The organism is Caproiciproducens galactitolivorans, assembly GCF_029266045.1.
Lineage (GTDB): Bacteria > Bacillota > Clostridia > Oscillospirales > Acutalibacteraceae > Caproiciproducens > Caproiciproducens galactitolivorans.
The window spans coordinates 1-115,343 of sequence record NZ_JAJUFJ010000007.1; the positions used below are offsets into that span (position 1 = coordinate 1).

At 51.9% G+C, this 115,343-nt stretch carries 109 protein-coding genes and 3 tRNA genes (1 of these 112 running past the window's edge); 46 read left to right on the forward strand and 66 right to left on the reverse strand.

Features of this window, described 5'->3' with window-relative positions; genetic code table 11:
* The first annotated feature begins 19 nt into the window (after window positions 1–19).
* From P9B68_RS06390 to P9B68_RS06400, 3 genes are read left to right on the forward strand one after another with little or no spacing between them, the layout of a single operon-like run.
* Window positions 20–649 carry a DUF4867 family protein gene (locus P9B68_RS06390; RefSeq protein ID WP_135658492.1) on the forward strand — a complete coding sequence of 210 codons (630 nt, stop codon included), beginning with the start codon at window positions 20–22 and terminating at the stop codon, window positions 647–649.
* A 20-nt stretch (window positions 650–669) separates the two neighbouring features.
* Window positions 670–2,187: a xylulokinase gene (gene xylB / locus P9B68_RS06395; protein ID WP_277668692.1), complete on the forward strand. Its 1,518-nt coding sequence runs from the start codon at window positions 670–672 to the stop codon at window positions 2,185–2,187.
* A 27-nt stretch (window positions 2,188–2,214) separates the two neighbouring features.
* The gene (locus P9B68_RS06400; protein WP_277668733.1) at window positions 2,215–3,699 is read left to right on the forward strand and encodes an L-fucose/L-arabinose isomerase family protein; all 1,485 of its coding nucleotides are present in this window, start codon (window positions 2,215–2,217) and stop codon (window positions 3,697–3,699) included.
* A gap of 90 nt (window positions 3,700–3,789) precedes the next feature.
* Here P9B68_RS06400 and P9B68_RS06405 read toward each other — a convergent pair whose 3' ends face one another.
* The 9 genes from P9B68_RS06405 to P9B68_RS06445 all read right to left on the reverse strand — a co-directional run bounded on the left by P9B68_RS06405 (window position 3,790) and on the right by P9B68_RS06445 (window position 13,383).
* Window positions 3,790–4,620 carry a tRNA lysidine(34) synthetase gene (locus P9B68_RS06405; RefSeq protein WP_135658486.1) on the reverse strand — a complete coding sequence of 277 codons (831 nt, stop codon included), beginning with the start codon at window positions 4,618–4,620 and terminating at the stop codon, window positions 3,790–3,792.
* A gap of 756 nt (window positions 4,621–5,376) precedes the next feature.
* The gene (locus P9B68_RS06410) at window positions 5,377–6,333 is read right to left on the reverse strand and encodes an ABC transporter permease (RefSeq protein ID WP_135658484.1); all 957 of its coding nucleotides are present in this window, start codon (window positions 6,331–6,333) and stop codon (window positions 5,377–5,379) included.
* Window positions 6,334–6,350: 17 nt separating this feature from the next.
* Window positions 6,351–7,853, reverse strand: a complete 1,503-nt coding sequence (locus P9B68_RS06415) for a sugar ABC transporter ATP-binding protein (RefSeq protein ID WP_277668693.1) — start codon at window positions 7,851–7,853, stop codon at window positions 6,351–6,353.
* A gap of 164 nt (window positions 7,854–8,017) precedes the next feature.
* Window positions 8,018–9,001, reverse strand: a complete 984-nt coding sequence (locus P9B68_RS06420; protein WP_277668694.1) for a substrate-binding domain-containing protein — start codon at window positions 8,999–9,001, stop codon at window positions 8,018–8,020.
* Window positions 9,002–9,055: 54 nt separating this feature from the next.
* Complete coding sequence (locus P9B68_RS06425) at window positions 9,056–9,907, reverse strand: class II fructose-bisphosphate aldolase (RefSeq protein WP_277668695.1); 852 nt, start codon at window positions 9,905–9,907, stop codon at window positions 9,056–9,058.
* Between the two features lie 31 nt (window positions 9,908–9,938).
* Complete coding sequence (pfkB, locus tag P9B68_RS06430; protein ID WP_277668696.1) at window positions 9,939–10,871, reverse strand: 1-phosphofructokinase; 933 nt, start codon at window positions 10,869–10,871, stop codon at window positions 9,939–9,941.
* A 26-nt stretch (window positions 10,872–10,897) separates the two neighbouring features.
* On the reverse strand, window positions 10,898–11,548 hold the full coding sequence (gene dhaL, locus P9B68_RS06435; RefSeq protein ID WP_277668697.1) for a dihydroxyacetone kinase subunit DhaL: 651 nt from the start codon (window positions 11,546–11,548) through the stop codon (window positions 10,898–10,900).
* A 33-nt stretch (window positions 11,549–11,581) separates the two neighbouring features.
* Complete coding sequence (locus P9B68_RS06440; RefSeq protein WP_167875162.1) at window positions 11,582–12,586, reverse strand: dihydroxyacetone kinase subunit DhaK; 1,005 nt, start codon at window positions 12,584–12,586, stop codon at window positions 11,582–11,584.
* Between the two features lie 14 nt (window positions 12,587–12,600).
* A complete protein-coding gene (locus P9B68_RS06445; RefSeq protein ID WP_135658474.1) occupies window positions 12,601–13,383 on the reverse strand; it encodes a DeoR/GlpR family DNA-binding transcription regulator in 783 nt (260 codons plus the stop codon).
* Window positions 13,384–14,153: 770 nt separating this feature from the next.
* Here P9B68_RS06445 and P9B68_RS06450 point away from each other — a divergent pair.
* Window positions 14,154–16,268, forward strand: a complete 2,115-nt coding sequence (locus P9B68_RS06450) for a methyl-accepting chemotaxis protein (protein ID WP_135658472.1) — start codon at window positions 14,154–14,156, stop codon at window positions 16,266–16,268.
* Between the two features lie 180 nt (window positions 16,269–16,448).
* Here P9B68_RS06450 and P9B68_RS06455 read toward each other — a convergent pair whose 3' ends face one another.
* The 14 genes from P9B68_RS06455 to P9B68_RS06520 all read right to left on the reverse strand — a co-directional run bounded on the left by P9B68_RS06455 (window position 16,449) and on the right by P9B68_RS06520 (window position 28,524).
* Entirely contained in the window at window positions 16,449–17,090 is a 642-nt protein-coding gene (locus P9B68_RS06455; RefSeq protein WP_135658471.1) for a GntR family transcriptional regulator, read from the reverse strand.
* 119 nt (window positions 17,091–17,209) lie between these two features.
* The gene (locus P9B68_RS06460; protein ID WP_135658469.1) at window positions 17,210–17,986 is read right to left on the reverse strand and encodes an acetyl-CoA carboxylase carboxyltransferase subunit alpha; all 777 of its coding nucleotides are present in this window, start codon (window positions 17,984–17,986) and stop codon (window positions 17,210–17,212) included.
* Entirely contained in the window at window positions 17,983–18,852 is an 870-nt protein-coding gene (accD, locus tag P9B68_RS06465; RefSeq protein WP_135658467.1) for an acetyl-CoA carboxylase, carboxyltransferase subunit beta, read from the reverse strand. Before accD ends, P9B68_RS06460 begins: the two co-directional genes overlap by 4 nt.
* Window positions 18,849–20,189 carry an acetyl-CoA carboxylase biotin carboxylase subunit gene (gene accC, locus P9B68_RS06470; RefSeq protein ID WP_135658465.1) on the reverse strand — a complete coding sequence of 447 codons (1,341 nt, stop codon included), beginning with the start codon at window positions 20,187–20,189 and terminating at the stop codon, window positions 18,849–18,851. The genes accD and accC overlap by 4 nt, the downstream gene beginning before the upstream one ends.
* 20 nt (window positions 20,190–20,209) lie before the next feature.
* Window positions 20,210–20,626, reverse strand: a complete 417-nt coding sequence (gene fabZ / locus P9B68_RS06475; RefSeq protein WP_277668698.1) for a 3-hydroxyacyl-ACP dehydratase FabZ — start codon at window positions 20,624–20,626, stop codon at window positions 20,210–20,212.
* A 9-nt stretch (window positions 20,627–20,635) separates the two neighbouring features.
* Window positions 20,636–21,070: an acetyl-CoA carboxylase biotin carboxyl carrier protein gene (gene accB, locus P9B68_RS06480; protein WP_135658461.1), complete on the reverse strand. Its 435-nt coding sequence runs from the start codon at window positions 21,068–21,070 to the stop codon at window positions 20,636–20,638.
* Window positions 21,071–21,085: 15 nt separating this feature from the next.
* Window positions 21,086–22,321 (reverse strand): beta-ketoacyl-ACP synthase II, encoded by a 1,236-nt coding sequence (gene fabF, locus P9B68_RS06485; protein ID WP_135658459.1) that lies wholly within the window; start codon window positions 22,319–22,321, stop codon window positions 21,086–21,088.
* Window positions 22,318–23,415 (reverse strand): NAD(P)H-dependent flavin oxidoreductase, encoded by a 1,098-nt coding sequence (locus P9B68_RS06490; protein WP_135658457.1) that lies wholly within the window; start codon window positions 23,413–23,415, stop codon window positions 22,318–22,320. Before P9B68_RS06490 ends, fabF begins: the two co-directional genes overlap by 4 nt.
* Before the next feature lie 23 nt (window positions 23,416–23,438).
* Window positions 23,439–24,179, reverse strand: a complete 741-nt coding sequence (gene fabG, locus P9B68_RS06495) for a 3-oxoacyl-[acyl-carrier-protein] reductase (protein ID WP_135658455.1) — start codon at window positions 24,177–24,179, stop codon at window positions 23,439–23,441.
* Complete coding sequence (gene fabD / locus P9B68_RS06500) at window positions 24,173–25,096, reverse strand: ACP S-malonyltransferase (protein WP_135658453.1); 924 nt, start codon at window positions 25,094–25,096, stop codon at window positions 24,173–24,175. Before fabD ends, fabG begins: the two co-directional genes overlap by 7 nt.
* A complete protein-coding gene (gene fabK, locus P9B68_RS06505) occupies window positions 25,084–26,031 on the reverse strand; it encodes an enoyl-[acyl-carrier-protein] reductase FabK (protein ID WP_135658451.1) in 948 nt (315 codons plus the stop codon). Before fabK ends, fabD begins: the two co-directional genes overlap by 13 nt.
* A gap of 29 nt (window positions 26,032–26,060) precedes the next feature.
* On the reverse strand, window positions 26,061–27,029 hold the full coding sequence (locus P9B68_RS06510) for a beta-ketoacyl-ACP synthase III (RefSeq protein ID WP_135658450.1): 969 nt from the start codon (window positions 27,027–27,029) through the stop codon (window positions 26,061–26,063).
* 184 nt (window positions 27,030–27,213) lie between these two features.
* On the reverse strand, window positions 27,214–28,056 hold the full coding sequence (locus P9B68_RS06515; RefSeq protein ID WP_135658448.1) for a DegV family protein: 843 nt from the start codon (window positions 28,054–28,056) through the stop codon (window positions 27,214–27,216).
* 21 nt (window positions 28,057–28,077) lie between these two features.
* On the reverse strand, window positions 28,078–28,524 hold the full coding sequence (locus tag P9B68_RS06520; RefSeq protein ID WP_135658446.1) for a MarR family winged helix-turn-helix transcriptional regulator: 447 nt from the start codon (window positions 28,522–28,524) through the stop codon (window positions 28,078–28,080).
* A gap of 279 nt (window positions 28,525–28,803) precedes the next feature.
* Here P9B68_RS06520 and sdaAB point away from each other — a divergent pair, with 279 nt between their 5' ends.
* Window positions 28,804–29,463: an L-serine ammonia-lyase, iron-sulfur-dependent subunit beta gene (gene sdaAB, locus P9B68_RS06525; protein ID WP_135658444.1), complete on the forward strand. Its 660-nt coding sequence runs from the start codon at window positions 28,804–28,806 to the stop codon at window positions 29,461–29,463.
* Between the two features lie 38 nt (window positions 29,464–29,501).
* Window positions 29,502–30,380 (forward strand): L-serine ammonia-lyase, iron-sulfur-dependent, subunit alpha, encoded by an 879-nt coding sequence (gene sdaAA / locus P9B68_RS06530; protein WP_135658442.1) that lies wholly within the window; start codon window positions 29,502–29,504, stop codon window positions 30,378–30,380.
* Between the two features lie 29 nt (window positions 30,381–30,409).
* On the opposite strand, the gene P9B68_RS06535 is transcribed toward sdaAA, so the two are convergent.
* Entirely contained in the window at window positions 30,410–31,249 is an 840-nt protein-coding gene (locus P9B68_RS06535) for a DegV family protein (RefSeq protein ID WP_135658440.1), read from the reverse strand.
* Between the two features lie 216 nt (window positions 31,250–31,465).
* Here P9B68_RS06535 and P9B68_RS06540 point away from each other — a divergent pair, with 216 nt between their 5' ends.
* From P9B68_RS06540 to P9B68_RS06565, 6 genes are all read left to right on the forward strand, one after another.
* A complete protein-coding gene (locus tag P9B68_RS06540) occupies window positions 31,466–32,017 on the forward strand; it encodes a TIGR01440 family protein (protein WP_135658438.1) in 552 nt (183 codons plus the stop codon).
* A 61-nt stretch (window positions 32,018–32,078) separates the two neighbouring features.
* A complete protein-coding gene (locus P9B68_RS06545) occupies window positions 32,079–32,255 on the forward strand; it encodes a hypothetical protein (protein WP_167875161.1) in 177 nt (58 codons plus the stop codon).
* Between the two features lie 42 nt (window positions 32,256–32,297).
* On the forward strand, window positions 32,298–32,471 hold the full coding sequence (locus P9B68_RS06550; RefSeq protein ID WP_167875160.1) for a hypothetical protein: 174 nt from the start codon (window positions 32,298–32,300) through the stop codon (window positions 32,469–32,471).
* A 455-nt stretch (window positions 32,472–32,926) separates the two neighbouring features.
* Entirely contained in the window at window positions 32,927–33,790 is an 864-nt protein-coding gene (gene metF, locus P9B68_RS06555) for a methylenetetrahydrofolate reductase [NAD(P)H] (protein WP_135658436.1), read from the forward strand.
* A gap of 4 nt (window positions 33,791–33,794) precedes the next feature.
* Window positions 33,795–34,430, forward strand: a complete 636-nt coding sequence (locus P9B68_RS06560; RefSeq protein WP_135658434.1) for a vitamin B12 dependent-methionine synthase activation domain-containing protein — start codon at window positions 33,795–33,797, stop codon at window positions 34,428–34,430.
* Complete coding sequence (locus P9B68_RS06565; protein ID WP_277668699.1) at window positions 34,394–36,808, forward strand: homocysteine S-methyltransferase family protein; 2,415 nt, start codon at window positions 34,394–34,396, stop codon at window positions 36,806–36,808. Before P9B68_RS06560 ends, P9B68_RS06565 begins: the two co-directional genes overlap by 37 nt.
* A 638-nt stretch (window positions 36,809–37,446) precedes the next feature.
* On the opposite strand, the gene hypE is transcribed toward P9B68_RS06565, so the two are convergent.
* From hypE to P9B68_RS06645, 16 genes are all read right to left on the reverse strand, one after another.
* Window positions 37,447–38,433, reverse strand: coding sequence for a hydrogenase expression/formation protein HypE (gene hypE, locus P9B68_RS06570; protein WP_277668700.1), 987 nt, complete (start codon window positions 38,431–38,433; stop codon window positions 37,447–37,449).
* Window positions 38,430–39,470: a hydrogenase formation protein HypD gene (gene hypD / locus P9B68_RS06575; RefSeq protein ID WP_277668701.1), complete on the reverse strand. Its 1,041-nt coding sequence runs from the start codon at window positions 39,468–39,470 to the stop codon at window positions 38,430–38,432. Before hypD ends, hypE begins: the two co-directional genes overlap by 4 nt.
* The gene (locus P9B68_RS06580; protein ID WP_135658426.1) at window positions 39,467–39,679 is read right to left on the reverse strand and encodes a HypC/HybG/HupF family hydrogenase formation chaperone; all 213 of its coding nucleotides are present in this window, start codon (window positions 39,677–39,679) and stop codon (window positions 39,467–39,469) included. The genes hypD and P9B68_RS06580 overlap by 4 nt, the downstream gene beginning before the upstream one ends.
* Before the next feature lie 69 nt (window positions 39,680–39,748).
* Window positions 39,749–42,010 carry a carbamoyltransferase HypF gene (gene hypF / locus P9B68_RS06585; protein WP_167875159.1) on the reverse strand — a complete coding sequence of 754 codons (2,262 nt, stop codon included), beginning with the start codon at window positions 42,008–42,010 and terminating at the stop codon, window positions 39,749–39,751.
* Entirely contained in the window at window positions 42,007–42,366 is a 360-nt protein-coding gene (locus tag P9B68_RS06590; protein WP_135658421.1) for a 4Fe-4S dicluster domain-containing protein, read from the reverse strand. Before P9B68_RS06590 ends, hypF begins: the two co-directional genes overlap by 4 nt.
* Before the next feature lie 5 nt (window positions 42,367–42,371).
* On the reverse strand, window positions 42,372–43,451 hold the full coding sequence (locus tag P9B68_RS06595; protein WP_135658419.1) for a hydrogenase large subunit: 1,080 nt from the start codon (window positions 43,449–43,451) through the stop codon (window positions 42,372–42,374).
* Window positions 43,452–43,469: 18 nt separating this feature from the next.
* On the reverse strand, window positions 43,470–43,805 hold the full coding sequence (locus tag P9B68_RS06600) for an NADH-quinone oxidoreductase subunit C (protein ID WP_135658417.1): 336 nt from the start codon (window positions 43,803–43,805) through the stop codon (window positions 43,470–43,472).
* A gap of 2 nt (window positions 43,806–43,807) precedes the next feature.
* Complete coding sequence (locus P9B68_RS06605) at window positions 43,808–44,263, reverse strand: NADH-quinone oxidoreductase subunit B family protein (protein ID WP_277668702.1); 456 nt, start codon at window positions 44,261–44,263, stop codon at window positions 43,808–43,810.
* 16 nt (window positions 44,264–44,279) lie between these two features.
* Window positions 44,280–45,140, reverse strand: a complete 861-nt coding sequence (locus tag P9B68_RS06610) for a respiratory chain complex I subunit 1 family protein (protein ID WP_135658413.1) — start codon at window positions 45,138–45,140, stop codon at window positions 44,280–44,282.
* 1 nt (window position 45,141) lies between these two features.
* Complete coding sequence (locus P9B68_RS06615; protein WP_135658411.1) at window positions 45,142–47,052, reverse strand: NADH-quinone oxidoreductase subunit 5 family protein; 1,911 nt, start codon at window positions 47,050–47,052, stop codon at window positions 45,142–45,144.
* Between the two features lie 372 nt (window positions 47,053–47,424).
* Window positions 47,425–49,977: a transglutaminase domain-containing protein gene (locus P9B68_RS06620; RefSeq protein ID WP_277668703.1), complete on the reverse strand. Its 2,553-nt coding sequence runs from the start codon at window positions 49,975–49,977 to the stop codon at window positions 47,425–47,427.
* Between the two features lie 30 nt (window positions 49,978–50,007).
* A complete protein-coding gene (locus P9B68_RS06625; protein WP_277668704.1) occupies window positions 50,008–50,988 on the reverse strand; it encodes an ABC transporter ATP-binding protein in 981 nt (326 codons plus the stop codon).
* Window positions 50,981–51,988 carry an ABC transporter ATP-binding protein gene (locus P9B68_RS06630; RefSeq protein WP_135658405.1) on the reverse strand — a complete coding sequence of 336 codons (1,008 nt, stop codon included), beginning with the start codon at window positions 51,986–51,988 and terminating at the stop codon, window positions 50,981–50,983. Before P9B68_RS06630 ends, P9B68_RS06625 begins: the two co-directional genes overlap by 8 nt.
* A gap of 11 nt (window positions 51,989–51,999) precedes the next feature.
* On the reverse strand, window positions 52,000–52,923 hold the full coding sequence (locus tag P9B68_RS06635; protein WP_135658403.1) for an ABC transporter permease: 924 nt from the start codon (window positions 52,921–52,923) through the stop codon (window positions 52,000–52,002).
* 3 nt (window positions 52,924–52,926) lie between these two features.
* Entirely contained in the window at window positions 52,927–53,868 is a 942-nt protein-coding gene (locus P9B68_RS06640) for an ABC transporter permease (protein WP_135658401.1), read from the reverse strand.
* A gap of 84 nt (window positions 53,869–53,952) precedes the next feature.
* Window positions 53,953–55,599, reverse strand: coding sequence for a peptide ABC transporter substrate-binding protein (locus P9B68_RS06645; RefSeq protein WP_135658399.1), 1,647 nt, complete (start codon window positions 55,597–55,599; stop codon window positions 53,953–53,955).
* 288 nt (window positions 55,600–55,887) lie between these two features.
* Here P9B68_RS06645 and P9B68_RS06650 point away from each other — a divergent pair, with 288 nt between their 5' ends.
* The 13 genes from P9B68_RS06650 (at window position 55,888) to P9B68_RS06710 (ending at window position 68,099) form a co-directional block, all read left to right on the forward strand.
* Window positions 55,888–57,108: an ROK family transcriptional regulator gene (locus tag P9B68_RS06650; RefSeq protein WP_135658398.1), complete on the forward strand. Its 1,221-nt coding sequence runs from the start codon at window positions 55,888–55,890 to the stop codon at window positions 57,106–57,108.
* A 181-nt stretch (window positions 57,109–57,289) separates the two neighbouring features.
* Entirely contained in the window at window positions 57,290–58,399 is a 1,110-nt protein-coding gene (locus tag P9B68_RS06655) for a DUF362 domain-containing protein (protein WP_135658396.1), read from the forward strand.
* Window positions 58,400–58,499: 100 nt separating this feature from the next.
* Window positions 58,500–59,360, forward strand: a complete 861-nt coding sequence (locus tag P9B68_RS06660) for a response regulator (RefSeq protein ID WP_135658393.1) — start codon at window positions 58,500–58,502, stop codon at window positions 59,358–59,360.
* Window positions 59,357–59,818: a chemotaxis protein CheX gene (locus P9B68_RS06665; protein ID WP_135658391.1), complete on the forward strand. Its 462-nt coding sequence runs from the start codon at window positions 59,357–59,359 to the stop codon at window positions 59,816–59,818. Before P9B68_RS06660 ends, P9B68_RS06665 begins: the two co-directional genes overlap by 4 nt.
* 399 nt (window positions 59,819–60,217) lie before the next feature.
* Window positions 60,218–61,474 (forward strand): esterase/lipase family protein, encoded by a 1,257-nt coding sequence (locus tag P9B68_RS06670; protein ID WP_277668705.1) that lies wholly within the window; start codon window positions 60,218–60,220, stop codon window positions 61,472–61,474.
* Window positions 61,475–61,620: 146 nt separating this feature from the next.
* Window positions 61,621–62,835: a BTAD domain-containing putative transcriptional regulator gene (locus P9B68_RS06675; RefSeq protein WP_277668706.1), complete on the forward strand. Its 1,215-nt coding sequence runs from the start codon at window positions 61,621–61,623 to the stop codon at window positions 62,833–62,835.
* Window positions 62,836–62,864: 29 nt separating this feature from the next.
* Complete coding sequence (locus P9B68_RS06680; protein ID WP_135658387.1) at window positions 62,865–63,956, forward strand: transglutaminase-like domain-containing protein; 1,092 nt, start codon at window positions 62,865–62,867, stop codon at window positions 63,954–63,956.
* A 75-nt stretch (window positions 63,957–64,031) separates the two neighbouring features.
* A complete protein-coding gene (locus tag P9B68_RS06685; protein ID WP_135658384.1) occupies window positions 64,032–65,099 on the forward strand; it encodes a type II secretion system F family protein in 1,068 nt (355 codons plus the stop codon).
* A 20-nt stretch (window positions 65,100–65,119) separates the two neighbouring features.
* Entirely contained in the window at window positions 65,120–65,437 is a 318-nt protein-coding gene (locus P9B68_RS06690) for a hypothetical protein (RefSeq protein WP_277668707.1), read from the forward strand.
* An 18-nt stretch (window positions 65,438–65,455) separates the two neighbouring features.
* Window positions 65,456–65,920, forward strand: coding sequence for a DUF4860 domain-containing protein (locus P9B68_RS06695; RefSeq protein WP_135658380.1), 465 nt, complete (start codon window positions 65,456–65,458; stop codon window positions 65,918–65,920).
* A gap of 13 nt (window positions 65,921–65,933) precedes the next feature.
* Entirely contained in the window at window positions 65,934–66,386 is a 453-nt protein-coding gene (locus tag P9B68_RS06700) for a type IV pilus modification PilV family protein (RefSeq protein WP_135658378.1), read from the forward strand.
* Window positions 66,383–67,015 (forward strand): hypothetical protein, encoded by a 633-nt coding sequence (locus P9B68_RS06705; protein ID WP_135658374.1) that lies wholly within the window; start codon window positions 66,383–66,385, stop codon window positions 67,013–67,015. Before P9B68_RS06700 ends, P9B68_RS06705 begins: the two co-directional genes overlap by 4 nt.
* Window positions 67,016–67,019: 4 nt before the next feature.
* A complete protein-coding gene (locus P9B68_RS06710; protein ID WP_407932269.1) occupies window positions 67,020–68,099 on the forward strand; it encodes a type IV pilus twitching motility protein PilT in 1,080 nt (359 codons plus the stop codon).
* Between the two features lie 1,417 nt (window positions 68,100–69,516).
* On the opposite strand, the gene P9B68_RS06715 is transcribed toward P9B68_RS06710, so the two are convergent.
* The 18 genes from P9B68_RS06715 to dnaA all read right to left on the reverse strand — a co-directional run bounded on the left by P9B68_RS06715 (window position 69,517) and on the right by dnaA (window position 89,129).
* Window positions 69,517–70,776 (reverse strand): chloride channel protein, encoded by a 1,260-nt coding sequence (locus tag P9B68_RS06715; protein ID WP_135658372.1) that lies wholly within the window; start codon window positions 70,774–70,776, stop codon window positions 69,517–69,519.
* Between the two features lie 201 nt (window positions 70,777–70,977).
* A complete protein-coding gene (locus P9B68_RS06720; protein ID WP_277668708.1) occupies window positions 70,978–72,435 on the reverse strand; it encodes a DUF4340 domain-containing protein in 1,458 nt (485 codons plus the stop codon).
* A 1-nt stretch (window position 72,436) separates the two neighbouring features.
* Window positions 72,437–74,062 (reverse strand): Gldg family protein, encoded by a 1,626-nt coding sequence (locus tag P9B68_RS06725; RefSeq protein WP_277668709.1) that lies wholly within the window; start codon window positions 74,060–74,062, stop codon window positions 72,437–72,439.
* 13 nt (window positions 74,063–74,075) lie between these two features.
* On the reverse strand, window positions 74,076–74,780 hold the full coding sequence (locus P9B68_RS06730) for an ABC transporter permease subunit (protein WP_135658366.1): 705 nt from the start codon (window positions 74,778–74,780) through the stop codon (window positions 74,076–74,078).
* Entirely contained in the window at window positions 74,777–75,760 is a 984-nt protein-coding gene (locus P9B68_RS06735; protein ID WP_277668710.1) for an ABC transporter ATP-binding protein, read from the reverse strand. Before P9B68_RS06735 ends, P9B68_RS06730 begins: the two co-directional genes overlap by 4 nt.
* An 861-nt stretch (window positions 75,761–76,621) precedes the next feature.
* Window positions 76,622–77,167, reverse strand: a complete 546-nt coding sequence (locus tag P9B68_RS06740) for an NUDIX domain-containing protein (protein WP_135658362.1) — start codon at window positions 77,165–77,167, stop codon at window positions 76,622–76,624.
* Between the two features lie 136 nt (window positions 77,168–77,303).
* Window positions 77,304–77,942 carry a lysozyme inhibitor LprI family protein gene (locus P9B68_RS06745; protein WP_135658360.1) on the reverse strand — a complete coding sequence of 213 codons (639 nt, stop codon included), beginning with the start codon at window positions 77,940–77,942 and terminating at the stop codon, window positions 77,304–77,306.
* Window positions 77,943–77,957: 15 nt separating this feature from the next.
* On the reverse strand, window positions 77,958–80,471 hold the full coding sequence (gene gyrA, locus P9B68_RS06750; protein WP_277668711.1) for a DNA gyrase subunit A: 2,514 nt from the start codon (window positions 80,469–80,471) through the stop codon (window positions 77,958–77,960).
* Window positions 80,471–81,022: a YcxB family protein gene (locus tag P9B68_RS06755; RefSeq protein ID WP_135658356.1), complete on the reverse strand. Its 552-nt coding sequence runs from the start codon at window positions 81,020–81,022 to the stop codon at window positions 80,471–80,473. The genes gyrA and P9B68_RS06755 overlap by 1 nt, the downstream gene beginning before the upstream one ends.
* 12 nt (window positions 81,023–81,034) lie before the next feature.
* Window positions 81,035–81,601, reverse strand: a complete 567-nt coding sequence (locus tag P9B68_RS06760) for a hypothetical protein (RefSeq protein WP_277668712.1) — start codon at window positions 81,599–81,601, stop codon at window positions 81,035–81,037.
* A gap of 20 nt (window positions 81,602–81,621) precedes the next feature.
* Window positions 81,622–82,278, reverse strand: a complete 657-nt coding sequence (locus P9B68_RS06765; RefSeq protein ID WP_135658352.1) for a hypothetical protein — start codon at window positions 82,276–82,278, stop codon at window positions 81,622–81,624.
* Between the two features lie 92 nt (window positions 82,279–82,370).
* Window positions 82,371–84,311 carry a DNA topoisomerase (ATP-hydrolyzing) subunit B gene (gyrB, locus tag P9B68_RS06770; RefSeq protein WP_135658350.1) on the reverse strand — a complete coding sequence of 647 codons (1,941 nt, stop codon included), beginning with the start codon at window positions 84,309–84,311 and terminating at the stop codon, window positions 82,371–82,373.
* Window positions 84,312–84,380: 69 nt separating this feature from the next.
* Window positions 84,381–84,815 carry an SIR2 family protein gene (locus tag P9B68_RS06775; RefSeq protein ID WP_277668713.1) on the reverse strand — a complete coding sequence of 145 codons (435 nt, stop codon included), beginning with the start codon at window positions 84,813–84,815 and terminating at the stop codon, window positions 84,381–84,383.
* A 19-nt stretch (window positions 84,816–84,834) separates the two neighbouring features.
* The gene (gene remB, locus P9B68_RS06780) at window positions 84,835–85,107 is read right to left on the reverse strand and encodes an extracellular matrix regulator RemB (protein WP_277668714.1); all 273 of its coding nucleotides are present in this window, start codon (window positions 85,105–85,107) and stop codon (window positions 84,835–84,837) included.
* A 12-nt stretch (window positions 85,108–85,119) separates the two neighbouring features.
* Window positions 85,120–86,187, reverse strand: a complete 1,068-nt coding sequence (gene recF / locus P9B68_RS06785) for a DNA replication/repair protein RecF (RefSeq protein ID WP_277668715.1) — start codon at window positions 86,185–86,187, stop codon at window positions 85,120–85,122.
* Complete coding sequence (locus P9B68_RS06790; RefSeq protein ID WP_135658340.1) at window positions 86,184–86,402, reverse strand: RNA-binding S4 domain-containing protein; 219 nt, start codon at window positions 86,400–86,402, stop codon at window positions 86,184–86,186. Before P9B68_RS06790 ends, recF begins: the two co-directional genes overlap by 4 nt.
* A gap of 1 nt (window position 86,403) precedes the next feature.
* Window positions 86,404–87,510 (reverse strand): DNA polymerase III subunit beta, encoded by a 1,107-nt coding sequence (dnaN, locus tag P9B68_RS06795; protein ID WP_277668716.1) that lies wholly within the window; start codon window positions 87,508–87,510, stop codon window positions 86,404–86,406.
* Window positions 87,511–87,815: 305 nt separating this feature from the next.
* Window positions 87,816–89,129 carry a chromosomal replication initiator protein DnaA gene (gene dnaA / locus P9B68_RS06800; RefSeq protein WP_277668717.1) on the reverse strand — a complete coding sequence of 438 codons (1,314 nt, stop codon included), beginning with the start codon at window positions 89,127–89,129 and terminating at the stop codon, window positions 87,816–87,818.
* Window positions 89,130–89,463: 334 nt separating this feature from the next.
* Between dnaA and rpmH the strand changes: the two genes are divergently transcribed.
* From rpmH to P9B68_RS06890, 18 genes are all read left to right on the forward strand, one after another.
* Complete coding sequence (rpmH, locus tag P9B68_RS06805) at window positions 89,464–89,598, forward strand: 50S ribosomal protein L34 (RefSeq protein WP_135658334.1); 135 nt, start codon at window positions 89,464–89,466, stop codon at window positions 89,596–89,598.
* A gap of 76 nt (window positions 89,599–89,674) precedes the next feature.
* On the forward strand, window positions 89,675–90,007 hold the full coding sequence (gene rnpA / locus P9B68_RS06810) for a ribonuclease P protein component (protein WP_135658332.1): 333 nt from the start codon (window positions 89,675–89,677) through the stop codon (window positions 90,005–90,007).
* Window positions 90,004–90,243, forward strand: coding sequence for a membrane protein insertion efficiency factor YidD (gene yidD, locus P9B68_RS06815; protein ID WP_135658330.1), 240 nt, complete (start codon window positions 90,004–90,006; stop codon window positions 90,241–90,243). Before rnpA ends, yidD begins: the two co-directional genes overlap by 4 nt.
* Before the next feature lie 20 nt (window positions 90,244–90,263).
* Complete coding sequence (locus P9B68_RS06820; protein WP_135658329.1) at window positions 90,264–91,265, forward strand: YidC/Oxa1 family membrane protein insertase; 1,002 nt, start codon at window positions 90,264–90,266, stop codon at window positions 91,263–91,265.
* 63 nt (window positions 91,266–91,328) lie between these two features.
* Window positions 91,329–92,153 carry an RNA-binding cell elongation regulator Jag/EloR gene (jag, locus tag P9B68_RS06825; RefSeq protein ID WP_135658327.1) on the forward strand — a complete coding sequence of 275 codons (825 nt, stop codon included), beginning with the start codon at window positions 91,329–91,331 and terminating at the stop codon, window positions 92,151–92,153.
* 113 nt (window positions 92,154–92,266) lie between these two features.
* The gene (mnmE, locus tag P9B68_RS06830; RefSeq protein WP_277668718.1) at window positions 92,267–93,658 is read left to right on the forward strand and encodes a tRNA uridine-5-carboxymethylaminomethyl(34) synthesis GTPase MnmE; all 1,392 of its coding nucleotides are present in this window, start codon (window positions 92,267–92,269) and stop codon (window positions 93,656–93,658) included.
* A 66-nt stretch (window positions 93,659–93,724) separates the two neighbouring features.
* Complete coding sequence (locus tag P9B68_RS06835; protein ID WP_277668719.1) at window positions 93,725–93,931, forward strand: hypothetical protein; 207 nt, start codon at window positions 93,725–93,727, stop codon at window positions 93,929–93,931.
* An 11-nt stretch (window positions 93,932–93,942) separates the two neighbouring features.
* The gene (mnmG, locus tag P9B68_RS06840) at window positions 93,943–95,817 is read left to right on the forward strand and encodes a tRNA uridine-5-carboxymethylaminomethyl(34) synthesis enzyme MnmG (RefSeq protein ID WP_135658323.1); all 1,875 of its coding nucleotides are present in this window, start codon (window positions 93,943–93,945) and stop codon (window positions 95,815–95,817) included.
* Window position 95,818: 1 nt separating this feature from the next.
* Window positions 95,819–96,532, forward strand: coding sequence for a 16S rRNA (guanine(527)-N(7))-methyltransferase RsmG (gene rsmG, locus P9B68_RS06845; RefSeq protein ID WP_277668720.1), 714 nt, complete (start codon window positions 95,819–95,821; stop codon window positions 96,530–96,532).
* Between the two features lie 164 nt (window positions 96,533–96,696).
* On the forward strand, window positions 96,697–97,515 hold the full coding sequence (locus tag P9B68_RS06850) for a ParB/RepB/Spo0J family partition protein (RefSeq protein WP_277668721.1): 819 nt from the start codon (window positions 96,697–96,699) through the stop codon (window positions 97,513–97,515).
* Window positions 97,516–97,811: 296 nt separating this feature from the next.
* A complete protein-coding gene (locus P9B68_RS06855) occupies window positions 97,812–98,579 on the forward strand; it encodes a ParA family protein (protein WP_135658317.1) in 768 nt (255 codons plus the stop codon).
* A gap of 15 nt (window positions 98,580–98,594) precedes the next feature.
* Window positions 98,595–99,452: a ParB/RepB/Spo0J family partition protein gene (locus P9B68_RS06860; protein WP_135658315.1), complete on the forward strand. Its 858-nt coding sequence runs from the start codon at window positions 98,595–98,597 to the stop codon at window positions 99,450–99,452.
* A 45-nt stretch (window positions 99,453–99,497) separates the two neighbouring features.
* On the forward strand, window positions 99,498–100,775 hold the full coding sequence (gene serS / locus P9B68_RS06865) for a serine--tRNA ligase (RefSeq protein WP_277668722.1): 1,278 nt from the start codon (window positions 99,498–99,500) through the stop codon (window positions 100,773–100,775).
* A 70-nt stretch (window positions 100,776–100,845) separates the two neighbouring features.
* Window positions 100,846–101,601, forward strand: a complete 756-nt coding sequence (locus P9B68_RS06870; RefSeq protein ID WP_277668723.1) for an acyl-[acyl-carrier-protein] thioesterase — start codon at window positions 100,846–100,848, stop codon at window positions 101,599–101,601.
* Between the two features lie 126 nt (window positions 101,602–101,727).
* The gene (gene guaB, locus P9B68_RS06875; protein ID WP_277668724.1) at window positions 101,728–103,203 is read left to right on the forward strand and encodes an IMP dehydrogenase; all 1,476 of its coding nucleotides are present in this window, start codon (window positions 101,728–101,730) and stop codon (window positions 103,201–103,203) included.
* Between the two features lie 224 nt (window positions 103,204–103,427).
* Window positions 103,428–103,504: transfer RNA gene (locus P9B68_RS06880), tRNA-Met, on the forward strand.
* 5 nt (window positions 103,505–103,509) lie between these two features.
* A tRNA-Glu gene (locus tag P9B68_RS06885) sits at window positions 103,510–103,584 on the forward strand.
* Window positions 103,585–103,628: 44 nt separating this feature from the next.
* Window positions 103,629–103,705: transfer RNA gene (locus tag P9B68_RS06890), tRNA-Val, on the forward strand.
* A gap of 294 nt (window positions 103,706–103,999) precedes the next feature.
* Here the strand turns inward: P9B68_RS06890 and P9B68_RS06895 are convergent.
* From P9B68_RS06895 to P9B68_RS06930, 8 genes are all read right to left on the reverse strand, one after another.
* Window positions 104,000–104,965 (reverse strand): D-isomer specific 2-hydroxyacid dehydrogenase family protein, encoded by a 966-nt coding sequence (locus P9B68_RS06895; protein WP_135658305.1) that lies wholly within the window; start codon window positions 104,963–104,965, stop codon window positions 104,000–104,002.
* 41 nt (window positions 104,966–105,006) lie between these two features.
* A complete protein-coding gene (gene ilvA / locus P9B68_RS06900) occupies window positions 105,007–106,203 on the reverse strand; it encodes a threonine ammonia-lyase (protein ID WP_277668725.1) in 1,197 nt (398 codons plus the stop codon).
* A gap of 63 nt (window positions 106,204–106,266) precedes the next feature.
* On the reverse strand, window positions 106,267–107,349 hold the full coding sequence (locus P9B68_RS06905) for a DUF871 domain-containing protein (RefSeq protein ID WP_135658301.1): 1,083 nt from the start codon (window positions 107,347–107,349) through the stop codon (window positions 106,267–106,269).
* A 167-nt stretch (window positions 107,350–107,516) separates the two neighbouring features.
* On the reverse strand, window positions 107,517–108,836 hold the full coding sequence (celB, locus tag P9B68_RS06910; RefSeq protein ID WP_135658299.1) for a PTS cellobiose transporter subunit IIC: 1,320 nt from the start codon (window positions 108,834–108,836) through the stop codon (window positions 107,517–107,519).
* Entirely contained in the window at window positions 108,833–109,162 is a 330-nt protein-coding gene (locus tag P9B68_RS06915; RefSeq protein ID WP_135658298.1) for a PTS sugar transporter subunit IIB, read from the reverse strand. Before P9B68_RS06915 ends, celB begins: the two co-directional genes overlap by 4 nt.
* A gap of 75 nt (window positions 109,163–109,237) precedes the next feature.
* Window positions 109,238–109,768 (reverse strand): glycine/betaine/sarcosine/D-proline family reductase selenoprotein B, encoded by a 531-nt coding sequence (locus tag P9B68_RS06920; RefSeq protein WP_135658296.1) that lies wholly within the window; start codon window positions 109,766–109,768, stop codon window positions 109,238–109,240.
* Window positions 109,769–109,830: 62 nt separating this feature from the next.
* Window positions 109,831–110,130 (reverse strand): PTS sugar transporter subunit IIB, encoded by a 300-nt coding sequence (locus tag P9B68_RS06925; protein WP_135658293.1) that lies wholly within the window; start codon window positions 110,128–110,130, stop codon window positions 109,831–109,833.
* Complete coding sequence (locus tag P9B68_RS06930) at window positions 110,127–110,453, reverse strand: PTS lactose/cellobiose transporter subunit IIA (protein WP_135658291.1); 327 nt, start codon at window positions 110,451–110,453, stop codon at window positions 110,127–110,129. The genes P9B68_RS06925 and P9B68_RS06930 overlap by 4 nt, the downstream gene beginning before the upstream one ends.
* 259 nt (window positions 110,454–110,712) lie before the next feature.
* On the opposite strand from P9B68_RS06930, the gene P9B68_RS06935 reads away from it, so the two are divergent.
* From P9B68_RS06935 to ptsP, 3 genes are all read left to right on the forward strand, one after another.
* Entirely contained in the window at window positions 110,713–113,397 is a 2,685-nt protein-coding gene (locus tag P9B68_RS06935; RefSeq protein WP_135658289.1) for a sigma 54-interacting transcriptional regulator, read from the forward strand.
* A 206-nt stretch (window positions 113,398–113,603) separates the two neighbouring features.
* Window positions 113,604–113,870: an HPr family phosphocarrier protein gene (locus P9B68_RS06940; RefSeq protein WP_135658287.1), complete on the forward strand. Its 267-nt coding sequence runs from the start codon at window positions 113,604–113,606 to the stop codon at window positions 113,868–113,870.
* A 26-nt stretch (window positions 113,871–113,896) separates the two neighbouring features.
* On the forward strand, window positions 113,897–115,343 hold the 5' portion of the coding sequence (gene ptsP, locus P9B68_RS06945) for a phosphoenolpyruvate--protein phosphotransferase (protein ID WP_135658285.1). Its footprint extends 182 nt past the window's final position; 1,447 of the gene's 1,629 nt are visible here — the first part of the coding sequence; the start codon lies at window positions 113,897–113,899; its stop codon lies off the right edge, out of view.

The window sequence follows — 115,343 nt, forward strand, 5'->3', positions numbered from 1 at the left end:
ATTGGAAAGGAATTTCATTATGACGATTTATCCTGTTCAGAGTGAACGTTTTTTTCAGTACGGCCAGATTTTAAAGGGCTATGACTGCAGCGAGCTTCTGCAAAAGATGGCGGACACCCCGCTGCCGGAAAACCATACGATTTACGTTCCCTCCGACCCGGAGCTGGAAAAGCTGAAAATCTTCCGGGATTTTGAAAACCGCGGCTTCGGCGGGCTTCCGCTCCAGATGGGCTACTGCAACGGCAGCAACGTGAAGCTGAACGCGGTGGAATACCACCGCACCTCGGAAATCAATATCGCCGTTTCGGACCTGATTCTGCTGGCCGGTTCCCGCAACGACCTCGATTCCAAAACATACACGTACGATACCTCGCTGATCGAAGCGTTTCGGGTTCCTGCCGGCTGCGTATTTGAAATTTACGCGGGCACCCTGCATTACGCACCGTGCAACGCCGAGGAAGGCGGGTTCCGCAATGTGGTTGTTCTTCCAAAGGGGACCAATCTGCCGCTTGAAACCCGCACCGCAAGAGAATTTGAAGACCAGCTCCTCTTTGCAAAAAACAAATGGCTGGTGGCGCACCCGGAATCCGGTCTGGAAAAAGAAGGCGCATATGTGGGCCTGAAAGGATGGAATATTACAGTAAGTTGATTCGAAACGGAGGCTTTGTTATGGGAAATCAATGCGTACTTGGTCTGGACGTCGGCACCTCCGGGTGCAAAATTCTCGCGCTGAGCGACACGGGAGAAATCCTGCAATCCGTTGTGGAGGAATACCCCTGCTACACACTGCGGGAAGGATGGTCCGAACAGGACCCGGAGGACTGGTGGAAAGGGGTCCGGAACGGACTGAAGCGAATCCTCCCCCTGCTTGGCGGCAAGGAAATCTGCGCGGTCGGCTTTTCCGGGCAAATGCACGGCATGGTCGCGCTGGACGAGAACTTGCAGGTCGTCCGCCGGGCTATTTTATGGAATGACCAGCGTACCGGAAAGCAGTGCGACGAAATCACCGAAGCGGCGGGCGGGCTTGAACGCCTGCTGGATATCACCAACAACCGGATGCTTACGGGCTATACGGGCGGAAAAATCCTTTGGATGAAGGAAAACGAGCCGGAAAACTACAACAAAACGCGGTTTATTCTGAACCCGAAGGATTACATACGCTTCAAGCTTTCCGGCGAAATCGCAACGGATGTTTCCGACGCTTCCGGCACCGGTCTGTTTAACGTGAAAGAACGCAGATGGGCGACGGATCTTATCCGCAAAATCGGATTGGATCCGGATATTTTCCCGAAGGTTGTGGAATCCACGGACGCGGTAGGGCATGTTTCTAGGGAAGCCGCGGGGCTGACCGGAATCCCGGAGGGGACGGTTGTCGCGGGGGGCGGCGGGGACGCCGTTATTTCCACAACCGGGTTGGGGCTGATCAAGCCCGGCCGCATCGGCATTACGCTGGGCACCTCGGGCGTGGCGGCCATGGGGCTTCCGGCTTTCCTTCCGAATCCGGACGGCATGCTTCAGGTTTTCTGCGGCAACGCGCCGGGTTCCTATAACGCGATGGGTGTTACCCTTTCTGCCGCGGGCGCTTACCAATGGTTCCGCGGCGCGCTCGGGGAGTATGAACTGGAGAAAGCAAAGCAGACGGGCAAAAGCGCGTTCCGCCTGCTGGACGAAAAGGCGGCGGCGGTTCCCCCCGGTGCGGACGGCCTGATTTTTCTGCCGTATCTGACCGGCGAACGCGCGCCGATCAACGACCCGAACGCCAAGGGCGCGTTCCTCGGTTTAACTTCAAGGCACAGCAAGGGGCATTTTGCCCGCGCTGTTCTGGAGGGCGTAGCCTTCTCTCTGAAACAGGTTTACGACCTCATTATGGGTGGAAATATGGATATTGTATCGGATGAAATCGTGCTGGCGGGGGGCGGAGCAAACAGTCCCCTCTGGCGCCAGATTTTTGCCGACGTGTTCAATCTTCCGGTGCGCACCGTTTACGGCAGCGCGGAGGGCGGCTCCTTCGGCGCGGCGCTTGCGGCCGGGGTTACGGCGGGAATCTGGAAAAATCTTGAGGAAACCGTTCCGTTGATCAAGCCGGAAAGCAAAACGCTTCCCGTTCCCGAAAATGTACCGCTTTATCAGGAACAATATCAAAAATACACTAAATTTTACGGGGCTTTGAAATGGAGCTTTAAATGATTCGGTTTTAAGGAGGCCTTTTTTATGATACAGAATATACCGGAGGTCCGGCTGGGCATGATTGCCGTAAGCCGCGACTGCTTTATCATCTCTTTGTCGGAAAAGCGCAGAAAGGCAATTGCGGAAAGCTACGCCGCAAGGGGCGGCAAAATTTACGAAGCAAAAACTACTGTGGAAAACGAGCAGGATATGCTCAGGGCGGTGGAAGAAGCCAAGAACGCCGGCTGCAATGCGCTGGTGGTATTCCTTGGGAACTTCGGGCCGGAAACGCCGGAAACTCAAATTGCCCAGCGCTTTCGCGGTCCTGTCATGTATGTCGCCGCCGCGGAGGAAACCGGAAAAGACCTGATTAACGGGAGGGGCGACGCATACTGCGGTATGCTGAATTGCTCCTACAACCTCAACCTTCGCCATATGCCGGCGGTTATCCCCGAATACCCGGTCGGCACCGCGGACGACATCGCCGCAATGATTGAGGATTTTGTCCCGGTCGCCCGCGCCGTCATCGGGCTGAAATCGTTGAAAGTCATTACCTTTGGCCCGCGCCCGCAGGACTTTTTCGCCTGTAACGCGCCGATTCAGCCGCTTTACGACCTCGGCATTGAAGTCCAGGAAAATTCCGAGCTTGACCTGCTCGTTTCCTACCGGGCGCACGCGGGCAATAAAAGGATACCGGGAATTGTGGACGACATGGCGAAGGAGCTTGGGACAAAGGGCAACCAGTATCCCGACCTTCTTCCCCGCATGGCGCAGTTCGAACTGACCCTTCTCGACTGGGCGGAACAAAACAGGGGTTCCCGCGACTACGTCGTTTTCGCGGACAAATGCTGGCCCGCGTTCCCGAAGGAATTCGGCTTCGAGCCCTGCTATGTGAACAGTCGCCTGGCTTCCAGAGGAATTCCGGTTGCCTGCGAAGTGGATATTTACGGTGCGGTCAGCGAATACATCGGCGCCTGCATCACCGGGGACGCGGTCACGCTGCTGGATATCAACAACAGTGTCCCGAAGGACCTGTATGAGGAGGACATTAAGGGCAAGTACCGCTATGCGCCGGAAGAAACCTTTATGGGCTTCCACTGCGGCAACACGCCGTTTTGCAAGCTTTCCAACGGCGCGGTAAAATACCAGCTCATCCAGAACCGGCTTTTGGAAAACGGGCAAAAACCGGACTTCACGCGCGGCACGCTGGAGGGCGACATCGCGCCCGGGAAAATTACATTCTTCCGTCTGCAAAGCACCTCCGACGCAAGGCTGACGTCCTATATCGCCCAGGGCGAAATCCTCCCTGTGGCAACCCGTTCCTTCGGCGGTATCGGTATCTTCGCGATTCCGGAAATGGGAAGGTTCTACCGCCATGTGCTGATTGAAAAGCATTTCCCGCATCACGGCGCGGTGGCGTTCGGCCATGTGGGCAAATCCCTTTTCACCCTTTTCCGTTATCTTGGCTTGGAGGACATCTCCTTCAACCAGCCGAAAAATATGCTGTATAAAACGGAAAACCCGTTTGCCTAATTCATTTCATTCCTTCCTTTAAATAAGCCCCGTCCTCTCCCGTTTCTTGGGAAAGGGCGGGGCTGGTTTCTTTATCCTTTTCGGACGGCGCTATTCGTCCGCATTGTCGTAATCATCCAGAAAATGGTGCTTCTCCTTGCCTTTATAATACCCGATCACCGTTTCCAGATTGATCCTTTCCACGCTGTGGAAGATGTTTTTATCCACATTCGGGTTCACTTTGCGCAGCTGCGCAATCAAATCCTTGATTTCCTGCCGCTTGGACGCGCTGTGTTCCCGCGCGGCGTCCTCCGTAAAACGGCAGGCGCATTGGATAAACTCCAGCCCGTTGTACCGCCGCCACGCGATGATATCGGCCTCCTTCACCTGATAAAGCGGGCGGATCAGCTCCATGCCGGGGAAATTCGTGCTGTGCAGCTTCGGCATCATGGTGCGCACCTGCGCGCCGTACAGCATGCTCATTAAAATCGTTTCGATTACGTCGTCAAAATGATGCCCCAGCGCGATTTTATTGCAGCCCAGCTCCTGCGCGTACTTATAAAGATACCCCCGGCGCATGCGGGCGCAAAGGTAGCAGGGGGAGCGGTCCATTTTGCTGACGATATTGAAAATCCGTGTTTCGAAAATCCGGATGGGTATTTCCAGCGCCCTTGCGTTTTCTTCGATTTTGCGGCGGTTTTCCGGGTTGTAGCCGGGGTCCATCACCAGGTATTCGGCTTCGAAAGGGAAATCGCTGTATTTTTGCAGGTGCTGAATGCATTTCGCCAGCAGCATGGAATCCTTCCCGCCGGAAATGCAGACCGCAATCCGGTCACCCTCCTGTATCAGCCGGTAGTCCTTTACCGCCGCGATAAAAGGATTCCAAATATCCCTGCGGTATTTTTTAATAATGCTTCTTTCCGCCTGCTGTGCGAATTCCATGGCATTTCTCCTGTCCTGTGTTCCCGATGCGTTCCGCCCGCCGAGGGGCTGAAAAAGCAAAACCGGGCGCGGTTTTTGTAAAATATTTCTATATTTTTAATTTCATGTAAATTACCTGTTGCATTATTGGAATAAAAGAGGTATAATTTGCCTATAAGGCATAAAAATATAAAAGTGCAATGCAGGAACAGGCGTTGGCGCGCCTGCTCCCTGCATACGGAGACTAACCCTCTCCATACGCAACTGATAAAATCAGCACATTGCGTATTCTATTATACCTCCTGTTTACGGATTTGTACAGGGGTATTTTCGAATTTCGCATTGTGCAGGTAGCGTTGTATATGGACATTGGGGGCCATATACAGCGTTTTTTTATGCCTTACACTCGGGCGGCGGGCTCCGCCATCCCATCGAATCCTTATGCCTCAAGGACAATTTTCCTCCGCCTCCCGACTTTAATAAGCGTTTTCACACTCCTTGCAATTCCTTGGTGTGTGCGAAACCATATAGTGTTGCTTCCGGCTTCCCCGGCGTTTCTGACCCGCCGGGGAAAAAACAGCACAAACCCAGCGTACGACTTATCTCCATCCCGCGGAGATTCGGTTCTTCATAGCACAGGGTGCCCCGGCGCTCTGCCTGCCCTGCCGGGGCGTCCGCCGTTAAAGGCGCACAGCGAAAGCAAAGCGCGAAAGAGCCGTTCCGGCGATTCCGGAACGGCTCTTTCCATAAGGAAATTAGAAGAGTAACGTAATTTTATCAATCTTTCTTGTTTTGGTCAAAGATAACGGCAACCAGAATAATCGCGCCCATAGCAATTGTCTGCCAGTAGGAGGAAACGCCCAGCAGACTGAGCGCGTTATTGATGATGCCGATGACACACAAACCGACGACGGTCTGAAGAATACCGCCGCGGCCGCCGGACATGCTGGTGCCGCCCATGGCGACTGCCGCAATCGCGTTCAGCTCATAGCCGTTCGCGGCCGCCGGCTGACCGGCCTGCAGGCGGGAAGAAAGCACAGCGCCCGCCAGCGCGGAGAGAATCCCGCAGAGGATATAGACCCAAGCTTTGATCTTCTTCACGTTGATTCCACTTAACTGGGAAACATCCTCGCTGCTTCCGACGGCGAAAACATAGCGGCCGAAGCAGGTGCGGTTCAAAATCAGATAGGCAAGGCCCAGAATAATAATCATGATAATAACCATTACCGGAATGATGCCGATGTAGCCAAGGCCGATCCAGCTGTACGCTTCGGGCATGCCGAAAACCGGTTTCGCGTTGGTAAACACATACGCAAGGCCCCTGGCAATACTCATCATAGCGAGCGTCGCCACAAACGGCGGAACCTTCAGCTGGGAAACGTTGAACGCGTTGAACGCACCGCAGATGCCACCGATGACAACGGAGGTGCCGAAAATAACAAGAATGCTCATCGGAATGCCGCTGTCCGGCATAGTATTGATAATGGTGGAGGAAATAATGCCCGTTAAGGCGGCTACGGAGCCGACCGAAAGGTCGATGCCGCCGGTCAGGATAACGAACGTCATTCCGGTTGCGATCAGCGCATTAATGGTAATCTGCATTAATACGTTGATCAGGTTCCCGACTTCGGCAAAACGCGGCACGAAAATCATGGAAATGATAAAAAGACAGAGCAGGAAGATCGGCATGGTATAATCATGCGCAATCCGCTTTACATTTAATTGATTTTTCATTCTATAATCCCCCCGGCTTAACCAGCGTGAATGCTGGCCAGTTTCATAATATCTTTTTCCCCGATATCTCGATTGTCCAGGAATCCGGAAACGCGGCCTTCGCTCATAACCATAATCCGGTTCGAAACGCCGAGCACCTCTGGCATTTCGGACGATACCATGATGATGCTTCCGCCGTTTTCAACAAATTCCTTCATCAGCAGGTAGATTTCGGCTTTCGCGTTTACGTCGATTCCTCTTGTCGGCTCGTCCATGATCAGGATTTTCGACTTTGCGACCAGCCATTTCGCAATAACGACCTTTTGCTGATTTCCGCCGGACAGATTCTGCACAAGCGCCATTTCGCTCGGCGTTTTTGTGTGAAGGAGTTTTATGTATTCCTTCGCTACATCGGTTTCCCATTTTTCATTGATAATGCCGTGATTGGAGTTTTCATAAATACTTGCAAGGGAGGTGTTCATCTTAACCGACTTCGCAAGCAGCAACCCCTGCCCGCGGCGGTCTTCCGGAATCAGCCCCAGCCCGGCGTGAATCGCCTCGCGCGGGGAGCGGAAATGCACTTCTTTGCCGAAAACGGTCACCCTGCCGCTGTTGTATTCGTCGGCGCCGAACACGGCGCGCATCACCTCGGTGCGGCCCGCGCCGATCAACCCGGCGACGCCCAGAATTTCACCCTTGTGCAACTCGAAGGAAACATTTTCAAACACACCCTCGCGGGTAAGGTTTTCGACTTTCAGCACAACTTCGTCCTTTACGCTTTCGCTGTCGGCCCGGTAGTAGAACTGGGTCATCTGCCGGCCGACCATCAACGTGATCATGTCGTCCTCGCTTACTTCGGAAAGCGGCGCGGTTTTAATCAGCGTGCCGTCGCGAAGGACGGTGATACGGTCGCATATGGTTGTGATTTCCTTGAGCCTGTGCGATATATAAATAATGCAAACATTATTTTTTTTCAATTTATCAATGACGGTAAAAAGCGCGTCAACTTCGTGCTGTGAAAGGGAAGAAGTCGGCTCGTCCATAATAACAACGGAGCTGTCCTGCGACACAGCGCGCGCGATTTCCACCATCTGCTTATCTGCGTTATTCAGATCACGTATTACGGATTTCGCTTTAATATTTACGCCGATGGAATCAAGGATCCCCTGCGCTTCGGTATTCATTTTTTTACGATCAAGCAGACCGGAGTTTAGCCTTGGCTCGCGGCCCAGAAAAATATTTTCGGCAACGGTCAAATCGGGAATGACGCTTAATTCCTGGTGGATAACGCTGATCCCGCTTGCAATGCCTTCTCTTGGATTTTTAAAATTAACTTTCTTTCCATGGACTTCCAGGCTTCCGGTGTCAGCCTGATATACGCCGGCAATAATTTTTATCAAAGTGGATTTTCCCGCTCCGTTTTCACCTAAAAGCGCATGGACTTCACCCGGATAAAATTCAACTGATATATCGGACAATGCTTTCACACCGGGAAAGGATTTATTGATACCGGACAACTTAATAATCGGTTCCTGCCCCATTTGTATACTTCCTTTCCATATACTGATTCAACATTTCGGTTCTTACGGATACCCGCCCCGGCGCCTCCCGCGGAAATGGACGGCACGGCGGGAAGGGGTTGAACCGATGTTCCGGCAAAAGGATGGGGACAGGTGGTTCCCCATCCCCACTACCGCAGCCGGAATTATTTTGCGTTTGTCTTATCGATCATGAACGGAGAAATTGCAATCTTCTTTTCTACAGTCTTGCCGTTTATAGTGTCAACAGCAGCCTGAAGAGCGGTTTCGCCGATTGCAGCAGGATCCTGCGCAACGTCTGCAATCCAGAGGCTGTCGGGCTTTTTGATTTCGGCAATGCCTTCCGCGTTGCCGTCAAAGCCGATGATCTTCACTTTTTTGTTCGCGGATTTAATGGAAGAGAGAGCACCCATAGCCGCCGGGTCGCCTACGCAGAAAACAGCGTCAAGATCGGCATGCTTCTGGAGCATGTTCTGCATAACGTCAGCAGCTTTTGCCTGGTCGCCGGAGTAGTTCTGTACATCGACAACCTTAATGTCGGGAGCATTTTTGCCAATCCACTCTGTAAAGCCCTTTTCACGGTTTACGCAACCTTCGATTTCGGAATATGTGATAACTGCGGCCTTGCCCTTCTTATCCTTGAGGACATTGTTTACAAGGTACTCTGCAGCCAGCTCGCCGCCCTTATAGTTGTCGGTGGAAACGTGGCAGACTGTGTCACCGTCGGAAGGAACGTCCATGGTAAGTACCGGAATATTTGCCTTGGATGCAAGTTCAACCATGGACTTGCTGCCTGCGGAGTTTGTCGGGCAGAGGATGATTGCGTCAACTTTTTGTGTAATGAAGTCCTGAACCTGGCTGAGCTGTTTGCTGGCGTCTTGGTTGGCGTCCTGAACAATGAGCTTTACGCCGAGTTCTTTGGCTTTTTCGTTCAATGCGTTCTCAATGTTGTTGTAGAACACGTGCTGTCTGGTCAAAAGGCTGACGCCGACGGTGATGTCCTTCTTGGCCGCTTCCTTGCTTTCCGCCGGTGCGCTTGCCGCCGCGCTTGCCGCGCTGTTGCTGCTGGTTCCGGGGCCGGAACAAGCTGCAAGTGTCGCAACCATTGCTACTGCTAATACCATGCTGATAATTTTCCTAAACCTTTTCATGATAAATCCTCCTAATTAATTTATGAAAATGGAGTTTTCTCCAAATTCGACGGATTACGCTTTATTGCCGCAGCCGCAAACTGCAATTTTATGCTTTACGGTTTCGGCAACATATTTTTTGCCCGCGTTCATGAACACCTTGGGGTCATAAACGCCTTCGTCTTTAAGCGCCTCGCGAACGCCCTTTGTCAAAGCGGCGCGCAGCTCGGTTGCAAAGTTGACCTTGCAGATGCCAAGCTCGATGCTGCGGCGGACGGCTTCGTCCGGGACGCCGGAAGCGCCGTGAAGCACGACCGGAACGTCGACCAGCTCGACAATCTTCTTCAGGCGGTCAAAATCCAACTTCGGCTCGCCCTTGTAAAAACCGTGCGCGGTGCCAATTGCCACCGCAAGGGAACGCACCCCGGTTCTTTCGGCGAAGTCCTTCGCCTGTTCGGGGTCAGTATAAATCTGTTCATTCGCTTTCACCTCGTGGGTGTCTTCCTTGCCGGAAACCGTCCCGAGCTCGCCTTCCACGTCGATGCCGAAATTTTTCGCTTCTTCTACGACGGATTTGGTAAGGGCAACGTTTTCCTCATAGGGAAGCTTGCTGCCGTCGATCATGACGGACGTGTACTTTTCCCGAAGGGCTTCCATGCAGCGGTCGTAGCTGTCGCCATGGTCAAGGTGTATGGCGACGGGAATATCCGCCTTCGCGGCCTCCACCGCAACCATCGCGCGAAGCATATCCATCCCGGCATATTTTACTGTGCCGGGGGTTGTCTGGATAATGACGGGGCTTTTTAGCTCCGCCGCGGTGCAGATAACAATCTGCGCCATTTCCATGTTTTCAATGTTGAATGCGGTCACGGCGTAACCGCCGCGCTTTGCGTTGAGCAGCATTTCCCTTGTGGTTACTAATGGCATTCTAAAGACTCCATTCTAAAACTTATCTATTTCATTCAATTTCTTCCGCGCGAATCAGCGGCAGCATTTTTTCAAAGCTCTCTTTTGTGCACATCTGCGTGCCCTCCATGATCAACGAGCCGTGCGCCACAGCGACGCCGTAGCGGAGCATGTCCGCGCAGGACATCCCGCGCGCAATCGCGTAGCAGATGCCCGCCACGAGGGAATCGCCCGCGCCCTGTACGCCCCGGACCGGTATGTCCGCACCGGCGGAGAAATACGCCTTCTTTTCTGTTACCAGCATCGCGCCGTTCTTCCCAAGGGAAACACACACCAGCGTAACGCCCTGTGCAATAATTTTCCGGGAAATCCGGATCACGTCGTCTCTGGATTCGATTTTTTCACCAAACGCCTCTTCCAGCTCGTCCTTGTTCGGCTTGATCAGGTAGGGGCGGGCCTTAATGCCTTCCAAAAGCAGCTCGCCGTACGCGTCGATTACGGTTTTTACGCCGAAGCTGTGGGCCTTGTCCGTCAGGGTTTTGTAGATGTCCTTCGGAACGCCCGGCGGCACGCTGCCGTCCAGCACGAGCAGCGTGGTTTTGGGGAGATATTCCTCCACCAGCCGCACCAGCTCCGAAACGCAATCCTGCGTAACGGAATGGCCGCTTTCGTTCAGCTCACTCATAACACTTGTCTTTTTATCAAAAATTTTTATATTGGTACGGAGCAAACCCTCCACATTTAAAAATTCGTTTGAAATGTTCTTCTGGTTCAAGAAATCTGTCAGTACGGAGCCGCCGCCCACATAATTGAAGCCGAGGCACCGCGTTTCTTCCCCTATATTATTTAATGCGATGCTTACGTTGATGCCTTTTCCGGAAACATCGCACCGAAAATTCTCCACATGATTGGTTCCCCCATAGGCAAATCCGTCAACCGTTACGGTTCTGTCGATACACGGGTTCAGCGTAAGTGTGGTTATCATCTTTTGTACCCACCTTGTCTATGTATTTATTCGGATCCTTTCCTTTCTGAGGCCCAATCCGACATTGCCTGGAAAATAATCCAGACAGAGGTTGCCCCCGCGTCCTGCAGCCCGAGAGCTTTGGTTCCGTAGGATTTGGCGCGGCCGAATTTTGCCACGCAGTCCCGTGTGTGTTCCATCCCTTTTTTTGCGCATTCGGCCCCCATTGCCAGTCCTGCCGGAAGATCCGCGTTTTCCGCGGCCGCCTCCTCCAGCCCGACAACCGCCGGCTCGAAAGCATCCACCATTGTTTTGTCGCCGACCTGCGCCTTTCCTCTCCTTTTCAAAGCCTCCAGCGAACGGCGGTAAATACCGGCCAGAAGCGCAAGGTCGGCCTCCTTGTGCGGTTCAAGCCCGACAATCCCGCTGATAAACATCGTCCCAAAGAGCACGCCCGAGGCACCGCCCATTGTATCCAGAAGCGTCATGCCGACTTCCTGAAACAAATTTTCCACTGTTTCGAATTCCTTGTCCTTCAAAGCCTCCTGCACCGCTTTGAAGCCAAGCGCCATGCCGAAGCCGTGGTCGCCGTCGCCGAGTTTCAAATCAATTTCCGTTAAAAAATCTTCGCTCTCCACTACTCTTCGCGCCACAAAAAGAAACATATCTTTAAGCTGGCGCGTATCCAATGTATTCATACACAAGCACTCCTCACCAGGCCCAGCCGCCGCTCATCCGCGCGGGCGGTTGTTTTTTTTAAAGAATGGCGAATACGCCGGCATATCATAATAACGTTTCAGTTCCTCGTCCACTTTCAGAATGGAAATGGAGAAACCGCCCGTTCCCTGCGGACAGAACAGCGAATCAATAAAGAGGTCGTGCACCTTGATGCCCTTGCCCTTCAGGATCTCCGCCACTCTGCGGTTTACAATGCAGAGCTCCAGCAGGCTGGTAAACCCAAAGCCGTTCACCATAACGGCAACTTCGTCCCCGGCACAAGCCCCGCAGTCCTTCAGAAGATAATCCATCATGGTATCGGCGATTTCATCCGCCGGTTTCAGTCCCGTGCGGAGCACGCCCGGCTCGCCGTTAAAGCCCATGCCGTATTCGATGAAGCCCTCCGGCAGCTCGCACATGGCCTTGCCGCTCGGCAGGTATCCGGGCGAGGTGGTAACGCTGAACGTAAACGTATTCCGGTTGGCCTTCTGAATTACGCGCACGGCTTCATCCAGCGGAAGCCCCGCGTCGCAAGCACCGCCCGCAACCTTCATCACCAGCGCAACGCCCGCCACGCCGCGGCGTTCTTCCTGCTTTTCCCTCGGCGCGCTTGTGATATCGTCCGCAACAAACACACAGCGCGTGTCGATGCCGTCCAGTTGGGCAAGCTCGCCGACCAATTCGAAGTTCAGCACGTCGCCCGCATGGTTTGTACAGATATAAATAACGCCCTTTTCGTGGTTGACCGCTTTGGTCACATTCAGAATAGCCCGCGCCGGCGGCGCGATATACACATTTCCCAAAGCCGCACCATCTGCCAGCCCTTCGCCCACATAACCGAGGATCCAGGGTTCGTTTCCGGAGCCGCCGCCCGTTACAATGGATACCTTGTCCTTTTTCCGCTTCATCAGGATACCCTTATAATCCGGAAGCGGTTCGAACAGATCGGGGCAGGTAGCAATATAGCCTTCGATCATTTCCTTTATCATCTGTTCCGGTTGATTGATTATCTTATTCAAAGCCGATGTCTCCCTTAACTGTCTTCCCCGGGGTCCACCACGACCAAATCCACCCCGGTGCTTTCAATCTGGTTCCGAAGCTGCTGGGGAATCCGATTGTCTGTAATCAGCCTGGTGATATTCTTAATCGGACTAATCCGTGCCATGGATGTGTGCCCAAATTTGGAAGAATCCGATATTAATATGGTTTCCCGCGCAGCTCTCAATACGCACTGCTTCACCTGCGCTTCGTAAAGGTTCGGGGTTGTGATCCCCGTTTCCACCGTAATGCTGTTGCATCCGATAAACGCCTTATCCATGCACAGGCTGTTAATCGTGTTTTCCGCAAAGCCGCCGACGCAGGACATGATTTTGTGGCGTACGCTTCCGCCGATAAAGACCAATTCAATGTCGTCAGCGTCCAAAAGTTCAAATGCAATATTCAGCGCGTTGGTAATCACAACAATATCGCGTTTGTTGCCGTTCTTAATTTCGCGCACCAATTCCAGCGTTGTGGAGCCGGCATCGATAAAAACGGTGTCGGAGTTATTGATGTACTCGTAGGCTTTTTTGGCGATCGCGCGTTTTTCCTTCGTGTTCTTTTTCTCTTTTTCCTTTTCCTCAAACTCGCGAATTGTGGTAATATTGACCGCTCCGCCGCGGGTACGCCGTAAAAGCCCCTCGTCGTCCATCTCGTTGAGAATCTTCCGAACCGTTACCTCGGAGGTTCCCAGCACCTCGCTCAGCTCCGGCACGGTTACAACGGGCTTTTTCTCCAGCATTGAAAGAATCAGATTCTTTTTTTCAACAGTCAGCATTTGCTTCCTACCTTTCGTTGCGTTTTTATTTTATATCGAAATCTTTCAAAAGTCAACTATTTTTTGTAAAAAATATAATCTTTCGAAAGCAATTTCCTTTTGGACGTAATTCCGGCGCTTTTTCTCGAATTTCTGCACTTTTATAAGATTTATTATAAATCATAACAACTTTTTTGTCAAAATCGAATCTTATTTGAACAAAAGATGAACTCGGTGACCCTGTTTTCGCGTCTTGTTTGCTTTCCTACAGCTTTATTTCCTTTCGAAGTCTTACGTTTTCAAGCAAACATCGCTTCCCTGCTGAAAAGCGGAACCCGCGCAAATTGAAAGTTTAATCAAACTTTTTTTTGCGAGGGCCGGGGAGGGAATCCCGGCGTTTGCTCCGCGTTCGTCTATCTCCATCCCCCGGTGATTCGGCTTTCTTTATGAAACGACGCGCTCGCAATTACTGTCGGGGCGCACTTTATTTTATTTTTTCACGTGCGAGATTGCGACCGACCCTCAGCGGGCCGAACGGGTTCTGACCTCCATCCGAAGGGCGGCACAACCCGTGCTGCCGCATGAGCCACATGCCGAAGCGCCGCTGGAAAGAAATGACCGAATTTTCCCATGATAAAAAAGCCGCCTCTATTTTCCGCACAAAAAAATTAAGTTATTAAATATAGTCGCAAAATCCCCAATTTTTTGACACAATTTAACCATCACCCCTAAATTATTTATTTTTCTATCCGATAATTCTATTAGCAATAGAACGAATTGGAGGTATTGTGTTGAAAAGGATAAGTAATATCAACCTTGTAAAAAATGCGAATAAAAAGATGAAAAAGGAAAGCATAAAGAATGATTTGCTTCGCCTTGTATCCATCAGCATCAGCGGTGTTATTCTTCTACTTACCTGTGTGTCGATCTTTTTCACGTATAATTCCACAAGGGATTCTCTGGAAAAAAGCATCAAGCAGTCGTCAAAGCTCGTTTCCGGAAAAGTGACCCAGCAAATTCAGACTTTCTCCTTGATTGCCCAGACCGTCGGCATGTACAAAAACATGTACGTCAGTAAGGATCAGATGAAAACGTTTCTGAACAACACCTGTCAGCAGTACAGCCTGACGGAAATTGATATATTAAGCCCGTCCGGGTATTCCCAGATTTCCGGTAAAAGCTACACGGACGACCCCGCGTACAACCATGTGAAATACAGCAGCTCCGATTTTTTAAGCGATCCGATTATTGAAGGCGACACCGCCTATTTTGAATATATTCAGCCTTATGAAACCAGCATCATTCTTTTGAAAATTCCGTATTCCGTAATCGGCTCCATTGTTTCCGGTGTGAAAATGGGCGACAACGGAAGTACTTACATAATAAATGATAAAGGCGTACAGATTGCGAACAACGATTTTTCATTGGTTCTGAACAAACACAACAATCTGGAAGCCGCCAAAAAAGAGCCTGCAAAATACCGTGAAGTCGCCGCTTTAGAAAACGATATGATTCACGGAAAAGCGGGTTTTGCCTTTTACAACTTTAATAATACTGCCAAATTCGGTTCCTACGCGCCAATCGAAAAAACAAACGGCTGGTCCGTCAATGTTACCGCATTGCAGTCCGAATTTCTTTCCAGCGTAACACGCTCCGCCATCGGCATGGTAATCCTTGGTATGCTGGCCCTGATTCTTTCCCTCGTCTTTACCACGAAACTTGCCGGAAGACTCACCAAGCCGATTACAGACGTCGTTACTGCGATCGACCAGATGTCCCAGGGCGACCTGAACATAAACCTGCAGATCCGCAAACGCGACGAAATGGGAATAGTTTCTGAAAAAATCAACCAAATGGTTCAGAATTTCCGATTGATTATCAGCGATATTTCCTCCGTCCTCGGCGAAATTGCACAGGGCAATTTGGACGTGCGGAGCAGCGTTCCCTACGCCGGGGAATTCCAAGAAATCAAATCCTCAATGGAAAACATCGTTTCAAAATTGAATGAAACCATGACAAAAATCAGCCAGGCTTCGGAACGGGTCAGTTCCAGCGCCGAGCAGGTCTCCGGCGGTTCGCAGGCGCTTTCGCAGGGCGCGACGGAACAGGCCAGTTCTATTGAAGAGCTTTCCGCCTCCATCAATGAAATTTCAACACAGGTGAAGAACAGCGCCGCCAATTCGCAGGAAACTAAGGATACGGTGAAAGACGTTGCCGAAATCCTGCGCCAGACAAACCAGGAAATGCAGCTCATGATTGAGGCGATGAATAAAATCAGCAGTACATCCAATGAAATCAGCAAGATCAACAAGGCGATTGAGGATATCGCGTTCCAGACCAACATCCTCGCTTTGAACGCCGCGGTTGAAGCGGCAAGGGCAGGCGCCGCAGGAAAAGGCTTCGCCGTTGTAGCGGATGAAGTCCGGAATCTTGCAGGAAAGAGCGCCGAGGCCGCGAAAAACACCACATCTTTGATCCAAAGCGCAATCGACGCGGTGGACAACGGCATGAAAATCGCCGACAGAACGGCGGAAACCCTTACCGCGGTGGTGTCGGGAACCCAGGAAATCATTTCGCTAGTGGACAATATTACCGAAGCGGCAAACGATCAGTCCAATTCCATTACCCAGATTACACAGGGCGTGGATCAGGTTTCCGCAGTAGTTCAGACCAATTCCGCTACGGCGGAGGAAAGCGCGGCGGCGAGCGAAGAACTATACAGCCAGGCAAAAATGCTGCGCGAGCTGGTTGATAATTTCAAGCTTAAGGGGTTCCGCAGCGCTCAAGCGCCACAATCCACGGCTTTACCGGTTCAAGAAGATCCTTGCAACACTCCCGAGCCGGATATGTCTGACTTTCCCGAAGCGAATACGGAACCGTATTCCTTGCCGACCGATAAATATTAACTAAACACCTGCCCCCCGGCCAATGGCCGGGGGTTTTGCCCGGGACAAGCGTTCTCGCTCCGTAACAAACGAAATACAGCCTAAAGGCGCGAGCGCCGCTTTTCCGACAAAGCGCAAAAATCCCCTTCCGAATCTGGATGGTCCAGACCCGGAAGGGGGTACTTAATTTTACAAACAGAACTACGCCAGCTCTAAAATTTTCCCTCTAAGGCTGAAAATATGCCTTTCAATCAAGCTGACCGCGCCAGCCTTATCAAATTTGCCGAGCCGTTCGCACAGCTCCAGATGCTCATTCGAAGAGGATTTGATCAGCCGCGGCTGGGGGCACAAAGCGATTTTCATCGCCACTAAAAGGCGGCCTTGTATGGATTTAAAAATGTCGCACAAGCATTCGTTTTCCGTCATAGAGACCATTGCTTTATGAAAATGAAGGTCCTCCTTACAGAACATCAAATAGTCGCCCTGCTGATAATAATCAGCGGCGAGAAGGGCGCTCTCTTTCAGAATCTGAACCGCTTCTCTGTCCTTTCTGTCGCAGATTTCCATTACGGCAAAACGCTCAACCAGCATTCTGGCAGTACAGATGTCGCGAATCTGTTTATCATTGTACTGGGGAACCGAAATGCTTCCATTGCATTTCACATCCAGGATCCGCTCGTTCGCAAGCAGCTTTGTCGCCTGTATAACAGGTGTGCGGCTTACACCGTATTTTTCCGCAAGCTCGTCAAGTGAAATTTTTACACCCGGTAGATACTCCCCGTTGATCAAGCTGTCCTTTATCTTTTCATAAACAATGATGTCCAAATTCTTTTTTATCGTCATGGTGACATCATCCTTAAATATTCTTCCATATAATAATATATTTAATTTGGTGAAATTACAATAGAATAAAAATAATATTTCGGACAACCAGAAAGAATCCGGCGGTTCTGCCGGCTCTTTTAGGCTGAGCCAAATTTACGGAAACGAAGGTATCGGTTTGAAACCAGTTCCTCGGCGCTAAGGCGAAGGTTCTCCGCAAGCTTCTGCGAAAGCAAGCGTTTCAGTTCGGCACAGGTCAGGTGAAAACCGCGCCCGTGCTCCCCGATAATCCGCTCGATAACCTTCATGCGGTACAGGTCATCTGCCGTCAGCTTCAGGCATTCGCTGGCCTCTTTCACTTTCCTGGAATCCTTCCACAGAATGCTCGCGCAGCCTTCGGGGGAAATGACGGAATAAACGGCGTTTTCCAGCATCCACACCTCGTCCGCAACCGCAAGCGCAAGCGCGCCGCCGCTGCCGCCCTCACCGATCAGGATGGAAATAATCGGAACCTTCAGCGTCATCATTTCCATCAAGTTTTCGGCAATCGCCTGCCCCTGCCCGCGTTCTTCCGCGGCAATGCCGCAGTACGCCCCGGCGGTGTCGACGAAGCAGACCACCGGCCGGCCGAATTTTTCCGCAAGCTTCATCTGCCGCAGGGCTTTGCGGTAGCCCTCCGGGTGGGCGGAGCCGAAATTTCGGTACACTTTTTCCTTTATGTCACGCCCTTTTTCCAACGCGATTACGGTTACCGGCTGGTTGCCCAGCCGGGCAATGCCCGTAATAACCGCCTTATCGTCGCCAAAGCGTCGGTCGCCGTGCATCTCGATAAAATCCTGAAAAATATTCGCAATATAATCGCTTCCCGTCGGCCGGTTCTTGGCGCGGGCGGCGTTCACTTTCTCATACGCGTTCATCCGGAAACCTCCTTATGCAGGGAAAGCAGGGTTGTAATCTGCTTTTTCTGTTCCTTCCGTTCAGAAATCATGTCGACAAACCCTTTTTCCAGAAGAAATTCCGCCCGCTGAAAGCCCGCAGGCAGCTTCTGCCGCATGGTCTGTTCAATGACACGCGGTCCGGCAAAGCCGATGAGAGCGTTCGGTTCCGCAAGGATGATATCCGCCTCCATGCCGAAGCTGGCGGTTACGCCGCCGGTTGTCGGGTCGGTCAGAACGGCAATGTACAGGTTGCCGGCGTCGCTGTGGCGTTTCACCGCGCCGCTGGTTTTCGCCATTTGCATAAGGGAAAGGATTCCCTCCTGCATTCTGGCGCCGCCGGACACAATATAACCCACCACCGGAAGTGAATGCTCCGTGGCGTATTCAAAGATGCGCGTGATCTTTTCCCCGACCACAGTTCCCATGCTGCCCATCATGAAGCGGGCCTCCATCACGAACAGCGCGCAGGGGAAACCGCCGATTTCGGCGGTGCCGGTTACGACGGCCTCTTTTTCCGCGCTTTCCAACCGGGCGTGCTTAATTTTTTCCGGATAGTTTGGAAAATTGAGCGGGTTTTTCGAAAGAAGATTACTGTTTAGTTCGATAAAGGTGTTTTCATCCGCAATAAAATGAATCCGCTGGCGTGCGTTCATGCGGAAATAATAGCCGCATTCCGGGCAGACATTTGCATTTGCATTCAGCTCGCCGGTTAACAGCGGCTTTTTACAGGAAGGGCAAAGAACGCACATTTCGCCCGGAACATCCGGCGACGGCACCTTGTAAATCCTGCTTGAACGCTCAAGCTCGTTTTTCGGGCGCCGGAAAAACTCTTTTCTCAAAATCATGCGTATCCCCGTTTCTCAATAAAATCAGTACAGTAATTTCCGGCCTTGAACTCCGGATCGTTCAGAATTTCCATTTGCAGCTCCGCGTTGTGCTCTACGCCATCGATTACCAGCTCGCCTAGCGCCGCCTGCATCTTGCGCACGGCCTCCTCGCGGGTCTGCGCGTGCACAATCAGCTTGCCGATCATGGAATCGTAAAACGGCGGGACAACATAGTCCTGGTACAGGGCGGTGTCGAAGCGCACCCACGGTCCGCCCGGGACATGTAGGAAGGAAACCTTACCACCGCCGGGGGTAAATCCCTTCTTCGGGTTTTCCGCGTTAATGCGGCACTCGATGGCATGCCCCTCGGTGCGCACATCCTGCTGATGGAAGGAGAGCGGAACGCCCGCGGCAATGCGGATCTGCCATTTCACAAGGTCGATCCCCGTTACCATTTCGGTAACCGGATGTTCAACCTGCAAACGCGTATTCATTTCCATGAAATAAAAATTGCCGGACGAATCCATCAGGAACTCAATGGTTCCGGCGTTTACATAGTTGACGGCGCGCGCGGCCCGTACTGCCGCGTCCATCATTTTCCGGCGCGTTTCCTCGCGCACGGCGGGGGAGGGGCTTTCCTCCAAAAGCTTCTGCCGTTTGCGCTGGATCGAACATTCCCGCTCGCCAAGGCAGACGGTGTTGCCGAAGCGGTCGCACAGGATCTGCATTTCAATATGTTTTACGGGGGAAAGAAATTTTTCCATGTAAACCGTACCGTCGCCGAATGCGCTCTGCGCTTCGGAGGAAGCGGTCGCATATGCGTTCTGCAGATCTTCCGGGCCGTTTACGGTACGGATTCCGCGCCCTCCGCCGCCCGCGCTGGCTTTAATCAGAAGCGGATACCCGATTTTATCGGCTTCCTCCCGCAGGCGGGAAGGGTCGTCGATGCGGTCGCAGCCCGGTACCACCGGAACACCCGCCTCGCGCATGGTCCGGCGCGCGGCGTCCTTGTCGCCCGTCTTACGAATCAGGTCGGCGTCCGGCCCGATAAAAGCAATGCCGCATTTTTCGCAGAGCTCCGCGAATTCCGCGTTTTCCGAAAGAAGTCCGTATCCGGGATGAATCGCCTGCGCGCCGGTTGCCACGGCGGCGGACAGGATGGCGGGAATATTCAAATAGCTGTCCTTTGCGAGGGCCGGCCCGATGCATACGCTTTCGTCCGCAAGGCTTGCGTGAAGCGATTCGCGGTCGGCCTCTGAAAAAACGGCTACGCTGGAAATGCCCATTTCCCTGCACGCGCGGATAATGCGCACAGCGATTTCCCCGCGGTTCGCAATCAGAATTTTTGAAAACAAGCTTCCAACCCCTTTCTCCGTCAATCCTCAATCAACGCAAACGACAGCTCACCGCTTACCGCGAGTTTTCCCCCCACAAGCCCCTTTGCGCTTGCAAAATAAAAAGGGCCCCTTTGGTTTGTTAAAATGCATTCGATTTCAAGCGTATCGCCCGGAAGGACCTTGCGCTTGAATCTTACTTTATTTAAACCTGTGAAATACGGCGTTTTGCCCTCTGTGCTTTCGCCGATCAGGATACAGCAAGCCTGCGCCATCATTTCGCAGAGCACCACGCCCGGAACGACGGGATTGCCGGGGAAATGGCCCTGTAAAAACCATTCGTCGCCCTTTACCGTATACCGGCCAAGGGCTTTGTCGTCGTCCGCTTTTTCCACATGATCTATCAGCAGCATCGGTTCCCGGTGCGGAAGGATTTTCTTAATTTCTTCTCTATCCATTCTCTTCTCCTATTTCATACGGAATAAGGTCTGGCCATATTCCACAACCTGTCCCGCAGCCGCGCAAATTTCCGTAATTTCCCCGTCGCGGTCGGCGGTGATTTCATTTAAAAGCTTCATGGCTTCAATAATGCAGAGCGTGTCTCCCTTTTTTACCTTGCTGCCCACCTGCACGTACGGCTCAGAATCCGGGGAGGGGGCGGAATAAAACACACCTACCATGGGAGATTTAATTTCTGTTCCCTCCGCTTGCTGTGGGGGGGCAGGTTCCTGCGCGCCCGGCTGTACGGCCGCGGGGGGCTGCAGGGTTGCGCTGGCTAGCTCCGCCGCCTGTGCGGCTTTCCGCTCCATCCGAAGGGTGGTTTCGCCCTCCTTAAGCTCCAGCAGCGTCAGGTCGTTATCCCGCATAACCGACGCGATTTCTTTCAGCTTTTTCAGTTCCATCCGTCATCCGTCCTTTCATTCGCCCGTATATTTCCGGAAAGCAATGCAGGCGTTGTGCCCGCCGAAGCCAAGGGAAACAGACAGGGCAAGGGTGGTTTCCTTTTTCCGGGCGGTGTTCGGGGTATAATCCAGATCGCAGTCCGGGTCCTTTTCCTGCAAGCCGATGGTCGGTGGAATGACTCCGTGCTTTAGTGCCAGCACGCTGGAAATCGCCTCAACCGCGCCCGCCGCACCGAGCATATGCCCAGTCATGGACTTGGTGGAGCTGATGCTGGTCCGGTAGGCTTTGTCGCCCAGCGCTTTTTTTATTGCGATGGTTTCCGATTTATCGTTAAGCGGCGTTCCGGTGCCGTGCGCGTTGATGTAAATTTCATCCTTGTCCTGATACCCGGCCTCTTCCAGCGCGAAGGAAATCGCCCTTGCGCCGCCAACGGCTTCCGGGTGCGGCGCGGTAATGTGGTGCGCGTCGCAGGTATTGCCGTAGCCGCAGATTTCCGCGTAAATTTTCGCGCCGCGCGCTTTGGCGTGCTCGTATTCCTCCAGAATCAGAATTCCCGCGCCCTCGCCCATAACGAAGCCGTCGCGGCGTTTATCGAACGGGAGGGAGGATTCTTCGGGGAGGTTTTTTGTGGAAAGCGCCATGCAGTTCGTAAACCCTGCGATGGAAAGCGGATTAATCGCCGCTTCCGCGCCGCCGGCAATCACCGCATCCGCGTGCCCGCCCTTGACCGTTCGGAACGCTTCGCCCAGCGCGTGGGTAGAGGTGGCACAGGCGGTTACGACCGGAAGGCACGGACCCTGCGCATTATACTTAATCGCAATATTTCCCGAAGCCATATTCGCAATCATCATCGGCACAAACAAAGGGGACACCTTGCGGGGGCCGCCTTTTAAATACTTATCGCACTCCTTAATGAAGGTATCCATCCCGCCGATGCCGGAACCGACGTAAACACCGAGGCGTTCCGGGGAAAGGGTTCCGGCGATTCCGCTGTCTGCCATCGCCTGGGAAGCCGCCGCCATAGCGTACTGTGTGAAAAGATCGGATTTCCGTATCTCGGCTTTTTCCATATACTCTTGCGGATCAAAGCCCTTGACCTCCGCCGCGATTTTCACCTTAAAATCAGCGGTGTCAAACCTTGTGATAAAGCCAATCCCGCACTTTCCGTCGATCAGATTGTTCCAGAATGCTTCCACCGCATTTCCGACCGGGGACACCACGCCCAATCCGGTTACAACAACTCTTCTCATGTTTCTTCCTCCTCGGCGTTTCCGCCGCTCTGCCGGTATTCCTGCTCCAGCGTTTCAAACAATTTTTTTACCGGCACGATTTCTTTTACCTTATATCCGTTTGCTCCAATAAATGCGAAGCCGTTGTCTAGCTTGCCCTTGCAGGCGTTGATCAATGCCATGGAAATGCAATAGGGGCTGGTTTCGCGCGTACAGGTGGATATGCAGTGGAACGGGCAGGCTTTCGGCCTGCGGGTACCCTGCTTCGCCTCATGGAGGAAACGGTTTACAATCGCGCGCCCGGGCATTCCCACCGGGCTTTCAATAATCCCGATATCCTCTTTTTTACAGTCCACATACGCCTGTTTAAAGGCGATATCCGCGTCGCACTCGTCGGTCGCGACGAAACGGGTAGCCATCTGTACGGCGGAAGCGCCCAGATGCAAGAACCGGCGGATATCCGCCCCGGTAAAGATGCCGCCCGCCGCGATAACGGGGATTTTCCGCCCGACCTGTTCCTCCAGAGGGCGGATTGCCTCAATTACCTGCGGCACCAGGTTTTCCAACCGGTAGGCGGGATCGTCGATCTGTTCCTTGCGGAATCCCAGGTGGCCGCCCGCCATGGGGCCTTCCACTACGACGGCGTCGGGGATATAATCGTATTTTTCGCGCCACCATTTCGAGATGGTTTTCACCGCGCGCGCGGAGGAAACAATCGGCGCAAGCTTGGTTTTACAGCCCTTTTTCACAAAGGCGGGCAGGTTCAGCGGAAGCCCCGCACCGGCAAAGATAATATCGATGCCCTCTTCAACGGAGGTTTTCACCATATCGCCGAAATCACTAAGCGCAACCATAATGTTCACGCCCAGTGCACCGGCGGTTTTTTCCCGCGCGCGCCGGATTTCCCCCCGAAGGGCTTCGATATTGCCGCCCGGCGTATTTTTTCGGTTTACCATACCGACGGAGGCGGCGGAAAGCACGCCGAGGCCGCCCTCGTTTGCAACGGCCGCGGCCAGCCCGGAAAGGGAGACCCCGATCCCCATGCCGCCCTGCACAACCGGCGTTGGAACAATCAAATCGCCGATTACGAGCGGCCCATGATCAAAATATGCCATATGCCTTCCTTTCTACGTGCGGCTTACATGCACAGGCCGCCGTCAACCTTAATAACCTCTCCGGTAAGATAGCCCGCGCCGTCTCCGGCAAGGAACGCCGCCAGTTCCGCGACATCCTCCGGCCTGCCCATCCGTTTTAGGGGGATGGCGCTGACCGCGGCTTCCTTTGCTTTGTCCGCAAGGCCGGCGGTCATGTCCGTTTCAATAAAACCCGGTGCAATCGCGTTGCAGGTTACGTTCCGCCCCGCCAGTTCCTTGGCGGTCGCTTTGGTAAGGCCGATCAGCCCCGCCTTGGCGGCGGAATAGTTTGCCTGACCGGGATTTCCCACGATACCGGAAACAGAAGCGATATTGATAATCCTGCCGCCGCGTTTTTTCATAAAATTCCGGTACGTATGCTTAATCATATGGAAAGCGCCCTTTAGATTCGTATCCAAAACGGCGTCGAAGTCCTCTTCCTTCATAGCAAGCAGCAGGCCGTCGCGCACGATTCCGGCGTTGTTGACCAGAATATCGATACCGCCGAAATCCGCGAGCACCGCGTCCACCAGCGCTTTGGTCTGCGCGTCGTCGGAAACATCGCACCGGTAGGCCTTTGTCTTCACACCGTACGATTCGATCGTTTCACAGGTTTCCTTTGCCGCGGCCTCGTTCCCGGCGTACACAACTGCAACGTCGGCGCCCTCCTGCGCTAGTTTCAGCGCGATCGCCTTTCCGATTCCTCTGGAGCCGCCCGTTACAACGGCTGTTTTTCCTTTCAGCATGGCTGCCTCCTTATTTCTTCTGCGGCGCTCTGTGCGTCCGAAAAGTTTTCCACGTTCAGTACCCTTACCTGTGGAGAAATCTTCCGAATCAGTCCGGTCAGCGTTTTTCCCGGACCGACTTCCACAAAGGTATCCACCCCGTCCGCAATCATATTCTCTACGGATTTCTGCCAGTAAACCGGGCTGTTCACCTGGCGGGCAATCGTATTCCTGCGGCCTTCGCCGTAGGGCTTCGCATCCACGTTGGAGTAAACCGGCAGTTCCGGTTCCTTCACGTCCATCTCTTGCAGTTCCAGAAGCAGTTTGTCCGACGCTTCGTCCATGAACGGGGAATGGAAACCGCCGCTTACTTTCAACGGGACGGCGCGCCCGCCCGCATTCTGTACTTCCTTACAGAACGCGTCCATCTCGCTTTTCGGCAATGCAACAACCGTCTGCCCCTTACAGTTAAAATTCACCGGATAGGAATTTTGGAACCCTTCGCAAAGTGAACGCACCTGTTCGACGGAAAGCTTTAAAACCGCGGCCATGGCGCTTTGGCTCTTTTCCGCCGCGTCCTGCATGAATTCCGCCCGTTTGCAGACAAACCGAATGCCTTCGTCGGTTGAAAACGCACCGGCAAAGGTCAGCGCCGCAACTTCGCCGAGCGAAAAGCCGGCTGCCGCTTCGGGCTGGATCCCCAGTTCCCGCAGGCATCTTGCCGCCGCCAGATCCACACAGAGCACACAGGGCTGGGTGTTGATCGTCTGGGAAAGCTCCTCGAGCGTACCCGAAAAGCACTGGTTTGAAGTGCCGGGGCGGATGGAATCGGCCCGGTCAAACACTTCCCTTGCCGCCGGGCTGTTCTCGTACAAATCTTTCCCCATACCGCTGTACTGCGTGCCTTGGCCGGCAAACACGAATGCTACTTTACCCATTTCCCGGCTCCTTTCAAAAGGGTTTCCGCTTCCCCGAACATCTCGCGGATAATCTCCGCGGCGGGCTGTTCCTTTTTCACCAGCGCCGCGATCTGCCCGGCCATGAAGCAGCCCTTTTTCTCGTCGCCCTCAACCGCTGCAAGGCGAAGCGCACCCACGCCGAACGCTTCCAGTTCCTTGTCGGAAACCTCGCTGTTGTATTCCATTTTCGCAAATTCCCTGGTAAAGCTGTTTTTAAGAGCCCGTACTGGGTGCCCTATCCGTTTTCCGGTTGTAATCGTATCAATATCCTTCGCATTGAGGATTTTCTTTTTATAATTCGGATGTACGCCGCATTCTTCTGCGACCAAAAAGCGCGTGCCGACCTGCACGCCGACCGCGCCAAGCATGAAGGCGGCGGCGATTCCGCGCCCGTCCGCAATGCCGCCCGCCGCAAGGACGGGGATATTCACGGCGTCGCAGACCTGCGGCACCAGCGTCATGGTGGTCAGCTCGCCGATATGCCCGCCGGACTCACAGCCCTCCGCAATAACGGCGAGGGCGCCGCTGCGCTCCACGCGCTTTGCCATGGCGGTGGACGGTACGACGGGAATCACCTTAACTCCCGCCTTGTTCCACTCCTCCATATACGGCGACGGATTGCCCGCCCCGGTGGTAACGACCGGCACCCGCTCGTCGATCACCAGCCGGGCGACTTCGTCGGCGTAGGGGCTCATCAGCATTATGTTCACCCCAAACGGTTTATCCGTCAGCGCCTTTGCCTTATGAATCTGATCCTTCAGCCAGTCAGCGCTGGCGTTCATCGCGGAAATCAGCCCCAGACCGCCGCCGTTGGAAACAGCCGCCGCAAGCTCCGCATCGGCAATCCATGCCATTCCTCCCTGTAAAATCGGGTATTCAATCCCAATCAATTCGCAAAGTGGCGTTTGTACCATTGAATTTCCTGCCTTTCCTTATTCAGCATTCAGCGATCTTCTTTTGTCCACCGGAGGACGCATGCTCCCGAGGTAAGCCCGCCGCCAAACGCGGCCAAAGCCAGGAGGTTTCCTTTTTTCAGTTCCCCGGCCCGGTTCAGTTCGTCCAACAGGATTGGAACGCTTGCCGCCGACGTGTTTCCGAACCGGTCGATATTGTAACGGTATTTTTCCGGGGCAATGGAAAGCCCCTTTTTCGCTGTTTCAATAATCCGCAGGTTTGCCTGATGGGGTACCACAAAATCGATATCGTCCTGCGTAATCCCCGCTTCCCGGATCACTTCCTGCAAATCGTTGCACATGGCGGACACCGCGAATTTGTAAATGTCCTTACCGTTCATCCGCAGATACTGAGCGGCCGCTTTCCGCTCGGAAAATGGGCAGTTGCCCTCTGTATTTTCAATATGGAGAGGTTCCTCGTTTCCGCTGGCGTGCACTTTGATGGACAGCAGGCCGTCGCCCTCCGAAAGTACCGCCGCGCCCGCACCGTCCCCGAACAGCACGCAGGTGGAGCGGTCCGTCCAGTCCAGAAGCTTGGACATCGCCTCCGCCGCGACGATCAGGATTTTTTTGACCCGCTTTGCCTGAAAATAGCAAAGCGAAACATCCAGCGCGTAAAGAAAGCCCGTACAGGCGGCGTTTATGTCGAACGCCGGGCAGTACGCGCCGATCCGCTTTTGCACCAGACAGGCAAGCGACGGCGTAATGTATTCCCCGCGGGCCGTTGCGCAGATAATCAAATCCAGCTCGCCGGAGCTGATTCCGGCATCCTCCAGCGCGCGCCGCGCCGCCTCCGCCGCGAAGTCCGTAATGGTTTCCCAAACCGAAACATGCCGGCTCTTAATTCCGGTGCGGGTGGAAATCCATTCGTCGGAGGTGTCGACAATCCGGGACAGCTCCTCGTTGGATTTGGAACATTCGGGCCATGCGCTTCCTGTGCCGATAATATTTAAACTCATATTTCCTCCGTCATGCAGGCTTATCCTTATCAGATGAAAAACAGGCTGTGGTAAATCATCCGGACAAGTGCGTTTTTATTTCATATATCACGAACCCGGGGGGATAAACGGCTCCTTTACAGCCGCTTTCGCGCGGGAGCGCCGCGCACGGTGCGGGAAAACAGCGAAAGGGCGCTGTGCGCCCTCAGCCTGCCGCAATATATGCCAGCCCGGCGCAGCCCGGTCCGGCATAGGTGCCGACAACCGGCCCTATGTTAATCGTTTCGCTGCCGGAAATATCCGCCGACGTGGCCACCGTCTCTTTTAAAAGGCTTAGAACCTGCGGCGCGGCGGTCTCGCCGAAAACAATCGGGTGCTCCGTGTCCGGCTTGTCCCGCTGTATCAGCGTCCCGATCTTCTCGATGGCCGCACGCATTCCCTTTTTCCTGTCCGGAGCGATCATCTCGCCGTCCTTCATGGAAATAATGGGTTTAATATGCAGCATCGTACCGACAAAAGCGGAGGAAGCCGAAAGCCTTCCGCCCATTTTTAAATATTTCAGCGAATCAAAGGCCGCGTAAAAGCGGAGACGGGGCTTCAGCGCTTCCAACGCCTCACAGATCTGCTTTGCGGAATACCCCGCGTCGCGCATCCGAACCGCCTCAAACACCATAAGCGCCAGCCCAAAGGTCACCGTTTCGGAATCCACCAGATGAATATTCTGGGCGCCGAGAAGGTTTTTCCCGATGCCCGCCGACTGGTACGTTCCGCTCAACCTGCTGGAAATGAAAATTCCAACAACCTCCTGCCCGCTTTTGGCATAGGGCGAAAACGCCTGTGCAAACCTCTCCGGATTCACCTGCGCGGTGGTCGGAAGCCGATTGCTTTTGGAGAGCATTTCAAAAAACTGCGGCGCGGAAAGGTCTACGCCGTCTTTATATTCTTTATCGCCAAAACGGACGGTAAGAGGCATGCATTCCACCCCCAGCTCCGCACAGCGCTTCTGCGGAATATCCGCCGTGCTGTCCGTAATGATTTTCACATCCATTATGACTCCTCCGTTCAAACTTTATTTCGACTCTAGAAAGTTCTTCACCGCCGCCAGCCCTTTCACAAATACCGTCAGTTCTTCCTCGTTCATCGCCGACATAATAGCCGACACCATCTTGTGATGGAAGGATGCGTGAACCTGGTTGGCGGTTTTCCCTTTTTCCGTCGGGTAAATCCGAACAACCCGCTTATCGCGCTGATCCTGCCGCCGTTCCACGTATCCTTTTTTTTCCAGCGTATTGATCGTTGTGGTGAGTGTGCCTGCTGTGATCCTTTGCGAGGACGCAATTTCCGACGCGGTATTTTTTGCGGCCTGAACCGCGTCGCACACCGCCTCGATCACATGCATTTCCCGGAGGGACAGGTTGTGGAATTCCTTCGTTTTTAAGCTTGCTTCCTCTGTGCGGAGCACTTCGTTGAATACTTTGACAAGGAAATGGTTGATTTGCGAATATTCCTCCAACATGCGGCACACCTCCTCAAAATTAATTTGATGTTCAAAACAATTTCGTTATTTTGCATTATAACAAATCCTTATCTACGTGTCAAGAAGCGGTTTGTCGGGGGTATTGCTCTGTTTTTATCGAATTTAGAAAAATCCAAAACGGATTTTATTGGGAAAAACAGGTAAATCAGCGAAAAATCCGGCTGAATTTGCAGGGGTGAAAAGCGAAAACCGCTGTGCATGACTGCGGAAAATTATGTTATAATGTTGATATAAGCAAATGCAGACGGAGGCTCTACTATGAACGTTTTCGATATTGTCGGGCCGGTGATGATCGGTCCTTCCAGCTCGCATACGGCTGGCGCGGTGCGCATCGGGCGGATTGCCGGCGCGCTTCTGGAGGGCGAGCCGGTCCGCGCGCATATTCTTCTGCACGGCTCCTTTGCGAAAACCTACCGGGGGCACGGGACGGACAAGGCACTTGTGGCGGGAATCATGGGCATGGCACCGAGCGACATACGCATCCGGCAGAGCCTTGAAATCGCAAAAGAACGCGGGCTGGACGTAGTTTTCGGAAAAACCGAGCTGGAGGGTGCCCACCCAAACACAGTAGTGATCACGCTGAAGGACGCAAAGGGGCGTACGGTAAAGGTGCAGGGAGCCTCCGTGGGCGGGGGCAACATCCTGATCAGCGAAATTAACGGGATGAAGGTGGAGGTAACCGGGCAGCAGGACACGCTTCTGGTGCTGCACCGAGATGTTCCGGGAGTAATCGCACATGTTACAAACTATATTGCGGCGCAGGGCGTGAATATCGGCAATTTCAAGCTGACCAGAAGCCGGCGCGGGGAAACCGCGATGATGACGATTGAGATGGACGGCGAATTCAGCCGCGAAAGCAACGAAGGTATTGAAAAGCTGCCGAATGTCATCCGTTCTATTATTCTGCGACCGGAATAGCCCTTTTATGTCGTATTGAAAACGGAAGGAAAAGAAAAATGAGTATTTATTATTCCGTACAGGATCTAATCGAGACCGCCGAGCGGGAAAACAAAAAAATATCGCAGATTGTGCTGAAGGATCAGGCCGCCGAGCTGCAAAAGCCGGAATCCGTGCTTTACAAAAACATGCGGGAAAGCTTTCTGGTGATGCACCAGTCCGTATCGGACGGCATCAGCCCGGACATGCGCTCCGTTAGCGGGCTTTCCGGCGGAAGCGCCTATAAAATGAATCTTGCGGTGGAAAACGGGAAAACGCTTTGCGGCAAAGTCTTCGGCCGTGCGCTCGTGCGCGCGCTTGCGGTTTCGGAAAGCAATGCATGCATGGGGAAAATCGTGGCTGCGCCAACGGCCGGCTCCTGCGGGATTCTTCCCGCCGCGCTGCTCACCGTAATGGAGGACCGCGGGCTGAACGAGCGCGACGTGGTGATGTCGCTGTTTACCGCTTCTGCGTTCGGGATGGTGATTGCGAACAACGCGAGCATTTCCGGCGCGCAGGGCGGTTGCCAGGCGGAATGCGGGAGCGCTTCTGCAATGGCAGCGGCGGCGCTGACCGAGCTGGCGGGCGGCACGCCCAGGATGGCGGCGCACGCGTGCGCGATCGCGCTGAAAAACATTCTGGGGCTGGTCTGCGACCCGGTCGCCGGGCTGGTGGAAATCCCGTGCATCAAGCGCAACGCCATGGGCGTTGCAAACGCCTTTGTGGGCGCGGAACTTGCCCTTGCCGGAATTGAAAGCGCCATTCCCGCCGACGAGGTCATTGTGGCCATGAAGCGCATCGGCGACATGATGCCCGGCAGCTTAAAGGAAACCGCCGAGGGCGGGCTTGCCGGAACGCCGACCGCCAAGAGGCTGAAAAAACAGATTTTCGGGGAATAAAAAAGAGACTGTGTTTGCAGTCTCTCTTTTTAAAATGCGATCATCAGACCGCCGTTGTCGTTGTAAAAGCTGGTGAGCCCGCGCGTTTGCAGGATCGTGATTTTCGTTGTCATACAGACATGAATAATCTTTTCCTTCAGGCGCTGCGCCCCCACCGGATTGTTGCAGTGGGAAATGACCACCGGCTGGCCGGCAAGGTTTTTCCATTCGCTCATAGTCCTTACGATTGCTTCCAGCGCGCGTTCTTCGCCGCGCGGCTTCTGCAAAACGCGGATGGTGCCCTCCGGCGTATTGGCGGCGACGGCGCGGATCCCCAGCGAAGACGCAAGGATGCCCGCAATGCGCGACATACGCCCGTTTTTCACAAGGTTATCGTAGGAGCCGCAGGAAAAAAGCAAAAAGATGCTCCGGGCGTAAGCTTCCGCCTGCTTTACCACCGCTTCGAAATCCAGCCCTTGAGTAATCAGCTCCTCCAGCTTGCGCAGGATCAGAACCAGCCCGCCGCCCGTTGTGTGGGAATCAATCACATGGATGCTTTTTTCCGGGCTTTCCTCCAGCACCATCTTTTTCCCGATCAGCGCGCTGTTATAGGTCCCGCTGAGCGCGCTCGTCATGGTAACGGCGACAGTCTTGTCGCTTTTACGGAATTCTTTCGCCCATTCTTCCGGCGCGGGGCATGCTGACGAGGACGGCCCTTTATAGCTTTTCATGTCCGTCATCATTGTGTTGACGTTCAGCTCGTCATTGTCAATATATTCGTTGTTCCCTACGGTGATTTTCAGGGGCACAACCCCAAAATGCAGTCCGGAACCCGCAAATGCGTTTGAAGGCAGGTCGCAGGAGCTGTCGGAAATAATTCCCCAAGTCATAAAAGCACTTCCAATTTTACAAATTTAATAATATGGTTTTAAATACCATATATTTTGATTTATAATACCACATTACCCAATTTATAATTATTCTTGTATGGAATTTATTCGGAAGAATTGAAAAATAAATTCAATCGGGTTATACTATTTGACAAACGAATCGCCTTATACGCACGGTTTGCATCGAATTTAAAGAAATGATTGGAGCTGAGCAGAATGTTTGAAGAAATTGCCGCGCAGGCAAAAACGGCTGTGAGCGAGCTGTTGGACGCCGCAAAACTGAATGCCGGGGATATGCTGGTGGTCGGCTGTTCTTCTAGTGAAATCGGCGGGCACGATATCGGTTCGTCTTCCAATGTAGAAATTGCAAACGCGGTTTTCGGCGCGATTTACCCGATTTTAAAGGAAAAAGGGATTTATTTAGCGGCGCAGTGCTGCGAGCACCTGAACCGCGCGCTGATTATTGAAAAAGAAGCCGCGCTGAAAAACGGGCTGGAAATCGTAAACGTCGTCCCGCAGCCGAAAGCGGGCGGATCCTTCGCTTCGGCGGCGTACGCGAACTTCGAGCATCCCGTCGCGGTGGAGCATGTCTCAGCGCAGGCAGGGATGGATATCGGCGACACGCTGATAGGCATGCACCTACAAAGGGTGGCGGTACCGGTGCGCCTTTCCGTTCGGAAAATCGGCGAAGCAAACCTGACCTGTGCCCGCACAAGGCCGAAGTTTATCGGCGGCGAGCGCGCACATTACGATGAAACGCTGAAATAAAACAGAATTTCCCAATGATAAAGCCCCGCGCCCTAGCAAAAGCTAACCGCGGGGTGATTTTTTGGGAAAATCCGTTTATGAAACCGACCCGAATTTCAAAAATTACTTTACGTCCCTTCCCAAAGACGTTCAAAACCGCATCAAGCGTTCCGGGGTGCAGATCAGCACGCTCGGCGAGCTGATGATGGTGGGGGAGCGTTTTAAAGAAACCGGGGTAACGGACGGAAAAAGCGGATAATTTCCTGTGTTTTGGAAAAAATATCCGCGGAGGTGAAATTCCATGGGACGAAAATACAGCGGCCTTTACGAACTGATTGAAAACGACGGTGAAGCAGGGGATTACTTTGATACCCTGCCGGAGTATGTAAAGGAAAGCATTCAGGAGCGCGAGCAGAATATCAATTCCTTCGAAAGCCTGCGCGATTATGCCGCCAATCTGATGCGCAACGAATGAGGATCGGGCGGGGATGCACCGCCCGATACATATTGACAGCACCCCGCTTTTGTGCTACACTTACGAAAATATTTATAGCATATTTGAAACACTGTGACGAAGAGAGTAGTCCCTTTGAACGCACACACAGAGAAGCTTCCACGGGGAACCGGGCTGAAAGGAAGCGTGCGGGAGGCCGGATGAAGATGGCTTCTGAGTGGCGCACCGAGATGGATTCCCATTTAGGCTGCGACGGGATTTCCCGTTATCGAAAGCGGGTATAGGCAGGAAAACTGTAATACCCTTAGAGGTTCGTTCCCGCGAGGGACGGGCAAATTGAAGTGGTACCACGGGAGAACACCCGTCTTCAGAAAGCATACGCTTTCCGAAGACGGTTTTTTTATTGTTCCTTTTCCGAAAGCGTGAGGAACACATTTCATCTCATTTGAAAAAGAGGCTCGAAAGGAAGCATTGTTATGAAAATCAGCGAATGTTTAAAGAGCGGCAGGGTGACGGTTTCCTGCGAGCTGTTCCCCCCGAAAAAAGACGGCGAGCTGGAGCATGTGCGCGAGGTTGTGCGCGACATGGCCGCCTTGAAGCCCAATTTCATGAGCGTAACCTACGGTGCGGGGGGCGGAACCTCTGAAAACACCGTCCGCATTGCGCAGGAAATTGAAAGCAGGGGGATAACGGCGCTTGCGCACCTTACCTGCGTTTCCTCCACCAAGGACCAGGTCGCACGGATATTGGCGGAGCTGAAGGAAAAGCGGATTGAAAACATCCTTGCCCTACGCGGGGATATTCCGAAGGATTCCGACTTCCCCTCGCCCGGGCACTACCGCTACGCCTGCGAACTGGTTGCCGAAATCAAGGCGCACGGCGGTTTCTGCATCGGCGCGGCCTGCTACCCGGAAGGGCATATCGAGTGCGCCCACAAGGAGGACGACATCGAGTATTTGAAGCGGAAGGTGGAAAGCGGCTGCGACTTTCTGACCACCCAGATGTTTTTTGACAACAATATCCTTTATAATTTCCTGTACCGCATCCTTGCGAAAGGAATCAACGTCCCCGTGGTGGCGGGGATCATGCCCGTTACGAATAGCAGGCAGATCAAGCGCATCTGCGCCCTGTCCGGAACGGTGCTGCCGCCCCGCTTCAAGGCGATTGTCGATAAATTTTCCGACCGCCCCGCGGCGATGGAGCAGGCGGGCATTGCCTATGCCACCGAGCAGATTGTCGACCTGATCTCCAACAACGTGAAAAATATTCACATTTATACCATGAACAAGCCCGACGTTGCCGCGAGGATCATGGGAAACCTGTCGGAAATCATCGGGTGATACCATGACGGATCGAAACGAAATCCTGCGGTACCTCGGCTTTCGGGGAAAACCGGCGGACGAACGCACCCTGCAAACCATGGAATCGTGCCTTGCCGAGCTGGAGCAGGCGGTCACGCCGCGGAGCATACACCGGGGATTCCCCGTGGCCTTTTCCGGCGGCGCGGTTACCGTCGGCGGCCTTCGCATTGAAAGCGTCGACCTTGCAAGGCATATTTCCGGATGCGGGGAAGCCGTCCTTTTTGCCGCCACGCTCGGCGCGCGGGCAGATTTCCTTCTGGAACGCGCCGCCAAAGCCGACATGAGCCGCGCCGTTGTGATGCAAGCGTGCGCCGCCGCGCTGACGGAAAGCGTGTGCGACGAATTCCAGCGAAAAATTGCGCGGGAAGCGGCAAAGCGCGGGCTGTACCTGCGCCCGCGCTACAGCCCCGGCTACGGAGACTTTTCCATCCGCTACCAGCGGGATCTTCTGAACATACTGGATTGCCGGAAAATCGGCCTTTCTATGACGGAGGACTTCATGCTCGTGCCGACCAAATCCGTCACCGCCGTCATCGGGCTTACGAAAGAGAAAACAAGCTGCCATATTGCAAAGTGCATGGAATGCCGGTCGTTGGACTGTCCGTTCCGAAAGGAGTGATCGTATTGGGAATTCTGGAAGATTTAGGGAAACGCCTGCTGTTTTTCGACGGCGGCATGGGCACACTACTGCAGGAAAACGGGCTTCCCCCCGGGGAACTGCCGGAGCTTTGGAACCTTACCCGCCCGAAGGTCATTTTCGATATTCACAGCCAGTACCGCAAGGCCGGCGCGGATATTCTGAAAACCAATACCTTCGGTGCCAACGCGATCAAGCTGCGCGGAAGCGGGCACAGCCCGGAGGAAATCATCTCCGCCGCGGTGGGAATCGCAAAGAAGACCGCAGGCGGCGCGCTGGTCGCCATGGATATCGGCCCAACGGGGAAGCTCTTAAAGCCGCTTGGCGACTTGGCCTTTGAGGACGCCGTCGCCGTCTTTTCCGAAGCGGCGCAGGCAGGAAAGAAGGCCGGGGCGGATCTCATTCTGATTGAAACCATGAGCGATACCTACGAATGCAAAGCCGCCGTTCTTGCGGCGAAGCAGACCGGGCTTCCCGTTTTCGCCACCGTGGTTGCGGACGAGGAGGGAAAGCTTCTGACCGGCGGCGACCTTCCCGCCGCCGTCGCGCTGCTGGAGGGCTTGCAGGTGGACGCGCTGGGGCTGAACTGCGGCTTCGGGCCGGAGCAGATGAAGCGGCTCGTCCCGCGGCTTCTGGAGTGCTGTTCCTTTCCGGTGATCCTTAACCCGAACGCGGGGCTGCCCCGCAGCGAGGAGGGCAAAACCGTCTTTGACGTAGGACCGGAGAAATTTTCCGCCGCCATGGAGGAACTCGCGCGGGACGGCGTGTGGATTCTGGGCGGCTGCTGCGGCACAACCCCGGACTATATCGCCGCGCTGGTGAAGCGGTGCGCGAAAATCCCACCCAAGCCCATCGGAAGGAAGAACCGCACGGTGGTTTCCTCCTTTGCAAAGGCTGTGGTATTCGGGGAAAAACCGGTACTGATCGGCGAACGCATCAACCCGACGGGCAAGCCGAAGCTGAAACAGGCGCTGCGCGACAACGATATGGATTACCTTCTGCGCGAGGGAATTGCCCAACAGCAGAAGGGCGCGCATATTCTTGACGTGAATGTCGGGCTGCCGGAAATTGACGAGCGGACGCTGCTGCCGCACGCGGTTTCGGAAATTCAGAGCGTCGTCGACCTTCCTCTCCAGATCGACACCTCCGACCCGACCGCCATGGAAGCCTCCATGCGGATTTATAACGGTAAGCCGCTGATCAATTCGGTGAACGGCAAGAAGGAATCCATGGAAGCTGTGTTCCCGCTTGTGAAAAAATACGGCGGCGTGGTCATCGCGCTGACGCTGGACGAAAATGGCATCCCTGAAACGGCGGAAGGGCGGTACAAAATAGCCGAAAGGATTGTAAAAACCGCCGCGCAGTACGGGATTCCACGTACGGATATCATTGTCGACACGCTCGTCATGACCATCAGCGCGGGGCAGGAGAACGCGGTCGTCACGCTGGAAGCGCTCCGCATGGTGCGCGAAAGGCTGGGCGTTCTCACTTCGCTCGGCGTGTCCAATATTTCCTTCGGGCTGCCGCACCGCGAGCATATCAACGCAGCGTTCTTCCTGATGGCCTTGCAGAACGGGCTGGACGCGGCCATCGTGAACCCCGGCTCCGAAGAAATGATGGACACCTATTTCGCCTACTGCGCGTTAAGCGGCAAGGACGAAAAATGCATGGCGTATATCGACCGGTATTCCGCGCAAAAAGCCGCCCCCGCGCCCGCTCCCGGAGAGCTTTCCCTTTCCGGCGCAGTAACAGGCGGGCTGAAGGAAAGCGCGCGCGCCGCGGCGCAGTCCCTGCTGAAAACGCAGGAGCCGCTCGACATCATCAACTCCGAGCTGATTCCCGCGCTTGACCGCGTGGGCAGAGATTTCGAAAAGGGCGTGCTGTTCCTTCCCCAGCTTTTAATGAGCGCGGAGGCCGCCAAGGCGGCGTTTGAGGAAATACGCGCCAGCATGGGGCGGGAAGCGAACCGCTCCAAAAAGGAGAAGATCATCCTCGCCACCGTAAAGGGAGACATCCACGATATCGGCAAGAATATTGTTAAAGTGCTCCTTGAAAACTACGGGTACGACGTAATCGACCTTGGCAAGGATGTCCCGCCCGAAACGGTGGTGGACGCGGCGGAAAAAGACGGCGTGAAGCTGGTTGGGTTAAGCGCGTTGATGACCACCACCGTGGCGAATATGGCGGATACCATCCGGCTTCTGCGCGAAAAAATCCCCGCGTGCCGGGTGATGGTCGGCGGCGCGGTCTTAACGCCCGAGTACGCAAAGCAGATTGGCGCGGATTTCTACGCCAAGGACGCCATGGCGTCGGTGCATTACGCGCAGGAGCTTTTTGCAAACGCGGGCGGGCAGGCTTAGGGCTTCGAAAGACGTCCCCATTTGTCCGAAGCCTTCTCAAAGCGCAGGGAAAGGGAAGGGGCGTCAGAAGCTTTAAAAGCCGTCAAAAAAGGAACCGCGCCGAAAACCGGGCGCGGTTCCTGAGAAATATTGCTATATTTTCAAATAAATTGAAATTCCCTGTTGCAATATTCGAATAAAGGGGTATAATTGCCTGTAACGCATAAAAATAGAAAATGCAATGCAGGAACAGGTGCTACCAACACCTGCCCCCTGCATACGGAGAAAAGGACTCTCCATACGCAACTGATAGAATCAGCACATTGCGTATTCTATTATAACCTCTTTTCGCATTTTTGTACAAAGGTTTTTTTCGAATTTCGCATTGTGCAGGTAGCGTTGTATATGGACAAGGTCCGTGTACAGCGTTTTTTTATGCCTTGCACTCGGGCGGCGAAGTGCTTCATTTTGCGGTCCCCAACCAAACAATCTGATTTTTTCCTTCGCCGTCCGACTTTAAAAAACATCTTCACACTCCACTAATTCTCGGTGTGTGCGAAACCATATATCGCCATATGCGGGGTTTGGGGCTGCACCTTGCCCGGTGTTTTGAAAAGCCGAACCAATCCTTCTCCCCTTAAAGGGAATGGGCACAGCGCCTAGCAGATACGCGGAAGCCCTTCGCCGTACAGAACCGTGACAATCCGAGTGCCGCCGATGGGTGTGCGGAGCAGCACTTCGCCGTACCCCTCTGAAACAACAGAACCAATAATCGCCGCGTTTTCGCCGTACCGGCTGTTTTTCATGCAGGCAAGCGCTTTCTCCGCGTCCTCGGGTGCGACGACGACCGTCATCTTTCCCTCATTGCCCATATAAAGAGGGTCAAGCCCAAGAATATCGCAGAAACCGCGCACCTGTGCCGAAACCGGCAGCTTTTCTTCAATCAGCTCGATCCGGCAGTTCGAAGCGGAGGCGAACTCATTCAGGACGGTTCCCAGCCCGCCCCGGGTTACGTCGCGCATGGAGCGGATCTGCACGCCCGCTTCCAGCAAGGCGTTTACCATCTCTCCAAGCGGCGCGCAGTCGCTCTTTATCGTGTTCGTAATCTTCATCCGCTCGCTCAGTATCGCGGCGTGGTGGTCGCCCAGATTCCCCGAAACCAGCACAACGTCGCCCTTTTTGCAGTAGGAAGAACGAATGTCGACACCCGCCGGAACAAAGCCCACGCCCGCGGTATTAATATAAATCCCGCCGTAGCCTTCCACAACCTTTGTGTCGCCCGCCACGATGCTTACCCCGGCCTCCTTTGCGGTTTCCGCCATGGAGGCCGTTATTTTTTCCAAGTCCTCCGTTTCCGCGCCTTCCTCAAGGATAAAGCCGCAGGTAAGGTACTGCGGTTTTGCCCCGGACATCAGAAGGTCGTTGACCGTACCGCAGACGCACAGCCGCCCGATGTCCCCGCCGGGGAAGAATAGGGGCGTTACCACAAAGCTGTCCGTAGTAACGGCAATGCGCTCCGCGCCCGGAACAACGGCGGAATCCTCCATTCTGGCAAGAACGGGATTATGAAAATGTTTTTCAAAAATACCGGCAATCAGCTCGGAAGTTGCCTTTCCGCCGCTGCCGTGCGCCATGGTAATTTTCATTTTGTTTTCCTCGCGTTTATATAATAATTATAACAGCTTCCCTCCATGGAAACCATGCAGGCCCCCTGGGGGGCCTCCGGGCTGCAGCAGGTGCCAAACAACGGGCATTCCACCGGGGACAGCGCGCCGGTGAGCACCTTGGCGCACTGGCAGCGCGCGTTCGCGCCGCAGTCTTCGGTTAAGCCTTCGCTGCCCGCGTCATAACGGGCGTATTCGTCCCGCAGCCGGATTCCGGAATCCGGGATAACGCCCATCCCGCGCCACGCAGCGTCGCAGGGGACGAAGTATTTTTCCACCATGCGCTGGGCGGAAAGGTTCCCTTCCTCCGTAACCGCCGAAGGATACAGGTTCAGAACCCCGGCTTTTCCGCGCCTTTTCACCAGCGCGTAAATCGCCGCCAGAATCTCGGGCCCTTGGAAGCCCGCGACCGCAAACGGGATTTTGTATTTTTCGGAAAGCGGCGCGAAAATGCGGCTTCCGGTAATCACGCTGACATGTCCGGGCGCTATAAATCCGTCCACACCGCCCTGGTTAGCGCAAATCCAATCGATGACCGGGGGCATGGTTTTCAGCGAGGTCAGAAGCTTTACGTTGGTAATCCCGGCCTGCTCCGCTTCCTCCAGAAGCATGGTATAAACCGGGGCGGTGGTTTCAAACCCGACCGCCGCGAAAATATAGGTATGCTTCGGGTCGTCCGCCGCCATTTTCAGGGTATCCTGCGGGGAATACACCATGCGGACATGGCCGCCTTCGGCTTTCGCGTCGTTCAGACTTTTCCGGCTGCCCTTTACGCGGAGCATATCGCCGAAGGAAACGACCACGTTTTCCGGCTCTATGCAAAGCGCGGTCAGGCGGTCGATATACGCCGTTACCGTTACACAGACGGGGCACCCCGGCCCGGAAATCATATGGATGGAAGGGGGGAGCAGGCTGACGATCCCGCAGCGGGAAATCTGCGCGGTATGGGTGCCGCAGACCTCCATCAGCCGGAGCGGCGGGCCGTCGTAATGCTTTAAATAAGACTGAATATCCGTCATAGCTCTTCCATTTCCTTTAACAGCTCTTCGATTGAATTGCTTTCTTCTTCGGAAAGCACCTGTAAAATACAGCCGGCGTGAACCAGAACCCGGTCGCCCGGCTTAATTTTCACAAGACCGGCCTCCGCCTCCACCGTATTGCCGTTAAAATCGACCGTGGCCGTTCTTCCGTTTATTTTCAGCACCTTGCCCGGCAACGCAACACACATAACAATCACCATATCCAGCGGATTGGATAAAGCGCCCGCCCTTCATCCGCAAAAAGGGCGGAGCTGTTTCTATTTGGAATTTTCCTCCTGCACCATCGCGGCAAGCCACGCCTGCCCAAGGCAGATGCCGCCGTCGTTGCAGGGAACGGCGCTGTTCAGGTACACGTCGAACCCGTCCTCCGTCAGCTTCGCATAGCATTGCTCCAGCAACAGGAGATTGCCAAACACGCCGCCGCTCAGCGCGACGCGCTTTTCGCCGTCTTCCGCGCGTATTTTCCGGCAAACGGCAAGCACAACGTCGGACAGCGCCACATGGAACCCGAACGCAATCCGTTCCCTGTCGCCGCCTGCGCGCGCCTTTTGAAGGATCTGGCTGACCAGATCCACCTGGTCAAGCTCGATTTCCCCGCCTTCCTTTTCCAGAAGCGGGATTCCCAGCGCGGAAGGCCCTTTTCCGGCAGCCTTCGCCGCGGCAGCCGCATTTTCCAACGCGATGGCGCATTCGCCCTCGTAACCGTTGTTCTCCCGGATACCCAGCAGCGCGCTGACCGCGTCGAACAGCCGGCCCACGCTGGAACTGTCCTGCGTATTAATCCGGTGCTTCAGCGCGGCCCGTACCATTTCGTAGCGGGGGCTGCCCCAGCTTTCGCCCGCGGCGCTGCGGTAGCAGTCTGCGGCAAGCACGGCGTTTTTTGCCACCGCGTCCCCGCCGCAGAGCGGCACGCTCCTAAGGTGCGCCCGGCGCACAAAGTCCTTGCCCTTGCAGAGCAGGAATTCGCCGCCCCAGACCGTTTCGTCCGTACCGTAACCGGTGCCGTCGAACACAACGCCGATACAACCGTCCAGATGGTGCTCCGCCATGACGGACGCCGCGTGCGCGTGGTGATGCTGGAACTTGAGCGCGCCCGCCGAGGTAATTTTTGCGGCAAGCTCTTCCCCCAGGGCGGTTGTGTGGTACCCGGGGTGCAAATCGCAGGCGACCGCGAGCGGCTCAATCCGCAAGAGGCGTTCCATATGCTTCAGGCCGTTGCGGTAATTCCGGCTGATCTGAAAATTTTCCATATCGCCAAAATATTGGCTTACATACGCGCGATCCCCCTTGTACAGGCAGAAGCTGCTTTTCAGGTCGCCACCCATGGCGAGCACCGGCTTTTTCGGGCGCGGCGCAAGCATGATCGGGAGGGGGACGTACCCCCTGCTGCGGCGGATAATCTGGGTTTTTCCCGCGAAAACCCGCGCAACGGAATCATCCAGCGGCGACAGGATCCGGCGCGTATGGTAAAGCACCCCCGAAAGGAACGGGGAATTTACTTTCAGCATATCCTCGTCTTTATAAATCATCGGCTCCGTTGTAAAATTACCGCTGGTAACCACCAACGGGCCGAGCGTATCCGTCAGCATCTGATGAAGCCCGGTGCAGGGCAAAAACGCGCCGAGAAACCGGCTTTCGCCGCTAACCTGCGGGCAGAACGCCTGCTTGGTTATCCGCAGCAGGACGATCGGCCTTGCGGTCGACTTTAAAAGCTCTTCCTCCTCTTTGCTTACACTACAGTACGCACGGATGCTTTCCATCGAGGGGAACATAACGGCGAAGGGCTTTTTCTCCCTGGCCTTCAAAAGCCGCAGGCGCTCAACCGCCGTTTCCTGCTCAGGGGAACACACAAACTGGTAGCCGCCCACGCCCTTCAGGGCAAGAACCCCGCCGTTGCGCAGAAGGGCAACCGCCTTTGAAAAGGCTTCCTCTTTCTCCCACGTCATGCCCTGATCCCGCAAAATAAGCTGCGGTCCGCAGTCATGGCAGGAAATCGTCTGCGCATGGCATCTGCGGCCTGCTTGGTATTCCTTTTCACAGGCGGAGCACATGACGAAATCCCGCATTGTTGTTGTACCGCGGTCGTAAGGAAGCGTATTCATAATGCTGTACCGCGGCCCGCAGGAAGCACAGCTAATGAAAGGATAGTGATAGCGTCTGTCCTTTGGGTCATACAATTCTTTCTTGCAGCTTTCGCACATGGGAATGTCCGGGGGAAGCACCGGCGCTTCCGTATGGTCTGTATATTTTCCGCTTAAATCAATGCGGAAGCTGTCAAACCGTTCCTCCGGCAGCGGCTTTACCTCAACGCGAAGAACCTGTGCGCCCTCCGGCCGCTGTTCGTGCAGGCGGCGAACAAAAGCTTCCACTTCCGCCTGACCGCCCGAAGCGGTGATTTCCACAATTCCGCCGCTGTTGCGCACCCACCCTTTCACGCCGAGTTCTTTCGCCTGCGCGGCAACAAACGGGCGGTAACCTACGCCCTGCACGATACCGAAAACGGTTATGAAAACAGTCATGCGCTCTGATCGTCCTTCGGCTCCTGCGTAAAGGTCTCCGTTCCTTTTTCGCTGGCTGGCTGGGTATAGGCGGGGCGCATGCAAAGGCATTTTTTCGGGCAACTCGCCACACAGTAGCCGCACTGGATACAGCTGAAGCGTTTAATGGACCAGCTTTTTGCCGCGCGGTCTACGGTAATGGCGCCCGTGGGGCATTTTTTGGAGCAGAGTCCGCAGAAAACGCAGACGTCTATATCATTTTCCACATGCCCCCTGGTGCGCTCGGGGTAAACCCTCGGCTCCTGGGGATACAGCCGGGTCGCCGGCTTAGAAAACAGGTTATGCAGCTCTGTTTTCGCAAATGTCAGTAATTTCATATTTATCACCTCTCGGTACAGCTAATGCACGGATCAATCGTGAGAATCAGAATCGGAACATCAGCAAGCTGAGCACCCTTCAAGGTTTCAAGCATTCCGGGCAGGTTCGCAAATGTAGGGGTCCGAACGCGGACGCGGTCGAGGAATTTGGTTCCGTTGCCCTTTACATAGTAAACCGCTTCGCCGCGCGGCTGTTCCACGCGCATGAAATACTCGCCGTCCGGGAAGCCTTTAACGGGCACAGCAATTTCGCTGTCCGGAATCTTTTCTACCGCCTGACGAATAATGTCGATGGACTGGAACAGTTCCTTTATACGCACGTCGGTGCGGGCGTAGCAGTCGCCCACATCGCTGGTAATCGTTTCGAACTCAAGGTCGGAATACGCGGCGTAACCCATCCTGCGGGTGTCGCGTACAATGCCGCTAGCACGCATGAATGGGCCGACCGCGCCAAGGTCGTGCGCCTGCTGTTTTGTTAACAGGCCGACGCCCTGCAAACGGGAATTGACCGCCTTATTTTCCAGAAAGGTTCTGGAAAGCTCGCGCAGGTCCTTTTCCATCCCGTTCAGGATCTTTACGAATTCCTTGAGCATATCGGCGTCCATGTCCTTCATTACGCCGCCGATTTTATTCACCGAAAAAATCACGCGGCCGCCGGTGGATGTTTCAAACATATCCAGGATTTTTTCGCGCATCCGCCAGGATTGCATAAACAGGCTTTCAAAGCCGAACGCGTCCGCCAGAAGGCCGAGCCACAGTAGGTGGCTGTGCAGGCGCGACATTTCGCACCAGATGGTGCGAAGGTATTTCGCACGGGGCGGAACCTCCACGCCCATCACATGCTCTACCGACTCGCAGTAGCCCATGCCATGCATAAAGCTGCAGATGCCGCAGATGCGCTCCGCAACGTAAACATATTCGTTAAAATCTTTCTTTTCAACCAGTTTTTCAAGGCCCCTGTGGATAAAACCGATGGAAGGCACCGCCTCCACCACTTTTTCGTCCTCCAGCACCAGGTCCAGATGGATCGGTTCCGGCAGTACCGGATGGTGCGGCCCGAACGGTACGATGCTGCGTTTAGACATCTGGTATCCCTCCTTACGTTATTTAAAAGGCGTTTTCTTATCGGTACGGTAAAGGGTACCTTGATAATCAACGGAAATCATTTTGATCTGTACGCCGAAAAGGTCGTGTATTTCGTTTTCATACAGAAAGGCCGTCGGGTAAATATTGGTGATGCTCGGAATCTGGGCATCCTCGCCGATGGTAAAGCGCAGGTTATATAAATCGTAGTCTTTTCCGAAGGAATAGGATAATTCATAGCCATCCTGCGTCCGTGTGGAGCAGATCTGCACCAAACGGCACTCACTGTTTTTCATTTTCAGGACTTCCTCTAAAAGGGAGTCGGGGGAAATGGGTATAATAATATTTTCCGCCATGACTAATCCTCCTTCTGTGCAACCGGGGCCTTGCCCGCTTTCATTGCGGCGCGCTTTTTGTCGAGAAGGGCAACCGCCTTCACCACGCCGTCGATAATGGATTCCGGTTTTGCGGCGCAGCCCGGCACATAAATATCAACGGGAATGACCGTATCGACTCCCCCGAGTATATTATAACACTCTTTAAAAATTCCGCCATCACAGGCACAAATTCCCACAGCGACAACCACCTTCGGGTCCGGCATCTGGGAATAAAGCTGTTTTACCACTTCTCGGTTCTGGCTGTTAATGCCGCCGGTGATCAGAAAAATATCGGCGTGCTTCGGGTTTCCGGTGTTCACAATGCCGAACCGCTCCACGTCGTAAACCGGGGTTGTACAGGCGAGGACTTCTATGTCGCAGCCGTTGCAGCTGGAACCGTCATAATGCAAAAGCCATGGTGACTTTGAGATATTCATGATTCAAGCACCTCCCTTAATGTACAAGCGTAAGAATCAAAAGATTGACTCCGCCCGCAACCAGCGTTACCAACCAGGTTGATTTCAGCATACTGTCCCACTTTACACGGGGGAACAGGTTGTCCACAAACGTTTCCAAAATATAAGCTAAGAGGCAGACAGCCGCGGCAATCAAGAAGCTCCACCACTTCATATTTACAATGAACAGGCCGACCATACCGAGGAGCAAAACATCCTCGTACCAAACGGCAAGTTCTACAAGCGCCAGAATATTGCCGGAAAGCTCCGTTGTAATCCCCTTTACCATTTCCTGATGCGCATGGTGGGAGGTGCTGATGTCAAACGGGGATTTTCGAAACTTAATGGTTAAGATGTACAGGAAGCCAAAAAACATACCGGGCAGATATGCGATGGGGGAAACGCTGCTTTGGGCAATATCTCCGACCATAAAGCTTCCCGTTGCAATATAGAATCCAATTGCGGTAAGCAGGAGCATCGGCTCATAGGCCATCATCTGCAAAAGCTCCCTCTGCGAGCCCATGGCGCTGTACGGGGAATTTGCGGAGCAGGCCGCCATCATCAGGAAAACCTCCGCCAGTGTCAGCGCAAAGCACACGAGCAGCAAATCGCCGCCGATGAAGAACAGGCAGCCTGTGAACAGGATAAAGATGAAGTAGCCGCCCACAAAGAAATCCTGCACACCGTTTACCACGAGGGACTGCTTTTCAAACAGCTTGAAAAGGTCGTAAAAAGGCTGGAGAAGCGGCGGGCCCTGGCGCCCTTGGAACCGCGCGCCGATTTTTCGGTCAATTCCGGCGAGAAACCCGCCGATAAATGGGGCCAGAATCAGATAGAGTGCAATTTTCAGGATTCCCATGTCAGATGGCGCCTCCAATCGCAAGAATCATAAGAATAACCATTATCGCCGAAGCCAACACGAGCGACGGCTTTAAAAGCTTCTTTTCGCCGAAATATTCGTCCATATACCAGTTTGCAAGATACATGGATTTTTCCTGTCCAAAGGAGTCGACGAACGTGCGGTCATCGCCGCGGTTAACACCCGCCATATAGGAAATAACCATTTTATTCTCCTTGCCGAACGTGAGCAGGTTCACCATAACCGGAAGAATTACGATCATGCACAGCATCAGAAGCATGGCATTGATATCGCTTCCGCTGATAAGCGCCACGACGGTAGTATTAAACATCTGTGAAAGGAACGGCTCGACGAAAACGCCGGAAAATACCGGAAAAAGGATGCACAGCGCGATGACGAGGAAGGTAAGCGTGTAAAGCGAGCACTTCTCGCTCTTGCGCACCGTGTCCTTGAGCTGCTCGGAGCGATGGATAACGGCAACCAGTTTGCCGAGCCATTTTCCCCAGTAGAACAGCGTGCTCGCACTACCGAAAACCAAAAACACGACAAGCCATACGCTCTTGGAATCAACGAACGCCTTTAACGCGGCCCATTTGGAAATCAGCATTCCGAACGGGGCAAGGAACATGCCGCAGATACCGACGATCATAACGAACGCCAGCTTCGGAAGGCGGACGATCAGGCCATGCATATCTTCAATGTTCCGGCTGCCGGTGCTGTTTTCCACCGCGCCGACAGAAAGGAACAGAAGGGATTTGGACACCGCGTGGAATACCAGAAGAAGGGTCGCGGCCCAGACCGCCTCTTGCAGCCCGACGCCTGCGCATGCGGTAATTAATCCCAGATTCGAAATCGTGGAATAGGCAAGCACCTTTTTGCCGTCGCTCTGTGAAATCGCGAGCAGCGAAGCCGCAAAAAAGGTAAAGCCGCCGATGCAGGTCACCATAACTCCTACAAGGTTGCCGTGAAGGGAAGGCGCCAGCCGGATGAGCAGGTAAACGCCGGCTTTTACCATGGTTGCCGAGTGCAACAGCGCCGAAGTCGGCGTAGGCGCAACCATTGCGCCGAGAAGCCAGCGGGAAAACGGCATCTGCGCGCTCTTTGTCAGCGCCGCAAAGGCCAGGAGCGTTACAGGGACGATAACCGCCCCGTTGCCTGCCGACGCGGCGACCAAATCCTGCAGGTTCGCGATGTGCAGCGCGATGGAGCTGTACAGGATCGCGAAGGAAAAGCCCATGCCGCCCAGAAGGTTCATCCAGAGTGCGCGAAAGGAATTGTTGACCGCTTCCTCCGTCTGGGTGTAGCCGATCAGCAGGAACGAGCACAGCGTTGTAATTTCCCAGAAGAAATAAATCCAGGTAAGATTGCTCGAAAAAATCAGCCCGAACATCGCCCCCATAAAGACAAACAGCATGGAGAGAAAGAACGAGGACCGGTCTTTATACTCCGTGTGATGCTTATGGTAATCCTTTATGTACCCGACCGCGTAAACGCAGATCAGGGCACCGACAATGCCGACAACCAGGCACATGATTAGGGTGAGGTGATCCACCAAAATGTGCTCCCCGCCCTCTGCGCTCAGACCGGCAGCTTCCATCCACACGACGGGAAGCGTCCCCGCTGCGGACAGCAAAAGCACAATCCATCTTTTATACCGAATGCCATAGTAAAACACAAGGCCCATCAGACCGAGTTCCACCACCATAAAAAACTCGTCGAGCATCTGTGTTTCCAATAGATAGGACTGCGTCCCTCCGCCTTGCAGCGAACTCACGCAAAGCAGCAAAACCGTTGCAACAATCACAAAGCTGCTGCAGTAAATGAGTCCGTCCCGCAGCTTGCCCGGTTTTGCAAGGGCAATCAGCAAAGCCGCAAGAAAAGGAAAGACCATTAGCGTTGCTATCATTTCCATAATTACCACCATTTCTCCCATGTGTACGTATTCTCCGCATTTTCCATGCGAATTGCCAGGAGCTAAACACAAAAAATAAAAGTTTTTTTCAAAAAATTCACTTTATTTTCTGTATTGCACTCCAAAAAAATATATTAATGTCGCTTTTAACAACGGACACAGATATAATAATAGTCACATTTGTGCAAAAGCGCAAGATGAATATTGACCCTTTTTTGCCTGATTTGTTAGCATATTTTATGTAAAAGGTTCAAAAAAGGCAAAACCATTTGTCTATTATGACAGGTTAGAATATAAATTTGACAAAATCCCAGCGAAAAAACGCATAACCTGTGCGGTTATGCGTTTTTTGTGACCGGATCAAAAGAAAAATCATCCGGCTTGTTGATTTGCGGCATCAATAATCTTCAGGAGCAAATCGGCAATACCCACATTATATCCGCTGGAGGCGTACACACCGCGCCCGCCGCGGCAAACGACGGCAAGCGGAAGTTTGTCCGGGTCTACAAACATCCTGCGGGCCATCGGCACCGCGGTTTCCGCAAAGTCGGCACAATGCACCATGGCGGCGGGAAGGGTCTCCTTCGCTTTTGCAAAGGTCGCGTTCTTCCACGCGGCGGAACTCTGGATAAGGAACAGAAGCTTGCAGTCCGCGGCATTCAGCGCGTCTTTCGCCTCAATAAACTCATTTAAAATATGCTCGGTGGGCTCGCGGCCTTCCTCCAGCCAGACAACCAGCGCGGTCCCCGCGCCGAGAACGGAATCCGCCGGAACCGGCTCGCTGCGGTCATTGTAAATCTGGAACGGCAGGAGCGGAATGTCCTGAATCAGGTCGCTTACCTCTGTTTTGCACAGTTCGATTGAAAGCTCTTTTGCTTCGCCCGCGTTTAGCCGGAAGCAGTATTTTTTCGCGAACTGGTTACCGTTCGGCGTGCGGCTGGAGGTCAGCAGGCGGTACGCGCCCGGATTAAGGGACAGCATGAGCGTTCCGTTTTCCCATGCGGCGTTGGAAAGCTCCAGCGTCCTGTACTCGCCGTCTTTCAGCACAGCCAGCGTCCAGTTGTGCAGGTAAGCCCATTTTTCCCCGTTCCCCAGCAGGGTGAGCTTCGCATCCTCCGCGCGTTCCTCTTCCTCCTGCACATTGTGGAACGCGCCGCCGCGGTAATACTGGGGCGCCATGTCCACCGGATTCAAGCGCGCCGGAATCCCGAGCGTGCGGCAGATTGCGGTAAACAGCACCCTGCGGTCTAGCTCCCCGCCCTGACCGGTGCGTACAACGCATACGGGCGTTGCAATCAAGCGTTCGCTCTGCCTGTCCGCGCTGACCTGGTACTTGCTGACATACGCCCAGACGTCTTTTGGGTTTTTACGGAAGGAATCCGCCGTCGGCTTGTCAAACAGCCCGGACAGGAATCGGCGGTATTCGGAAAGCTGCTCCAGATACACGCGCGGGCACAGGATATAGGGGACAAAGACATTTTCCGGGAAATCCCCGCGGTAAGGAAGTGCTTCGCGGAAATGCTCCTCGAGAAGCGCGGCGCGAACATCGCGCAGATCCTTTTTCATTAAAGAGCAAAGCATTTTTATTCGAAGCTCGCGGTTCTCGTCTCCGAAGTCCATAGACAGGAAGTCGTAAACCTCCGGGAAATTGCCCTGTGCCGCTTTCAGAAGCTCCCGCACCTTCTGCGGGTCTGCAAAGCGGGCGGCTAGCGCGTCCGCCTTTTCGTTATCAAAGAAACCAGCGGCGTATTCCTTGCGCTTTTGGTCGGCCTGATGGATGACCGCCCGCCTTTTTTCCTTCTGCTCCTCTGTCAGCGCAATAAAGTTGCGGGAGCTGTCCTTCGGCGCGCGGAAAACGAAGTCCTCCTGTGCGTCCGGTTCTTCGGCAACCGCGCGGGTAAAGTCGATTTCGATCGAATCCATTTCTTCCGTGTCGACAAAAACCTCAGCAAAACGCCCGTCCTTCACCGCGTGAATATGGATGCTACCGAAACCGAGCGTTACGGCCGCGCAGCCGGCCTCATCCGTTTTAACGGAAGCAATCGGCGAAAATTCGGAACCGTTCAGCAGTTCAAAGTGGACGGTCACGCCCGCAAGCGGTTCGGGATTTTTGACGGTAACCGTAAAGCGGCGGTTCTCCGCATAGCGTTTGAGTTCATTTAAATAGAGGGTGCAGCCGTCGCGGGTGATCTCTTCCTCATCCTGCGAGGGCAAAAACGCCTTGCAGGTCATCAGCATGGAGCGCGCGGCGGCTTCGGTAAACCATCCCCGGTTTAAAACAGGCTCCGGCTCGCACGCGCCAAGGAAATACCAATCCCCATCGCACCAGACTTCCACCCATGCATGGTTGTCGTCGCAGTGCGCCCAGCGGGGCGCGTAAATCTGGCGCGCCGGGATACCGACGCTGCGCAGGGCGGTCACCGCAAAGGTGGATTCCTCTCCGCAGCGCCCGTAGGAGGATTTCATTACAGTAAGGGGCGAAACGGTGCGGTCGTCCGTCGCCTGATAGGTTACATGCTCGGCGCACCAGACGTTGACCTCCAGTGCGGCCTCCTTCATGCTTTTTCCGCGGACCCGGTCTGCCAGTTTCTTTCGGAAAAGCGGGCGGCAGTCCTCAATCGCTTCATTATTTATACGGTACGAAACCACATAATTCAAGAAAATATCTTCCGGAATCCGGCTTTTCCAAAAGGGATTCTCCCAAACAGACAGCCCGAATTGCGCAAATTTCTGATAAAGGGAAAAGTCATAATCCCCGATATCGCTTGCGGGCATAGTGCTGTAAAAAAACTCTAGAATCATGCGCTCGTCTTCGCTACAGCCACGCATTCGTTCCAAAATCACTTCGCCGTCATGCCCCAGGGTTGCTTTGGATTCCATAAACTGCTGGTGAATCCTGTCCCGCAGCGCCTGTGAAAAATACATATCCATATCTCCTTCACACCTTATATTCTGCTATTCCTGCCCGGGCTTTATCAAGTGGCAGGCAACAAAATGCCCCGGCCGCACCTCGGCCATCTTCGGCGTCACTTTCCGGCACTGCTCCGTCGCTTTCGGGCAGCGCGAGCAGAAATGGCAGCATTCCGGCAAGTTGATCGGGCTGGAAATGTTTCCCTGCAGCGGCACACGCTTGCGGGACTGCTCCAAATCCGGGTCCGGAAGCGGGATGGCGGAAAGCAAAGCCTGCGTATAGGGATGCAGCGGATTGTCAAACAGTTCCTTGCTTTCCGCAAGCTCGGTCATGCTGCCAAGGTACATGACCCCCACGCGGTCGCTGATGTACTTTACCATGGAAAGATCGTGCGCAATAAACAGGTACGTCAGCTTCCTTTCCTCCTGCAATTTCTTCAAAAGGTTGATCACCTGCGCCTGAATGGACACATCCAGCGCAGAAATCGGTTCGTCTGCGATGATAAAGTCCGGGTTCACCGCAAGCGCGCGCGCAATGCCGATGCGCTGGCGCTGCCCGCCGGAAAATTCGTGCGGGAAGCGGTTGGCGTGCTCTTCCTGCAAGCCGACAACCTCTAGCAGATCAACCACCATCTGGGCGCGCTCCTGCGCCGATTCGGCCAGATGGTGCGCGTCGATGCCCTCCGCGATAATGTCCATGACCTTCATGCGGGGATTCAGGGAAGCGTACGGGTCCTGAAAGATCATCTGCATGCGCCGGGAAAGCTCGTGGCTCTGCGCGGCGCTCATTTTTCCGGACACGTCCGCGCCGTCAAACAGGACGGTTCCGCCTGTGGCGCTGTAAAGCCGAATGATCGTGCGGCCCAGCGTGGATTTTCCGCAACCGGACTCCCCGACCAGACCGAAGGTTTCGCCCCTGTAAATGGAAAAGCTGACGTCGTCCACCGCTTTCAGCATCTGGTTTTTCCCAACGTTAAAGTACCGTTTCAGGTTCTTGACCTGTAAAATGACTCTCTCCTCAGGCATTGTCCGCACCGTCCTTTCCCTGCTTTTTCGCGCGTTCGTCCAAAAGCCAGCACGCGGCTTTGTGGGTGCCGGAAAGGCTGGTGTATTCCGGCATATATTCCTGACACACCTTCATTGTATGCGGGCAGCGGGCGGCAAACGGACAGCCCTTCGGCGGGTCCATCAGGTCGGGCGGCGTACCCAGAATGGAAAAGAGCTGCTGGTTGTGCTCGTGTAGCTTCGGGATGGAAGCCAGCAGGCCCTTCGTATAGGGATGGGCGGTTTCGTAAAACAGGTCGCGCAAGCCGCCGGTTTCCACCAGCCTGCCGCCGTACATAACGGCCACGCGGTCCGCAATATTCGCAACCACGCCCAGATTATGGGTAATCAGGATAATAGACGTATCGATTTTCCCCTGCAGCTCTTTCATTAAATCCAGAATCTGCGCCTGAATGGTAACATCCAGCGCGGTGGTGGGTTCGTCCGCAATCAGGATTTTCGGGTTGCACGCAAGCGCGATTGCAATAATCACGCGCTGGCGCATGCCGCCGGAAAGCTGATGGGGGTACTGCCCGAAGCGGGTTTCCGGGTTGGAAAGTCCGACTAAGCGGATCTGCTCGATCGCCCGCTCCTTCAGCGTTTCCTTGGAAAGCTCGGGATGATGCTCGTGGATGACTTCCATTATCTGCTTGCCGACGGTCATCGTCGGGTTCAACGAGGTCATCGGATCCTGGAAAATCATCGAAATTTCTTCGCCGCGGATTTTTTGCATTTCGCGTTCCGGAAGCGTGGTAAGCTCCCGGCCTTCCATGCGGACCACGCCTTCGGCCACCCTGCCGTTGTTCGGCAGAAGCCCCATGATCCCTTTTACGGTGATGGATTTTCCCGAACCGGACTCGCCCACAATGGCGAGGGTTTCCCCTTTTTCCAGCGAGAAGCTGACGCCGCGCACCGCCTGGACAACGCCAAGTTGCGTCTTAATATGCACATGCAGGTTTTCTACTTCCAATAAACTGCTCATTGCGGCCCTCCTCACTGTCTCATTCTGGGGTCAAGCGCGTCGCGCAGCCCGTCGCCCAGAATACTGAAACAAACCATGATTAAAATAATGACCAGAGCGGGGAAGATCAGCAGGTACGGGAAATTCTGCAAAACCTGATACCCATTGTTGATCAGAACCCCCAGCGAGGCGTTCGGCTCCGCCAGGCCGATTCCGATAAAGCTTAAAAACGCTTCGGTGAAAATCGCCGATGGGATGTCGAACATGGCGTTGATAACAATAACGCCGACAGTATTCGGAATAAGGTGCTTCAAGATGATATCCCGGTTGCTGGTACCCAGCACGCGGGCGGCCAGGACGAATTCCTGGTTTTTCAGCTTCAGAATCTGGGCGCGCACCAAACGCGCCATGTTCACCCATCCGGTAATGGAAAGCGCCAGAACGATCGTCCAGATTCCGGCAGGCATGACCATCATCAGCAAAATGACGATAATCAGCTGCGGAACGCCGACAAGGACTTCAATGATACGCTGCATAATTGCGTCCACCCTGCCGCCGAATAAAGCCGAAACCGCGCCGAACGTTACGCCGATAAACAGGTCGATGAATGCGGCGGCAAAGGCGATTAAAAGCGAAATCCGCGTGCCCTGCCAGATACGCGCCCATTGGTCGCGACCGAACTGGTCGGTGCCGAAGGGGTAGGCAGCGCTCGGGGATTGATAAATCCGCGAATAATCCGTATCGAAGTAGGTATGCTTTGCGAAAACCGGGCCGAAAATCGCAAGGAGGATGACGATGACCAGCACAAACAGGCTGACAACCGCCGCCTTGTTCTTTTTCAGGCGCAGCCAGCCGTCCTGGAACGCCGTCAGGTTCGGGCGGGCGATGTGTTCCCTTTCGTCCTTGTCCACCACGACTTTGGTAAACAGCTCCTGAGGGATTTCTGTTTTCGTCATTTGTTAATCCCCCTTTCCGTTGGACGCCAGGCGAATCCTCGGGTCAATGACCGAATAGAGGATATCGACGACCAGCATCACAAAAATGTAGAATGCGCTGTAAAAAACGGTGATTCCCATAATTGTGGAATAGTCGTTCGTTTTGATGGAATCCACAAACAGGCTGCCGATTCCGGGGATGCTGTAAATATTTTCAACCGCAAGGGAACCGGTCAGCAGGTTGACTACGATCGGCCCAAGGATGGTTACAACCGGAATGATCGAGTTGCGCACCGCATGCCGCATTAAAACCTTAAACTGGTTCAGGCCCTTCGCCTTGGCGGTTACAATATAGTCCTGTCCCAGCACATCCAGCATTTCCGTGCGCATAAAGCGCGCGATCATTGCGGTAACGCTGAACGAAAGCGCAATGGAGGGCAGCACGGAGTTTTTCCAGCTTTCCCAGAAAGCCACGGGGAGAAGCCCCCATTTCAGCCCGACATAGTATTGCAGCAGCGCCGCGGCAACAAAGTTCGGAACCGACACGCCCAGAACAGCGATAACCATGGTAAAATAATCGATTCCGCTGTTGTGCCGCCACGCGGCGATGATGCCCAAAATCAGCCCGATGGAAAGGCCGATAAGGATCGCCTGAATACCGATCAGGGCCGAAGGGCCTATACGCCCCATAATTACGCCGGAAACCGGCTGACCCGAATAGAAAAAGGAGGTTCCGAAATCCCCTTTTGCCACATTCAGGATATATTTGCCGTATTGAACGATGACCGGGTCGTTCAGCCCGTATTTTTCCAGTAACTGCGCCTGCTGATCCGCCGGTAGCAGGGAAAAGCGCTCCGAATCAAACGGCGTGCCCGGCAGTTTTTTCATCAGGAAAAAGGTCGTTGTTAAAATGATTAACAGAGTAATCAGCAAATACACCATGCGCTTGCATATGTATCTGAACATTCCGTATACCCTCCCTAGCTATCTTTACTAAAAAAGAGGGGGAAGAACTCCTCCCCCTCTTTCATTCCCAGTTTCCCGATTCTCTTAATTCAGGGAAGCATATTTGAATTCGATCGGTGCGCCAAACGGATGGGTAACCAGGTTTTTCACATTCGGTTTTGTGAGATAAGCGGATCCTCTGTAGAACAGCGGGGATACGACCGCGTCATTAACAACCAGGAGCTTTTCCGCCGTAAGCATATCCTGCAGGCGCTTTTCGTCGTCGGTCTGCTTTTTCGCGTCGGCAATCAACCCGTTATAGGTGTCGCTCTTGTAGCTTCCGCGGTACGGTGTGCCGTTTGTCCACAGATCCATATAAGTCATTGCATCGTCGTAGTCCGCGCCCCAGGCGGTAATCGCCATCTGGAAGTTGTTGTTATCCATCAGCTGGTTTCTTGCCTTTTTCGTTTTGGAATCAATCTTTACATCAATGCCAAGATTCTTCTTAAATTCGCTCTGGAGGTAGGTTGCAACGGTCTTTGTTACGGAATCGTCCTCGGTCAAAAGGGTGAGGGTCGGTACGCTGCCAAGCTCTTTTACGCCCTTGTCCCAGTATTCCTTTGCCTTCGCTGCATCGAACGCAGTAATGTCGCCGTTGAGTTCACGGAATGTCTCCTTGCCGTTCCCGTACATATAGTTCGGAATCAGGCCGGTTGCCGGTGCGGAACCGTCGGAAAGGATGGCGTCCGCAAGGGTTTTGCGGTCGATCGCATAACCGAGCGCTGTACGGATATTTTTATTGGACAATGTCTTGTCCGTCAGGTTGAACTGGAGGTAAGTCGTGCGGAATTCATTGTTGGAGCTGAATTCCGGGCTGGATTTCATTGCCGGAACGTCGGAAGATGAAAGGATGACCCTGGAAAGCTCGCCGGCCTTGTAAGCGTTAAGAGCCGTGGCCTGTTCCTTAATGATGCGAACCTTGACGTTCGGAACCTTTACATTCGCAGCGTCCCAATAGGAATCGTTCTTCTTCATAACGCTTCCGCTCGCCGGGTCGTAGGAGGTAAGTACATATGGGCCGCAGTAAATCATGCTGCCCGCATCCAGGCCGTACTTATCGCCCTTGGATTTCACAAATTCCTCGTTCAGCGGGAAAAACATCGGAAGGGTGGTCAGGCGGATGAAATACGGTGTCGGCTGCTTCAGCTTGACTTCAAAGGTTTTGTCGTCAAGCGCTTTCACGCCGACATCCTCGGCTTTCGCTTTGCCGGCAAGATATTCCTCACCGTTGACGATGTAGTCCGTCATAATGAAAGAATAGCCGTTTGTAGCGTCCGCGCTCATCTGCTTGAGCCAGGAAAATACGAAATCCTTCGCGGTAAGGGAGGTGCCGTTGCTCCATTTCAGGCCGTCCCTCAGCGTAAAGGTGTAGGTAAGCTTGTCGTCAGAAATCTTGCAGTCCTGCGCCAAAGCCGGTTCCGGCTCATGCTTGGCGTTCAGGCGGTAAAGCCCTTCGGATACATTATTCAGAATGGTAAAGGAGTTTGTGTCGGAAGCCGCCCACTGCACCATGGTGCGAATTTCGTTTGTGTCGTACACCGTAATGGTGTCGCTGGACGCCGCCCCGGAACTCGCCGTCTGTTCCGTACCGGACGCAGCGGTGCCGCCGGATGAACCTGTGAAACCGCAGCCACCGGCTGTTATGACCATGGCCGCTGCAAGAATCAGTGCAAGCAGTTTGCTCTTTTTCATACAATCTCTCTTCTTTCCTAAAAATTTTTGATTTTTTTGCTTTTGGAATAATAATACTGTGCGTAAGATTGACTGATCATAAGGGTCTTTAGTTTGTTTTGTTTCCGAACTTACTTATTTTGATATTATCACCATCCTTTCAAAAAGTCAATGTATTTACCAAGAACATTTTAATTCATTTTCGTAATTTTGTATAGATTTAATTAAAAATCCCAGCAATACTATTGAAAATCGAATTTTCCCATGCTATGATGGTTACAAAATCCGACAATAAATGAATGGATCGTGATGAACATTATACACACCGTAGACCAAACCCATATCCGGTCGATTAACCAAAGGGTTATCCTTGAAAAAATCTACTGCGACGAACCGATTTCCCGTGCGGAACTGTCGCGCGAGCTGTGCATCAGTAAATCCGCCATGACGGAAAACATTTCGTCCCTGCTGGATATTGGGATCATTCAGGAGGTCGGCGCCGGAGCCGCCATGTCCACAGGCGGACGCAAGCCCATCCTTCTCAAATTCAATGAAAATTACCAATATATTATTGCGATTGAGCTGAATTTCGAGGATCCGATCTTCGTGCTGGGGAACCTGCGCGGCGAGACCCTCAACAAGATTACGGTTGCGATCGCAAACGACGCCAAGTACCCCGAAAGGCTGAATCTGGTTTTAAACGCAACCAATCTTCTGCTTTCTACCGCGGGGTTGAGCCGCCAGGATCTGGCGATTATTGCGATTTCGTGCCCGGGCGTGTTTGACCCGGAAAACCGCAATTACTACGCGGAATCCAATTTTGCCAACTGGAATATGAGCGACCTTTCCCGCCAGCTGGAAGAACTTTTTGAAACGCAGGTGCTGGTCGTAAACGACGTAAACGCCGCGGCGGTGGGGGAGTTCACCACCGGTGCCGGCAAAAAGGCGGAAAACCTTGTGTACATCAGCGGCGGCTACGGGTTCGGCGCGGGTATCATTATTAATGGAAAGCTGTACCTGGGCAGCACCAACCGCGCGGGAGAAATTTCGAACTCCATTCCTGCCGGGCCTTTGGGGCTGGTAAACGGAAAATTCGGGAATCTGGGCGACACCGTCAATATCCGAGCGCTGAAGCAATACATCCGTACCAAAGCGCCGAAGGAGACGCGGGACGCCTTCGCCGCGCTGGGGAAAACTCCCGATTCGGCCGGGTTCAAAGACATTGTACGGGTCTGGCGCGAGGGCGACGAATTTTTAAAAAAATGCATTGACGGAATATCTGAAATAATCGGCGCGACCATTTCCAATATTATCAGCCTTCTAAACTGCGACATGGTCATTTTGGGTGGTGATTACGTTACCTTTCAATCGCAGATGCTTCCGATCATCAACCGCATTGTACAGGAAAGCGCATTCGAGCCCATAAGCGTGGTTTCCGCAAGTTTGGAAACGAATGCCGGGATCTGTGGGCTGTTCGCCCTTTCCAAAGAGATCATTTTCGATAGAATCTGCAATTATGAGCATACATAGCCTTTGCATTCTGGAAATGCAGAGGCTATCATTTTATGGTATAATGATGATGAAGATGGCTTTTCAGCCATAGGATTCTTCTTTTCGTTCATTTGAAAAGCCTGATTTGAAAAAAGTTTAAATATTTTAACGCAAACCGCAAAAAGCTGTTGGGCCGCCTGCGGCAAAAGGAGAATGGAACATGGAAAAATCAAAAGTTTATTTTGCGGATTTCCGGGCTACTTCGGAATGCAACCTCCTGCAGAAGCTGGAAAAGCTCGTGAAGAAAGCCGGCATTGAAACGCTTCCCTTCGCGGACAGGTACACGGCGGTGAAAATCCATTTCGGCGAACCGGGCAACCTTTCCTATCTGCGGCCGAATTTCTCGAAGGTCATCGTCGATCTGGTGCGCAGGCAGGGCGGGAAGGTTTTCCTGACCGACTGCAACACCCTGTATGTTGGAAGAAGGAAAAACGCGCTGGACCATCTGGACGCCGCTTATGAAAACGGATACAACCCGTTCGCAACCGGCTGCCATATCCTAATTGCGGACGGCCTAAAAGGCACCGACGACACGCTGGTACCGATCGACTGCGAATATGTAAAAGAGGCCAAAATCGGCCGCGCGATAATGGACGCCGACATATTTATATCCCTGACCCATTTTAAGGGGCACGAAAGCACGGGAATCGGCGGCGCGCTGAAAAATATCGGCATGGGCTGCGGCTCCCGCGCGGGAAAAATGGAAATGCACAGCGATGGAAAACCGGTCGTGGAGAAGGACGAATGCCGCGGTTGCGGCGCCTGCCGCAAAAACTGCGCGCACGACGCGATCTCCTTCGACGAGAACCACCGAGCCCAAATCGACCATGAGAAATGCGTAGGCTGCGGGCGCTGCATCGGCGCCTGTAATTTTGACGCGGTGCACCCCGGCGGGGATACGGCGAACGAAATATTAAACTGCAAAATTGCGGAATACGCCTATGCTGTGTTAAAGGACCGCCCCCATTTCCACATCAGCCTTGTAATGGATGTGTCGCCCAACTGCGACTGCCATGCGGAAAACGATGCACCGATTGTTCCGGACGTGGGCATGTTCGCTTCCTTTGACCCCGTCGCGCTGGACGTTGCCTGCGCGGATGCGGTTAACCGCCAGCCCGTTTTAAACGGCAGCTTCTTAGCGGAACAGCCACAGACCACCCATGACCATTTCACAGACACGCATCCTGTGACCGACTGGAGGGTCGGAATTGACCACGCGGTAAAAATCGGGCTGGGGAACCGGGATTATGAACTTATTACCATAAAATAATCCTGTTTCCCTAAAAAAAAGGCAAGAACCAGCCGAAAAATACGTTGTAAAGGGCAATTTTAAAGCAAGAATTTTAGTAAACAGAAAAGCAGGGATGATTATGAAGGAAATTAAAGTAGCAGTCGTAGACGATTCTCCTTTTTCCGTAGCGATGCTGACCAACATGCTGACGGAAAACGGATTTCAGGTCGTCGGCAGTGCAAACAATCTGCAACAGGCTGTGGATGTGGTCGCAAAGGAAAAACCGGACGTAGTCACAATGGACATAACGATGCCGGAAGTGGACGGAATCGAGTGCACAAAAACGCTTCACAAGCTGGATCCGGACCTGAAGGTGGTCATCGTCAGCTCCATGATGGACGACGAAATTATTCGCAAGGCAAAGCGCGCCAAAATTTCGGGTTATGTGCAGAAACCAGTAGACGCCGAGGAGCTTACCCTTACAATTAAGCGAATCATGGCGGACGAAGAATTGTTCGCGGAGCTTGACAAACTGTACTACACCGTATTCAAGGAAGCGCTCAGCGATACGTTCAATAAATTTTTCCACGCCGTCCCGGAATACCGCGATGAACAGAAAGCCAACATCGAGCAGACTTCGCGCGGGATCTCCTCGGTAATGGGCATTATCGGGCGCTACGGCGGTCGCATGATTCTGGACATGTCTACGGATACGGCTTCCGGAATTGCGCGGACGCTGTTCAAAATCGACCAGCCGACAAAAGAGCACATTATAAACGTAATCGGCGAACTTTCAAATATTATCGCCGGGAACGCATGCTCGCTGATGAATAAAAGCAATCCGCTTTTCGGGCTTCGCGTTGCTCCGCCGACCATTGTGTACGGCGAATTAATTAAAATTTCAAACTCCGAACTGAACACGGTTACTTCCGTGAAGGCGGACACCACTTTTGGCGAGATTTATATGAATATTGGGTTTAACAGAGGCGAGTGTGAATGAGTAATAAATATGAAGAAGCCTTTTCCAATACCTTTCTGAACGTAATGCCTCAGTTCGGTATTGAAAGCGTCACGCTGGAAAGGCAGACGGAATGCGGAAGCAAAATCGACGCCCCCGGCGTAGTGTGCATCATCGGCGTGACAGGGGACCTGCATGGGAACGTCATTTTTGCCATGACGGACGAATGCGCAAAAATGGTTGCTTCTTCCATGATGGGCGGAATGCCGATATTAGAATTCGACGAAATGGCACAGAGCGCCATTTCAGAGCTGGGAAACATGCTTGCCGCAGGCGCATGCACCTATTTGGAAATTATGGGAATCAAGGCGGATATTTCAACGCCAACCTTAATGCACGGCGATTTTGTCGTGCAGGCAAGCTTTGAGCAGGTAACGTGTCTGGAGATGCGCATTAACGATATGCATTTCTACATATACGTTTCCCTGGAAAGAAAATAACGGCTAAAACATCATTTTAAAGTCGAACCCCGGCTTGCGCCGGGGTTTTTTGCTGTTAATTTCTTTTTTTCTACAACCAGATTACCCTTGACAATTCCGCCTATTATGATTCGCATCCGCTTTTTTCCCTTTGAAAGTATTTTCTTCTATTCTTAAATTTTTAAATAGAAAATATTTTTGGATTTAATTTTCCCCTGTTTAAGCGGCTGGAATTCCGAATTCGCAAAATCCGACTTAATCTCTCATTTTCCCCACATCTCCGACATTCAATTTATTCCTATAAAAATTCATTTGAAAAATATTCACAAATCCGGATAATTCGAATTGAGTGGTTTTATATTTATTAACAAATACTGTTAGACAGTATTTAAAACTATTTGAAAAGGAGTTGTATTGAAATTGAATGTCAGAAAACTAGGCGCACTTCTCTTGTCCTTCGCAATTTTTCTGTCGGTGATTATAATGCCGCAGCCGGCATACGCCGCAGAGAAAGAGGGGAACAAATACCCCATTGTGTTTTGCCACGGCAACGCTGGGTGGGGCCGGGATGAGATGCTGGGCTACCGGTACTGGGGAGGACTAGTAGACCTGCAGAAAAAACTGACCGACGCCGGCTATCCAACGTATACCGCTGCCGTCGGCCCGTTTTCCAGCAACTGGGACCGTGCCTGTGAGCTTTACGCGTACATAAAAGGCGGCACGGTCGACTACGGTGAAGCACATTCCAAAAAACACGGCCACGCGCGCTACGGGAAGTCGTTCCCGGGCCTTTACCCCGAATGGGGAACGGAAACAGACGGCAGTCTGAATAAGATTCACCTAATCGCGCACAGCCAAGGCGGCCAAACCGGCCGTATGCTGATTCAGCTTCTGGAAGAGGGAAGCGAAGAGGAAAGAGAAGTCACCAAGACCGGTTTAAACCCGCTGTTTGAGGGTGGGAAGCCGTGGGTCGCCAGCCTTACCACGCTTGCCTCGCCGCACAACGGCACAACGCTTGCCGATGTGGACATCTACAAATTAAAGGACTTCGCCACCTACCTGATTTCGGCTGCGGCTGCGGCCACCGGAAAAGGGGTGGAGCCGGTTTATGATTTCAAGCTGGATCAGTGGGGCCTGAAACGCCAAGCCGGGGAATGTTTTACCAACTATGCAAAACGCGTGATGAACAGTTCTATCTGGAACGGAAAAGTCCGGGACTTCAGCTTCTGGGATCTCAGCACCACCGGCGCGGCCGAGCAAAACGCTTGGGTTACGGCAAAGGACGACGTGTATTATTTCTCCTATTCCACCTGTGCCACAACGGAAGAGCGCCTGACCGGGCACCAGATCGGGAAACCGCTCGTCATGAACCCTGTTTTATTTGCACCGGCCGCCGTAATCGGGCTTTATACACGCAGTGGAAAGGAAAAACCGGATATTGACCGCACCTGGTGGCGCAACGACGGCATTGTGAACACAATTTCAGCAAAAGGTCCCTCGGTGAATTCCACAGATGAAATCGTGGAATATAACGGTACCCCGCAGATCGGTAAATGGAACTACATGGGCGTGCAGAATATGGACCATATGGCTATTGTCGGAATAGGAAAATACAATGTAACGAACCTGTACCTTACCATTGCAAAAAATGTCCGCAGTTTGCCTGTAGTTAGTTAATAAATTTTCCGGCATTTTCCCGGACGGAAGCAATTTTTCGCCGGGAAAATGCTGTTTTATTTGATGTTGCAATAGAATTCTCTTGTCAATTTAATTTCCATGTGTTACCATTATTTATATCTATTTGCTTTAAGGGATGTGTGTTTATGCAGCCGGATACATTTTCTCAGCAAAAAATCGAGGTGAATATGCTGGGCGAGTTTTCCATAACCATCAACGGGCACCAGCTTACGAATTTAAAAGGCCGCACCAAAAGAGTCTGGATGCTTATTGAGTATCTCCTAGCAAACCGGCACAAAGACATTTCCATAGACAAACTGATTGAAGTACTCTGGCCGGAGGACGAATGCAAAGATCCGCTGAACGCCTTAAAAAACCTGGTTTACCGGGCACGGGAGCTGCTGAAGCGGCTTTCACAGGACAGCCGGGCGGAATATATTCAGTATATCCGCAATACTTATTCATGGAACAACAGTTATCCCTGCATAATCGATACCGAACAGTTTGTCGAATTGATTAAACGGGGTGCAGACGACAAACTGGATGTCGAAACCCGCATTTCAGCGTATAAAGATGCACTTACGCTGTACCGCGGCGAATTCCTTCCGAAATCAGCATACAGCAACTGGGTCATTTCTTTGAGCACCTACTACGCAAACCTCTACACGGAATCCGTCCAACGCGTGTGCAGGCTGCTGATCCAAGAGCACCGCTTCGAGGAAGTGATCGGCGTCTGCGACGCCGCTCTGACACATTCTCCGCTGGAAGAACCCATCCACAAGATGCTGCTTTACGCTTATCTTTCCACCGGCCAGCGGAATCAGGCGCTTGACCACTACAATTATGTAATCCAGCTGTTCTACAAGGAACTCGGCGTGGACATCTCCGAATCCATGCGCTCACTTTATAAGCAGCTCATGAACAGCATCAATAACGTGGAGCTGGATCTGAGCGTTATTAAAAACGATCTGCAGGAAAGCGCGGATATCCGCGGCGCATACTACTGCGATTACGATACGTTCAAATCCTTCTACCGCATACAGGCGCGTACGGTTACACGCACCGGGAATTCTGTGTACATTGTCCTGTTTACGTTGAACGATCTTGAGGGCGGAATTCCAAAGCCAAAGATTGCGAAACTTGCCGCAGAACGTTTGAAAAGCTCAATTTTGGAAAGCCTGCGCAAAGGGGACGTTGTTTCAGCTTACAGCAACACACAGTTTATCGTGATGCTTCCCCTGATCAATTATGAGAACGCGGAAATGGTAGCAAAGCGGATTCTTCAACGGTTCCGGTTCCGGTACCGCAGGGAAAATGTGAAAGTAACCACCAGAATTAACGCGCTGGACGCTCAGCCGTAAACTAACCAAATCGTGACAGGGGGGACACTATGAGAAAATACAAATATCTCTTCCTTGTGTTTCTTCTTGTCCTGCTTCTTCCTGCCTGTACTGTGCGGGACACCGATCTGACCGGATCGGTCTCATCCCCGGTGTCTGCTTCCGCTTCTTCTTTCATTTCTTCTGCTGCTTCTTCAGCAGCTTCTGCGGCTGCGGATTCCCCGGGGGTGGAAGCTTCCGAAGCGGCGTCACAAACAGCCGAAGGCGGCGAATCTTCAAAAAGCCCGTCCTCGTGGGTATCGCGGGCGCCAAGGGAATCATCCGCCGCGCCGTCTTCCCTGGCTGTTTCTTCCATGACGATTGCATCGTCCCTGCCGCCCATGGCGGCTCCGACCAAACCGATGCCCCCGGTAACGGCGAAAATGCCGCAGGCCTCCGGCAGCGCGGTATTTTCCAAAAACGGTGCGGAGGTTGACTACAGCAACGCCTCCGAAGGATACATAATGGTTCGGTACAGCGGTTCGGCGGCAATGAAGATTCTGGTCTATTTTAACGGCGGCTCTTCCTATTATCAGTACAACATCGCCGGAAACGGCGCTTATATCACCCTGCCGTTGCAAAACGGAAGCGGCGCTTACCGGGTCCGCTTTATGGAAAATGTTTCAGGAAACAGCTACGCCGAGCTTTGCTCCACGGAGCTGAACGCGGACGTAAGCGGTTCGGGCTATGCACTGTACCCGAACCAGTTTGTGGATTACACCCGTTCCTCCGCCGCGGTGGCAAAGGCAAAAAGCCTTTGCGCTAATGCTACCAGCAACGCGCAGAAGGTGGAGGCGATTTACCGGTTTATCGCCGGAAATATCAAATATGACTACGCAAAAGCAAAGGGCGTAAAAGCCGGTTACCTTCCCAATGTGGACAGTACCCTTTCTTCGAAAAAGGGGATCTGTTTTGATTATGCTTCCCTGATGGCGGCAATGTGCCGCTCGCAGGGGATTCCCACCCGGCTGGTGATGGGCACAACGGGCGCGGGCTACCACGCATGGAACGAGGTTTACCTCGGCGGGTGGAAACGGTATGATTCCACCTTTGCGGCGGCCGGCCAGTCCGCCGGATATTATACGGCGGAAAAGTATTATTAATGGCGGAGAAATCTGTTCGCTCGTTTAAAGAATACAAAGAGAGATCTGCCGAAAAGGCGGTTTGGAGGAAAAGCCATGAAAGACACAACGGTCAGACAGGAAAAAGTGAAGCCGCTTTCCTCGGGCGAGGTTTCCCTTTTCTGCTCGCAGATTGTCCTTCTGCTGAAAGCGGGAATCCCGCTGAAAGAGGGCGTGGGGGAAATCAGCGACAACGTGGAAGACGAAAATGTGCGGGAGCTGATTCGCCGGATTCAGGCAAGCATGGAGCAGAACGGCTCCTTGTACCTTGCGCTGAACAGCACCGGCGCATTCCCGAAATATATGGTAAACATGGTCAATATCGGCGAGAAAGCGGGTAATCTGGAAAATGTGATGGAAGCGCTCTCGCTGTATTACGACCGCGAAAACAATTTGCGAAGTTGTATCCGCAGCGCGCTTCTGTATCCTTTTATTCTGGTGCTGATGATTGCGGCAGTCATCGCAGTACTGGTCATTAAGGTGCTTCCGATTTTCCATCAGGTGTTTCTGGATATGGGCTCGGATATCTCCGACACCGCCTCCTCCGTTATGCGGGCGGGTTCCACCATCGGTACCTGGGCGCTGGCAATTATCCTGATCCTTGCCGTGCTCCTGCTGGCGGCACTCCTTCTTTATAAAACCGAAAGCGGTTACCGCTTTATTTCCGGCTTCCTGCACAATTTTCCGCTGACGCGCAAGCTCTCCGGAAAAATCGCGCTGGCGCGCTTTGCCTCCGTGCTTTCCATGCTGCTTTCCAGCGGCTACGACACCGAGGAGGCGCTGGCGCTCGCGCCGGGCGTTTTAAACAATCGAATTGTGCTGGATAAGGTTGAGCAATGCCGCTCCTTTGTCGCATCCGGCACTTCGTTTACACAGGCGCTTACCAAGGCGGGCATTTTCCCGGGCATCTATTCCAGCATGGTGAATATCGGCGACAAAACCGGAAACCTGGACGGCGTGATGAAGCGGCTCGCCGAGTTGTACGGCGACGACGCAAACGAAGCCCTGAACCGCGCGGTTTCCATTATTGAACCTGTCATGGTCGGCGTGCTTTCCGTTATTATCGGCGCGATCCTGCTTTCCGTCATGCTTCCCTTAATGGGGATCATGTCGTCGATCGGCTGACCGGGGCGGGTGTTGAATTGATGAAGGAAAAAGGATTATACCGCGGGATTGTGCTTTCCGCTTTGGCTTTCTTCGCAGTGCTCTGCCTGTTCTGGTTCGGATTTGGAAACGCGCAGCGCGCGAACAGCCGGGAAAAATTACAGGTAACGCAGGCGGCGATTCAAAAGGGGATTGTCAGCTGCTATGCGGTGGAAGGCTTCTACCCGCCGAATATCAAATACCTTGAGGAACATTACGGAATAACGATTGACCATTCGAAATACATTGTCCATTACGAGACGGCGGGCGAAAACGTGATGCCTTCGGTAGAAGTTTTGGAAAAGGACGGCAATTCTTAAAAACGGGAGGAAAAACCGATGAACAGCAGAAGTTCCCATTCCGTCAATACGGTATTCGTGCTTTTGATTTTTTGCCTGTTTGCCGTTTGCTCCCTGCTTCTGGTGCTGATCGGCGCAAACAGCTACCGCAGGATTGTGAGCGAAATGGACTCGAACAATGAAACGCGCGCATCCCTCTCATATATTTCCAATAAAGTGCACGCGGCGAACGGCGGCAACGTGCGCATTGAAACCCTGAACGGGCAGAAAATGCTGGTCATCCGGTCGAATGAAAACGGACGGGAATACAATACCTATATTTATCTTTACAACGGCTATTTGATGGAGCTTTATACCAAGGCTGACAACGGGTTTACCCCGGGGAACGGGGATAAAATCACACCGCTCACAGCCTTTACCATGGAAAAGGACGGCAGCGAGCTGAAGCTTTCGGTGTGCGGAGAAAACCGCCGCCATCTTTCGCTGAACCTGTTCCTTTCCTGAATCGGGTGATAATATGAGACGCATACCGGGACAGATGAACCCCTTTTTTATTGAAATTATTTTCGTTATCCTGTTCTTCGCAATTTCCGCAACGGCAACCCTTCAGCTTTTTGTGGCGGCGAACAACCGCGCAAGGCAGAGCAGCGACCTGAGCGTCGCGGTGATTCATGCGGAAAACATTGCGGAACAGGTTTTAACCATGACCTCCCCAAACGAGCTGCCCCCGGCACTGAAAAATGCCCGGCAGTCGGGCGGGAAATATACCATTGACTACGACAAGAACTGGAACCGGACGCAAACCAACCCGCGCTATGTGGTCGGCGTGACCTTGAACAAAACGGTTACCGCTGGCGGGACTCTTGTCCGGGCAGACATTGATATAAACCGGCGGCATAACGGGGAAAGAAGGATTTACAGCCTGCATTCCGAAAAATATCTCCCTCGCCGCACAGGAGGTTCGGCGTGAAACAAAAACGGTGCTTTAACTGGAGCGTGGGCGCTTCATCCATCCTCATGATCTTTGTTGTCCTCTGCCTGACGACATTCGGAATCCTTTCCTATGTTACGGCGAACGCGGACAATAATCTTTCCACAAAAAACGCGGAAACGGTGGAAAACTATTATAAGGCAACCGCGCTTTCGGAAGAAATGTTGCGGGATATAGACTCTGCCCTGCTCGGCGCGGCGAATGACGCGAAGCAAGCCGCAGAAAACGGCGACCTTACCCGCCTTTCGAATTACAGCCAGTACCGCAGTCGGCGCGAGCTGGAACCCGCCGCCGCAATTTTGAAAACGGACGCGACGGCACAGGAAAAAGCCTCGGTTTGCTACCGTGCCTTTGCCGAAATGCTTTTAACCAAGCTGAACGGCGTAACCGTAAAGGCGGAGGAGGACCGCCTTGCCGCCGTATATTTCACACAGGCCGGATCCGGCCGCCGGATTCGGACCACGCTGACGGTTTTCCCCTACGGGAGCGCCGAGCGGTATAAGGTGACCTCTAAAAATCTAGTGAACTCCCAGCCGGTTGAAAGCGGCCTTTTGGACGACGACACCATCGAACTATGGCAGGGAAACAGTTCCGCGCCTACGGAGTGATTAAATGGAAATTCACATCAGGGAAATTCTGAAAAAAGCCGTCGCAGAGAATGTTTCGGATATTTTCATTATATCGGGATGCCCGCTTTCCTTTAAAACAAACGACGTAATCCACCCGGTCGATTTGGACGCGTTGCGCGCGTATCCGCTGAAACCGGAGGACACCAGGAAATGCATTGAAGAAATCTATACGCTGGGCGGCAACCGGGATATGAACCCGTTCCTGCAGTCTGGCGACGACGATTTCTCCTTTTCCATCGAGGGTCTGTGCCGCTTCCGGTGCAACGCCTATTTACAGCGCGGCTCCATGGCCGCGGTGCTCCGGGTCGTCGCGTTCGACCTGCCCGACCCGAAGATCCTGCATATTCCGGATACGGTCATTGGGCTGAACCGGTGCAAAAAGGGGCTGGTGCTTATCACCGGCGCGGCGGGCAGCGGAAAATCCACCACGCTCGCCTGCATTATCGACCGTATCAACCATACGCGCAATAGCCATATCATTACGATTGAGGATCCGATTGAGTTCCTCCATCGGCACGACAAAAGCATCGTAAGCCAGCGCGAAGTGGCGCATGACACCCAAAGCTATGTTCACGCGCTGCGCGCCGCCCTGCGGCAGGCGCCGGACGTGATCCTGCTTGGCGAAATGCGCGATTACGAAACGATTTCCACCGCGATGACCGCAGCGGAAACGGGGCAGCTTGTGCTTTCCACCCTGCATACGGTCGGTGCGGCAAACACCATCGACCGCATTATCGACGTTTTCCCGCCGAACCAGCAACAGCAGATCCGGGTGCAGCTTTCCATGGTTTTACAGGCGGTTGTCTCCCAGCAGCTTCTTCCCGCGGTGGACGGCACTTTGATTCCCGCCTTTGAAATAATGCTGGTGAATCCTGCCATCCGCAACATGATCCGCGAATCAAAGGTACATCAGCTCGACAACGCCATCAATTCCGGCGCGGGCGAGGGAATGATCAGCATGGACGCTTATCTGCTGAAGCTTTTGCACGAAGGGAAAATCACAAAGGAAACCGCGCTGATTTACGCGGCAAATCCGGAGAACCTTTCGAAAAAAATAAATTAGGGAGCTGGGCAATGTGGGCGCCACCCCAACCCCGCAAAAATGCGGCGCCCCGGCAGGCTGAATTGCCGGGGCGCCATTAGTTAAGGACACCAGATCTCCATGAGATGGAGATAAGTCGTACGCTGGGTTAGTGCCGGCTTTTTCCCGGCGGGGACAGGATTGCCGGGGAGCCGGATATGGCGATATATGGTTTCGCACCGAGAATTAGTGGAGTGTGAAGATGTTTTTTAAAGTCGGACGGCGAAGGAAAAAATCAGATTGTTTGGTTGGGGACCACAAAATGAAGCACTTCGCCGCCTGAGTGCAAGGCATAAAAAAACGCTGTACACGGACCTTGTCCATATACAACGCTACCTGCACAATGCGAAATTCGAAAAAACCTCTGTACAAAAATGGGAAAAGAGGTTATAATAGAATACGCAATGTGCTGATTCTATCAGTTGCGTATGGAGAGTCCTTTTCTCCGTATGCAGGGGGCAGGTGTTGGTAGCACCTGTTCCTGCATTGCACTTTTTATATTTTTATGCCTTACAAGCAGATTATACCCCTTTTATTGGAATAATGCAACACAAATTTTGAATTTATATAGTAATATGAGAATATTTAACAAAGAACGTGTCGAAACTTCGGCACGTTCTTTTTCATCTCATACATTTTTTAGACTACCCGAAGGCCGGATGTACAGCATTGAACTTTTTCAATATCAAAAACAGTCCTCCCTGCACTCCGGGTATCCCAAACTACTTTTCGGGTACACGCAAAAATCTTCTTTATAAATAATAAAAAACGTTTGAAAATATCTGAAAAATGAAAAATTTTCGAGCCTATAAATACTGCTAACTGAAATAGAATAATACCAAAAAAGAAATATCCCTATTAATTTTGCTGACGTAGGAAAGTCCATAAAAGAATCACTCTTTTCTTATTTTACACATTGACATTAAAATTTTATGTGGTATTCTTATTAAGAAAATAGTTGAGGAAATCAACTAAATAAAGGAAGGAAAAGTACTTATGAAAAAGTTGCGTCTAGCGCTTCTGTTAGTGTTGACGCAAACCCTGACGGTGGCGGCTCTGAACCCTTTTCGTATAAATTAAGTAAGAAAAACTTAAAACTATCTCACACTCCAGACCTAATAACTTTGAATGAAAAAGTTACGGTCAATACATACATGGGAGTTGGAAATGTGACTGTTAAAATACGTTCTTAAAATTCTACTACAAAAGCAACTTGGGATACATCTTGTATTCCGTAATATAACAACTTATATTCAATCCCTTGCAAAAGTTCTATAAACCAGCACCCTATTGCGAACCAGCATGCTATGCTGAAGCAATAGGGTGCTGGTTTAATACCAAAAGGAAAAGCAAATAAGCTCCATTCAAAGCCAAACCTATTAGGCTATCTTCCAGACTTTCATTGCCCCCCGATAAACTCGGGCCGGAACTTGGAATACATGATTTTCTGGCGGCTGTAAAGGCCGGTGTAGCCAGAAAGCATATAACTGACAGCGGCGGCGAGGAAATAGAACACCGCGCCCGTCGCGCCGAACAGCTCAATGCTGAGCACCAGCGAAGTAAGCGGGCAATTGGTTACGCCGCAGAATACGGCCATCAGGCCGACCGAAGCGCCGAACGACGGGCTAAGGCCGATCAGCCCGCCCGCAGCACAGCCGAACGTTGCGCCCGCAAAAAAGGACGGAACAATTTCGCCGCCCTTAAAGCCCACACCGAGCGTGACCGCGGTAAACAGTATTTTCAGCAGGAAGGCTTCCGGCTTGGCGGTTCCGTTCATTGCGTTTTCAATACTTTCCATGCCCGCGCCAAGATAATCCGTACCGAAAACAAGCATCAGCACCACCATGGCCGCTCCGCCGGCGGCGGCACGAAGATACGGGTTTTTCAGCTTTTTTTGGAAAAAGTCCCCAATATATTTCATGGAATAGCATAACAAAACGCTTACGCCCGCACAAAGCGCGGCAAGGAATATCACGCGCAGGAAAGCGGCGGCTTCCGGGGCAGGGATTCCTGTAACGGAAAAGGCGGTCGGCGCCGCTCCGAAAGATTCCGCCACCGCGGCCCCGACCAGCGAAGCCGTAACGCAGGGAACCAGCGCGGCGTAATACATAATCCCGACGCTGATCACCTCCATGGCGAATACGGCGGAGGTGAGGGGCGTGCCGAACAATGCGGAAAAGGCCGCGCTCATGCCGCACATCGTCATAACATGCAGATCCTTTTCATCCAGGCCGAACAAGCGCCCCATCTGAAAGCCAAGGCTCCCGCCGATTTGGAGCGCCGCGCCCTCGCGCCCGGCCGAACCGCCAAACAGATGCGTAATACAGGTGGAAATGAAGATCAGCGGCGTCATGCGCAGGGGAACCTCCCGGGTGGAGCGCACCGCCAGCAGAACCAGATTCGTCCCCTGCGGGCTTGTCACTTTGCAGGCGTGGTAAAGGAATACAATCGCAATCCCAGCGAGGGGCAGAAAATAAACGATTTCCATATGCGCCGTACGGAATCCGGTAACGAATTTCAGGCAGAAAGAAAACGCCGTTCCGACAAGGCCGACCACCCCTCCAGTCAGACAGGATAGAAGAATCCATTTTAGAAAAACACCAATATTTTTAAACAGGCTCATTCCCTGCTGTTTTATTTTTTCAGCCGCAAGTCCCATTGTTTTCCGCTCCAAAGGTATTATAACCGGCATTTTCCAAATGGAAAACGGCGGTTATTTTTTATTATAGCACTTCGGGCGCAAAATGGGAACGCAAAAAAGCCCCACCCAACAGGCGGAAATGAAAGCAGGCCCTGCGCAAAACTGCAGCAGGGCCTGCTCAACAGGATTTGACCTAAAAGCGTTAAACACCAGACGGACTTAGGAAATGGCGCCGCCGTTTTGAAGCGTTTTCGCGCTGTCCAAAACCTTTTGCAAATCGCCGTCCGTCACAAGGCCGTAAACCGAGCCGTTCACCACCGCAGTATAGCGGCGGTCACCGCTTTTATAAAACGCCACGGTATCCGTACCGCTCCGGTTAAAATAGGCGAATTCCAGCTTCGCCGCGGGGATACCGGTTGGATTCCCGTTGGCGGGTTCCAGAATCTGCAAGCTGGTGACGATCTTGAAATAATTCGTATAATTCTTGCTGTAATCCAGCGTTTTCCCGTCGTTCCCGGTGACCGAATACGTGTACTGGGCTTTGTCTTCGGTGGATTTCGTTTCATCCTTTTTCCGGGCAACCGTAAATGTATATTGCGCGCCGTTTCCACTAACCGTCAGCGATTTGACCTCGGAAACCTCCGGCGCAACCAGGTTTTTGCTACGCAAGCTGAACGCGCTTGCATTTAACAGCGCGCTGACACTTTCATCCTTTACAAAATAGATAACCGGCACCTTTTCCAGCATAACCCAATAGCCGGTGTCTTTTTTTGCGCCGATTTTCAGCTGATAGCTCTGCTTGTTTACCGTATAGTTCGCAACGACCAACGGTTTATCAAGGCCATAGCGCTTGAGCACCTCGGCATTGGGGTTCAGCGCTTCCACGGAATCCGCCGTCATGCTGGTCAGGGCGGTTTTAATCGCACTAAGCTTATCGGCATCCGTTTTCGCGCTCACCGGGGAAGTAAGGACCAAATCGGAACCGCTCTTTCCAAGCAAAAGCGGCTGGTCGTAATTTTTGCCGCTCAACGCGATTTTCGTAAAGTCATTTTCCCCGGAGGGATTATTGATAGACAGGATTTCCTTGGTTACAAAATATTCCTTGCCCTCCAGAAGACCGCTGTCGATACTCACCGTATAAACATTGTTGGAGTTTTGCCCGCACATGTAATATGCGCTGCTGTCTGTTGCGGTAACATTTCCGATTTTATAATTATAGGTACTGCCGTCCTTGAAGGTGATTTCCACCGTCGCCTTGGGATTTTTCAGCCCGAAATCGTCCAAATTGGAAACGGTGCCCAGATTCTTAGTGGCAACCAGGCTGTATCCGTTCTGCACCACCTGGGAAACAGCGGAGGTATTGGCCGGAATGTTCCCCAGCTCCTTTACGTAAAACGTGATCTCCTCCGACGCGGCGGAAGAAGCACCGGAAGATGTGCCGGAGGAAGCGGTTTTCTTTTTAACGGACGGAAGAATAGTGTAGCTTCCCTTCTGGTTGACCACTTTCATGGAAGTAATGTCCGAACTGTTTTTGGAAACAAGCTCGATAGTGGAAGTTGAGGACTCGGAAAAGGAGTCCCCTCCCTTGGGCTGCGTCATCAGAAGCGCGGCGGCAACCCCGCCCAAAACCACAACGCTGATTCCAACGATGGCGAGGTTTCGGATATTTTTATTCATATTACAGGTGCCTCCTTCTGCGGTAAACGCAGATACCTGCTATTACGATCGTCAGCGGAATCAGGAGGGTAAACACGCCCAAGCCGAGCAGGATACTCGTTCCGGTGCTCAAATCAATATCCTGCACATTGGTATCGACCGGCGTTTCCGTAATGGCGGTCGTTGCATTGGTTGTGCCGGTGGCGTACCGGGAAAGGTCGACAAGATATGCTGCGTTGGCGAAGGTGTTTGGGGCAAGGATATCGGAATTGAACATCGTTGTGCTGCCCAGCGCAATAACATTCGCCTTATACTCTTTCCCGCCTGCTTTTACCGTATCCTGCGACAGCACACCCGTATGATAGGCTGCCTTGGCGGGCTTATCGCCCTCCTTGGTGTTGTTATCCACCAAATAGCAGGTATCGTTTGACTTGGAAAGGGAATAAGTCTGTCTTGTGCCCTTTGTATCATACAGAATATTGATCGGGCTGGACTGCGGCGTGGTGTAGTATTTGTTGTACGAGGAGCTTCCGCCCAGATCCAGCGTGGTTTCCAAATTGGAGAGGATGAAGCTCGGGTCGCTCGTATAATATTTGGACGAATCGCTTTCCACCACGATTGTCTGCGGCGTTACGCTGATTCCCCACTCCTTGAGGAAAGCGGAGAGCTTTGGCATGGCGGTCTGGCTCGGGTGGAAGGTAATCAGCAGGGAACGGTCACCCGCAAGCGAGCTGCTGCTTAAAAATGCGTCCAGCTTCTGGATTTCCGAATCCGTATAATCGGTTGTCGGGCAACCAAGAACCACCAGCCGCGCACCCGTAGGGATGGCGTCCGTCAGCAGGTTGAAATCCTTGGTTTCAAAGCTGTTGTTGCTTAAAAGCTTTTTATAGGTTGTGGTATCCATCTGTTCGCTGTGGCCGGTGTCGAACGCGGCGATGGAAACCGATTCCGAAATAACCGAGTTCAAACCAGAAGCAAGCGCGCTGTCCACCATGGAGGTGCCACCCATGGTCCCGTCCGGATTATAGGAAACATTGAACAGATCCGTAACGGTGAGCACGCGGTAACGCTTATTCGACCGGATGATCACATTGCCGACAGTAATATTGTCGGACCGGTAATCGCTTGCAAAAGTCGGGTTGGTATCCAGATCAATATACTTTACGCTGATATTCCGGTTCCGCTCCGCCATTTTGGCGGCAAGCTCGCCCACCTGGCTGTACCCGGCGATAATCCGGTCGCTTTTTGTCTGCGACTCGGTTGCAATAATATAAATCGTAACTGGAGTCTTCACTTTATCCACAATCGACGCGGCTTGTGTGGAAAGTGTATTCGTGTGGTTCTTTGTAAGGTCGACGTTCATGGACGGATACCGCTCGCCCAGCAGGCCGACGATCACATTAATCAAGATCACCACAACGATAAAACCCGCGGTAAACGCGGCGGAAATTCCGCTACGACGGAATTTTTCCGTTTTTACAACCTCTTTGAAGGAACGGCGGTTCTTTTTTGCCTTTTTGGGTTTCTTGGATTTTTTCCCTGATTTTTCCTCAGCCTGCGCCGTTTCTTTGGCGGCCGTTTCCGCTGCGGGCTGGGAAGCTTCCTCCGTTACGGGGGAAGCAGGATTCTTCTTGTTTTCGTTCGTCATCTGTCTACCCTCCTTAGCTCCATCTTTTGCTTTCGAGCTTGCGGGCGGTCAGGAAGATAAATACCGCGGCGACGCTCAGGAAGAAAACAATGCTCGGAATATTCAATATTCCCTTGGTAAACGGCTGAAAGCGCGTATCAAACGAAATCCAGTTGATCACTTTGGTGACATTCTCGTCTGTAACCAGACCGTTTAACTGATTGACCACCATGAGAATGATGGAAACACCAAAGGTCGAGATGGCGGCGACGATCTGGCTCTGCGTCAGGCTGGAAATGTAAATGCCGACGGCGATCATTCCCGCACCGTACAACAGGGTGCCGAGGATATTCCCGAAGATATGCGCCCAGCTTAGGGAAGAGTGCAGCCCGATTACAACGGCCGGAATTAACGAACCGAGCAAGGCTATGGCAAAGACGGCGACCGCCGCCAGAAATTTGCCAACCACAATCGACGTTACGCCCACCGGCGCGGTAAGCAGCGCCTGGTCGGTGCGGTTGCGAATTTCCTCACTGAAGCTGCGCATGGTGATAATTGGAATCACCATCATGCTCCAGATAAACATGGTACTGTAGACGCTCTGGATATAGTAGGAGGAACGGAGCATCATTACCTGATAAAAATAATAACCGTAAAGCGCCAGCAGGATAGCTATGCAGGCGTACCCGATGGGAGAAATAAAATAGGCCTTTAATTCCCTTTTTACAATCGCCCTCACGCTGTTTCACTCTCCTTTCCGGCTTCTTCACCGGTGTTGTCTTCAATATAGGCCGCGGCGGTCAGCCGCAGAAACACATCCTCCAGCGAAAGGCCGGCGCTGTGCATTTCCAGAATGGGCCAGTTGTTTTCCGCCGCCAGCCGGAACAGGGCGCGGCGCGGATCGCAGCCCTCGCAGGCTTCCACGCTGTATTCGAATACGCCGGGTTCCTTTTCGCCCAGCGTCCGCACCGAAACAAAATCCGGCACGCCGCGCAACGCTTTGGAAACCTCGTTTTCGCCGCCCTCAATCCGGACGGTAATGCGGCTGTCGCCGCTCAAGCTGCGCGAAAGGCTTTCGGGTGTACCGTCGGCAACCAGCTTGCCCCGGTTAATGATAATAATCCGCTCACAGACCGCTTGGATTTCCGGCAGGATATGGGAGCTGAGGATAATCGTATGGTTTTTCCCCAGATTATGAATCAGGTTGCGGATTTCAATAATCTGCTTCGGGTCAAGGCCGACGGTGGGCTCGTCCAAAATCAGCACAGGGGGATTCCCCAGAAGCGCCTGCGCCAGACCGACACGCTGTTTATAGCCCTTGCTCAGATTATGAATCAACCGTCCGTACACATCGGTGATTTTGGTAAGCCCGCAAATCTTTTCCAAATGCTCCTTGCGCGGCAAGGCAACCTTTTTCAGGTCGTACATGAAATTCAGATATTCTTTCACCGTCATATCGGGATAAAGCGGCGGCTGTTCAGGAAGGTAGCCGATCAGCTTTTTCACCTCGTTCGGATTGTCGAGCGTGTTGTACCCGCCAACCGTAATCGAACCGGCGCTTGCGGAAAGATACCCGGTGATGATATTCATAGTTGTGGATTTTCCGGCCCCGTTCGGCCCCAAAAATCCGACGACGGTGCCTTTCTCCACCGAGAAATTGATATTGTTCAAAGCGACGTTCTGCCCATAGCGCTTTGAGAGGTTTTTCACCTCAATCATTCGAATCCCTCCTGTTTACGGCGATTTTCATCCGCTATACTTTTCTATTTTATCAATTTCCCTAATTAAAAATGTAAACATTCTTTTAAGGAATACAGGCTATTTTATAAATTCTATGTGATGGTTATGTGAAAAAGTGTCGTATTCTGGGGAAATACAGGATTTCCGCAGCCAAGGACGATGGGGCGCCTCCCCAAGCCCCCAAACGACACCGTGCGCTCCCCGGCGGAGATTCCCCGTAGGAAACGGCAAAAAAGGAACCGTGCCGAAAAAGTGGCGCGATTCCTGTAAATTATTTACATATTTTCATTTAAATTTGAAATTTCTGTTGCATTATTCGAATAAAAGGGGTATAATCTGCTTGTAAGGCATAAAAATAGAAAAATGCAATGCAGGAACAGGTGCGGCAACACCTGCCCCCTGCATACGGAGATCAGCACTCTCCATACGCAACTGATAGAATCAGCACATTGCGTATTCTATTATAACCTCTTTTCGCATTTTTGTACAGAGGTTTTTTCGAATTTCGCATTGTGCAGGTAGCGTTGTATATGGACATGAGGGCCGTATACAGCGTTTTTTTATGCCTTACACTCGGGCGGCGGGCTCCGCCATCCCATCGAATCCTTATGCCTCAAGGACAATTTTCCGCCGCCGCCCGACTTTAATAAGTCTCTTCACATTCCTTGCAATTCCTTGGTGTGTGCGAAACCATATAGTTGCTTCCGGCTTCCCCGGCGTTTCTGACCCGCCGGGGGGAAAGCCGGAACTGACCCAGCGTACGACTTATCTCCATTCCATGGAGATGTGGTGCCTTACTTATAGCGCCCCGGCCATCAACCCCACCGGGGCGCCGCATTTTTATATCTTCCCGTCCTGTAAAAGCCGCGCGGCTTTCAGCACCAGAACCTGCGTTTTGGAATCGGGGATTTCGCCGTCCATTACCATGCGCACGGCTTTTTCCATCGGAATTTTTTCTACCTCCAGAAATTCGTCCTCGTCAAAGTCCGTTTCCCCGAACGCCTGCGCCCGGCAGGCGTACAAATAAATGACCTCGTTCGTATAACCGGGGGAGGGGTACAGCTTTCCTAAGTTTACATAATCCCTGCCGATGGTTCCGGTTTCCTCGCGCTGTTCGCGCTTGACCGCCTCCAACGGGTCCTCGCCCATTTCCAGTTTCCCGGCGGGCGCTTCCAACACGACCTCCTTATACGGATAGCGGAACTGCCGCACAAAAAGCATTTCGTTCTTCTCCGTCAGTACGGCGACGCTGACCCCACCCGGGTGGTCGACACATTCGCGGGTAGAGGTTCTTCCGTTAATCAGCTCAACCTTATCCACATGAAAATGCAGTACTTTGCCCGCGTAAAGGTCTTTCCGCTTTAGTGTTTTTTCATTTAATTCCATATTTTATTCCCCAAAATATTACTAATAGTATTTTTTTACTTTAAATATTACATTTTGTGAATAGTTCGCACTACAAATATATTTCTATCCGTATTTTTAAAAAATAATTATACAAATTGGATATTTCTACTCCTGCTTATTTACTGTTATACGCGTAGGAGTAATTCGGATCGTAGGAATACAGCGCGCGGTAAAGCTGCGCGGCGCGGCTGCGGTAGAAATCCATGGTTGCACTTGCCGCGTTCACCTGTGCCATGGAACCGCCCGCGGCCTGCGCGTCGTCGCTGATTTTTTTCAGAGCAGCGGACTTCCCGTTTTCCCACGCTGTCTGTTCGTCCTTGATTTTGGTAAGCTCGCTACCCTTCGCAAGTTTACATAATTTTTTATACGCAGAGGAAACCTCTTTTTCCCAAATGCCCGTGTACTTGTTGGAAAGGTTCACCATTGCCACGTTGGAAATGGCGTCGTTCAACTCTTGAATATATTTTTTATCGATGGGGTTTTTCTTAAAAAGCTCGTCGAATTCCTTATTGTCGGTCGTGATTTCCACCACCGGCCCCGGCTGGGATTCCGCAGGCTCGTTCGACGTTACGACCACCGTATCGCTGGAAGCCGACTCGCTCGAAACCTCGCTGGAAACGGCGGGCAGGCTTTCGGCCGCAAAGCTGGAAGCAGGGACCGAGCTTTCGCCGCCCTTTTTGCTGCCGCAGGCAGCAAAGACCGACGCGGCGAGGGCAAACGCCAAAACTGCGCAAAGGATTTTCCTGTTTTTCATACACAGCACCCTTTCTTATTCTTCCGAATCGGGTTCGGTTTCGGTTTCAGCACCGGCGTCCGCGTCGCCTTCGTCTTCGGGAAGCGTATCGATTTCCTCGTTTTCCTCATGAGCGGTACGGGCAAGCGTAACAACCTCGCTGTCCTCGTTCAAGCGCATGACACGCACACCCTTAGAGGGCCTTGCGCATTCGCGGATGGAATTCGCTTGGATGCGGATGATGATTCCGTCGGAGGAAATCATGATGATGTCGTCGTCAAGATCAACCACCTTGATGGCGGCAACCTCGCCGTATTTCTCAACGTGATAATTGGTAAGCCCCTTGCCACCCCTGGCCTGGAGCCGGTAATCGCTGATGGGGGACAGGCGGCCGTAGCCGGTCGCGGAAACGGTCAGCACCAACCCGCCCTCGCGCAGGGAGCTCATGCCGATAACATAGTCGTTTTCGCGGAGCGTAATCGCTTTTACGCCGCGCGCCGCCCTGCCCATAGGGCGCACGTCGCGTTCATCGAAGCGGATGGCCATGCCAAGGCGCGTTGCAACCAGAAGCTGGGTTTCGCCGTCCGTAAGGCGCACCCACGAAAGCTCGTCGCCCTCGTCAAGGTCAATCGCGATCACGCCGCCCTTGCGCGCGGTGTTGTAGGCGGAAAGACGGGTGCGCTTGATAATCCCGTTGCGGGTAACCATGCACAGGTAGCTTTCCTCGTCAAACTCCGGCACGCGGATCATGGATGTGACCCTTTCATTTTGCATAATTGGGAGCAGGTTCGCAATATTCATGCCCTTACTGGTGCGCGAGCCTTCCGGAATTTCGTAGCATTTCAGGCGGTAAACGCGGCCAAGGTTCGTAAAGAACATCACGTAATCGTGGCTGTTGATTACGAACATATCGCACGCCACGTCCTCTTCGCGCCGGGTCATCCCGCTTACGCCGCGGCCGCCCCTGCGCTGGATGTGGTACGTATCGGTTTTCTGGCGCTTCACGTAGCCGAAACTGGTCAGCGTTAAGACGCATTCCTCCTGCGGGATCAGATCCTCGATATCAACCTCGCCGCTCACGGTTGCAATTTCGGTGCGGCGCTCGTCGCCGAATTTCTTTTTCACCGCGATTGCCTCGTCCTTTACAATACCGAGCAAACGGGTCTGATTGCTTAAAATATCCTTATAATCCGCAATTTTCACCATCAGCGCGGCAAGTTCTTCCTCCAGCTTCTGGCGTTCCAGTCCGGTCAGCGCGCCGAGCGGCATCTGCACAATCGCCTGCGTCTGGGCGTCGTCCAGCCCGAAGCGCTCAGTCATGCGTGCGCGCGCCGAAGCCCTGTCCTTCGAACTGCGGATAATGGAAATAATCTCGTCGATATTGTCAACGGCAATTTTCAAGCCTTCCAGCAGATGCGCGCGTTCTTCGGCCTTGCGAAGGTCGAACTGTGTGCGGCGGCGGACAACGCTTTCCTGGAATTTGATGTATTCCTGAAGCATTTCCTTTAAGGTAAGCAGTTTTGGTTCGCCGTTCACAATCGCAATCATAATCGCGCCGAACGTCGTCTGCATCTGGGTATAGGAATAGAGCTGGTTTAAAACAATCTGCGGGGAAGCGTCGCGCTTTACGGTAATCACCAGGTGCATGCCCTCGCGGTCGGAGTGATCCTCCACGTTGGAAATGCCCTCGATGCGCTTTTCCTTAACCAATTCGGCGATGCTTTCGACCAGCCGCGCTTTATTCACCTGGTACGGAAGCTCCGTAACCACGATATTGTAGCGGCCGTTCTTTTCTTCTTCAATTTCGGCGCGGGCGCGCACGGTAATGCGGCCGCGGCCCGTCGCGTAGGCGGCGCGGATACCGGATCGACCCATGATGATGGCGCCGGTTGGGAAGTCCGGCCCCTTTATGTTCTGCATAAGTTCGTCGAGCGTGGCGTCGGGATTGTCGATCAAGGTGCACATGCCGTCGATGACCTCGCACATGTTATGCGGCGGGATATTCGTTGCCATGCCGACGGCGATACCGGTGGAACCATTAACCAGAAGGTTCGGGAAATGGCTCGGCAGAGCCGTGGGTTCCTTTAAGCGGTCGTCATAGTTCGGCATAAAGTCGACGGTATCCTTATCGATATCCTGAAGCATTTCCAAGGAAACCTTACTCATGCGGGCTTCCGTATAACGGTAGGCGGCCGGGGGGTCTCCGTCCACGGAACCGAAGTTTCCGTGCCCGTCCACCAACATATAGCGCATAGAAAAATCCTGTGCCAGACGCACCAGCGCGTCGTACACCGAAGCGTCACCGTGCGGATGGTAGCGCCCCAGAACAGAACCGACTGTGTCGGCGCATTTGCGATATGCCTTGTCCGGCATCAGGTTATTTTCATACATCGTGTAAAGGATTCTTCTGTGAACCGGTTTTAATCCGTCGCGTACATCAGGGAGCGCGCGGGAAACAATAACCGACATGGAGTAATCCAGAAACGATTTTTTCATTTCCTTTTCCAGGTCTACATTTATAATTCTTTGATTATCCTGTAATTCGTCCATTAGCGGGCACCTTCCTGCTGATATTTTTCTTGAAGCTTCGTCTGAAGAATGTTGCGGATCCGGACGCACTCACTGTCGCCCATTGCCCTTTTCGGAAGAAACCTCATTTCGTTGATTCCTGTATAGAGGATAAACACCCTGCCGTCCTCATAGGCTCTGTAAAAAAGGTCATACGGGATGGAGGCCGTATACCGTTCGTTTTGAAATATAACCGCTTCATCTAGAAATTCGGTGGTCTGCGCAATAAATTTTTCTTTATTTGCGTCAAAATAGCGAAGAGCGCGCCGGCGAAGCATATACTGCGCGATTAATCTATGAAAAAATCCTACCAGAATCCCTGCCGCGGCCATTGCGGCATAAAGGATGCTGTTTACGACACTTTTAAAGGAGAAAATCTGCAGCAAGACTGCGGAAACCAGCAGAACCGCCCCGGTAATCCGTAAAACAAGCTGCTCGCTTTTTTGAAAATCAGCTTTTGCCTGCGCGGCCTTAAAATCCGCGTAATCGAACTTTGTCGGTAGAAAGCTAACTGAAACCGGGTTGTTTTCCATGCTTCCCCCTCCTTAATGTCCGCTTTTCAAATAGCGCGCGGCAAACGCGCCGGAAAGCGCGGCGGAAATCGCTTCGACCCGCTCGTTCGGGAGGTCCTGCTTTTTAATGATGAGTAGCTCCCGTTCCCGTCCGCCTGCGGCGATAAAGGCGGAGCCGGTTTCCATGCACATGGAAAAGTCCGTCCAATATTCCAGAATCTGCTCATAGGAATTTTTAATTACCACGCTGTCGCGGTAAATTTCAACCTGCTGCGGAATGGACCAGAGCGCATTGGAACGATAGAGCCGCGCGCCCCATTTTTTCAGATCGTTCGGCTGAACAAATCCAAAAAGGAAGCAAAGCGCCAGCGCCAGCACGATTCCGCCGCAGGGAACCCAGAAAGTGGAAAAATGCGCCCGGTAACACGGGATGCACGAAGCGATCACAATCGCCGCCGACAAAAAAATACCCGCGCGAACCCAGCGCCTGCGCAGAGGGGAAGAGGCGCAGTAAGCGGCATAATACGCATTTGCGTAATCTTCGGAGCTGATTGTCTGGGATACCGTTTCAATCGGCCCACCCCCGTAAAATGTCGGCATAAATGAAAACTCCTTTAATTTCAGGCTTTCGGCTGCGTCCCGGCAAGAATCATTGCCTGAACCTCCGGCAGGACGGCCGGTTCCACACAGCGCAGCGGCAGAATAACCATGTTTCCGTCGCGTATGTAAAGTACGATCATGTCGTCGAAATATAGGCTCTCGCAGCTTCCGTCAAGGAGAATCTCCCATTTCTTATCAAACAGCCCCATCTCAATATGGTCGGGGTAGATTTTCATGCGGATCTCTTTTCCATCGGCAATCCGTATGGAATGGATTTTCATTCTAAGCGACGGATAAACACCCACAAAAAAAACCAGCAGGATACATACGGCGGCAAGCGACACGTACCGGGGATCCTTCTCGGCGCTCCATTTTACCAAAAACATCGCCGCCGTCCCGGCGCAGAGAAGCACCGCGACCACGGAAAGCGCAATCCGGCTTGAGGTGTACTGCACTTTCCGAAGCGCCCGGAAAATTTCGCGGGACGTGAGCACATATTTCAGCTTGATCCCCGTATGCTGTTCCTCAAATACCTCGGCGGTATCATCCGCGACAAGCTCCGCTTCGGAGCCGTCCCACTCGATTGAATCTTCCTTGTCCTCTTCCTCGGGGGTCTTTTCCCCCTGGGGTTCAGGAGGTTTGGAATTGGTATCCTGTTCTTTTAAAAATTGTTTCATAGATAACTCCTTCTCGGTTTTATGTAATACAAAATGTATAATTAATTACTATTTAACAATTTGTTAAATAGTACATCGTAAAACCAACAGGGTCAGACATCCAGATTCTGTACATATTTTGCATTTTTCTCAATAAATTCACGGCGCGGCTCCACCTTGTCACCCATCAAAACGGTGAAGGCTTCGTCGGCTGCTGCGGCATCTTCCACTTCGACGCGCAACATAATACGGGTCTCCGGATTCATGGTCGTTTCCCAAAGCTGTTCGGCGTCCATTTCACCAAGACCTTTGTAACGCTGAATTTCATAATTGCTGCCAAGCTCCGCCATTTTGCGGTCGCGTTCGGCGTCGCTGTACGCATAGTAATGATTTTTTCCTTTGGTCAGCCGGTAAAGGGGCGGCTGGGCAAGGTAAATATGCCCCTCTTCCACAAGCGGCTTCATGAAACGGAAGAAAAATGTCAGCAGCAGGGTACGGATATGGGAGCCATCGACATCGGCATCGGCCATAATAATAATTTTCCCGTAACGAAGCTTGCTTATGTCAAACTCATCACCAATTCCGCAGCCAAGCGCGGTAACGACCGGCTGCAGCTTTTCGTTGCCGTACACTTTGTCAAGCCGGGCCTTTTCCACGTTGAGCATTTTGCCCCAAAGTGGCAGGATCGCCTGGTACCTGCGGTCGCGTCCACCTTTTGCGGAGCCTCCGGCGGAATCACCCTCGACGATGTAAATTTCCGTTTCCTCCGGGTTGCGGCTCTGGCAGTCGGCCAGCTTGCCGGGCAGGGCGGCATTTTCCAATGCGGACTTGCGGCGGACAAGGTCGCGGGCCTTCCGGGCGGCGTCGCGCGCGCGGGAGGCAGCCATCGCCTTGTCGAAAATCGCCTTTGCGGTGGAGGGGTTTTCTTCCAGATACGTCGCCATCTTTTCGCTGATCAGGTTGCTGACCAGTGTGCCGATTTCCGTATTGCCCAAACGCGCCTTGGTCTGGCCCTCGAACTGGGCGTCCTTCATTTTTACGCTGATAATAACCGTCAAACCTTCGCGGACATCATCGCCCGAAAGGTTTTTATCATTTTCTTTGAGAATATTATATTTACGCGCGTAATCGTTCATGACACGGGTGAGCGCGCGCTTAAAACCTTCCTCATGCGTTCCGCCATCCGTCGTATGGATATTGTTGGCGAAAGAAAGCATAAGTTCGTTGTAAGAATCATTATATTGCATAGCGACCTCCGCCGAAGCGGAGCCATCCGGCGCCGTGGTAGTGAAATGGATGATATCGGGGTGGATAACCTCCACGGCTTTTTTCTTATTGATATACTCCACGAAGCTGCTGATGCCGCCACTGTAGCAATAGCTGTTGCTCACCGGATTTTCCGGGTCGCGCAAATCGGAAAGCGTAATATGGATGCCAGCATTTAAAAACGCCTGCTCGCGCAGCCGGGTCTGAAGCGTTTCATAATCGTAAACCGTGGTTTCCTGAAAGATTTCCGCGTCCGGTTTAAAGGTGACATGCGTTCCGGTAAGGGCGGTATCGCCGCGCTGCTCCAGCTCCGTTACCGCCTTGCCGCGCTCGAAGCGCTGGTAATAAATTTTTCCTTCGTTGTAAACTTCGACTTCCAGCCATTCGGAAAGCGCGTTGACAACCGAAGCGCCGACGCCGTGCAGGCCGCCGGAAACTTTGTATCCTCCTCCGCCGAATTTTCCGCCAGCGTGTAGCTCGGTGAAAACAACGGTCACGGCGGGGATTCCCAACTGATGCTGAATGCCGACCGGAATGCCGCGCCCGTTGTCGGTAACGCTGATGACATTTCCAGGCAAAATCTGAACCTCGATTTTATCACAAAAACCGGCAAGCGCTTCATCAATCGCGTTGTCTACAATTTCATAAACAAGATGGTGCAATCCCCGCGGGCCGGTGGAGCCGATATACATTCCCGGGCGCTTCCGGACCGCGGCCAGACCTTCAAGTACCTGTATTTGATTTTCGTCGTATTTCTGTCCTGACTGCGTAATCTCGCTAAACTCCAAGTTTAACCCTCCAGTTATTATACAATTTGTATATATAAAATACTTTTACTCAATCATAAAAAGCAATTGCTATCTTCTGTATTTGGAAACGTTACCGACAACAATCGTCTTGTCGATGTTCGGGTCCCGCGGCCTTCTGGCATACCGGTTTTGGGGCACCGCGTAAGCAGCGCGGGGCTGCGCCGGCGCTCTTCTGCCGGTTTCCGGTTTCCGCAACCGGACAAGGTAAACCGAAAGAAGATAAAACGCGAGATAAGGCAGCACGGCAAGAAAAATCGAAGAAAGGCTGAGCGATTTTACGGAAAGCATATGGATAAGGTAAATCAGCCCGCTCAGAATAATTGCAAAAATAGACAGCCCATAAGTCGAGGGGTCCAGTTCAATATCGGAAAAGCCGCCGCATTTTGGGCATTTGAATTCTCCCTGCGTTTTAATGGACCAGGTTTGAAGAAAGCCCAGTTTCTTTCCGCAGTGCGGACATCTAGCCTTTCGGAATTTTTTCATTTCACTTACACCTGATCTTTCATACATTTGCAATTTCGTCCATAAAACCCGTCCGTTTCAGAAGGGTTACGGAGGAAATCTGTGTGATATATACATTCACCCTGTTGTTTTTATCGCAGCAAAGCACAAAGGACTTTGGCATTTCCATGGAAACATTCACAACCCTTCCCGCTTTCTGCGCGGCGGAAAGATAATCGCGGGTCGTATTAGAAATGGTAGAAGTCTCCATATCAAATATGCCCACAATATCACTCACTTTAATCACTGTGTCCTGCCCAAGATGAAGATACATAAGAAAAACCTCTCATTTTTTGCTTAGGACGCCCCCGTCCATAAAAAACAGGATACCATCCCGAAGCTGTTTTACCGCGTCGGGTTCGCAACAGGTAATAAAAACCTGACAATCGGTCAGATGGTTCAGCAGGTAATCCTGCCTTCCGGAATCCAGCTCGCTCATAACATCGTCGAGAAGGATCACCGGCCTTTCGCCGGTTTCACGAAAAAGCAGCTCTGCCTCCGCAAGCTTTAAGGCAAGCACAACGGAACGCTTCTGCCCCTGCGAGCCAAAGGTTCGCGCGGACAGAGAGTCGATCGTGATTTCCATATCGTCGCGATGGGGGCCGAAATTTGTGTGGCCCGTGGCAATATCGTCGCGGCGGGAAGCATACAGCGCCTGTTTCAGGTCTTCGGCGCTTTTCTGATATTCCAGTTGGATGTTCTCTTTATTTTGACTAATCCCGGCGTAAATTTTTTGCGCCGGTCCCCTTATTTTCTCAAGATAGCCGGCTCTGCCCTTCATCACGCTTTCGCCGAGGGCCGCGAGCCGTTCATCCCAGACATCGAGCGTATCCAGAAGCGCGGAATGCCGGGGAATTTCCTTTAAAAGCGCGTTGCGCTGGACAAGCGTCCGGTTGTAACGGGATAAAAGCGCGGCGTATCCGGGTTTTATTTGGCAAAGGGCCGCGTCGATAAAATTGCGCCGGAAGGACGGGCCTTCTCGCACCAGCGAAAGATGCTCCGGTGAAAAGAGCACGGCGAAAAAACGCCCGATCAGCCCGGAAGCCCGTTTCAGAGGAACGCCGTTTAAAACGGCGTTCCTACGCCCGTTCAAAATAGCGATCTGCGCCGTTTGTTCGCGTTCTTCGCAGAAAAAACCGATGTTAACTTCCGCCCTCCGCTCCCCGCGCAGAACCAGATCGGCGTCTTTCGCCCCCCGGAAGGAGCGCCCACCCGTAAAAAGCCAGATTGCTTCCAAAAGATTGGTTTTTCCCTGCGCGTTCGGCCCGCTGATGAGGTTGACGCCGGCGTGCGGCTCCATCTGCCCGGCTTTCAGGTTCCGGTAATTTTCAAAATCCAGGCGGCGGATGATCACCCTTTGCACACCTCATAGATTACAGAATGGAATTCCGCTTTATCGCCGGGGCGCATCTTTTTGCCGCGCATCGTGCAGACTTCGCCGTTGACCTTTACTTCACCGTTTTGTACCGCGAACTTTGCCTGGCCGCCGGTGTTTACCGCACCGCCAAGCTTTAAAAGCGCGTCAAGACGGATAAATTCCGTATTGATCGCTATTTTTTCTGTTTTCATATCAAGCCTCGCTCTTCAGGCGGACAGGCAATACCAGAAACAGATAGGAATTGCCTTCCCGCGGTAAAATTTTCATTGGGCTTAATGCCCCGTTGAGCTGTATTTTCACCTCGTCGCCCTCGGTATTCCGAAGTGCGTCGAGAAGGTACCGGTTATTGAAACCCATTTCCACAGGCTCACCCTCCATTTTCGCGGGGAGCTGGTCGCTTGCGCGGCCGATGGAAGTGGAACAAGAAACTTTGATTTCATTATCCTCAAATAAACAGCGAACCGGGCTTTTCAGCCGGTCGGTGATAATCAGCGAAACACGCTCCACGCTTTCGATAAACGAACGAGTGGAAACAAGGATCTCCATAGCGCTTGTGTTCGGAATCGCCGCGCGGTAATCCAGGAATTCCCCTTCCAGCAGGCGGGAAATGACACAGTAGCTGCCAATTTGGAATAAAATATGCCGCCGCCCGATGAGGATTTCCAGTTCTTCGTCATCGTCGCTCAGAAGCTTCATCACTTCCTGCAGCGTTTTGCCAGGAACCACAAAGTTCAGTTCCTCCTCGCATTTTGCGGTTTCCTCCCGCAGAGCAAGGCGGTACCCGTCGACGGAAACCAGCCGGATTTTATTTTTGTCCAGCTCAAACAGGGTTCCAGTATGGATCGGCTTAGCGTCGCTTTCCGCAACGGCGAAAATCGTCTGGCGAATCATGCTTTTCAGCGTACAGTTAGCGATCTTGATGGAGGTTTCCCCCGTAATGCTGGGCAGTTCGGGGTATTCCTCCGCCGGAATTCCGGCAATAGAGAAATCCGCCGGGCCGCTTTGAATCTTTGTGATGTTTTTATCGTCTACGGAAAGGTGGACATCGTCGGCCGGAAGACGACGGACAATATCACCAAACAGGCGTGCGCTCAGGACGATTCTTCCTTTTTCTTCCACTTTTGCTTCGATCTTGGTTTTCATCCCAAGCTCCAGGTCGTATCCGCATAGTGTAATTTCGCTTTCCTCTGCGGAAAGGAGGATTCCTTCCAGAGCGGGAACCGAGGACTTGGCGGATACTGCGCGCTGAATATTCAACACAGCTTCGTTTAGCTGCTGCCGTTTGCAGATAATTTTCATAATCTCACCTTTTGTTTCCGTTTATAATAGAAATAAATGATTTTATTTTAGTAAGAGTAGTAGGGGGCGGGGAAAAGTTGAAAGCTTTGCGTCTTTTAGGCTACATCGGGTTTTTTCGGGAATTTTTCCTGTGATTTCCTTGTTAACTCTTCGTTAACATTGCGTATTAAAATTTGAGTTTTTAACCGCATGTTGAAAACTCTGTGGGGAATGTTGAAAACTTGTTAAATAATTCGTGGAAAGAGAAAAATAAAAAAATTGCGTTTTCCCCCGGATTGTTTAAATGTGGAGAAACTTTGCACATTTTAACGGTTGCGTATATTTTTGACAATATCTTCTACTGTCGCTTTGAATTTGGGGTCTTTGGCGATTCCCTTTTCGACCTGCTGTATGGCGTAAACAACGGTGGAATGGTCGCGCCCGCCGAATTCCTTGCCGATAGAGGTCATCGGAAGCTGGGTAATTTCCCTTACGACATACATAGAGACCTGCCGTGCGCTGGAAATGTTTGCCGAGCGTTTCGACGAGCGGATGTCATCGCTGGAGGTTCCGAATGTGCGCGCTACTTCGTCGATGATTTTTTCGACGGTCAGCGGCGTGGGCTGATCGTTGTTGATGATATCGCTGATAGCCGCCTGCGCCGTTGTGATGCTCGGGCTTTCACCCGCCAGCAAAAAGTAGGCTTTCATTTTTTTCACTGCGCCTTCAAGCTGACGGATATTATTCTTCAGGCGGTTCGCTATGTATTCGGCAACGCTGTCCGACATATCAATTTCCAGAAGTTCTGCTTTCCTTTTTATAATAGCAATGCGTGTTTCGAAATCAGGCGGCTGAATATCGGCCGTCAGCCCCCACTCGAAACGGGTTAAAAGGCGTTCCTCCAGCGTGGCGATATCCTTCGGCGGCCGGTCGGAAGTCAGTACGATTTGCTTTTTTGCTTCGTATAAGGTATTAAATGTATGGAAAAATTCCTCCTGCGTTGAATCTTTTCCAGCTATAAACTGGATATCGTCGACCAGAAATACATCCGCTTTCCGGTACCTGTTGTGGAATTCGGCGGTGGTACCGCGGCGGATCGCTTCGATGAGTTCGTTCGTAAAGTCGTCGCCCTTGATATAAATAATATTCATTTCCGGATGCGTATGGCTGATTTCGTTGCAGATCGCGTAAAGAAGGTGGGTTTTGCCCAATCCGGAATTTCCGTAAATAAAAAGAGGGTTATATAAGGTTGCCGGCTTGCTTGCAACAGCCATGGATGCCGCATGTGCGAATTTATTGGAAGGGCCGACAATGTAGGTGTCGAACGTAAACTCATAGTCATCGTTGATGGCCGGGGTTTCGTCATTCTGCTTTTCGATTCCGGCTTCGTCCGGTGTGCAGATGCGAATTTGGATTTTCTGGCCGAAAATTTGTGCGAACGCTTCTTCCAGCATATCGATATAATAATGTTTGATTGTCTGTCGGTGCAGTTCATTCGGAACCTTCAGCACCGCGACACCCTGTGCGAAGTCAAGAGTAACCGGTTCGATACGCTTGATCCAGGTCGAATACGCAATTTCCGTGATCTTGCTTTTACAGTAATCGCAGACCAGATTCCATACCTCGGTAAAGGATTCCATCTTATAAACCTCATTTTAACAAATATTTATACTCTTAGGCATAACACAATTAATATTACCACAAAACGATCGGCTTTTCAAATTTCAATTTCGGATTCAGACACACTATATTGTATCGCGCGCGTGAGGAAAACCATAGACGATAAAATTTTTTTATTTTCCTTTTATTTTAAACTAAAATGTGGTATATTGAATAATATAATTAGATAAATTGCAAAATTGCCCCCTGAAAGATTTTTCCTGGGCTCAGGCGACAAATTATAGGTTGACAGTTTGCGCATTCTTAATATATAATGCTATATTGCAAGGTTTGTACCCCGAAAGGAGGGTTTTTATGCTGAGAACATATCAGCCAAAGAAGCTCCATAGGAAAAAGGAGCACGGCTTCAGAAAGAGAATGTCCACAAGAAACGGCCGCAAAGTTTTGGCCCGCCGCAGAGCTAAGGGCAGAGCACGTTTGAGCTATTAAGCAGAGGGCCACGCAATGTGGCCTTTCTTTTTAGCTCCCGATTTTGGGAAAAGAAATGCGGTGCGGGTTTAAAGTGATGGATTTTCTATCAATTAAAGAAAACAAGGATTTTTGCAGGATTTATGCAAAAGGGAAATCTTTTGTCAGCCCTGTGGTTGTAACATATGTTTTGAAAAACCGGAGGAAAAATATACGGGTTGGCATTACGACCACAAAGAAAATTGGAAATGCTGTGAAAAGGAATAGGGCCCGCCGCGTAATCCGCGAAGCTTTCCGGATTTTGGCACCCAGCATAAAGCCGGGATACGATTTTATTTTTGTTGCAAGGGGGAAAACCCCTTATGTGAAAAGCACGGAAATCGTCCGTGCGCTTTCGGCGCAGCTTAAAAAAGCGGGGGTCATGAAATGAAACGCCCGTTGATCTGGCTGATACGGTTTTATCAGAAAGGAATTTCGCCGTATAAAAGGCCTTGCTGCAAATATTATCCCACCTGTTCAAATTACGCAATTCAGGCTATTGAGCGCTTCGGCGCCTTTAAGGGATTTTGGCTCGCTTTGTTTCGCATATTACGCTGTAATCCGTTCAGCCGGGGAGGGTACGACCCTGTTCCGGAAAAACGGACAAGCGATAAGCATGATAGATAGAATAGAGGAGTACTGCTTATATGTACGATTTTTTTAATTTTTTCGGGAACATTCTCGGTTATCTGCTCTGGTTTTTTTATACCCTGATTCAGAACTATGGAATCGCCATTATTTTATTCACCATCGTATTGAAAATCCTGATGTTCCCCTTTTCCATCAAACAGCAGAAATCGTTGGCCGCCAGCAGCAGGCTGGCGATTAAGCAGAAAGAATTGCAGAAGAAATACGGCAACGATCGGCTGAAGCTTCAACAGGAAACGCAGAAGCTTTATGAAAAGGAAGGCGTAAACCCAACCGGCGGGTGCCTTACCACCTTTATTCCGTTCCCGATTATGATCGGTCTGTTCTATACCGTTCAGAATCCGCTCTCAAACGCGTTGCACCTTTCTGCGGATGGGATCAACAAAGCGGTTGCCATGTTGAAGATGATTCCGGGAGTTGGCGCAAATTTCAACGCCCAGTATGCACAGATCGAAATTGTTAAGCATTTTGCGGATTTAAAGCCCCATCTCACCATGTTTAGCGGGGACGAGCTTAAGAAAATAGAATCTTTCAGCCATGGATTCCAGTTTCTGGGTATGAATCTTCTCGATACGCCCAGCGATGGCGCCAATATTTTCGGAACGCTGTTCCGCTCAAATCTTTGGGTTATTCCGGTGCTGTGCCTTGTTTCCTCTTTGGTCACACAATATTTCATGATGAAAATGCAGCCCGGGATGCAGCAGCAGGAAGGTTGCATGAAATATATGTTTTATTTCATGCCTTTGTTTAGTGCATGGTTGGCCTGCACCCTGCCGGCGGCTGTCGGTTTTTACTGGATTATTTCGACCCTTACCGGATTTTTACAGACGCTTATCCTGAATATCTGGTACAGTCCGGCAGATTTGAACGCGAAGGCCGAGGCGCAGCGAATTGCCCTGCTGGAGCAGGAGGAAGCAAAAATGGAGAGAATCCCGGCAGTTTCTGTGCCGGCTGAAACAGGAAAAGGCAAGGCGGGAAAAAACAGGAAACCAAAAGCGTAAGGAAGCATTCGTATAATCATTAAGTTTAAGAAAAACGAGTAAACACCCGGGGGAGGTAATACCGTGATAAGAGAAGCGATTGCAACCGGTGAGACGGTAGAACTGGCAAGAGAAGCCGCATGCAGGGAACTCGGTGTGGAAACCTATGATGCGGATTTTGAAATTCTGGAAATGCCTACAAAAAAGACATTCGGTCTTTTCGGCGGAAGCCCGGCAAAGGTAAGGGTTTTTGTGAAAACCAGCCCCGCAGAAGCTGCTGCGGAGTATTTGAAAAAAATTCTGGAACATATGGGCCTTTCTTCGGTGGATATTCAAATCACTGAGGAAGAGAACGGCGCGCAGCTTTCCCTTTCCGGGGACGATATCGGCTTTATTATCGGTCACCGCGGAGAAACGCTCGACGCTCTCCAGTACTTAGCGGGACTTGTGGCAAACCATATCGACAATACCTATTACCGGATTACGCTTGACATTGGAAATTACCGTGAGAAACGCAGAGAAACACTTGAAGTTTTGGGTAAGAGAATCGCCGCCAAAGCGGTGAGAACCGGGCGCAACGCCTCTTTGGAGCCGATGAATCCGTACGAGCGGCGGATTATCCATACCGCAGTGCAGACGGTGGAAGGGGCGAAGTCTTGGTCGGAAGGTGAAGACCTTGCCCGCCATGTTGTGATCGGGCCGGAAGCCGGCGAGCGGCCGCTTCCACGGAGAAACTACAATAAGGGCCAGCGCCGTTCGTATGGGGAAAAGCCGCGGCCTGGTTACGGTAATCGGTCGCCGAAGTCGGCGCAGAACAGTACGCAGCCGTCGCGCCCTTCTGTGAAATCGGCGCCGAAGAGCGATAAGGATGCTCCGCTTTATGGCCGTATCGACTTAAAAAAAGAATGATTTGACGGGCGGTTCGCAGAATCGCCCGTTTCTTTTCGTTGAAATTGGAAATATCTTTTATAAAATTTTAAATTTTTCCCGCGCTTCGCGCGGATAAGGCGATGAGGTACCTTATGGAAAACAAAAGTATTTACAATACTTCTTCAAAGACGATCGCGGCGATTTCCACGCCGCAGGCACCGGGCGGGATTGGGATTGTCCGTATTTCCGGACCGGATGCACGGAAGATTGCAGGAAAAGTGTTTACTTCAAGCCGCGGAAAAACGCTGGACGATATAAAGGGCTATACCGCCCTTTACGGCAGGGTTCACGACGGGGATGAGGATATTGACGAAGCAATCGCCCTGAATTTTACCGCACCAGCAAGTTTTACTGGCGAGGATGTTGTGGAGCTTTCCTGCCATGGCGGGCTGTATATTTTGCGCCGCGTGCTGAAAGCGGTGTTTGCCGCCGGCGCTGTACCCGCCGGGCCTGGCGAATTCACGCGACGGGCATTTTTGAACGGCAAAATCGGGCTGACCGAAGCAGAATCCGTCATGCAGTTAATCGGCGCGCAGGGGGAGCAGGCTGCAAAGGCCGCGCTGGCCGGGCATGACGGCGCTCTGGAAAAGAAAATCCGGCAAATCCGCGAAAGCCTGCTTCAGACGGCCGGGCATCTGTCCGCTTGGGCAGATTATCCGGAGGAGGATATTCCGGAGGTCAATGAAGGTTCCCTGCATGCAACCCTTTGCTCAGTAAAAGGAGAACTGGAGCGTCTTCTAAGCCAGTTCGAAGCGGGGCGCGCAATCCGGGAGGGTGTTGTTACAGTAATCGCCGGCCGCCCAAACGTGGGAAAATCCACGTTGATGAACTTGCTTTCCGGATGTGAGCGCTCCATCGTTACCGAATATGCAGGAACTACGCGCGACATTGTGGAGGATACCGTCATTCTCGGGGATATCCCGCTCCGCCTTTCCGATACGGCCGGAATTCACCTGACCGAAGACCCGGTCGAGCGAATCGGTGTGGAGCGCGCGCGCGAAAGAATCCGGGAAGCCCAGCTTATTCTGGCGGTTTTTGATTCCTCGCAGGAGCTGAACGATGAAGACCGGGAACTGGTTTCCTTTGTCCTCCGGTCGCCGGCAATTGCGGTTGTCAATAAAAGCGATCTCCCGATAAAAATAGACATAAAGTATATTAAAGAAAATTTTAAACAAATAGTATATATTTCTGCTCTGTCCGGCGAAGGATTGGAGCAGTTAAAGAACGCGGTAGCGGAGCTTTTGCACACAGCAGGATTGAATCCGGCGGATGGGATCCTGTTTACGGAACGCCAGCGCGACGCGGCGCGCCGCGCCGAGGACAGCGTCAGCGAAGCGATCGTGGCTGTGGAGAGCGGAATGACGCTTGACGCGGTAACGGTTTCCATTGAGGGTGCGATTTCCGCTCTGTTGGAACTGACCGGGGAACGCGCGACCGAAGCGGTCGTCGATTCCGTTTTTCATAATTTTTGCGTTGGGAAATAGGTTGGCGCGGAATTGGGAATAGAACCGAATACTGGTTTATAATGGAATACGCCTGCGGAGAAATATATGGAATTTGGCAAACTGTACGCGCGCCGGGTGGAAATTCCGGAGAGGGTTTCCCCGAACGAAAGCAGTCTGATAGGCGCTTTCGTTCCCCTTCCTACGCGGGCGAAAGCAAACGGGAGGCGGGGCGCCGCCCAAAAACCCGCAGGCTTTTTAAAGCCTGCACGCAATATTTATTGTTTGATTGCGCTTTCCGGTGATAGGATATAGGAGGAACGATTATGCGATACAATGCTGGTGAATATGATGTAGCGGTCATCGGCGCAGGGCACGCGGGGATTGAAGCCTCGCTTGCTTCTGCGCGCCTTGGCTGCCGCACCTGTGTTTTTACAATCAATATGGACGCCGTTGGCAACTGCCCCTGTAATCCGTCGATCGGCGGTACGGCGAAGGGGCACCTTGTGCGGGAAATCGATGCGCTGGGCGGAGAAATGGGAAAAACTGCGGACGCGGTAACGCTGCAAAGCCGGATGCTGAATTTGGGAAAGGGTCCGGCCGTCCATTCCCTGCGTGCGCAGATCGACCGCCGTGAATACAGCAAGGTGATGAAGCATAAATTGGAGCTTCAGCCGAACCTGCATATGAAGCAGGCGGAGGTTGTGGAGCTTACCCGCGAAGAGAACGGCATATGGCAGCTCGTTACGCGCATGGACGCGGTCTATCGCGCGAAAGCGGTGATTATCGCAACGGGAACTTTTTTGGGCGGGAAAATTTATATTGGTGACGTTTCCTATGAAAGCGGCCCGGACGGAATGTTCCCCGCTGCGTTTCTGGGTGCTTCGCTGAAAAAACTGGGTCTGCGCCTGCGCCGTTTTAAAACCGGCACACCTGCGCGTGTTTTAAAGTCCAGCATTGATTTTACGGATCTGGAAGTGCAGTACGGGGACGAGCCGGTTATCCCGTTCTCCTATGACACGTTGACGCCGCCGAAGAACCGCGCGGTTTGCCATATTTCCTGGACAAATGAAAAAACCAAGCAGATTATTCTGGAAAATATCGGCCGTTCCCCGATGTACAGCGGGAAAATCGAGGGTATCGGCCCGCGTTACTGCCCGAGCATTGAGGATAAGATTATGCGGTTCCGGGACAAGCCGCGCCATCAGCTTTTCATCGAGCCTTGCGGCCTGGATACTGAGGAAATGTATTTGCAGGGCATGAGTTCTTCTCTGCCCGAAGATGTGCAGATTGCTTTCTATCACTCCATTAAGGGTTTGGAGCATGTTCAGATTATGCGCAGCGCTTATGCGATTGAATACGACTGCGTTGACCCGCTCCAGTTGAATGCGAGCTTGGAGTTTATGGATTTCCCAGGGCTTTACGGAGCGGGACAGTTTAACGGAAGCTCCGGTTACGAGGAAGCCGCCGCGCAGGGATTGGTTGCTGGAATCAATGCTGCGCTGAAAATACAGGGCAGGGAGCCGATGATTCTCGACCGCGCTGGTTCTTATATAGGGACTTTGGTGGACGACCTGATTACAAAGGGCGTTACCGACCCTTACCGCATGATGACATCTCGGAGCGAATACCGTTTGATTCTCCGGCAGGATAACGCCGATGAGCGCCTGACCCCAATCGGGCGGAAAATCGGGCTGATTTCAGACGAACGTTGGGAGCGTTTCAAGTTAAAGCAAAAGCAGAAGGAAGAGGAGCGCAAACGTGTGAAAAGTACCGTCCTTCCGCCGTCCGAGGCTCTGAACAGGATACTTGTTTCACATGAAACATCGCCGGTAACGACCGGTGTGCGGCTGTCGGATCTGCTTCGCAGGCCGCAGCTAAACTACGAATGCTTAAAAGAGGTCGATCTGAGCCGCCCCGATTTGCCGGCTGCGGTATTTGAAAACGTAGAAATAGAAATCAAGTATGAGGGGTATATTAAACGGCAGAAAGCGGATATTGCGGAGATGCGGCGGCTCGAAGCGCAAAAGCTTCCGCAGGATATTGATTACACGAAGATTTCCGGGCTGCGTAGCGAAGCGCAGGAAAAGCTTTCCAAGGTAAAACCTTCCAGCGTTGGACAGGCTTCGCGCATTTCTGGGGTTAGCCCCGCGGACATATCCGTGCTGCTGATCTGGCTTGCTCGCAAGAAGGAGGCGTAACATGGAGGATATTCAAGCCCTGCTGATTTCATCCGCACAGAGCATGGGAATAGAGATCAACAAAGGACAAGCGGAAAGTTTTCAACAATACATGGAACAATTGTTGAATTGGAACGAGAAAATGAATCTAACGGCCATCAAAGAGCCACGTGAGGTTGCGGAAAAGCATTTTCTGGACAGTATCCTGATTTTGAAGTATCTGAAGCTTCCGGCAAACGCAAAGCTGATCGATGTCGGCACCGGCGCGGGTTTTCCTGGTGTGCCGCTGAAAATTATGCGTCCGGAACTGGAACTGACCCTGCTGGATGGCTTGAACAAACGGCTTATCTTTTTAAAAGATGTGCTCGGTCATCTGCATTTGCAGGCCGAGCTGGTTCATGCGCGTGCAGAAGAAGCCGGGCGGCAGAAACCGTTCCGCGGGAAATTCGATTTTGCAACCGCACGCGCTGTCGCGCCGTTAAACATTCTTTGCGAATACTGCCTGCCGTTTCTGAAAATGGGAGGAACCTTTGTCGCCATGAAAGGGCTGGAGCCGGAGCAAGAAACCGAAGAAGCAAAGAAGGCAATTGCGCTTTTGGGCTGCGAACTGGCGAAAATTGAAAAATTTGCGTTGCCGGACGGCGACCGGAGGAGCTTGATTTTTATCCGGCGCACCGAGCCTTTGCCGGATCTGTATCCCCGCCATGGGGCAAAAATTTCAAAGAATCCCCTGTAGATTACGTGCTTCGGAAATACAGATTTCCGGGTAAATGGCAGGGAATCATCACGAACCGCCAAAATAGAACAAAAAGATATTTCTCTTGGTTGCCATAATATTACAAATTATTGCCGCCCAGCATGCTATCCTTATTAAAAAGGGACGAGCAGGGGGCGGTAATTTTGCATTTATTCAATGAATCGTGTAAAGTAGTGCAGATTCCTATCAACTCTATTCACCCAAATCCGGCACAGCCGCGAAAGGTTTTCAGCGAACAGGAGCTTTTGGAGCTGTCGCGCAGCATTCGTACCAACGGCTTGCTCCAGCCGATTACGGTTCGCCGCGTAAAAGACGGCTACGAACTGATTGCAGGAGAGCGCAGGCTCCGAGCATGTAAAATCGCCGGGCTGACCACAGTAGGCTGCATTATCAACGACTGTTCCCCTGAAACAAGCGCGGTTCTTGCCATGACCGAAAACCTGCAAAGACAGGATTTGCAAATTTTTGAGGAAGCGGAGGGAATCCGCCAGCTTATCGAGCAATGGAATGTGACTCAGGAAGAAGCTGCTTTACGGCTTGGCAAAAGCCAATCCACGCTTGCAAACAAGCTTCGGCTTTTAAAGCTTACAAAAGAGGAACGGGAGAAAATCACCGCAAACGGCCTTACGGAACGCCATGCACGCGCGCTTTTGCGGATTAAAGATGAAGTCCTGCGCAAAAACGCGTTGAATCTGATTATTGCCCGCGACTGCAATGTAAAACAGGCGGAGGAGCTGATTGACAATTTCCTGCAAGGAAACGAGAAGCCGAAGAAGACAAAACGCACCGTTGTGGTGAAGGATGTCCGCATTTTCCTGAATACGATCAACCATGCGATTGAGACCATGCGGCAAAGCGGAATCAATGCGCAGACGCTGAAAAGCGAGACGGACGAATACATCGAATGTCTAGTTCGTATTCCGAAGGCACAGGCGACTTCTGGCGGAAAAAAGCCTGCTTAAAAAAATTATAAGTTTTTACTCCTATTTCCCTATATCATTTCCCACAAGGTAGGCCGGACGCAAGTTCGGCCTGCTTTGTTTCACATGAAACATTGGCTGTGCTGCTGCGAATTTATAGAAAATCCGGCTCTGTGGAGCAGAAAGGCAGAGATTTCCCCAACATATGTCATAACTACTTTATCTTAGGGAAAAAGCGTGTTATAATAGTACCATTCTATACGGATACCCGAAAAGGGGGTTCCGTTTTTTTCAGCGATGATCCGGCGGGACAGAAACCCGCTTCGGGAGGGAAAAGAATGGGAAAAATTATCGCGATTGCCAACCAGAAGGGCGGCGTCGGTAAAACCACAACATCGGTTAACCTTTCCGCTGCAATGGGCATGAAGGGAAAGAAAACCCTGCTTGTGGATGTTGACCCGCAGGGCAATGCGTCCAGTGGTGTCGGTGCGGACCGCCGCGCGCTGGAAAACACAGTTTACGAGGTTCTGATCGGCGAAGCGAATGCAAAAGATGTAATCATTCCTACGGAATTCAGCAATCTGGATCTACTTCCGTCCAGCATGGACCTGGCGGCGGCTGAAATCGAGTTGGTTTCGCTTGAACACCGCGAATCCATTCTGAAAAACGCGTTGGTTCCGTTCCGGGATCAATACGATTTTATCTTTATCGACTGTCCGCCCTCGCTCGGCCTGATTACGACCAACGCGCTGACGGTGGCTGATACGCTTCTGGTGCCGATCCAATGCGAATATTACGCGCTGGAGGGCCTGTCCCAGCTTATGAATACGGTTCGCCGCGTAAAGCGGCAGTACAATTCCCAGCTTGACATTGAAGGCGTTCTGCTGACAATGTACGACGGCAGGCTGAACCTGACGCAGCAGGTTGTGGAAGAAGTGAAGAAATACTTCCCGCGCAAGGTGTTTGCAAGCGTGGTGCCGCGCACCGTGCGCCTTTCCGAGGCGCCGAGCTTCGGAAAGCCCATCCAGTACTTCGATAAAAGCTCCCGTGGGGCGCTGGCTTACGACGCACTAGCGGAGGAAATTCTGGATTTGAATAAGAGATAGCGGGGGGAAGAAGAGATGGCAGCAAAAAAACGCGGCCTTGGAAAAGGCCTGGACGCGATTTTCGCGGAAAACGATACCGGAGACCGCAACGCAGCGGTCTCCCTTAAAATAAGCGAAATTGAACCGAACCGTGCGCAGCCCAGAAAAGATTTTAACGAAGAAGCGCTCGCCGAGCTTGCCGACTCCATTTCACAGCACGGCGTTTTGCAGCCGCTTCTGGTTCGGCCGATTGTCGGCGGCTACCAGATTGTTGCGGGGGAACGCCGTTGGCGTGCCGCGCGCATGGCGGGTATTTCCGAAGTACCTGCGGTGATCCGGGAAATGACCGACAGCGAGGTAATGCAGCTTGCACTCATTGAAAATTTGCAGCGTGAGGATCTGAATCCCATTGAAGAAGCGCAGGGCTACCAGTCTTTGATGGAGAACTACGGCTTGACACAGGAGGAAGTTTCAAAAACCGTGGGAAAATCCCGGCCGACGGTGGCAAACGCGCTCCGGCTTTTGAATTTGCCGAAAGAAATCCTGGATATGGTGCATTCCGGAAAGCTTTCCGCCGGGCACGCTCGCACATTGCTCAGTTTCTCGAATCCATCGGAAATGTTGAAGGCGGCGAAGCTGGCTGCGGAACAGGGAATTTCGGTGCGCGAGCTGGAAAAGCTGGCAAAAAAGGCAAACGAACGCCTGAAACAAGCCGAGCCGGAACCGAAGGCAAAGAAGAAGCCGCGGTATTTCAGCGAAGTCGAGCTTGCGCTGAACGAGCATTTGGGCCGCAAGGTACAGGTGAGCGGCACAAAAAAGCGCGGCGTCCTGCAAATCGAGTTCTACGGGGAAGAGGATTTGAGCGAGCTCGTAAAACTTTTCAACAATAATTAGCCAAACGGTGGAAAATAAAACAGAATAAAAAGGAGTAATAAAACAATGCTTGATATTAAATTGATTCGCAGCAATCCGGAAAAAATTAAAGCCGGTGCGAAAAAACGCTGTATTGATGTGGACGCTCTGGTGGATGATATTCTCAAAATTGACGAGGAACGCCGCGAAGTGACCGGAAAAGTGGAAAAAATGAAGGCGGAACAGAATGCGGCCACAAAGAAAATTCCACAAATGAAAAAAGCTGGGGAAGATACCACCCAGTTAATGGCGGAGCTGAAAACCCTTTCCGAACAGATTAAGGCAGCGGACGGCGAGCTGGGCGAGCTGGAAGAAAAGCAGAAAACGCTGCTGCTGTCCCTACCGAATATGCCGGACGACGACCTTCTGGAGGGCGGCAAGGAAAACAACAAGCCCATCCGCCTTTACAAGGAACAGCCGAAATTCGATTTTGAGCCGAAAAACCATGTGGATCTCTGCGAAAACCTTGGCATGATCGACTACCAGCGCGGCGCGAAGCTGGCGGGCGCCGGTTCCTGGGTATACCGCGGTATGGGTGCGCGTTTGGAATGGGCTTTGTTAAACTTCTTTATCAGCGAGCATCTGAAGGACGGCTACGAGCTGATCCTCCCGCCACATATGCTGAACTATGAGTGCGGCTACGTTGCCGGGCAGTTCCCGAAATTTACCGAAGAAGTTTACTGGATTCAGAATCCGACCAGCAACGATAAAAAATTCATGCTTCCGACCGCGGAAACCGCTCTGGTCAACCTGCACCGCGACGAGGTGCTTTCACTAGACGAGCTTCCGCGCAAATACATTGCGTACACCCCCTGTTACCGCAGGGAGGCCGGCAGCTACCGTTCCGAGGAGCGCGGCATGATTCGAGGCCACCAGTTCAATAAAGTCGAAATGGTGCAGTACACCGCGCCCGACAAGTCTGACGAAGCTTTTGCGGAGCTTGTTGAAAAAGCGGAGAGGCTCGTACAGCAACTTGGTTTGCATTACCGCCTGAGCAAGCTCGCCGCAGGCGATTGCTCCTTCTCAATGGCGCGCACCTACGATATTGAAGTCTGGATTCCGAGTATGGGGATTTACAAGGAGGTCAGCTCCGCTTCCAACGCAAGGGATTATCAGGCGAGAAGAGGCAATGTGAAGTTCCGCGGCGCGGACAAGAAGCTTCAGTTCGTCCATACGCTGAACGCTTCCGGTCTTGCGACCAGCCGCGTGATCCCCGCCATTGTGGAGCAATATCAGAACGCCGACGGCAGCGTAACCGTGCCGGAGGTTCTGCGTCCGTTTATGGGTTGCGATATTATAAAATAAGAGAAACTGCCCCCCCGCGGGAGAAAACGCCGCAGGGGGTGTCATTTTACATAACAATGAGGTATCACATATGGACAAGACGGATTTGATCAGAGAGTATTCCCGGAAAGTGCGCGTCGCAAGCTATGAGATCGGCGCGCAAGGGCAGATGAAGCTCAGCTTCCTGATGCGCATGTGCCAGGAAACAAGCGAACAGCATCTCGATATTGTTGGCTTGAGCTATGAAAAGTTGTACGAGGACGGCATGGTGTTTCTGCTGATTACAAACCGGATGAAAATTAAGCGGATGCCGTTGCGTAACGAAGAGGTAACAATAAAAACGCATCCGCGCGGGGTGTGCGGCGCGCAGTTTTACCGTGACTTCAAGATTTACAGCGGGGACGAGCAGATTATTGACGTGATGCAGACCTCCGTCACGGCCGACCCGAATTCGCACAAAATTCTTCGCCCGAAAAAATTTCTGGATTACGGGGTATTTTCCGGCGAAAAGGTAGCTCCGGAGGATCGGGTGCCGAAAGCCGAAATACCGGAGGATCTGCCTTTCGTGGGGGAAAGGCCGATTCGTTATTCCGACCTTGATTACAACTGCCATTTGAACAATACCGTTTACGGGGATATTGTAACGGATTTTCTGCCGGGCGGGCACGATGCCTTCCGTTACGCCGAGGTGCAGATTAATTACATTAATGAGAGCGCGCTGGGCGATGTTCTGAAGATTTACGCCGCAAGAAAAGACGGATTTGTCATGATGAAGGGGGGCAATGCGCGCGGCTGCGGATTCACCGCGACGGCGACGCTACTTCCAATGGATGAAAAGCCCGTATAATTCGAAAATAATCAGTTGAAATTGTATGCGCGTAATGATATAATATCAAAATATATTAAAATAACAAGAGAAAAAAGCGGCGCGGAAAGCGGTTTGCGGCGCGCAAAAATGTGACAGGAGGAAAACATGTTAAACACAAATTACTCGGAAAAATTTGCAAAGGAAGGCCTGACGTTTGACGATGTTCTGCTGATCCCGGCTGAATCCAACGTATTGCCCAAGGAGGTGGATTTAACCACCCGGCTTACGAAAACCATCAAGCTGAACACGCCGTTGATGACGGCCGCCATGGATACCGTTACGGAAAGCAACATGGCGATTGCGATCGCCCGTGAAGGCGGCATTGGCATTATTCATAAGAATATGTCCATTGAAATGCAGGCCGACATGGTGGACCGGGTAAAGCGTTCGGAAAACGGTGTTATTGTGGACCCGTTCTTCCTTTCTCCTCAGCATTACGTGCATGATGCGAATGAGATTATGGCGAGATACCATATTTCCGGCGTGCCGATCTGTGAAAACGGCAAGCTGGTGGGCATTATTACAAACCGCGATTTACGCTTTATGACCGAAGAGGATTACGACCAGCCGATTTCCGCCGTAATGACAAAGGAAAACCTTGTTACGGCTCCGGTTGGGACAACCCTTGCGCAGGCGCAGGAAATTCTGCGCAAGCACCGTATTGAGAAACTGCCGATCGTTGACGACCAGGGCAACCTCAAGGGTTTGATTACCATTAAGGATATTGAAAAAGCGGTGCGTTACCCGAATTCCGCGAGGGACGCGGGTGGCCGCCTGCTTTGCGGCGCGGCGATTGGCGCGACGGGCGATGTTCTTGAGCGTGTTGCCGAGCTGGTAAAGGCACAGGTTGACGTTGTTGCGCTCGATTCCGCCCATGGGCACAATAAGGACGTCATAGAAGCCGTCAGACGCGTGAAAAAGGCGTTTCCCAACTTACCGCTCATCGCGGGAAATGTCGCGACAGGAGAGGCCACAGAGGCCCTTATTGAAGCGGGCGCGGATTGCATTAAGGTCGGCATGGGGCCGGGCTCCATCTGTACCACCCGTATTGTTGCCGGCATCGGTGTGCCGCAGATCACTGCTGTTTACGATTCTGCCTGTGTCGCCGCGAAATACGATATTCCGGTGATTGCGGACGGCGGCATTAAGTACTCCGGCGATATTGTTAAGGCGCTCGCCGCCGGCGCAAATGTCGTCATGGTCGGCTCGCTGGTCGCGGGCTGCGAGGAATCCCCCGGTGAAACCGAGTTGTACCAAGGCCGTCAGTTCAAGGTCTACCGCGGAATGGGTAGCCTTGCCGCGATGGGACAGGGCAGTAAGGATCGCTACTTCCAGCAGGATCAGAAAAAGCTGGTTCCGGAGGGCGTCGAGGGCCGTCTGCCGTACAAGGGGCCGCTCTCTGATACCATTTACCAGATGGTGGGCGGTATCCGTGCCGGCATGGGCTACACCGGCTGCAGAAACATTGAAGAACTGCATGAAAAGGCGCAGTTTGTCCGTATTACGGGCGCCGGCCTAAGGGAAAGCCATCCGCACGATATTCAAATTACCAAGGAAGCGCCGAACTATTCAATCCAGTAAGTATAATCCTATAAAAATATACAAATAGGATTCTAAAACCGTTTACTACAATTCTGGGGAAGGTAGGATTTCTGTATCGGATTCGTCTCTTTTCCCCGGGAAATACCGGACGGAAGAAGAAATATTTAGAATTTCAAATATTTTGCAAAAATGTGTTGACAAAACACAGCATTATCGGTTATAATATAAAACGCTCCGCTTTGAATTTTAAAGCGGAGATAGATGGCGGCATAGCTCAGTTGGCTAGAGCATTCGGTTCATACCCGGAGTGTCATTGGTTCAAATCCAATTGCCGCTACCATATACGGCCCGGTGGTCAAGCGGTTAAGACACCGCCCTTTCACGGCGGTTTCACGAGTTCGAATCTCGTCCGGGTCACCATAAAAAACAGATGTACCCTCGAAGTTCGGGGGTATATTTCATATGGACGCATAGCTCAGCTGGTTAGAGCGCTCGCTTCACACGCGAGAGGTCATGGGTTCGAGTCCCCTTGTGTCCACCAAAAAGAGACAGCACTCATTTGAGTGCTGTCTCTTTTTGCGGGCTAAGGGCTTGGCGGGAATCCCCGGTGCAGGCAGGAAAAACACCCCCTGTCTAGCAGATCCGTAGGCTCTTGGGGCGTGCAGGGAAAGATGGGGGCGAAGGTGGTGTTGACTCCGAGCAAGCCTAGCCCCTTCTTAATAAAATAGGAAAAATCCCCAAAGCGGTTTGGCGTGCACGCCTGCGGGCGTACATTCTTCCACTTCGTTTTGTGTAAATCCGGCGGCTTACGCCGGTTTTTTTCTGGCTGCGTAAATCATAGATCTTTCTGTATAAAGGAAATACAGCTTAAGATGGAATGCTCCACCATATCGCTGACTGTCTGATCGGTATAAAACGCTGTATGCGGCGTAATTATGACATTCGGAAAGGAATTTAAGAGGGAAAGTTCCCGGTTGTCCAATATTTCGCTCTTTAAATTATGATAATAGAGGTCCGACTCCTGTTCCATTACATCCAAAGCCGCACCACCGATTTTTTTCTTTTCTACTGCGTCAATCAAAGCCTTTGTGTCAATCAGGGAGCCCCGGGCTGTGTTCACAATATATACGCCATCCTTCATCAGCGCGATCGAATCCTTATTAATCAAGTGGAAATTTTCCTTCGTCGCAGGTGCGTGCAGCGTTATAATATCACTCTCTGCAAAAAGCTTCGCAAGCGGGACGTACGCAACATCCTTCGCGATTTCTGCATTTTGATTTATATCATAGGCAATCACTTTGCAGCCAAAACCGCGCAAACATTGAATTACTGTCCGGCCGATCCTTCCGGTACCGATTACCCCAATCGTTAAATTATGCAGTTGTTTTCCCTGCACTCCATCATCCAATGAGTAATCTTGTATATTGCTACGCGCCAAGATAGTTTTGATTTTACGGATTGCCATCAGAATCAGCATGACGGTATATTCAGCCACACTGTAAGGGGAATACGCTACGTTTGCCACCTGGATTTCCAGCTTCTTTGCGGCGTCAATGTCAATATGATCATATCCGATCGTTCTTGTGGAAATGAATTTCACGCCGGCGTTATGAAACTTCTCCATTAATTCCGCATTGATCTTGTTTGTTAAAATGCTGATACATTCATAGCCCTTTGCCATATCTGCATTTTCAAGCGTTGGCGCCTCTTTGCATAGCGTGACTTCCACTTGATGCTGTTCGCTGAATTTTCGAAAATATTCCGCTTCGTCTTTTCTGCAGCTGTAGACCAGGATTTTCATTTTGCTACTCCTTTGATTTGTATATGCTAGATTTGGTTTCCCTAAGGGATAACATGGTATCCCGCGTCGGCAATTGCCTCGCAGATTTGCTTCCTGTGTTCGTGATTCCTTGTTTCCATCCGAACCTTCACAGAGCAGGCGTTTACGCCCATATTTTCCATCATTCGGTCATGGTGGATACTTACCACATTTGCGCCAAGGTCGGCGATAATCGCGGAAATCTCCTTAATCCGGCCGGGTCTGTCCATTGTTTCAATGGTCAGATCGCCCAAACGCCCCGCTTTCAGAAGGCCGCGGCTGATAACCTTGGAAAGAATGGTCACATCAATATTTCCACCGGAAAGAAGGCAAACTGCTTTTTTCCCCTTGATGTCAATCTTGTTGAACATGGACGCCGCCACAGCGACCGCTCCCGCGCCTTCCGTAATCAGCTTGTGCTGTTCTATCAGCGTGAGTATCGCGGTTGCGGTTTCGTCGTCCGTTACAGTAACAACCTGATCCACATACTTGGAACAGAAGTCGTAGGTCAGGTTTCCAGGGCATTTTACCGCAATACCGTCTGCAAAGGTGGATACGCTCTTAAGCTCCTCTATTTTATGATCCTCCAGCGATTTCGCCATGCTCGGCGCGCCGCTGGCCTGCACCCCGTAAACCTTGCATTTCGGATTCATGGATTTTATGGCGAAGGCGACGCCGGAAATCAGTCCGCCTCCTCCTACCGGAACGATCACCGCGTCCACATCGGGAAGCTGTTCTAAAATTTCCAATCCAATCGTCCCCTGACCCGCGATCACATCGGGGTCGTTAAACGGATGGATGAAGGCCGCGCCGCTCTCTTTTTGAAGCGCACACGCCTTTTTATAGGCGTCGTCGTACACCCCTTTTACAAGGCATACCTCCGCACCGTAGCTCTTGGTCGCCTCAACCTTTGAAATTGGCGCGCCGTCAGGAATACAGATCAGCGACCGAATTCCGTTTTTCTGCGCCGCGAGCGCAACGCCCTGCGCGTGGTTTCCGGCGGAACAGGCGATGACTCCCTTTGCTTTTTCCTCTTTTGTAAGCTGTGAGATTTTGTAGTAGGCGCCTCGCACCTTGAACGAGCCGGTTATCTGCAAGTTTTCGGTCTTTAAGTAAATCTGGCTTTCCGGGTAAATGCGCGGGGCGTGGATTAAATCTGTTTTACGGATCACATCCTTTAAAACAGAAGCGGCATGATAAACTTTATCTAATGTCAACATAACGATTCTCTTTTCATATCCTCATTGCTGTGCCGTCGGCCGCGGCCGGCGGCCTTGCTGTGTTTATTCAACCAATGCAAATTGCTGCCATGGCTTTACGTGGTCAATCAAAAATAATTCCTCGTCGGCGATTCTTCCCACAACGTTTGTCTTACCGGAATTCTCCCTGTCTTTCAGCGCAATCTGCAATTCCCCGGTGTAATTTTTATAGTACATATTATCAATTGTAATATCCCCGCGTTTAATATTTCTCGTGTTCACCGGGGCAAATCCATTTCCGTCGTATTTTACCCTGCTTTTGCTGGACCGTATCATATATTCGGAAACATCCCCTCGATTCAAATGAAGCCGGTTCAGAACAATATCCCTTTCCAGATCGGAGATATTCTTTTCCAAATGGACATGGAAAGTCAATTTATAGGGATCGACTTCGCTCAAGGCCTTCAGCTCTTCATCTGACGCAAAAGCATTCGCGATGATTACGTCGTCAATCAGATTCGTCGAAAAAAGATGTTTTGCCTGTACCTGTATCGGCAGATTCCGATGTTTCTCCAAGGTGCATAGCCCCTCATTGACGGGCCATGGGCCGAAACTCGCGCTTTTTGAAGAAACAAACGCGGCGGTCCGGATATTAAACTTTTTATATTGTTCGTTGCACTTCATGAAATGATCATAAGAAATTCCGGAATATTTATGAGGATAAAAATTATGGCACCCTAAGAGATTATCCGGGTTAGGCTGATAGCTGAAGATATTATCCAGATATTTTGTGCCGGCGCTCATGTTCAGCTCGATTTTCAAGCCAAATAAATTGAAGGACATGGCGGCTTCCTCCAGCCCTGTAAAACCATGATCCAGGCGGATGCCATAAAGCCCCATTTCTTTAAAAATATGAAGGTCGTCATAGCTTATCCCGAGGTGCTGAAACACCGATGGGTCAACGTCTGCAATTACTTTCATCCCGTATTGATTCGCATGAGCGACCGTTTTTTTAAACTCGTCGATGATTTTTTCTTTCTCTCCCTCGACGGAGAGAAGGCAGGTAAATACCCTTTTGAATCCATATTTACTGGCCCTGTCAATGTAGGCTAAATTTTCCTCTAATTTTGCATGGGCTGGGTAAACGGAAAATCCAATTGTTCTCATAGCTTTTCTCCTTGTTTAAAAAATTTGCTTACTTGTCTTAAATAAGCAAGCGGTGGCGCGCTTTTTCCCGTTGCTTTTGCTTGTTTCGCAACCGGATGTTATATAAGTGCTTAGGTGGCTTTTTTACAAAGCCACCTAAAAATCACTTATATTACTGCTTTACGGTTTCATTCCTTATTGTTTTCATATAATTTTTCCTGCTCACAGTATTTTTTGTCTTGCGCTTTGATAAAGGGTAGGTAAATCAAAAACGATATAACGATTTCCACGGCTTGCAGAATGGCTCCCCTTATCCCTGAAACAAGGAATCCGCCGATGATCGGGGGAGTGGTCCAGGGAATAATTACGCCGTTCGGCGCCGGAACGAGCCCGGCGGCCATCGTGCAATAGGTTATGACCGCTAAAATCAAAGGTGTGCAAATGAATGGAATGAGCAGGATCGGGTTCAAAACGACGGGCAGCCCGAATATGATCGGTTCATTGATGTTAAAAAGTCCTGGAAGAATGGAGAGTTTGCCGATTCTTTTGCATTGCTGGGATTTGCAGACAAGCAGCAGCGCAAGGCATAGGCCCAATGTGGCACCGCCACCGCCTAACCACAGATAGATGGAGTTGAATTGCTGCGTGATAATATGGGGTAGTGCCTCTCCTTTTCCAAATGCCAAAAGGTTGTCCGCCGACAAAGCTAGCCATATCGGGGTCATAACGGATTGTACAACATCCCCACCGGCGATACCGAACATCCAGAACAGGCCGATAAAGAAGTTTGCGATTATGACCGCCCCCAGGCTGTCGCCCAGCGAAACCAGCGGCAATTGCAGAACATTGAAGATGCAATTATGTATGGTGCCGAATGGAGTATATGCAAAGATTAATCTTATTATTCCAAAGGAAAATATGGTGATGGTTCCCGGAATAAGCGCGGAGAATGCCTTTGCAACGGTGGGCGGGACACCCTCCGGCATTTTAATAACCCAGCCTTTATTTGAGACAAAGCGCATGATTTCCGTGGCAAGTATCGCGGAAACCATTCCGACAAACAAGCCCTTGGAGCCGATCCATTCCATCGGGATAACGCTGTCGACCTGATAAACCGCCTTTGAGCCTTCCGGCGTAAAGTTTGTAACGAACGGTGTTAACACAAAGAAGGAAACAAGCGAAATGACCGCGGTGTTCAACCCGTCCTGTTTGTAATGGTTGGTTAAACTGTGCGATATTCCGATTATTACAAATATCGACATAATCGCCATGGAGGCGTGATAGGGGACTAAAAAGAAATCGCCCCAGTGTTTTCCGAAGATACCGGACATAAAATCCCCGTAGCCCGGGATCGGCAATTCTTCAATTAACAAAGATATGGCACCGATGATCAGGAGCGGCATTGCCAGCATAAAGCCGTCACGTATGGCAATCAGATAACGGTTGTTGGCGATTTTATCCGCCACCGGCATGATTTTTTCTTCGAGAAGATTTTCTTTTTTCTTCATGGGTGATCCTCCCTGTTCTGGTTTTCCATCATTTTTAGCGCTGTTTTCAAAACCTTTTCTCCATCCATCATCCCGTAATCCATACTGTTGATTACATCCACGGGTATGTTTTTTTCGCTGCATAGCTTTTTGGCCCTGCCCAATGCAAACCGGATTTGCGGTCCAAGCAGCACAACATCCGCGTCGTCCAGATGACTTGCCATTTCCGCTTCGGGAAAAGCATCAATCGATACATCCATTTCCATCGCTTTTGCCGCATTTTGCATCTTTGTAACTAATAAACTGGTAGACATTCCTGCAGAACAAAACAAAAGAATTCGTTTCATCAAACAGCCTCCTCAAAATTTTATTAAGCATCAATTTATTTCCAATCGTTTTGATAAATTGATGGGCTTACTTCGTTAGCTCCTTGGGAAATAGCCCTCTTCTTCCGCGGTACCAATGGGTTCCCCTTTGCTTAATTTAACCGCAAAGTCTGCAATCTTTTTCAACGAACCATTTAATCCGGTTCCCCCAACTTTGGGCGTTTCAATAATGTAGACCCGCTTTCGGAAAAGCTCCGTTCCCGTACTTTCTTTCGCCATCGCCGCAAAAGCCTGCACGTGGGCTTCGTTTGTCAAGGCTTCCGCCAGATAGCCGCAGCAGTCCCCATATCTTTTATGGTTTAAAGCCGGCCCGCAGATGACGACATCCGCCTTCAGATTTTTAATTATATCCGTGAGTGCCGCAATAGCCTTTTCCCGGTTCTCTAAAAAGTAATGGTCTCCGCATATTACCGTACCAACGATATCCGCGCCTTTCCGGAGCAGCATGGTCCGCAAAAGCATCCCCGTTCCTACTGCACCGGCCTGTGCTTGGGGTTCTATATCCATCCTTTCGTCACCACCCAGACCGGCCTGTACCTGATTTAAAAATTGAACTACTCTTATCATTTTTTTACGCTCCTTATGTATTTCAGCTCTTCCCAAGAATGGGATGGATCCATAATGGATGCCTACAACGCCAATGCCTGTTTCAAAACCTTCTCTCCGTCCATCTTTGCGTAGTCCGTACTGTCGATAACGGAAACCTTAATCCCCTTGGGCTCGAATTGCGCTTTCATTTTGTCAAGCGTGTACGCCACCTGCGGTCCGAGAAGCAAAATATCCGTATCATCCGCATATTTTTGGAAATCGCCTTCCGGCACCGCACGGATTTTTACATTTGATACGGATTTAATTGCCGCGGTATTCATCTTGCTTACCAGCAGACTCGTTGACATGCCTGCCGCGCAGACCAAAGTAATACGTTTCATTTCCCTTCCTCCTTATTTTTAAAAAATTTTTCATAAAGATCAATAAACTCTTTTGCGATATCAATAATCATGATCGCGCTCATTAAATGATCCTGTGCATGCGCCAAAAGTACGGACATATTTTTTATATTTCCGTCCGCCTCCTCCTGAATGATCTCCGTTTGGAACCGATGCGCCTCGGTCAAATATTCGCCCGCTTTGTCAATTTGAGCGCGCGCTTCCGCAATCTTGCCATTTTTCGCGCTTTGGATTGCTTCCATCGCCTGGCTTTTGGCATCCCCGCTATTTACAATAAGCTGCATAGAAATTGTTTCAATACTCATTTTCGTTCACCTTTTATATACAAATTTTACTTTCCTGCTCAAAGAATAAGCAATATTCATGCCAAAACGCTTCAGGGCATAAGAACTTTGGGCGTAAGCGCAATCCGGTATTGCCATTGTGGTTATCTGTTTCATGTGTTTCGAGTTTTGTTTGCGAAATAATTCACATTATTACCAATATTGCAGCACGAACATTGACTTTATTAGGCAGGTACACTATACTAACCTTGATTAAATCGTGATCTTGGGGGGCTTGAGCATGAAACGGATTGATATTGTGCGAAAAAGACTGGGCGAGCTGTCGGCACAGGGGGGAGTCACCGCCGGGGAACTTGCGAAAGACTTGGGGCTTTCGCGTGCGAATGTGAGCAGTGATTTGAATAGGATGTGCAAAGAGGGAAGTGCGGAAAAATTCGGAATAAAGCCGGTGTATTACAAAATTTCTTCCCCTGCGGCTGAACAGAATGCGGGGTCTTTGCTGGATCGTTTTGTCCGTGACAACCCGAGCCTGTACCATTGTGTCGAACAGGCAAAGGCCGCCGTACTGTACCCTCCGCATGGCATGCATATGCTTCTTTTCGGGGAAACGGGTGTGGGAAAATCCATGTTTGCCGAACTGATTTATCAATACGCACGCGAACGGAAATGCGCAGGGAAAGATGCGCCTTTCATCGTCTTTAATTGCGCAGATTATGCAAACAACCCCCAGCTTTTGGTCAGCCAGCTCATGGGAACAAAAAAGGGCACATACACGGGCGCGGATACGGACAAGCCCGGCTTGCTTGAAAAGGCGGACGGCGGATTTTTGTTTTTGGACGAGGTGCACCGACTTCCTCCCCAGGGACAGGAAATGCTGTTCACCTTTATTGACAGAGGCGTCTACCGGCGACTGGGTGAAACGGAAAATGAGAGGAAAGCAACCGTTTTGCTCATTTGCGCCACCACAGAAGACCCGGATTCCACTTTGCTGAAGACATTTGTCCGCAGAATCCCCATGATTATAAAAATTCCGAATTTAAGCGAGAGGAACATGGATGAAAGACTCAATCTGATCAGCCATTTCTTCCGCAACGAATCGGCCCGGCTCGGAAAGCCGATTTCCGTCTCCGTAAATTCCATGCGCGCCCTGCTGAGTTATTGCTGTCCTAACAATGTCGGCCAGTTGAAGAACGATATCCTGATTATCTGCGCGAAAGCGTATTATGACTATATTTCAGGCAAAAAAGAGGATTTGCGTGTGGTCAGCTTTGATCTGCCGGATAACATAAAACAGGGGCTCTATCTGGAAACCACCCATCGTCAAATTTGGAACCGGCTGATTGGAATCAATAAACGGTACTGTGTGTTTGACAGCAGCTCGAAGGAATTGTTGCTGCGGAATAACGAGGACGCAGAAAATATTTACGAAATGATCGAAAACCGGACGCAGGAGATGAAGGAGCGAGGTATCTCCGACGAAGAGATCAGCAAGGAGATCAGCAATGAAATCCGCCTGTATTATAAAAATTTTCTTGATATTTCAGAGCATCCGCAGGATTTCTCAAGCATAACAAACCTTGTCGGCGTTGAAGTAATGGCGGCAGTTGACAAAATTCTCATGGAAGCGCAGAAAACATTAGCCCGCAATTTTGGAAACAACATCCGGTATGGTCTGGCGGTACATATTTATAACTCCATTAACCGGGTAAGGCGGGGCCGTAAAATTATCAATCCGCAGCTGAATCTCATCCGCAAAGAGCATGCCGCCGAATTTTCCGTTGCGCTGGATAGCCTGAAAATTCTCAATCAAGAATTCAATATCACCATGCCCATTGATGAAGCCGGATTTTTGGCGGCGTTTTTTTACATTGCCCACCTTGACCACATTAAGGAAAACGAAAAGGTACAGGTGATTGTTGTTGCCCATGGTACCGCAACCGCCTCTTCGATGGCGGCCGTTGCCAACCGCTTGCTCGATATGAACTGCGTGATCGGGATTGATGCTTCACTAGATGAGAATCCGCAGAAGGTCTATTCCAGATTGAAAGAGTGCCTTCTGCGCCTGCCGCAGAAAACCAATGTGCTCCTGTTGGTGGATATGGGCTCTCTGACGAATTTTTCCTCCGATCTTGAGGAGGAACTGAAAATCCAGGTGAAAACAATCCCCCTGGTCAGCACGCTGCATGTGTTGGAAGCCGCCCGGAAGGCCGCTTTGGGATACCCCCTCGACTATGTGTACCAGGAGACTTTATCGGTAAATGAATTGCTTACGGAGACCTCCCGGTCAATGCCGAATAAGAACAAGCTGGCAAAGATGTTTATCCTCACGATTTGCACAACCGGGGAAGGAAGCGCACAGCTTCTAAAGAATATTTTGGACAGCCAGCTGAATTATCACAACGCTGTATGTGAAACGGTTGCGCTGAAGCTGGTGGACACGGAAAGCATTTCCACCCGACTGGCTTCCATCAGCAATATCGGGAAAATCATCTGTATCGTCAGCACGTTTAAAATCGATCTTGATGTGGCGCAGTTCGGGCTGACCGAGGTGTTGGAAGGGAATGCGGTGCAGGAAATACAAAGGATTATTGATAAGGAAAACACCCTAGTCGAAATTGGGCAGACCCTTGCCAACATGCTGAAAAATACCGATAGCCATTACATTTTTGAGGATATACGCGGCGTAATCCAGCAAATTGAAACGCAAATACAAAGGCAGCTGCTTTCCGACGTGCTAGTCGGCGTGTTTTGCCATATTGCCTGTATGGTTGACCGCATCCTGGGAAAATCCCCGCTCAGTAAATTTCCGGATAAACAAGCCTATATCGAAAAGAACAGCGGGCTTTTTAAAATTGTCCGGTCGTCCTGCGACAGATTGGAAAACAAATTTGAAATCCGCATTCCGGATGACGAAATCTGCTATATTGCCTCTTTTTTTATGCCAGAAAACTGCGTTTCCGAATAAATACAGCCCTTTTGCCTGTGGCGGAGCCGCGACCGAGTAAGCGGCCAAAGAAGGCGTAAAGAAGCAAAAACCCGCCCGCCGGATTTGCGAGGCGGACTTGAACCAAGGGCCGGCAATGCGGCGGATTCTTTTATTTGCGATATTGTTGGCATGAAAATTGCTTAATCTATTTGTGAAACACATCAATAAAGGAGATAATTTTGATTATGATATCACAACAAGTGAAAGTACAAAACAAAATCGGGCTGCATGCCAGGCCGGCTTCCATGCTGGTAACCGCCGCGGACAAATACCAGTCCCAAATCACCATTTGGAACGGGGATCGCTCCGGAAACGCGAAATCCATGATCAACCTGTTGGCCTTGCGCGTAAAAATGAATGACGTTATAACGATTCAAGCGGATGGAATCGATGAAAAGGAAGCGGTAGCCGCTTTGACAGAGCTTGTAGAATCGAAATTCGGGGAAGAATGAACCCTTGCGCAAAGGAGACGGAGACCATGAAAACAGGAATCAGCGTTTCAAAAGGGTATGCTGTGGGAAAAGCATATGTATTGGACACCGAGCAGCCGGCAAGCTTTCAAACTACTGCAGACAACCCGGGCGTTCAGGCGGATAGGCTGAAAAGGGCGCTGGAAAAATCAAAGGAGCAAATCGAAGAAATTGCGGCCGGCATCCGGGAGCGGTTAGACAGTAGAAATGCGGAAATCATTGAAAGCCATCTGAACTTTTTAAAAGATCCGGCGTTTATCGGCGAAGCCTTTTCGAAAATAGATCGGGAGTCTGTGTCCGCAGAAAAGGCAGTTGATGATGTAACGCAATCGCTGTATGATACTTTTTCTGGGTTCGACGACGATTATATGAAGGAACGCGCCGCCGACATTCAGGATGTAGGGACAAGGATTATCCGCAATTTGGCGGGGGAGCAGAAGGAATTTGATTTCCGGCAACTGCCTGCTGGTACTGTGCTTTTCGCGCATGACCTTAAGCCCTCGGATACCGCCCAAATTTGCAGGGACAACGTGTGCGCCATAGTTACGGAAACAGGGGGAGAAACTTCCCACACGGCGATACTGGCAAAGGCGCTCGGTATTCCGGCCATGGTAGGCTGCAAGGAGATTCTTTCGTCCGTACAGACAGGAACCACCGTGGTTGTGGACGGTACAGCAGGCGAAATCCTTGTTAACCCCGGTACGGATTTGGTGAATCAGTATCTTACACGGATAGAACAGGAGAAACAGCAAAAAGAAAAAGTAGCCTGTTTCGCAAGAAAGAAAATTTTTACAAAAGAAGGCAGACGAATTCTGACGTTCGCCAATATCGGTGGCCTGAAGGATCTGGAAATAGCACTTGAAAACGGCGCCGAGGGTGTGGGGCTTTTCCGTACGGAGTTTTTGTTTATGGACAGAGGCACAATGCCGACAGAGGAAGAACAGTTTCGCGTTTATAAAGAAGCCGCAAAAAGATTGGACCGGAAAACGCTTACGATACGAACATTGGATATAGGTGGGGATAAAAGCCTTCCATACCTCAAAATGGAAAAGGAAAGCAATCCGTTTTTGGGGCTTCGGGCGATCCGGCTCTGCCTGAAAAATCCGGAAATTTTTGAAACGCAGCTCCGAGCGATTCTAAGGGCTTCCGTTTACGGAAATATCCGGGTCATGTTTCCGATGATAAGTTGTATGGACGAGTTTCAGCGGGCAAAAAGCGTCCTAGATTCCTGTAAGCAGCAATTAGAGCAGAAGGGCGTTCCGTTCGATTCTTCTATAAAAATCGGTATGATGATTGAAATTCCGTCTGCCGCTCTTCTGGCGGAGAAATTTGCGAAACAAGTCGATTTCTTCAGCATCGGCACGAATGATTTAATCCAATACACGCTTGCCGTGGACAGGATGAATGAGAGGATCTCGGATCTGTACAACCCGCTTCATCCCGCGGTTCTGCGTC

What these genes read in the sequence shown, in the direction of transcription:
- P9B68_RS06390 (WP_135658492.1), top strand. Translation starts at nt 20, where the DNA reads ATGACGATTTATCCTGTTCAGAGTGAACGTTTTTTTCAGTACGGCCAG.
- xylB (WP_277668692.1), top strand. Translation starts at nt 670, where the DNA reads ATGGGAAATCAATGCGTACTTGGTCTGGACGTCGGCACCTCCGGGTGC.
- P9B68_RS06405 (WP_135658486.1), bottom strand. Translation starts at nt 4,620, where the DNA reads ATGGAATTCGCACAGCAGGCGGAAAGAAGCATTATTAAAAAATACCGC.
- P9B68_RS06410 (WP_135658484.1), bottom strand. Translation starts at nt 6,333, where the DNA reads ATGAAAAATCAATTAAATGTAAAGCGGATTGCGCATGATTATACCATG.
- P9B68_RS06415 (WP_277668693.1), bottom strand. Translation starts at nt 7,853, where the DNA reads ATGGGGCAGGAACCGATTATTAAGTTGTCCGGTATCAATAAATCCTTT.
- P9B68_RS06420 (WP_277668694.1), bottom strand. Translation starts at nt 9,001, where the DNA reads ATGAAAAGGTTTAGGAAAATTATCAGCATGGTATTAGCAGTAGCAATG.
- P9B68_RS06425 (WP_277668695.1), bottom strand. Translation starts at nt 9,907, where the DNA reads ATGCCATTAGTAACCACAAGGGAAATGCTGCTCAACGCAAAGCGCGGC.
- pfkB (WP_277668696.1), bottom strand. Translation starts at nt 10,871, where the DNA reads ATGATAACCACACTTACGCTGAACCCGTGTATCGACAGAACCGTAACG.
- dhaL (WP_277668697.1), bottom strand. Translation starts at nt 11,548, where the DNA reads ATGAATACATTGGATACGCGCCAGCTTAAAGATATGTTTCTTTTTGTG.
- P9B68_RS06445 (WP_135658474.1), bottom strand. Translation starts at nt 13,383, where the DNA reads ATGCTGACTGTTGAAAAAAAGAATCTGATTCTTTCAATGCTGGAGAAA.
- P9B68_RS06455 (WP_135658471.1), bottom strand. Translation starts at nt 17,090, where the DNA reads ATGACGATAAAAAAGAATTTGGACATCATTGTTTATGAAAAGATAAAG.
- P9B68_RS06460 (WP_135658469.1), bottom strand. Translation starts at nt 17,986, where the DNA reads ATGAACGCGTATGAGAAAGTGAACGCCGCCCGCGCCAAGAACCGGCCG.
- accD (WP_135658467.1), bottom strand. Translation starts at nt 18,852, where the DNA reads ATGATTTTGAGAAAAGAGTTTTTCCGGCGCCCGAAAAACGAGCTTGAG.
- fabZ (WP_277668698.1), bottom strand. Translation starts at nt 20,626, where the DNA reads ATGGATAGAGAAGAAATTAAGAAAATCCTTCCGCACCGGGAACCGATG.
- accB (WP_135658461.1), bottom strand. Translation starts at nt 21,070, where the DNA reads ATGGAACTGAAAAAGCTGAAAGAAATCGCGTCGGTTATGCGGGATAAC.
- fabF (WP_135658459.1), bottom strand. Translation starts at nt 22,321, where the DNA reads ATGAGAAGAGTTGTTGTAACCGGATTGGGCGTGGTGTCCCCGGTCGGA.
- P9B68_RS06490 (WP_135658457.1), bottom strand. Translation starts at nt 23,415, where the DNA reads ATGGCATATTTTGATCATGGGCCGCTCGTAATCGGCGATTTGATTGTT.
- fabG (WP_135658455.1), bottom strand. Translation starts at nt 24,179, where the DNA reads ATGCTGAAAGGAAAAACAGCCGTTGTAACGGGCGGCTCCAGAGGAATC.
- fabD (WP_135658453.1), bottom strand. Translation starts at nt 25,096, where the DNA reads ATGGGTAAAGTAGCATTCGTGTTTGCCGGCCAAGGCACGCAGTACAGC.
- fabK (WP_135658451.1), bottom strand. Translation starts at nt 26,031, where the DNA reads ATGGTACAAACGCCACTTTGCGAATTGATTGGGATTGAATACCCGATT.
- P9B68_RS06510 (WP_135658450.1), bottom strand. Translation starts at nt 27,029, where the DNA reads ATGAGTTTAAATATTATCGGCACAGGAAGCGCATGGCCCGAATGTTCC.
- P9B68_RS06515 (WP_135658448.1), bottom strand. Translation starts at nt 28,056, where the DNA reads ATGGATGTGAAAATCATTACGGACAGCACGGCGGATATTCCGCAGAAG.
- P9B68_RS06520 (WP_135658446.1), bottom strand. Translation starts at nt 28,524, where the DNA reads ATGTTGGAGGAATATTCGCAAATCAACCATTTCCTTGTCAAAGTATTC.
- sdaAB (WP_135658444.1), top strand. Translation starts at nt 28,804, where the DNA reads ATGAACGTTTTCGATATTGTCGGGCCGGTGATGATCGGTCCTTCCAGC.
- sdaAA (WP_135658442.1), top strand. Translation starts at nt 29,502, where the DNA reads ATGAGTATTTATTATTCCGTACAGGATCTAATCGAGACCGCCGAGCGG.
- P9B68_RS06535 (WP_135658440.1), bottom strand. Translation starts at nt 31,249, where the DNA reads ATGACTTGGGGAATTATTTCCGACAGCTCCTGCGACCTGCCTTCAAAC.
- P9B68_RS06540 (WP_135658438.1), top strand. Translation starts at nt 31,466, where the DNA reads ATGTTTGAAGAAATTGCCGCGCAGGCAAAAACGGCTGTGAGCGAGCTG.
- P9B68_RS06550 (WP_167875160.1), top strand. Translation starts at nt 32,298, where the DNA reads ATGGGACGAAAATACAGCGGCCTTTACGAACTGATTGAAAACGACGGT.
- metF (WP_135658436.1), top strand. Translation starts at nt 32,927, where the DNA reads ATGAAAATCAGCGAATGTTTAAAGAGCGGCAGGGTGACGGTTTCCTGC.
- P9B68_RS06560 (WP_135658434.1), top strand. Translation starts at nt 33,795, where the DNA reads ATGACGGATCGAAACGAAATCCTGCGGTACCTCGGCTTTCGGGGAAAA.
- P9B68_RS06565 (WP_277668699.1), top strand. Translation starts at nt 34,394, where the DNA reads ATGCCGGTCGTTGGACTGTCCGTTCCGAAAGGAGTGATCGTATTGGGA.
- hypE (WP_277668700.1), bottom strand. Translation starts at nt 38,433, where the DNA reads ATGAAAATTACCATGGCGCACGGCAGCGGCGGAAAGGCAACTTCCGAG.
- hypD (WP_277668701.1), bottom strand. Translation starts at nt 39,470, where the DNA reads ATGACGGATATTCAGTCTTATTTAAAGCATTACGACGGCCCGCCGCTC.
- P9B68_RS06580 (WP_135658426.1), bottom strand. Translation starts at nt 39,679, where the DNA reads ATGTGTGTTGCGTTGCCGGGCAAGGTGCTGAAAATAAACGGAAGAACG.
- hypF (WP_167875159.1), bottom strand. Translation starts at nt 42,010, where the DNA reads ATGACTGTTTTCATAACCGTTTTCGGTATCGTGCAGGGCGTAGGTTAC.
- P9B68_RS06590 (WP_135658421.1), bottom strand. Translation starts at nt 42,366, where the DNA reads ATGAAATTACTGACATTTGCGAAAACAGAGCTGCATAACCTGTTTTCT.
- P9B68_RS06595 (WP_135658419.1), bottom strand. Translation starts at nt 43,451, where the DNA reads ATGTCTAAACGCAGCATCGTACCGTTCGGGCCGCACCATCCGGTACTG.
- P9B68_RS06600 (WP_135658417.1), bottom strand. Translation starts at nt 43,805, where the DNA reads ATGGCGGAAAATATTATTATACCCATTTCCCCCGACTCCCTTTTAGAG.
- P9B68_RS06605 (WP_277668702.1), bottom strand. Translation starts at nt 44,263, where the DNA reads ATGAATATCTCAAAGTCACCATGGCTTTTGCATTATGACGGTTCCAGC.
- P9B68_RS06610 (WP_135658413.1), bottom strand. Translation starts at nt 45,140, where the DNA reads ATGGGAATCCTGAAAATTGCACTCTATCTGATTCTGGCCCCATTTATC.
- P9B68_RS06615 (WP_135658411.1), bottom strand. Translation starts at nt 47,052, where the DNA reads ATGGAAATGATAGCAACGCTAATGGTCTTTCCTTTTCTTGCGGCTTTG.
- P9B68_RS06620 (WP_277668703.1), bottom strand. Translation starts at nt 49,977, where the DNA reads ATGTATTTTTCACAGGCGCTGCGGGACAGGATTCACCAGCAGTTTATG.
- P9B68_RS06625 (WP_277668704.1), bottom strand. Translation starts at nt 50,988, where the DNA reads ATGCCTGAGGAGAGAGTCATTTTACAGGTCAAGAACCTGAAACGGTAC.
- P9B68_RS06630 (WP_135658405.1), bottom strand. Translation starts at nt 51,988, where the DNA reads ATGAGCAGTTTATTGGAAGTAGAAAACCTGCATGTGCATATTAAGACG.
- P9B68_RS06635 (WP_135658403.1), bottom strand. Translation starts at nt 52,923, where the DNA reads ATGACGAAAACAGAAATCCCTCAGGAGCTGTTTACCAAAGTCGTGGTG.
- P9B68_RS06640 (WP_135658401.1), bottom strand. Translation starts at nt 53,868, where the DNA reads ATGTTCAGATACATATGCAAGCGCATGGTGTATTTGCTGATTACTCTG.
- P9B68_RS06645 (WP_135658399.1), bottom strand. Translation starts at nt 55,599, where the DNA reads ATGAAAAAGAGCAAACTGCTTGCACTGATTCTTGCAGCGGCCATGGTC.
- P9B68_RS06650 (WP_135658398.1), top strand. Translation starts at nt 55,888, where the DNA reads ATGAACATTATACACACCGTAGACCAAACCCATATCCGGTCGATTAAC.
- P9B68_RS06655 (WP_135658396.1), top strand. Translation starts at nt 57,290, where the DNA reads ATGGAAAAATCAAAAGTTTATTTTGCGGATTTCCGGGCTACTTCGGAA.
- P9B68_RS06660 (WP_135658393.1), top strand. Translation starts at nt 58,500, where the DNA reads ATGAAGGAAATTAAAGTAGCAGTCGTAGACGATTCTCCTTTTTCCGTA.
- P9B68_RS06665 (WP_135658391.1), top strand. Translation starts at nt 59,357, where the DNA reads ATGAGTAATAAATATGAAGAAGCCTTTTCCAATACCTTTCTGAACGTA.
- P9B68_RS06675 (WP_277668706.1), top strand. Translation starts at nt 61,621, where the DNA reads ATGCAGCCGGATACATTTTCTCAGCAAAAAATCGAGGTGAATATGCTG.
- P9B68_RS06680 (WP_135658387.1), top strand. Translation starts at nt 62,865, where the DNA reads ATGAGAAAATACAAATATCTCTTCCTTGTGTTTCTTCTTGTCCTGCTT.
- P9B68_RS06685 (WP_135658384.1), top strand. Translation starts at nt 64,032, where the DNA reads ATGAAAGACACAACGGTCAGACAGGAAAAAGTGAAGCCGCTTTCCTCG.
- P9B68_RS06690 (WP_277668707.1), top strand. Translation starts at nt 65,120, where the DNA reads ATGAAGGAAAAAGGATTATACCGCGGGATTGTGCTTTCCGCTTTGGCT.
- P9B68_RS06695 (WP_135658380.1), top strand. Translation starts at nt 65,456, where the DNA reads ATGAACAGCAGAAGTTCCCATTCCGTCAATACGGTATTCGTGCTTTTG.
- P9B68_RS06700 (WP_135658378.1), top strand. Translation starts at nt 65,934, where the DNA reads ATGAGACGCATACCGGGACAGATGAACCCCTTTTTTATTGAAATTATT.
- P9B68_RS06710 (WP_407932269.1), top strand. Translation starts at nt 67,020, where the DNA reads ATGGAAATTCACATCAGGGAAATTCTGAAAAAAGCCGTCGCAGAGAAT.
- P9B68_RS06715 (WP_135658372.1), bottom strand. Translation starts at nt 70,776, where the DNA reads ATGGGACTTGCGGCTGAAAAAATAAAACAGCAGGGAATGAGCCTGTTT.
- P9B68_RS06720 (WP_277668708.1), bottom strand. Translation starts at nt 72,435, where the DNA reads ATGAATAAAAATATCCGAAACCTCGCCATCGTTGGAATCAGCGTTGTG.
- P9B68_RS06725 (WP_277668709.1), bottom strand. Translation starts at nt 74,062, where the DNA reads ATGACGAACGAAAACAAGAAGAATCCTGCTTCCCCCGTAACGGAGGAA.
- P9B68_RS06735 (WP_277668710.1), bottom strand. Translation starts at nt 75,760, where the DNA reads ATGATTGAGGTGAAAAACCTCTCAAAGCGCTATGGGCAGAACGTCGCT.
- P9B68_RS06740 (WP_135658362.1), bottom strand. Translation starts at nt 77,167, where the DNA reads ATGGAATTAAATGAAAAAACACTAAAGCGGAAAGACCTTTACGCGGGC.
- P9B68_RS06745 (WP_135658360.1), bottom strand. Translation starts at nt 77,942, where the DNA reads ATGAAAAACAGGAAAATCCTTTGCGCAGTTTTGGCGTTTGCCCTCGCC.
- gyrA (WP_277668711.1), bottom strand. Translation starts at nt 80,471, where the DNA reads ATGGACGAATTACAGGATAATCAAAGAATTATAAATGTAGACCTGGAA.
- P9B68_RS06755 (WP_135658356.1), bottom strand. Translation starts at nt 81,022, where the DNA reads ATGGAAAACAACCCGGTTTCAGTTAGCTTTCTACCGACAAAGTTCGAT.
- P9B68_RS06760 (WP_277668712.1), bottom strand. Translation starts at nt 81,601, where the DNA reads ATGCCGACATTTTACGGGGGTGGGCCGATTGAAACGGTATCCCAGACA.
- P9B68_RS06765 (WP_135658352.1), bottom strand. Translation starts at nt 82,278, where the DNA reads ATGAAACAATTTTTAAAAGAACAGGATACCAATTCCAAACCTCCTGAA.
- P9B68_RS06775 (WP_277668713.1), bottom strand. Translation starts at nt 84,815, where the DNA reads ATGAAAAAATTCCGAAAGGCTAGATGTCCGCACTGCGGAAAGAAACTG.
- remB (WP_277668714.1), bottom strand. Translation starts at nt 85,107, where the DNA reads ATGTATCTTCATCTTGGGCAGGACACAGTGATTAAAGTGAGTGATATT.
- P9B68_RS06790 (WP_135658340.1), bottom strand. Translation starts at nt 86,402, where the DNA reads ATGAAAACAGAAAAAATAGCGATCAATACGGAATTTATCCGTCTTGAC.
- dnaN (WP_277668716.1), bottom strand. Translation starts at nt 87,510, where the DNA reads ATGAAAATTATCTGCAAACGGCAGCAGCTAAACGAAGCTGTGTTGAAT.
- dnaA (WP_277668717.1), bottom strand. Translation starts at nt 89,129, where the DNA reads ATGGAATCCTTTACCGAGGTATGGAATCTGGTCTGCGATTACTGTAAA.
- rpmH (WP_135658334.1), top strand. Translation starts at nt 89,464, where the DNA reads ATGCTGAGAACATATCAGCCAAAGAAGCTCCATAGGAAAAAGGAGCAC.
- rnpA (WP_135658332.1), top strand. Translation starts at nt 89,675, where the DNA reads ATGGATTTTCTATCAATTAAAGAAAACAAGGATTTTTGCAGGATTTAT.
- yidD (WP_135658330.1), top strand. Translation starts at nt 90,004, where the DNA reads ATGAAACGCCCGTTGATCTGGCTGATACGGTTTTATCAGAAAGGAATT.
- P9B68_RS06820 (WP_135658329.1), top strand. Translation starts at nt 90,264, where the DNA reads ATGTACGATTTTTTTAATTTTTTCGGGAACATTCTCGGTTATCTGCTC.
- mnmE (WP_277668718.1), top strand. Translation starts at nt 92,267, where the DNA reads ATGGAAAACAAAAGTATTTACAATACTTCTTCAAAGACGATCGCGGCG.
- P9B68_RS06835 (WP_277668719.1), top strand. Translation starts at nt 93,725, where the DNA reads ATGGAATTTGGCAAACTGTACGCGCGCCGGGTGGAAATTCCGGAGAGG.
- mnmG (WP_135658323.1), top strand. Translation starts at nt 93,943, where the DNA reads ATGCGATACAATGCTGGTGAATATGATGTAGCGGTCATCGGCGCAGGG.
- rsmG (WP_277668720.1), top strand. Translation starts at nt 95,819, where the DNA reads ATGGAGGATATTCAAGCCCTGCTGATTTCATCCGCACAGAGCATGGGA.
- P9B68_RS06855 (WP_135658317.1), top strand. Translation starts at nt 97,812, where the DNA reads ATGGGAAAAATTATCGCGATTGCCAACCAGAAGGGCGGCGTCGGTAAA.
- P9B68_RS06860 (WP_135658315.1), top strand. Translation starts at nt 98,595, where the DNA reads ATGGCAGCAAAAAAACGCGGCCTTGGAAAAGGCCTGGACGCGATTTTC.
- serS (WP_277668722.1), top strand. Translation starts at nt 99,498, where the DNA reads ATGCTTGATATTAAATTGATTCGCAGCAATCCGGAAAAAATTAAAGCC.
- P9B68_RS06870 (WP_277668723.1), top strand. Translation starts at nt 100,846, where the DNA reads ATGGACAAGACGGATTTGATCAGAGAGTATTCCCGGAAAGTGCGCGTC.
- guaB (WP_277668724.1), top strand. Translation starts at nt 101,728, where the DNA reads ATGTTAAACACAAATTACTCGGAAAAATTTGCAAAGGAAGGCCTGACG.
- P9B68_RS06895 (WP_135658305.1), bottom strand. Translation starts at nt 104,965, where the DNA reads ATGAAAATCCTGGTCTACAGCTGCAGAAAAGACGAAGCGGAATATTTT.
- ilvA (WP_277668725.1), bottom strand. Translation starts at nt 106,203, where the DNA reads ATGTTGACATTAGATAAAGTTTATCATGCCGCTTCTGTTTTAAAGGAT.
- P9B68_RS06905 (WP_135658301.1), bottom strand. Translation starts at nt 107,349, where the DNA reads ATGAGAACAATTGGATTTTCCGTTTACCCAGCCCATGCAAAATTAGAG.
- celB (WP_135658299.1), bottom strand. Translation starts at nt 108,836, where the DNA reads ATGAAGAAAAAAGAAAATCTTCTCGAAGAAAAAATCATGCCGGTGGCG.
- P9B68_RS06915 (WP_135658298.1), bottom strand. Translation starts at nt 109,162, where the DNA reads ATGAAACGAATTCTTTTGTTTTGTTCTGCAGGAATGTCTACCAGTTTA.
- P9B68_RS06920 (WP_135658296.1), bottom strand. Translation starts at nt 109,768, where the DNA reads ATGATAAGAGTAGTTCAATTTTTAAATCAGGTACAGGCCGGTCTGGGT.
- P9B68_RS06925 (WP_135658293.1), bottom strand. Translation starts at nt 110,130, where the DNA reads ATGAAACGTATTACTTTGGTCTGCGCGGCAGGCATGTCAACGAGTCTG.
- P9B68_RS06930 (WP_135658291.1), bottom strand. Translation starts at nt 110,453, where the DNA reads ATGAGTATTGAAACAATTTCTATGCAGCTTATTGTAAATAGCGGGGAT.
- P9B68_RS06935 (WP_135658289.1), top strand. Translation starts at nt 110,713, where the DNA reads ATGAAACGGATTGATATTGTGCGAAAAAGACTGGGCGAGCTGTCGGCA.
- P9B68_RS06940 (WP_135658287.1), top strand. Translation starts at nt 113,604, where the DNA reads ATGATATCACAACAAGTGAAAGTACAAAACAAAATCGGGCTGCATGCC.